Annotated in this window: 95 protein-coding genes and 1 tRNA gene; 47 read left to right on the forward strand and 49 right to left on the reverse strand. The window is 63.7% G+C overall.

Annotation, left to right across the window (positions count from 1 at the left end; genetic code table 11):
• Nucleotides 1-54 precede the first annotated feature (54 nt).
• From MTR64_RS12085 to MTR64_RS12105, 5 genes are all read left to right on the forward strand, one after another.
• Complete coding sequence (locus MTR64_RS12085) at nt 55-3,534, forward strand: indolepyruvate ferredoxin oxidoreductase family protein (protein ID WP_243994162.1); 3,480 nt, start codon at nt 55-57, stop codon at nt 3,532-3,534.
• Nucleotides 3,535-3,652: 118 nt separating this feature from the next.
• Complete coding sequence (locus tag MTR64_RS12090) at nt 3,653-4,465, forward strand: SDR family NAD(P)-dependent oxidoreductase (protein WP_243994164.1); 813 nt, start codon at nt 3,653-3,655, stop codon at nt 4,463-4,465.
• A gap of 4 nt (nt 4,466-4,469) precedes the next feature.
• The gene (locus MTR64_RS12095; protein WP_243994166.1) at nt 4,470-4,973 is read left to right on the forward strand and encodes a nuclear transport factor 2 family protein; all 504 of its coding nucleotides are present in this window, start codon (nt 4,470-4,472) and stop codon (nt 4,971-4,973) included.
• Nucleotides 4,970-5,971 (forward strand): LLM class flavin-dependent oxidoreductase, encoded by a 1,002-nt coding sequence (locus MTR64_RS12100; protein WP_243994168.1) that lies wholly within the window; start codon nt 4,970-4,972, stop codon nt 5,969-5,971. Before MTR64_RS12095 ends, MTR64_RS12100 begins: the two co-directional genes overlap by 4 nt.
• Nucleotides 5,968-7,002 carry a zinc-binding dehydrogenase gene (locus MTR64_RS12105; RefSeq protein ID WP_243994170.1) on the forward strand — a complete coding sequence of 345 codons (1,035 nt, stop codon included), beginning with the start codon at nt 5,968-5,970 and terminating at the stop codon, nt 7,000-7,002. The genes MTR64_RS12100 and MTR64_RS12105 overlap by 4 nt, the downstream gene beginning before the upstream one ends.
• A 114-nt stretch (nt 7,003-7,116) precedes the next feature.
• On the opposite strand, the gene MTR64_RS12110 is transcribed toward MTR64_RS12105, so the two are convergent.
• Both MTR64_RS12110 and MTR64_RS12115 read right to left on the reverse strand, forming a co-directional pair.
• A complete protein-coding gene (locus MTR64_RS12110) occupies nt 7,117-7,860 on the reverse strand; it encodes an SDR family NAD(P)-dependent oxidoreductase (RefSeq protein WP_243994172.1) in 744 nt (247 codons plus the stop codon).
• 47 nt (nt 7,861-7,907) lie between these two features.
• On the reverse strand, nt 7,908-8,780 hold the full coding sequence (locus tag MTR64_RS12115) for a LysR family transcriptional regulator (protein WP_243994174.1): 873 nt from the start codon (nt 8,778-8,780) through the stop codon (nt 7,908-7,910).
• Nucleotides 8,781-8,912: 132 nt separating this feature from the next.
• Here MTR64_RS12115 and MTR64_RS12120 point away from each other — a divergent pair, with 132 nt between their 5' ends.
• The 4 genes from MTR64_RS12120 (at nt 8,913) to MTR64_RS12135 (ending at nt 13,418) form a co-directional block, all read left to right on the forward strand.
• Nucleotides 8,913-10,514, forward strand: coding sequence for a carboxyl transferase domain-containing protein (locus tag MTR64_RS12120; RefSeq protein WP_243994176.1), 1,602 nt, complete (start codon nt 8,913-8,915; stop codon nt 10,512-10,514).
• Between the two features lie 127 nt (nt 10,515-10,641).
• The gene (locus tag MTR64_RS12125) at nt 10,642-12,507 is read left to right on the forward strand and encodes an acetyl/propionyl/methylcrotonyl-CoA carboxylase subunit alpha (protein ID WP_243994178.1); all 1,866 of its coding nucleotides are present in this window, start codon (nt 10,642-10,644) and stop codon (nt 12,505-12,507) included.
• Complete coding sequence (locus tag MTR64_RS12130; RefSeq protein ID WP_243994180.1) at nt 12,508-12,966, forward strand: hypothetical protein; 459 nt, start codon at nt 12,508-12,510, stop codon at nt 12,964-12,966.
• Complete coding sequence (locus tag MTR64_RS12135; RefSeq protein WP_243994182.1) at nt 12,966-13,418, forward strand: MaoC family dehydratase; 453 nt, start codon at nt 12,966-12,968, stop codon at nt 13,416-13,418. Before MTR64_RS12130 ends, MTR64_RS12135 begins: the two co-directional genes overlap by 1 nt.
• A 123-nt stretch (nt 13,419-13,541) precedes the next feature.
• On the opposite strand, the gene MTR64_RS12140 is transcribed toward MTR64_RS12135, so the two are convergent.
• Complete coding sequence (locus MTR64_RS12140) at nt 13,542-14,330, reverse strand: IclR family transcriptional regulator (protein WP_243994184.1); 789 nt, start codon at nt 14,328-14,330, stop codon at nt 13,542-13,544.
• Nucleotides 14,331-14,450: 120 nt separating this feature from the next.
• Here MTR64_RS12140 and MTR64_RS12145 point away from each other — a divergent pair, with 120 nt between their 5' ends.
• From MTR64_RS12145 to MTR64_RS12165, 5 genes are all read left to right on the forward strand, one after another.
• The gene (locus MTR64_RS12145) at nt 14,451-16,028 is read left to right on the forward strand and encodes an acyl-CoA synthetase (protein WP_243994350.1); all 1,578 of its coding nucleotides are present in this window, start codon (nt 14,451-14,453) and stop codon (nt 16,026-16,028) included.
• A 29-nt stretch (nt 16,029-16,057) separates the two neighbouring features.
• Nucleotides 16,058-17,182, forward strand: a complete 1,125-nt coding sequence (locus MTR64_RS12150) for an FAS1-like dehydratase domain-containing protein (protein ID WP_243994187.1) — start codon at nt 16,058-16,060, stop codon at nt 17,180-17,182.
• Nucleotides 17,183-17,295: 113 nt separating this feature from the next.
• On the forward strand, nt 17,296-18,318 hold the full coding sequence (locus tag MTR64_RS12155; protein ID WP_243994188.1) for an alpha/beta hydrolase: 1,023 nt from the start codon (nt 17,296-17,298) through the stop codon (nt 18,316-18,318).
• A gap of 4 nt (nt 18,319-18,322) precedes the next feature.
• The gene (locus tag MTR64_RS12160) at nt 18,323-19,537 is read left to right on the forward strand and encodes a CaiB/BaiF CoA transferase family protein (RefSeq protein WP_243994189.1); all 1,215 of its coding nucleotides are present in this window, start codon (nt 18,323-18,325) and stop codon (nt 19,535-19,537) included.
• Nucleotides 19,538-19,670: 133 nt separating this feature from the next.
• The gene (locus MTR64_RS12165; RefSeq protein ID WP_243994190.1) at nt 19,671-20,591 is read left to right on the forward strand and encodes an SDR family NAD(P)-dependent oxidoreductase; all 921 of its coding nucleotides are present in this window, start codon (nt 19,671-19,673) and stop codon (nt 20,589-20,591) included.
• 21 nt (nt 20,592-20,612) lie between these two features.
• On the opposite strand, the gene MTR64_RS12170 is transcribed toward MTR64_RS12165, so the two are convergent.
• The 3 genes from MTR64_RS12170 to MTR64_RS12180 all read right to left on the reverse strand — a co-directional run bounded on the left by MTR64_RS12170 (nt 20,613) and on the right by MTR64_RS12180 (nt 24,955).
• Nucleotides 20,613-21,398, reverse strand: a complete 786-nt coding sequence (locus tag MTR64_RS12170) for a hypothetical protein (RefSeq protein WP_243994191.1) — start codon at nt 21,396-21,398, stop codon at nt 20,613-20,615.
• A gap of 142 nt (nt 21,399-21,540) precedes the next feature.
• Nucleotides 21,541-22,407, reverse strand: coding sequence for an SDR family NAD(P)-dependent oxidoreductase (locus MTR64_RS12175; protein ID WP_243994192.1), 867 nt, complete (start codon nt 22,405-22,407; stop codon nt 21,541-21,543).
• A 118-nt stretch (nt 22,408-22,525) separates the two neighbouring features.
• The gene (locus MTR64_RS12180; RefSeq protein ID WP_243994194.1) at nt 22,526-24,955 is read right to left on the reverse strand and encodes a PQQ-dependent dehydrogenase, methanol/ethanol family; all 2,430 of its coding nucleotides are present in this window, start codon (nt 24,953-24,955) and stop codon (nt 22,526-22,528) included.
• Nucleotides 24,956-25,198: 243 nt separating this feature from the next.
• Between MTR64_RS12180 and MTR64_RS12185 the strand changes: the two genes are divergently transcribed.
• Nucleotides 25,199-25,591, forward strand: coding sequence for a PepSY domain-containing protein (locus MTR64_RS12185; protein WP_419144942.1), 393 nt, complete (start codon nt 25,199-25,201; stop codon nt 25,589-25,591).
• Nucleotides 25,592-25,619: 28 nt separating this feature from the next.
• Here MTR64_RS12185 and MTR64_RS12190 read toward each other — a convergent pair whose 3' ends face one another.
• On the reverse strand, nt 25,620-25,862 hold the full coding sequence (locus MTR64_RS12190; RefSeq protein WP_243994198.1) for a DUF2171 domain-containing protein: 243 nt from the start codon (nt 25,860-25,862) through the stop codon (nt 25,620-25,622).
• 289 nt (nt 25,863-26,151) lie between these two features.
• On the opposite strand from MTR64_RS12190, the gene MTR64_RS12195 reads away from it, so the two are divergent.
• From MTR64_RS12195 to MTR64_RS12205, 3 genes are all read left to right on the forward strand, one after another.
• The gene (locus MTR64_RS12195; RefSeq protein WP_243994200.1) at nt 26,152-27,204 is read left to right on the forward strand and encodes a ribonucleotide-diphosphate reductase subunit beta; all 1,053 of its coding nucleotides are present in this window, start codon (nt 26,152-26,154) and stop codon (nt 27,202-27,204) included.
• 154 nt (nt 27,205-27,358) lie between these two features.
• On the forward strand, nt 27,359-27,706 hold the full coding sequence (locus MTR64_RS12200; protein WP_243994202.1) for a hypothetical protein: 348 nt from the start codon (nt 27,359-27,361) through the stop codon (nt 27,704-27,706).
• A 98-nt stretch (nt 27,707-27,804) separates the two neighbouring features.
• Nucleotides 27,805-28,236 carry an MAPEG family protein gene (locus MTR64_RS12205; protein ID WP_243994204.1) on the forward strand — a complete coding sequence of 144 codons (432 nt, stop codon included), beginning with the start codon at nt 27,805-27,807 and terminating at the stop codon, nt 28,234-28,236.
• On the opposite strand, the gene MTR64_RS12210 is transcribed toward MTR64_RS12205, so the two are convergent.
• From MTR64_RS12210 to MTR64_RS12225, 4 genes are all read right to left on the reverse strand, one after another.
• A complete protein-coding gene (locus tag MTR64_RS12210) occupies nt 28,233-28,517 on the reverse strand; it encodes a ribosomal protein L7/L12 (protein ID WP_243994207.1) in 285 nt (94 codons plus the stop codon). The genes MTR64_RS12205 and MTR64_RS12210 overlap by 4 nt on opposite strands.
• Nucleotides 28,514-28,891 (reverse strand): hypothetical protein, encoded by a 378-nt coding sequence (locus tag MTR64_RS12215; protein ID WP_243994209.1) that lies wholly within the window; start codon nt 28,889-28,891, stop codon nt 28,514-28,516. Before MTR64_RS12215 ends, MTR64_RS12210 begins: the two co-directional genes overlap by 4 nt.
• Before the next feature lie 539 nt (nt 28,892-29,430).
• Nucleotides 29,431-29,808 (reverse strand): DUF4870 family protein, encoded by a 378-nt coding sequence (locus MTR64_RS12220; protein WP_243994211.1) that lies wholly within the window; start codon nt 29,806-29,808, stop codon nt 29,431-29,433.
• Between the two features lie 103 nt (nt 29,809-29,911).
• A complete protein-coding gene (locus tag MTR64_RS12225) occupies nt 29,912-30,691 on the reverse strand; it encodes an SDR family NAD(P)-dependent oxidoreductase (RefSeq protein ID WP_243994213.1) in 780 nt (259 codons plus the stop codon).
• A gap of 46 nt (nt 30,692-30,737) precedes the next feature.
• Between MTR64_RS12225 and MTR64_RS12230 the strand changes: the two genes are divergently transcribed.
• Nucleotides 30,738-32,198, forward strand: coding sequence for a carboxylesterase/lipase family protein (locus MTR64_RS12230; protein ID WP_243994215.1), 1,461 nt, complete (start codon nt 30,738-30,740; stop codon nt 32,196-32,198).
• Nucleotides 32,199-32,216: 18 nt separating this feature from the next.
• Here MTR64_RS12230 and MTR64_RS12235 read toward each other — a convergent pair whose 3' ends face one another.
• Nucleotides 32,217-33,542, reverse strand: a complete 1,326-nt coding sequence (locus MTR64_RS12235; RefSeq protein ID WP_243994217.1) for a NupC/NupG family nucleoside CNT transporter — start codon at nt 33,540-33,542, stop codon at nt 32,217-32,219.
• A 105-nt stretch (nt 33,543-33,647) separates the two neighbouring features.
• On the opposite strand from MTR64_RS12235, the gene MTR64_RS12240 reads away from it, so the two are divergent.
• Complete coding sequence (locus tag MTR64_RS12240; RefSeq protein ID WP_243994219.1) at nt 33,648-34,328, forward strand: queuosine precursor transporter; 681 nt, start codon at nt 33,648-33,650, stop codon at nt 34,326-34,328.
• Between the two features lie 30 nt (nt 34,329-34,358).
• Here MTR64_RS12240 and MTR64_RS12245 read toward each other — a convergent pair whose 3' ends face one another.
• Nucleotides 34,359-34,790: a hypothetical protein gene (locus MTR64_RS12245; RefSeq protein WP_243994222.1), complete on the reverse strand. Its 432-nt coding sequence runs from the start codon at nt 34,788-34,790 to the stop codon at nt 34,359-34,361.
• A gap of 113 nt (nt 34,791-34,903) precedes the next feature.
• Here MTR64_RS12245 and argB point away from each other — a divergent pair, with 113 nt between their 5' ends.
• From argB to MTR64_RS12290, 9 genes are all read left to right on the forward strand, one after another.
• Nucleotides 34,904-35,815, forward strand: coding sequence for an acetylglutamate kinase (gene argB, locus MTR64_RS12250; RefSeq protein WP_243994224.1), 912 nt, complete (start codon nt 34,904-34,906; stop codon nt 35,813-35,815).
• Nucleotides 35,816-35,850: 35 nt separating this feature from the next.
• Entirely contained in the window at nt 35,851-36,423 is a 573-nt protein-coding gene (locus MTR64_RS12255) for a hypothetical protein (RefSeq protein ID WP_243994226.1), read from the forward strand.
• Between the two features lie 122 nt (nt 36,424-36,545).
• Entirely contained in the window at nt 36,546-36,836 is a 291-nt protein-coding gene (locus MTR64_RS12260) for a YggT family protein (protein ID WP_243994228.1), read from the forward strand.
• On the forward strand, nt 36,829-37,719 hold the full coding sequence (gene folD, locus MTR64_RS12265) for a bifunctional methylenetetrahydrofolate dehydrogenase/methenyltetrahydrofolate cyclohydrolase FolD (RefSeq protein ID WP_243994230.1): 891 nt from the start codon (nt 36,829-36,831) through the stop codon (nt 37,717-37,719). The genes MTR64_RS12260 and folD overlap by 8 nt, the downstream gene beginning before the upstream one ends.
• Nucleotides 37,719-38,426, forward strand: a complete 708-nt coding sequence (locus tag MTR64_RS12270; RefSeq protein WP_243994233.1) for a hypothetical protein — start codon at nt 37,719-37,721, stop codon at nt 38,424-38,426. Before folD ends, MTR64_RS12270 begins: the two co-directional genes overlap by 1 nt.
• A 5-nt stretch (nt 38,427-38,431) precedes the next feature.
• Entirely contained in the window at nt 38,432-39,067 is a 636-nt protein-coding gene (locus MTR64_RS12275; RefSeq protein WP_243994235.1) for a MarC family protein, read from the forward strand.
• Nucleotides 39,068-39,149: 82 nt separating this feature from the next.
• A complete protein-coding gene (locus tag MTR64_RS12280) occupies nt 39,150-40,007 on the forward strand; it encodes an NAD-dependent epimerase/dehydratase family protein (protein WP_243994237.1) in 858 nt (285 codons plus the stop codon).
• Nucleotides 40,004-41,224, forward strand: coding sequence for a glycosyltransferase (locus MTR64_RS12285; protein WP_243994239.1), 1,221 nt, complete (start codon nt 40,004-40,006; stop codon nt 41,222-41,224). The genes MTR64_RS12280 and MTR64_RS12285 overlap by 4 nt, the downstream gene beginning before the upstream one ends.
• A gap of 115 nt (nt 41,225-41,339) precedes the next feature.
• Entirely contained in the window at nt 41,340-42,110 is a 771-nt protein-coding gene (locus MTR64_RS12290; RefSeq protein WP_243994241.1) for a hypothetical protein, read from the forward strand.
• A gap of 9 nt (nt 42,111-42,119) precedes the next feature.
• Here the strand turns inward: MTR64_RS12290 and MTR64_RS12295 are convergent, their stop codons facing one another.
• From MTR64_RS12295 to lptB, 8 genes are all read right to left on the reverse strand, one after another.
• Nucleotides 42,120-43,364 (reverse strand): glycosyltransferase family A protein, encoded by a 1,245-nt coding sequence (locus MTR64_RS12295; protein ID WP_243994243.1) that lies wholly within the window; start codon nt 43,362-43,364, stop codon nt 42,120-42,122.
• On the reverse strand, nt 43,361-43,903 hold the full coding sequence (rfbC, locus tag MTR64_RS12300) for a dTDP-4-dehydrorhamnose 3,5-epimerase (RefSeq protein WP_243994244.1): 543 nt from the start codon (nt 43,901-43,903) through the stop codon (nt 43,361-43,363). Before rfbC ends, MTR64_RS12295 begins: the two co-directional genes overlap by 4 nt.
• The gene (locus MTR64_RS12305) at nt 43,900-45,135 is read right to left on the reverse strand and encodes a class I SAM-dependent methyltransferase (protein ID WP_243994246.1); all 1,236 of its coding nucleotides are present in this window, start codon (nt 45,133-45,135) and stop codon (nt 43,900-43,902) included. The genes rfbC and MTR64_RS12305 overlap by 4 nt, the downstream gene beginning before the upstream one ends.
• A complete protein-coding gene (gene rfbG / locus MTR64_RS12310; protein WP_243994248.1) occupies nt 45,132-46,187 on the reverse strand; it encodes a CDP-glucose 4,6-dehydratase in 1,056 nt (351 codons plus the stop codon). The genes MTR64_RS12305 and rfbG overlap by 4 nt, the downstream gene beginning before the upstream one ends.
• Nucleotides 46,178-46,948, reverse strand: coding sequence for a glucose-1-phosphate cytidylyltransferase (gene rfbF / locus MTR64_RS12315; protein ID WP_243994250.1), 771 nt, complete (start codon nt 46,946-46,948; stop codon nt 46,178-46,180). Before rfbF ends, rfbG begins: the two co-directional genes overlap by 10 nt.
• Nucleotides 46,949-47,288: 340 nt before the next feature.
• A complete protein-coding gene (locus MTR64_RS12320) occupies nt 47,289-47,969 on the reverse strand; it encodes an energy transducer TonB (protein ID WP_243994252.1) in 681 nt (226 codons plus the stop codon).
• A 241-nt stretch (nt 47,970-48,210) separates the two neighbouring features.
• Nucleotides 48,211-49,722, reverse strand: a complete 1,512-nt coding sequence (rpoN, locus tag MTR64_RS12325) for an RNA polymerase factor sigma-54 (protein ID WP_243994254.1) — start codon at nt 49,720-49,722, stop codon at nt 48,211-48,213.
• A gap of 26 nt (nt 49,723-49,748) precedes the next feature.
• Entirely contained in the window at nt 49,749-50,543 is a 795-nt protein-coding gene (lptB, locus tag MTR64_RS12330; RefSeq protein ID WP_243994256.1) for an LPS export ABC transporter ATP-binding protein, read from the reverse strand.
• A gap of 198 nt (nt 50,544-50,741) precedes the next feature.
• Here lptB and MTR64_RS12335 point away from each other — a divergent pair, with 198 nt between their 5' ends.
• Entirely contained in the window at nt 50,742-51,137 is a 396-nt protein-coding gene (locus MTR64_RS12335; RefSeq protein ID WP_327194271.1) for a hypothetical protein, read from the forward strand.
• Nucleotides 51,138-51,246: 109 nt separating this feature from the next.
• Entirely contained in the window at nt 51,247-52,593 is a 1,347-nt protein-coding gene (locus MTR64_RS12340; protein WP_243994258.1) for a TldD/PmbA family protein, read from the forward strand.
• Nucleotides 52,594-52,596: 3 nt separating this feature from the next.
• Here MTR64_RS12340 and MTR64_RS12345 read toward each other — a convergent pair whose 3' ends face one another.
• Genes MTR64_RS12345 through MTR64_RS12355 form a run of 3 tightly spaced genes read right to left on the reverse strand, consistent with a single transcriptional unit; the run spans nt 52,597 to nt 55,222 of the window.
• Nucleotides 52,597-53,607 (reverse strand): amidohydrolase family protein, encoded by a 1,011-nt coding sequence (locus MTR64_RS12345; protein ID WP_243994261.1) that lies wholly within the window; start codon nt 53,605-53,607, stop codon nt 52,597-52,599.
• 44 nt (nt 53,608-53,651) lie between these two features.
• The gene (locus tag MTR64_RS12350; protein WP_243994263.1) at nt 53,652-54,425 is read right to left on the reverse strand and encodes an enoyl-CoA hydratase/isomerase family protein; all 774 of its coding nucleotides are present in this window, start codon (nt 54,423-54,425) and stop codon (nt 53,652-53,654) included.
• Entirely contained in the window at nt 54,422-55,222 is an 801-nt protein-coding gene (locus MTR64_RS12355) for an enoyl-CoA hydratase-related protein (RefSeq protein WP_243994265.1), read from the reverse strand. The genes MTR64_RS12350 and MTR64_RS12355 overlap by 4 nt, the downstream gene beginning before the upstream one ends.
• Nucleotides 55,223-55,294: 72 nt before the next feature.
• On the opposite strand from MTR64_RS12355, the gene MTR64_RS12360 reads away from it, so the two are divergent.
• The 5 genes from MTR64_RS12360 to MTR64_RS12380 all read left to right on the forward strand — a co-directional run bounded on the left by MTR64_RS12360 (nt 55,295) and on the right by MTR64_RS12380 (nt 58,959).
• Nucleotides 55,295-55,711 (forward strand): secondary thiamine-phosphate synthase enzyme YjbQ, encoded by a 417-nt coding sequence (locus MTR64_RS12360; RefSeq protein WP_243994266.1) that lies wholly within the window; start codon nt 55,295-55,297, stop codon nt 55,709-55,711.
• 64 nt (nt 55,712-55,775) lie between these two features.
• Nucleotides 55,776-56,408 carry a carboxymuconolactone decarboxylase family protein gene (locus tag MTR64_RS12365; RefSeq protein ID WP_243994269.1) on the forward strand — a complete coding sequence of 211 codons (633 nt, stop codon included), beginning with the start codon at nt 55,776-55,778 and terminating at the stop codon, nt 56,406-56,408.
• Nucleotides 56,405-57,253, forward strand: coding sequence for a cytochrome b/b6 domain-containing protein (locus MTR64_RS12370; protein WP_243994271.1), 849 nt, complete (start codon nt 56,405-56,407; stop codon nt 57,251-57,253). Before MTR64_RS12365 ends, MTR64_RS12370 begins: the two co-directional genes overlap by 4 nt.
• Nucleotides 57,250-58,014, forward strand: a complete 765-nt coding sequence (locus tag MTR64_RS12375) for a molybdopterin-dependent oxidoreductase (protein WP_243994274.1) — start codon at nt 57,250-57,252, stop codon at nt 58,012-58,014. The genes MTR64_RS12370 and MTR64_RS12375 overlap by 4 nt, the downstream gene beginning before the upstream one ends.
• Nucleotides 58,015-58,146: 132 nt before the next feature.
• Complete coding sequence (locus MTR64_RS12380; RefSeq protein ID WP_243994275.1) at nt 58,147-58,959, forward strand: sterol desaturase family protein; 813 nt, start codon at nt 58,147-58,149, stop codon at nt 58,957-58,959.
• Between the two features lie 74 nt (nt 58,960-59,033).
• Here MTR64_RS12380 and MTR64_RS12385 read toward each other — a convergent pair whose 3' ends face one another.
• Entirely contained in the window at nt 59,034-60,299 is a 1,266-nt protein-coding gene (locus tag MTR64_RS12385; RefSeq protein WP_243994277.1) for a cytochrome P450, read from the reverse strand.
• Nucleotides 60,300-60,436: 137 nt separating this feature from the next.
• Here MTR64_RS12385 and MTR64_RS12390 point away from each other — a divergent pair, with 137 nt between their 5' ends.
• From MTR64_RS12390 to MTR64_RS12405, 4 genes are all read left to right on the forward strand, one after another.
• Complete coding sequence (locus MTR64_RS12390) at nt 60,437-61,396, forward strand: ABC transporter ATP-binding protein (RefSeq protein WP_243994279.1); 960 nt, start codon at nt 60,437-60,439, stop codon at nt 61,394-61,396.
• 76 nt (nt 61,397-61,472) lie between these two features.
• Nucleotides 61,473-63,074: an L-aspartate oxidase gene (nadB, locus tag MTR64_RS12395; RefSeq protein WP_243994281.1), complete on the forward strand. Its 1,602-nt coding sequence runs from the start codon at nt 61,473-61,475 to the stop codon at nt 63,072-63,074.
• 88 nt (nt 63,075-63,162) lie between these two features.
• Complete coding sequence (locus MTR64_RS12400) at nt 63,163-63,903, forward strand: SDR family NAD(P)-dependent oxidoreductase (protein WP_243994283.1); 741 nt, start codon at nt 63,163-63,165, stop codon at nt 63,901-63,903.
• On the forward strand, nt 63,900-64,667 hold the full coding sequence (locus MTR64_RS12405; protein ID WP_243994285.1) for an SDR family NAD(P)-dependent oxidoreductase: 768 nt from the start codon (nt 63,900-63,902) through the stop codon (nt 64,665-64,667). The genes MTR64_RS12400 and MTR64_RS12405 overlap by 4 nt, the downstream gene beginning before the upstream one ends.
• Nucleotides 64,668-64,685: 18 nt before the next feature.
• On the opposite strand, the gene MTR64_RS12410 is transcribed toward MTR64_RS12405, so the two are convergent.
• Entirely contained in the window at nt 64,686-64,931 is a 246-nt protein-coding gene (locus MTR64_RS12410; RefSeq protein WP_243994287.1) for a GlsB/YeaQ/YmgE family stress response membrane protein, read from the reverse strand.
• A 690-nt stretch (nt 64,932-65,621) separates the two neighbouring features.
• Between MTR64_RS12410 and MTR64_RS12415 the strand changes: the two genes are divergently transcribed.
• Complete coding sequence (locus MTR64_RS12415; RefSeq protein WP_243994289.1) at nt 65,622-67,697, forward strand: ribonucleoside-diphosphate reductase subunit alpha; 2,076 nt, start codon at nt 65,622-65,624, stop codon at nt 67,695-67,697.
• Nucleotides 67,698-67,738: 41 nt separating this feature from the next.
• Complete coding sequence (locus tag MTR64_RS12420) at nt 67,739-68,029, forward strand: hypothetical protein (protein ID WP_243994291.1); 291 nt, start codon at nt 67,739-67,741, stop codon at nt 68,027-68,029.
• Nucleotides 68,030-68,096: 67 nt separating this feature from the next.
• On the opposite strand, the gene MTR64_RS12425 is transcribed toward MTR64_RS12420, so the two are convergent.
• The 6 genes from MTR64_RS12425 to MTR64_RS12450 form a co-directional block, all read right to left on the reverse strand.
• On the reverse strand, nt 68,097-68,681 hold the full coding sequence (locus MTR64_RS12425) for a J domain-containing protein (protein WP_243994293.1): 585 nt from the start codon (nt 68,679-68,681) through the stop codon (nt 68,097-68,099).
• Nucleotides 68,682-68,803: 122 nt separating this feature from the next.
• On the reverse strand, nt 68,804-69,841 hold the full coding sequence (locus MTR64_RS12430; RefSeq protein ID WP_243994295.1) for an endonuclease/exonuclease/phosphatase family protein: 1,038 nt from the start codon (nt 69,839-69,841) through the stop codon (nt 68,804-68,806).
• Nucleotides 69,838-70,611: a hypothetical protein gene (locus MTR64_RS12435; protein ID WP_243994297.1), complete on the reverse strand. Its 774-nt coding sequence runs from the start codon at nt 70,609-70,611 to the stop codon at nt 69,838-69,840. The genes MTR64_RS12430 and MTR64_RS12435 overlap by 4 nt, the downstream gene beginning before the upstream one ends.
• A gap of 184 nt (nt 70,612-70,795) precedes the next feature.
• Nucleotides 70,796-72,529: an alkaline phosphatase D family protein gene (locus MTR64_RS12440; RefSeq protein ID WP_243994299.1), complete on the reverse strand. Its 1,734-nt coding sequence runs from the start codon at nt 72,527-72,529 to the stop codon at nt 70,796-70,798.
• A 137-nt stretch (nt 72,530-72,666) separates the two neighbouring features.
• Complete coding sequence (locus MTR64_RS12445) at nt 72,667-75,054, reverse strand: TonB-dependent receptor (RefSeq protein WP_243994301.1); 2,388 nt, start codon at nt 75,052-75,054, stop codon at nt 72,667-72,669.
• A 1,141-nt stretch (nt 75,055-76,195) separates the two neighbouring features.
• Nucleotides 76,196-76,270, reverse strand: a tRNA-Gly gene (locus MTR64_RS12450).
• Between the two features lie 225 nt (nt 76,271-76,495).
• Between MTR64_RS12450 and MTR64_RS12455 the strand changes: the two genes are divergently transcribed.
• Nucleotides 76,496-77,398, forward strand: coding sequence for a tetratricopeptide repeat protein (locus tag MTR64_RS12455; RefSeq protein ID WP_243994353.1), 903 nt, complete (start codon nt 76,496-76,498; stop codon nt 77,396-77,398).
• Nucleotides 77,399-77,404: 6 nt separating this feature from the next.
• Nucleotides 77,405-78,016 (forward strand): LON peptidase substrate-binding domain-containing protein, encoded by a 612-nt coding sequence (locus MTR64_RS12460; protein ID WP_243994302.1) that lies wholly within the window; start codon nt 77,405-77,407, stop codon nt 78,014-78,016.
• 85 nt (nt 78,017-78,101) lie between these two features.
• On the opposite strand, the gene MTR64_RS12465 is transcribed toward MTR64_RS12460, so the two are convergent.
• Nucleotides 78,102-78,356 (reverse strand): hypothetical protein, encoded by a 255-nt coding sequence (locus MTR64_RS12465; protein ID WP_243994304.1) that lies wholly within the window; start codon nt 78,354-78,356, stop codon nt 78,102-78,104.
• Between the two features lie 155 nt (nt 78,357-78,511).
• Nucleotides 78,512-80,728 (reverse strand): tetratricopeptide repeat protein, encoded by a 2,217-nt coding sequence (locus MTR64_RS12470; protein ID WP_243994306.1) that lies wholly within the window; start codon nt 80,726-80,728, stop codon nt 78,512-78,514.
• 206 nt (nt 80,729-80,934) lie between these two features.
• On the opposite strand from MTR64_RS12470, the gene MTR64_RS12475 reads away from it, so the two are divergent.
• Complete coding sequence (locus tag MTR64_RS12475) at nt 80,935-82,473, forward strand: hypothetical protein (RefSeq protein ID WP_243994308.1); 1,539 nt, start codon at nt 80,935-80,937, stop codon at nt 82,471-82,473.
• Between the two features lie 73 nt (nt 82,474-82,546).
• Nucleotides 82,547-83,038 carry a hypothetical protein gene (locus tag MTR64_RS12480; RefSeq protein ID WP_243994310.1) on the forward strand — a complete coding sequence of 164 codons (492 nt, stop codon included), beginning with the start codon at nt 82,547-82,549 and terminating at the stop codon, nt 83,036-83,038.
• A 2-nt stretch (nt 83,039-83,040) separates the two neighbouring features.
• Here the strand turns inward: MTR64_RS12480 and MTR64_RS12485 are convergent, their stop codons facing one another.
• The 12 genes from MTR64_RS12485 to MTR64_RS12540 form a co-directional block, all read right to left on the reverse strand.
• Entirely contained in the window at nt 83,041-84,198 is a 1,158-nt protein-coding gene (locus MTR64_RS12485) for an FAD-dependent oxidoreductase (RefSeq protein ID WP_243994312.1), read from the reverse strand.
• A gap of 209 nt (nt 84,199-84,407) precedes the next feature.
• Nucleotides 84,408-85,892, reverse strand: a complete 1,485-nt coding sequence (locus MTR64_RS12490; protein WP_243994314.1) for a PepSY-associated TM helix domain-containing protein — start codon at nt 85,890-85,892, stop codon at nt 84,408-84,410.
• The gene (locus tag MTR64_RS12495) at nt 85,877-86,347 is read right to left on the reverse strand and encodes a hypothetical protein (protein WP_243994316.1); all 471 of its coding nucleotides are present in this window, start codon (nt 86,345-86,347) and stop codon (nt 85,877-85,879) included. Before MTR64_RS12495 ends, MTR64_RS12490 begins: the two co-directional genes overlap by 16 nt.
• A gap of 92 nt (nt 86,348-86,439) precedes the next feature.
• A complete protein-coding gene (locus MTR64_RS12500; protein WP_243994318.1) occupies nt 86,440-88,542 on the reverse strand; it encodes a TonB-dependent siderophore receptor in 2,103 nt (700 codons plus the stop codon).
• A 443-nt stretch (nt 88,543-88,985) separates the two neighbouring features.
• Complete coding sequence (locus MTR64_RS12505; RefSeq protein WP_243994320.1) at nt 88,986-90,404, reverse strand: efflux transporter outer membrane subunit; 1,419 nt, start codon at nt 90,402-90,404, stop codon at nt 88,986-88,988.
• A complete protein-coding gene (locus MTR64_RS12510) occupies nt 90,404-91,306 on the reverse strand; it encodes an efflux RND transporter periplasmic adaptor subunit (RefSeq protein ID WP_243994322.1) in 903 nt (300 codons plus the stop codon). The genes MTR64_RS12505 and MTR64_RS12510 overlap by 1 nt, the downstream gene beginning before the upstream one ends.
• Nucleotides 91,303-91,518: a DUF1656 domain-containing protein gene (locus tag MTR64_RS12515; protein ID WP_243994324.1), complete on the reverse strand. Its 216-nt coding sequence runs from the start codon at nt 91,516-91,518 to the stop codon at nt 91,303-91,305. Before MTR64_RS12515 ends, MTR64_RS12510 begins: the two co-directional genes overlap by 4 nt.
• Complete coding sequence (locus tag MTR64_RS12520) at nt 91,515-93,602, reverse strand: FUSC family protein (RefSeq protein WP_243994326.1); 2,088 nt, start codon at nt 93,600-93,602, stop codon at nt 91,515-91,517. The genes MTR64_RS12515 and MTR64_RS12520 overlap by 4 nt, the downstream gene beginning before the upstream one ends.
• Nucleotides 93,599-94,051, reverse strand: a complete 453-nt coding sequence (locus MTR64_RS12525) for a MarR family winged helix-turn-helix transcriptional regulator (RefSeq protein ID WP_243994328.1) — start codon at nt 94,049-94,051, stop codon at nt 93,599-93,601. The genes MTR64_RS12520 and MTR64_RS12525 overlap by 4 nt, the downstream gene beginning before the upstream one ends.
• Before the next feature lie 726 nt (nt 94,052-94,777).
• Entirely contained in the window at nt 94,778-96,250 is a 1,473-nt protein-coding gene (locus MTR64_RS12530; RefSeq protein WP_243994331.1) for a DUF1254 domain-containing protein, read from the reverse strand.
• The gene (locus MTR64_RS12535; protein ID WP_243994333.1) at nt 96,214-97,425 is read right to left on the reverse strand and encodes a DUF1254 domain-containing protein; all 1,212 of its coding nucleotides are present in this window, start codon (nt 97,423-97,425) and stop codon (nt 96,214-96,216) included. The genes MTR64_RS12530 and MTR64_RS12535 overlap by 37 nt, the downstream gene beginning before the upstream one ends.
• Before the next feature lie 308 nt (nt 97,426-97,733).
• Nucleotides 97,734-98,426 (reverse strand): TetR family transcriptional regulator, encoded by a 693-nt coding sequence (locus MTR64_RS12540; RefSeq protein ID WP_243994336.1) that lies wholly within the window; start codon nt 98,424-98,426, stop codon nt 97,734-97,736.
• Between the two features lie 225 nt (nt 98,427-98,651).
• Between MTR64_RS12540 and MTR64_RS12545 the strand changes: the two genes are divergently transcribed.
• Nucleotides 98,652-101,000: a TonB-dependent receptor gene (locus tag MTR64_RS12545; protein ID WP_243994338.1), complete on the forward strand. Its 2,349-nt coding sequence runs from the start codon at nt 98,652-98,654 to the stop codon at nt 100,998-101,000.
• Nucleotides 101,001-101,522: 522 nt separating this feature from the next.
• Here MTR64_RS12545 and MTR64_RS12550 read toward each other — a convergent pair.
• From MTR64_RS12550 to MTR64_RS12560, 3 genes are all read right to left on the reverse strand, one after another.
• Nucleotides 101,523-101,906: a LysR substrate-binding domain-containing protein gene (locus MTR64_RS12550; protein WP_327194272.1), complete on the reverse strand. Its 384-nt coding sequence runs from the start codon at nt 101,904-101,906 to the stop codon at nt 101,523-101,525.
• Complete coding sequence (locus tag MTR64_RS21480; protein ID WP_327194273.1) at nt 101,848-102,093, reverse strand: Arm DNA-binding domain-containing protein; 246 nt, start codon at nt 102,091-102,093, stop codon at nt 101,848-101,850. The genes MTR64_RS12550 and MTR64_RS21480 overlap by 59 nt, the downstream gene beginning before the upstream one ends.
• A 712-nt stretch (nt 102,094-102,805) precedes the next feature.
• Nucleotides 102,806-103,809, reverse strand: a 1,004-nt coding sequence (locus MTR64_RS12560) for a tetratricopeptide repeat protein (protein ID WP_243994342.1), incomplete at its 5' end; no start/stop codon positions are given.

The raw sequence follows: 103,809 nt of genomic DNA on the forward strand, positions 1-103,809 counted from the left end.
CGACGCGCCATCTGAAAGGCCCGGCAAAGAACCAGAATTAGCCGGGGGAATGCGTTGACCAAGTCGGTCGTCACGCTCGATGACAAGTACACGCAGGGCTCGGGACAGGTCATGCTCTCGGCGCTGCAGGGCGTCGTGCGCCTGCTGCTCGATCAGGCCCGGCGCGACAAGGCGGCGGGGCTGAACACGGCCGGCTATGTCACCGGCTATCGCGGGTCGCCGATCACCACGCTCGATGCGCAGCTCTGGGCCCGCGAAAAGCTCCTCAAGGAGCACGACATCCGTTTCGAGCCCGGCCTCAACGAGGAACTGGCGGCGACCTCTGTGCGCGGGACGCAGCAGCTCGACTGGTACGGCAAGCCCCGCGTCGATGGCGTCTTCGCGCTCTGGTATGCCAAGGGCGTCGGCGTCGAGCGCGCGGGCGAGGCGATCAAGGCGGCGAATTTCGAAGGCACCCACCGGAACGGCGGCGCGCTGCTGCTGTGCGGTGATGACCACGCCGCCAAGTCCTCGCTGACCGCGCACCAGTCCGAACACGTGCTGGTGACGGCGATGACGCCGGTGCTCTATCCGGCGACGACCGACGAAATCCTGTCCTTCGGCCAGTACGGCTGGGCGCTCTCGCGCGTGAGCGGGCTCTACGTCGGCATTAAGACAGTGACCGACACGCTGGACCTGACGACGACAGTCACGTTGCCGGGCCACTCTTTCCCGATCGCGCTTCCCGATTTGTCCGAAGGCACCTCGCCCAATCTGCGGATCGCGATGTCGGCGCTGCAGCAGGAACAGGCGGTGATCGAGCAGCGTCTGCCGATCGTGCCGCTTTTCACCGCGCTCAATTCGATCGACCGCGTGAGCCACGACGCGCCCGACCGCAAGCTGACGGTGGTGAGTGCGGGCAAGGCCTGGCTCGATCTGTGTCAGGCGCTCGCCGATCTCGGGCTGGACGAAGAGAAATGCCGGGCCATCGGCCTGCGCGTGGTCAAGCTCGGCCTCGTCTGGCCGCTCGACGCCGCGTTCGTGCGGCAGGCCTGCGGCGGCAGCGTCGAAGTGCTGGTCGTCGAGGAAAAGCGCGCCTTCATCGAGGAGCAGATCGCGCGCCTGTTCTATGGCACCGCGAATGTCCCCGCGCTTTCGGGCAAGCACGCGCCGGACGGGGCCACGCTGCTGTCCGAAATCGGCGTGCTCGATCCCGGTTCGGTGCGCCGCGCGCTCGTCAGCCGGCTGTCGGCGCTGGGCATGCTCACGGATGAAGCGTCCGCGCGCGATGCGGCGCTGCGCGATCTGGAGGGCAGTGCCAAGGCGCTGGCGATCACCGCAATTCGCCCCGCCTATTTCTGCTCGGGCTGCCCGCACAACACCTCGACCGTGGTGCCCGAAGGTTCTGCGGCGATGGGGGCGACCGGGTGCCATGGCCTCGCCCATTACATGCCCGAGCGGCATACGATGCAGACCGTCTCGATGGGGCAGGAAGGCATGCCCTGGGTCGGCGCGCAGACCTATGTCGATACGCCGCACATGTTCCAGAACCTGGGTGACGGGACCTATACCCACTCCGGCCTGCTGACGATCCGCGCCGCGGTGGCGGCGAAGAGCAACGTCACCTTCAAGATCCTCTATAACGATGCCGTCGCGATGACGGGTGGCCAGCCCGCCGAAGGGGCGCTGACGGTCGAGCAGATCGTCAATGAGCTGGTGACCGAAGGTGTCTCGCCGGTGGTCCTGCTGAGCGAGGCCCCGGACCGTTTCCACGCGTCGAGCCTGCCGAAAGGCGTGCGGGTGCTGCACCGCGACGAGCTCGATGCCGTGCAGCGCGAACTGCGCGAGCTGAAGGGCACGACCGGCATCGTCTACGACCAGACCTGCGCCAACGAAAAGCGCCGCCGCCGCAAGAAGGGGCTCTATCCGGACCCCGACAAACGCCTCTGGATCAACCCGGCGGTGTGCGAGGGTTGCGGCGATTGCTCTGTGCAGTCGAACTGTCTCTCGGTGACGCCGATCAAGACCGAATTCGGCCGCAAGCGCGCGATCGACCAGTCGACCTGCAACAAGGACTTCTCCTGCATCAAGGGATTCTGCCCCAGCTTCGTCGAAGTTTCGGGCGCGGCGCTGGTGAAGCGCAGCTTCGACGATGCGGCACTGGCGCAGATGGCCGCGAAGTTGCCGGTGCCGCCGGTGCTCGACGTGTCGCAGGCGCCGCGCGCCATGCTTGTCACCGGCATCGGCGGCACCGGGGTGCTCACCGTCGGCGCGATTATCGCGATGGCGGCGCATCTGGAAGGCAAGGCCGCCAAGGTGCTCGACCAAACCGGCATGGCGCAGAAGGGCGGTGCAGTCACCAGCCATATCCGCATCGGCGCGGACACCGACGCGATCCCCTCGGCGCGGCTGGGTACCGGTCAGGCGGACGTGATCGTCGCCTGCGATCTTATTGTCGGATCGGGCCCTGACGTGCTGTCGCTGGCCCGGCCCGACACACAGGTGCTGGCGAACGAGGACGTCGTCCCCACCGGTGAATTCCAGCGCAACCGCAATCTGGACCTCACGGCGACGCGGTTCCTGTCGGCGATCAGCAAGCGCGTCGATCCGGCGAACATCGCCTCGCTGCGGGCGGGGGCTCTGGCGACGCGGCTGCTGGGGGATTCGATCTTCACCAACCTGATGATGGTGGGCTTTGCGGCGCAGAAGGGCCTGCTGCCGGTCGGCCTCGATTCGATCGAGGAAGCGGTGCGGCTCAATGGCGTGGCGGCAAAGGCGAACCTTGCTGCTCTCACGCTGGGACGGCTGGCGGCGGCAGGGGCAGACGATCTCTTCGCGCTCGCCGACGCCTCGACGGAAGGGCCCGCTGTTCCGCGCACCTATGCCGGGATCGTCGAAAGCCGCGTGCGGCGTCTGACGGCATGGCAGAACGAGGCCTATGCTGCGCAATATCGCGGCGTGCTCGATGCCCTGTCCTCGAAGCTGCAGGCGCGCGGCCTGGGCGGCTGCGAGGCCCTGATGGCGGAGATCGCGCGCGGGCTCGGCAAGCTCATGGCCTACAAGGACGAGTACGAGGTGGCCCGGCTCTACACCGATCCGGCCTTCCGCAAGGGGCTGGCCGATACTTTCGCAGGCGCGCCGAAACTGAAAGTCTATCTCGGCGGGGTGCCCGGCCTGAACTTGTTCAAGGATCACAAGACGGGCCGCCCGCGCAAGTTCGGGATGGGCTCGTGGATCTTCCCGGTCTTTGGGGTGCTGGCAAAGCTCAAGGGCCTGCGCGGCACGGCACTGGATGTGTTCGGTTACACCGCCGAACGCCGCATGGAACGTGCCCTGATCGGTGAATACCGGACGCTGGCGGAAGAGATCGTGGACAAGGTTACGCCTGAAACGATGCCGGTTGCGATCGAACTGGCAGCCGCCGCCGATCTCATCGCCGGGTATGGGCCAGTCAAGGATGCGGGCGTCGAGGCTTACCGTGCGCGGGTGGCGAATCTTTTGCCCCGGCTCTCCGAAGCACCGGTTCAGTCCGAACGCGTGGCGCAGCTGGCCTGACCGCAAGCCGTGCCGCCGGGGCGGTATGTGTGCGAGGCGGTTTGTTCCTGCCGGCAAATTGCCGCACGCTCGTGGCGTTCAGGGCGAGTCAGCATGATCGTTCGTGCGGGGAGAGACGATGGACAAGGCGCAGTTTGCAGAGCGGTATGGCCCATGGGCTCTGATTGCCGGAGCCTCGGAAGGGACGGGCGCTTCCTTCGCACGGCAGCTGGCCGAGAAGGGCCTTAACCTGATCCTCGTCGCACGTCGCGAAGGGCCGCTGGAACAGCTCGCGCTGGAACTGCGCGCCGCCCACGGCGTGGAATGCATCACCGCGTCGATCGATCTCTCTGCCGAAAATGCTGCGCAGCATTTGTTGCAGGAGGCCGGGGATCGCGAGGTCGGATTGCTGATTCTCAATGCTGGGGCCGATCCCAACGGTTCGATGTTCCTCGACAACGCGATCGCCAACTGGGATGCGCTCGCGATGCGCAATGTCATGACCGTGATGCGCGCAGTTCATGCTTTTGCTGCGTCGATGCGCGAACGCGGGAGGGGCGGGTTGATGGTGGTGGGCTCGGGCGCCTGCTACGGCGGGCTTCCCGGCATCGGCGTCTATGCCGCGACCAAGGCTTTCGACCTTGTGTTGTGCGAGGCGCTCTGGGCCGAACTGGAACCCTACGGCGTGGACGTGCTCAGCTACGTCATCGGCCGTACCGATACGCCCGCGCACCGCGAACTGATGGAAGCGCGGGGCATGTCGATCCCGGAGGGACTGGCCCATGCTGACGATGTCGCAAGGCTGGGGCTGGCACGTCTGCCGTTCGGTCCTGTCTGCAACTGGGGCGAAGCCGACGACGACGCGATGATGTCGGCCACCTCTGCCGCGCAGCGCCGTGAGCGTATTCGCGGCTTTGCCGCGATGGCTGCCGCCTATGCCGCAAAGGACTGACGTCATGACGGACACTTTCGAGCAGATCGCCGACAAGTTCGCAATCACCGAACAGCTCTATCGCTATTGCCGCAGTGTCGACCGGCTCGACGTGCCGCTCGGCCAGTCGGTGTTTCATGAGGATGCGACGGCCGACTACGGGCCGACAAGCTTTCGTGGAACGGGACACGGCGCGATCGAGTACATTTGCAAGGCTCACTTGCACATGCTGGCCCATTCGCATCAGGTGACCAACATTCTGATCGAACTCGACAGTGAACGGGCGGGCAGCGAGGCCTACGTCATGGCGACGCTGCGTATCGAGCAAGAGGGCAAGCTCAAGTTGATCGAGGTCTGGGCGCGCTATTGCGACCGTTGGTCGAAGCGTGACGGTGTCTGGCGCATCGATCATCGCGATACCGTGATCGATTATGATTCCGTCCGAGACGTGACGCCCATGAACCACCACGAATGGGCCACGCGCGATCCGCAAGATCCATCCTACACCGCTTTGGGAGCCAACCGGTGAAAGACATCAAGATTTCCGTTTCGTTCGACATGCGCTCGCCTGATTGGGCGGCACCAACGCCGAACCTCTACTGCGCCGCGACGCAGATGGCCGCGTTCGTTGATCGCATCGGTGCCGACCAGATCGGCTTGATGCAGCATCACGGATCCGACGACGGCTACCTGCCTCAGCCTTTCGTGTTGGCGGGCGGCATGGCGGCAGTGACCGAGCGCATCCGCTTCCTGCTCGGCGCAGTGATCCTGCCGCTGCACGATCCGGTTGAACTGGCCGAACAGATCGCGGTGCTCGACAACATGTCGGTCGGGCGGCTCAGCGTCATCTTCGGCGCGGGCTATGTGCCCGGCGAATTCGCGATGTTCGGCAAGTCGCTCAAGGACCGCGCGAAGCTCATGGACAGCGGGCTCGAGATCATGCTGCGCGCCTTGAAGGGCGAGCGGTTCGAATACGAAGGCCGCCCGATCTTCACCCGCCCGCTGCCGGTGCAGGAACCCGAGGATATTATCATGGTCGGCGGCGGTGTGGCCGCTTCGGCGAAACGCGCGGCGAAGTTCGGCGTCGGTTTCGGGCCGATGAAGGGCGAACTCGTCGATCTCTACCTGTCCGAATGCGAACGTCTCGGCCACAAACCGCGCCGGCACTTCCGCCCCCGGCCGGGCATGCCGATGGCGATCCACCTGTGCGAGGATCCGGATGCGGGCTGGGACGCCATCGCGCCGCACGCCGTCCATGTCATTACCGAATATGCCAAGTGGGCGGAGCAGGAAGGCGATGCGTCCAATTCGCCCTTCAAGGGCCTCACCGATCCCGCCGTGCTGCGTCATGCGGGGTTGTTCGCGGCCTGGACGCCGGAGATGCTGCTGGAGAAGGTGCGCGGCGTGGAAGGCGGCAATGTCGGTTTCCAGCCCCTGCTGGGAGGCCTCGCACCGGATGAGGGCTGGAAGAGCCTCAAGCTGCTGGAACAGGTCATGCCCGAGCTCAAGGCGATCATTTCGGGATGAAGGCTGCCGTCGTCGAGAACGGGCAGGTCCGCGTCCGGGAGCTGCCCGATCCCGAACCGGGCAAGGGGCAGGCGCTGGTGCGCACTCATTCCTGCGGACTGTGCGCGTCGGATGCGCATTTCCTCTCGGGCGGACAGAACGTGATCGAACTGTCGCGCAAGATGGGCGGGCCCTATGCCGCGTTGCACTACGAGCGTGCTTTCGTGCCCGGCCATGAATTCGTCGGCGAAGTGCTCGACTATGGTCCGGGCAGCCGCCGCAGCGTGAAGACAGGGCGGCGCTTCACGTCGGTGCCGATCATGCGGCAGGGCGGGACTCATGCGGTCGTCGGCTTCAGCCACGAGTGCCCCGGCGGCTGCGGCGAACTGATGCTGCTCGACGAGGATTTCCTGCTCGAGATCCCCGATGGCCTGCCTGACGATTACGCGGCAATGATCGAGCCGCTGGCGGTGGGGCTGGAGCACGCCCGGCGCGGGCGGCCGGACAAGGCCGATGCGGCGCTGGTGCTGGGGTGCGGGGCGATTGGCCTCGGCGTAATCGCGGGCCTGTCGATGATGGGCGTGGGCCCGATCGTTGCTGCCGATTTCCATGCCGACCGCCGCGAACTGGCGCTGAAGGCAGGCGCACACATCGCCATCGACCCGCGCGAAACCGATCCCTACGCCCCGTTGCCGCAATTCGACGGACGGCGCGTCAACCTGATCTACGAGAACGTTGGCGTGCCCGGCATGCTGCAGCAGATCATCGAGGCCGCACCGTTCGACGGGCGCATCGTCATGGGCGGCTACTGCATGGAACCGGAGCCGCTTTTCGTCTTCGCCGCGCAGAACAAGCGGCTCAACATCCAGTTCGCCGGCGGCGAGGAGCCGCAGGACATGGACCTCGCGCTGCGCAGCATTGCCGATGGCCGGATCGACGTGATGCCCTGGCTGGGCGGGCGCGTGGGGCTGGGCGGTGTGGCCGGGGCGATCGCCAACCTGTCGGGACCGGGCACGGCGGTGCGCACCGTGGTCGATCCGCGACTTCTGTAGTTCTCGAACCCCAAGTCCGCTCGTCCTGAGCTTGTCGAAGGACGCTCGCACAGCGCCCGGGTTCGACACCCTTCGACAAGCTCAGGGTGAGCGGTGGAGTTTGAGGGTCTGTACTCAGTCCGCCGTCACGCCCGCATCGATATTGATGCACGCGCCGTGGTACGACCGCGCCGCCGGGGTGGCGAGGAAGGTGACCGTTTCGGCCACGTCCCCGATCTCGCACAGCCCGCGCGGGGAGCCGATGCGGCCGATCAGTTCGTGGTCGCAATCGGCCAGCGCCGCCATGCCGCCGACGAGTCCGGTCATCATCCCGCCCGGCGCCACCGCGTTGATGCGGATCGGAGCCTTCATGTATTCCATGGCGAGCGCCCTGGTCATGTTTGTGAGGCCTGCCTTGGTGGCGCAGTAGGCGGCAAAATAGGCCTGCCCCTGAAAGGCCGCGCAGCTCGTCACGTTGACGATCGCGCCATGGCTTTCGAGCAGGTGCGGCAGGCTGGCGCGGATCAGGAAGAACGGGGCTTCCAGATTGACCTTCATGGTCAGGTCCCAGTTTTCGTCGGTGAACGTGTCGCTTGGCCCCGGCTTCATGACGCCGGCCACGTTGCAAAGCGCATCGAGCTGACCGAAGACCTTGACGGTCTCCTCCACCGCGCTGGCGCAATTGCTGCGCACCGACAGGTCGAGCGGCAGCACCAGCGCTTCGCCGCCTGCCGCGCGGATGGTCCTGGCTGCGTCTTCCAGACCAGCCTCGACGACATCGACCAGTGCTACTTTCGCACCTAGCCCGGCAAGCCTTTCGGTAGTGGCGCGGCCCAGCCCGGCAGCGGCGCCCGTGACGAGCGCGACCTTTCCGCTCATGTCCGAAGGTTGCAACGTCTCTCTCCTCGCATCTCTTGTCGCGCGCTTCATGCCTTGCCGTAGTGGCGGCGGACAAGGCCGATGAACGGGCTGGCGAGCGCCGGAGCGATATGCGCTTCGCTGGCGTGGAGCAGGCCCACGTCGCGGGTCAGTTCGAAGTCCTTCACCGGCACGAAGCGCACGGCGGGCTCGGCGAAGCATTCGGGCATCATGCCCACCCCGGCCCCGGCGCGCACGACCGCCAGCACACGTTCGTCGCTGGTGGTCTTGAGCACGAAGCGCGGGCGCACCCCGCGCGCGATGAAGAAGCGGTTGATCTCCGGCAGCGCCTCGCAGTGGCGGCGCAGCGCCATGCGGTCGCGCGCGAGCTGTTCGGCCATGACTTCGTCCTCGTCCGCCAGCGGGTGATCGAGGGGCAGGACCATCATGTAGCGCTCGCGCGCCAGCACCTCGGGGTGGAAGCGGGCATGCTGCGGGCGCACCACGGTCAGCGTCACGTCGATGCGGCCGCGTTCGAGCCGCTCGGTGATGTCGCGCTCGCTGCCGTCGAGGATCTCCAGCGCCTCGCCCGAGCCGAGCGCGCGGTGCTGCTGCAGCAGGTTCTCGATCATGGGCGTCGGGATTGTGCCGAGCACGCCGATGCGCAGCAGGGTGGGGTCGGAGACTTCGGAGAGCTCCACCAGCGCATGCTCGTATTCCGCCGCGATTCGCCTTGCGCGCACGAGGAAGCGGCTTCCGGCCGTCGTTAGCGCGACGCCCTGGCGATCCCTGTCGAACAGGCGGGCGCCCAGTTCGCGCTCCAGCTTGGCGATTCCGGCGGAAAGTGAGGGCTGGGTCACGCTCACCCGCTTGGCGGCGCGGCTGAAACTGCCGGTTTCGGCGACGGCGAGGAAATAGCGCAGCTGGTACTGATCGATCATAGAAACTGTCTATGGCGTACCGGCGAAACTTTCAATTTCCTCTGGTCGTTCCGCTTCGTTACATAGGCGCTGTAAATCGAAATCCCATGGGATGAGGCTGCGGCACAGTGCGGCCGGAAAGGAATTGAGGGCATGAGCGCGCCGGTGCTCCAGACCAATGTAAACCTCGACAGCCCCGAGGCGAAGGCGCGCGACGCGCATAACCGCGCGCTGGCGAAGGACCTGCACGACAAGGTCGCGCAGGCCGCGCTGGGCGGTAATGAGAAATCGCGCGAGCGCCACGTCAGCCGCGGCAAGCTGCTTCCGCGAGACCGCGTCGAGCGCCTGCTCGATCCGGGCTCGCCGCTGCTCGAACTGGGGCAACTGGCGGCCAATGGCCTTTATGGTGAGGATATTCCCGGCGCGGGCATGATCTCCGCGATCGGCCGCGTTTCGGGCCGCCAGTGCATGATCGTGTGCAACGATGCCACCGTGAAGGGCGGCACCTACTACCCGATGACGGTGAAGAAGCACCTGCGCGCGCAGGAGATCGCGGAAGAGAACAATCTGCCGTGCATCTACCTCGTCGACAGCGGCGGCGCCAACCTGCCGCACCAGGCCGAGGTCTTCCCGGACAAGGACCACTTCGGCCGCATCTTCTTCAATCAGGCGAACATGAGCGCGAAGGGCATTCCGCAGATCGCCTGCGTCATGGGCTCATGCACCGCGGGCGGCGCCTATGTGCCGGCGATGAGCGACGAGACCGTGATCGTGAAGGAGCAGGGCACGATCTTCCTCGCCGGGCCGCCGCTGGTGCAGGCCGCGACCGGCGAAGTGATCTCGGCCGAGGATCTGGGCGGCGGCGATCTGCACAGCCGCAAGTCGGGCGTGACCGATCACCTCGCCGATAGCGACGAGCATGCGCTTACCATCGTGCGTGATATCGTCTCACACCTCGGCCCAGTGCATCAGCACGGCTTGCCGCTGCAGGAACCGCGCGCGCCGAAGTACGATCCGGAAGAACTCTATTCGATCATCCCCGAGGACGTGCGCGCGCCCTACGACGTGCACGAAGTGATCGCCCGCGTGGTCGATGGCAGCGAGTTCCACGAGTTCAAGGCGCTCTACGGCAATACGCTGGTCTGCGGCTTTGCGCATATCCACGGCATGCCGGTGGCGATCCTTGCCAACAACGGGGTGCTGTTTTCGGAGAGCGCGCAGAAGGGCGCGCACTTCATCGAGCTCGCCTGCCAGCGCAAGATCCCGCTGCTGTTCCTCCAGAACATCTCGGGCTTCATGGTCGGCGGCAAGTACGAGGCCGAGGGCATCGCCAAGCACGGCGCTAAGCTGGTGACGGCGGTCGCCACCGCGACCGTGCCCAAGATCACCGTGCTGATCGGCGGCAGCTTCGGTGCGGGCAACTACGGCATGTGCGGCCGCGCCTATGACCCGCGCTTCCTCTTCACCTGGCCCAACGCCCGCATCTCGGTGATGGGCGGCGAACAGGCGGCCTCTGTGCTCGCCACGGTCCACCGCGACGCGGCCAAGTGGGACGAGCGCGAGGCCGAGGCCTTCAAGGCGCCGATCCGCCAGAAGTACGAGGACGAAGGCAACCCCTACTACGCCACCGCGCGCCTGTGGGACGACGGCGTGATCGACCCGGCGCAGACCCGCGACGTGCTGGGGCTGGCTCTGGCAGCGGCGCTAGAAGCACCGATTCCGGATCGTCCGCAGTTCGGCGTGTTCCGGATGTGATGTCCATGACACGGGAGCCGCAAGTGCCATCTAACAGCGGCATGCCGCGTTGGATGATTATCGCCTTCGCCGCGAAGCTGGTGCTCGTCGTGGCCATCGTCATTGCAGTAGTTTGGTGGGCAAACGCATGATCAAGTCTCTTCTTATCGCCAACCGTGGCGAAATCGCCTGCCGGGTTATCCGCACCGCGCGCAGCCTCGGCATCCGCACCATCGCCGTCTATTCCGATGCCGACGCCGAGGCGCTGCATGTGCGCGAGGCTGACGAGGCCGTGCATATCGGCCCGGCGCCGACGCGCGAGTCCTACCTTGTCGGCGAGAAGATCATTGCCGCCGCCAAAGCGACTGGCGCAGAGGCGATCCATCCCGGCTACGGCTTCCTTTCGGAGAATGCCGAGTTCGCGCAGGCGGTGATGGATGCCGGGATCGTCTGGGTCGGGCCCAATCCCTCCTCGATCACCGCGATGGGCCTCAAGGATGCGGCCAAGAAGCTGATGGCCGGGGCCGGGGTGCCGGTGACGCCGGGCTTCATGGGCGAGGACCAGTCGCCGGGCCTGCTGGCCGACGAGGCGGGCAAGATCGGTTATCCGGTGCTGATCAAGGCGGTCGCGGGCGGCGGCGGCAAGGGCATGCGCCTTGTCGAGAGCGAAGAGGACTTCGCCGACGCGCTCGCCTCGTGCAAGCGCGAGGCGGCCAGCTCGTTCGGCAACGACCACGTGCTGATCGAGAAGTACATCGCCTCGCCGCGCCACATCGAAGTGCAGGTCTTCGGCGACAAGCACGGCCATGTCGTCCACCTGTTCGAGCGCGATTGCTCGCTGCAGCGCCGTCACCAGAAGGTGATCGAGGAAGCCCCCGCGCCGGGCATGGATGTGGCAACCCGCGAAGCGCTTTGTGCGGCTGCGGTGCGTGCAGCAAAGGCGGTCGATTATGTCGGCGCGGGCACGATCGAATTCATCGCCGATGGCTCGGGCAAACTGGCGGCCGACAAGATCTGGTTCATGGAAATGAACACCCGCCTGCAGGTCGAGCACCCGGTCACCGAAGAGATCACCGGCGTCGATCTGGTCGAATGGCAGCTGCGTGTCGCCTCGGGCGAGCCGCTGCCGCTGAGCCAGGAAGACCTCACCATCGACGGTTGGGCCATGGAAGCGCGTCTCTATGCCGAGGACCCGGCCAAGGGCTTCCTGCCGAGCATCGGTACGCTGGAACTGCTGCAGTTCGGCGAGGCGGAAGGCGCCTATGGACGGGGACGCATCGACACGGGTGTCTATGAAGGCGCCGAAGTCTCGCCGCACTATGACCCCATGATCGCCAAGGTCATTGCCTGGGGTGAGGATCGTGACGAGGCGCGCGAGCGGCTGGGCGAAATGCTGCAGGACAGTGCGGTCTGGCCAGTGAAGACCAACGCATCGTTCCTGGTGAAGGCGCTCGAGCATCCGGACTTCGCGGCGGGCAAGGTCGATACCGGCCTGATCGGCCGCGACGGCGAAGCCATGAGTGAACCGCCGGTGCCTTCGGACGACGTGCTGCAGGCCGCCGCCGAGGCACTGGTGCCGTTGACGGACATGGCCGGCTTCCGCCTCAATGCTGCGCCCCGGCGTGCAGCATGGTTCCTGCTCGATGGCGAGAAGGTCGAGATCGCACTGACGGGCGAAGGCTCCGAAGAGCCTGCTACCGGCGTGCTGGTCACCGAACAGGGTCAGGCTTGGCTGCTCTCGCCCTGGCGTCACGACGCCGCGCATGGCGCTGCCGACGGCTCGGGTGCGATCATTGCGCCGATGCCGGGCAAGGTGATCTCGGTCGAGGTCGAGAAGGGCGATACGGTCACCAAGGGCCAGAAGCTGCTCACGCTCGAGGCGATGAAGATGGAGCACACGCTGACCGCGCCGTTCGATGGCACGGTGGCCGAACTCAATGCCAGCGCGGGGGCGCAGGTGCAGGTTGATGCGCTGCTGGTGAAGATCGAGGAAGCTGCCGAACAGGAGGCGTGAATGGAACGAGGGCCGGAGGCTTACGCGCACCATTATTCAGGCCGTTGCCACTGCGGCGATCTCCGCGTGGTGCTGCATAGCGACAAGGCAGCCGGGACGTTCACGCCGCGCGCCGACCAATGCGGCTTCTGCGTCCGGCACCGCGCGGTGGTGGTTTCCGATCCGGTCGGTCTCGTGGAACTGAGCGCGCCGCACGATCTGGAACCCTATCGCTTCGGTCTCGGCATCACCGACTTTTTCGTCTGCGGGCGCTGCGGCGTTTTCGTCGCGGCTGTGTGGCACAAGGATGGTGACACCTGGACAGTGGTGAACCTGCCCGCGCTGGACGATCGCAACAACTTTACCGCCGAGCCGGCACCGATGGATTTCGAGGGCGAGGACGTCGGCGAGCGTGAAACCAGACGCAAGCGGAACTGGACACCGGCGCGGCTGACATTGACGAGACAGGAGACGAATTGATGCCCGGACGGTTTTTCGACGAATGGCATGTGGGTGACAGGATCGTGCACCAGCCCAGCCGCACCGTTACCGAGACCGACAACCTGATGTTCTCGGCCATGACGCACAACATGCAGCCGCTTCACCTCGATGCCGAGGCGGCGAAAGCCAGCGAGTTTGGTCAGATCCTCGTGAACTCGACTTTCACGTTCAGCCTCGCGGTGGGCCTGTCGATCGCGGATACGACGGTGGGTACGCTGGTCGCCAATCTCGGGTTCGACAAGGTGGTGACGCCCAAGCCGACCTTCATCGGCGATACGCTTACCTGTTCGAGCGAAGTGGTCGAGATGCGCGAAAGCAAATCGCGCCCGACGCAGGGCATCGTCGTGTTCAGGCACGAGCTGACCAACCAGCGCGGCGAGACGGCGCTCTCGATGCTGCGCACGGTGCTGCTGAAGAAGAAGGGGGCTTAGGCCTCTTTCGCGGAGACGGCCCACCCCGCTGCGACTAACCGGACACTTCGGTCCGGCAAGTCTCGCTCCCCTCCCCCGTGCGGGAGGGGCTGAGGGTGGGCCTTCCCACCGATCGGTTGAGCTTTACCCCGACATCTGGTCGCTGAGCGACCGCGCGGCGTTCAGCAGGGCGTCCTTGAGGCGGGGCAGGGCCTCGCCGCGCATGGCCGAGCCGATGCCGATGGCGACGAGCGCGTGGCTGGGCTTGCCGCCTTCCTCGCGACCGCTCTTCCAGACCGGCGCGGCGATGACGGTGACGCCGGAGATATAGTGCCCGGCGTCGACGGCGATTCCCGTTTCGCGGGCCTCGGCCACTTGCGCTTTCCATTCCTCCCAGCTCGGCGCCTCGTCCCAGCGCAGCGTTTCGAAGCGCGGGCGCAGGTCTTCGTCGGAATAGTTTCCGAAGGCGGCAATGCAGCGGCCGGTGGCGGAGACCAGCGCCGGGAAACGGCTGCCGACCTGGGTCGATAGCTGGAATGCCTCGCCCGACTGCGACATGGCGGTCACGATAATGCGGTCCAGTCCGAACATCTGCACGCCCAGCGTCGTCAGCCCGAATTCGCGGGCGATGCGGTCGAGGGCGGGCTGGGCGAGATCGCTGAACCTGTCGCGCCGCAGCCATTGCCGCGCCAGCGTCAGTACTCCGGCGTCGAGGGCATAGCGCTTGGTATCGGGATCGAAGGACACCAACTCTTCGGCCACCAGCGCGCGCAACACGTAGAGGCAGGTGCTGGGCACCAGCCCCAGTTCGCGGGCGATCGCCTGCACGCCCATCGGCGCACCGCGCTTGCCCAGCAGCCGCAATACCGCCGCCGCGCGCGAAATCGCGGGGGCCTTGCTGTCCTTGACGGAGGAGGTTCTTGTGTCTTGCATTCAATATATTGAATAGAGTTCAATATTTACAATAGCAAGCGAAATGTGCCAAAGGACTTCGCGAAGACGAGGACAGGGTGCGACTCGCTCACAGGAGCGCGCCTGCAACTGGGAGAGCCTCTGGTGAAGTTGACCGATTACACGAGCTATGCCGACGCACAGGCGCACGCCTCCTCGGCGGCGCTCTGGGAGCTGTTCGACGGCGACCGTGAGCATCTCAACATCGCGCACGAGTGCATCACGCGGCACGCCGACGGCTCGGACCGTCCGGCGGTGCGCATTGCCCATGCCGATGGTCACGATGAAATCCTGAGCTTCGACACGATTTCGGCAGGCGCCGCGCAGTTCGCGCACTGGCTCGATGCCGAGGGCGTGAAGCCGGGCGAGCGCATCGCCTTCATGCTCGAACCCTCGCTGCCTTTCTACGTGTGCCTGTTCGGCGCCATGCAGACCGGTGCGATCTCGGTGCCGCTGTTCACGCTGTTCGGCCCCGACGCGCTGCGCCTGCGCGTCGGCGACTGCAACCCCTCGATCCTGATCACCAATGCCGAGAAGGCGGAGCTCGCCCGCTCGGTCGCCAACGAGGATGGCACCCCGCGGGTCATCGTCGCGGACGAGGCGTTCCTCGCCTCGCTGAAGGATCTGCCGACCACCTACACGCCGAAGACCAAGGCCACCGACATGGCCGTCTTCCAGTATACCAGCGGAACCACGCGCGAACTGCCCGAGGCGGTCAAGCACTCGCACAAGACGCTCGTCACACTGATGTTCGCGGCGCTCTATGGCACCGGCATCCGTCCGGGCGACGAGTTCTTCTGCCCCTCCTCGCCTGCGTGGGGCCATGGCCTGTGGCACGGCACGCTGGCGCCGCTGGCTCTGGGCGTGACCACCGGCACATTCGCCGGGCGTTTCGATCCGGTCCGCCTGATGAAGGCGCTGGACGACTTCAGGATCACCAACATGTCGGCCGCCGCGACCCACTACCGCATGATGAAGAACAGCGGGAAGGGCGGCGATTTCAACTTCCATTTCAAGAAGCTGTCGTTCACCGGCGAGCCGATCGACCCGGCGACGCTCGAGTGGATCGACGAGTACTTCAAGGTCCCGGCCTGCTCGATGTACGGCACCACCGAAATCGGCGTTGTGCTGGTGAACTATCCGGGCGCAGAGGACTTCGTGGTGAAGCCCGGCTCGCTGGGCAAGCCGGTTCCCGGCCAGAAGCTGGAAGTCCACCGTCCCGACGGCACCGTGTGCGATCCGGGCGAGATCGGCGAACTGATGCTCTGGCGTGGTGGCGGCTGGATGACCACCAAGGACCGGGCGAAGTCGGACGAGGACGGCTACCTCTATCACTGCGGCCGCGCCGACGACGTGATCATCTCGGCGGGCTGGACGATGTCCGCCGTAGAGATCGAGAACACGATGCTGCGTCACGAGAACGTGATGGAGTGCGGCGTGATCGGCGTGCCTGACGAGAAGCGCGGTCAGGTCGTGAAGGCTTTCGTCGTCGCCAATTGCGAAGGCAGCGACGCGCTGACCAAGGAACTGCAGGACTTCACCCGCGAGCGGCTTGCCCAGCATGAATTCCCGCGCATTGTCGAATACGTTTCGGAATTGCCCAAGAACCCGGCGGGCAAGGTCCACCGCAAGAAGTTGCGCGATCTCGAAGCCGAGCGCGCGGCGGCGGCCGCCAACTGATTTTACCGAATTTTCAGGAGAGTAGAGAAATGTCAGCCAAATTCCCCAAGATCACCGAGGAAGGCCTCGACGATCTGCGCAGCCGCATCGGCGTGAAGATCGAAAACACCGTCGAGCCCTGGAACTACGAAGCCACCCGCGACGCCATCCGTCACTACGCGCACGGCATCGGCGACGATAACCCGCTGTGGTGCGATCCCGAGTACGCCGCGAAGACCAAGTACGGTTCTCTCGTGGCGCTGCCCTCGTTCCTGTTCACCACCAGCCGCATCGTTTCGGGCTACTGCGGTGGTCTCTCGGGCGTGCACGCGATGTGGGCCGGTGCCGACTGGACCTGGGAAAAGCCGGTCCTGCGCAACGATACCATCTCGGCTGTCGCCTACCTCAAGGATCTCGTCGAGCACCAGACCAAGTTCGCCGGCCGCTCGTTCCAGCAGATCTACCACGTCGACTTCTTCAACCAGCACGGCGACAAGGTTGCCGGCGCCGACAGCTGGGTGTTCCGCACCGACCGTGACGAGGCCCGCGAGCGCGGCACCAAGTACACCGAAGCGCGCGGCCGCGTTGAGCCCTTCACGCAGGAGCAGCTCGACGAGTTCTACGACATCTACGACAACGAGGAAGTGCGCGGCGCCGTTCCCCGTTACTGGGAAGACGTCAACGTTGGCGACCAGCTGCGTCCGATGATGAAGGGCCCGATGACCGTGACCGGCTTCATCTGCTACGCGCAGGGTTGGGGCGGCCTCTACATCCGCGCCAACAAGCTGGCCTACAAGATGCAGAAGGCGCACCCGGGCCTCGGCATCCGCAACCGCTTCAACGTGCCGGACTGCCCCGAGCGCGTGCACTGGGACGAAGCTTTCGCGCTCGAAGTCGGTGCCCCGGGCGCTTACGACTACGGACCAGAGCGTTGCTCGTGGCTGACTCACCACATGACCAACTGGATCGGCGACGACGGCTTCCTGCACAAGTCGAACTGCCAGATCCGCCGCCACAACCCGGACGGCGACGCCATGGTCCTGACCGGCGAAGTGACCCGCAAGTTCGAAGAGAACGGCAAGAAGTACGTCGAAGTGGCCCAGAAGGCGACCACCCACCGCGGCGAACTCTCGGCCTTCGGCACCTCGGTCGCGGAGCTGCCGACCAAGGGCTGATCGCGCGCCGGCGATGATGGCCGGCACCGGTAATGCGATTCCGGCCCGGGCCTTTACCAAAGGTTCGGGCCGTGTCGTAAGTGCCGGTTCAAACAGCGTGACAGGAGAGGTCCATGGAAGAGCAGAAGGTAGCAAAGCCGCAATTCGAAGCGAACGGCGACGTGCGCGTCCCGGCGTTTGTTTTGCCGGTTTCTCCGCTGCTCAGCGAACAGGCCGCAGCTTTCCAGCGTATGCGCGCGACGATGCCCGCCTTCGACGCAGCGGGCGAGGGGCTCGATGTCATCGCCCGGCGCGAGCAGATCAACACGTTCATGGCACCCCAGATAGAGCGGCTGCGGGGGATGTTCCCGGTGAACATCGACCGCACCGAAATCGGCGGTGTCGAAGTGCTCGACGTGACGCCCGCCGATGGCAGCCACGATCCCGATCGCGTGCTGATCAACCTGCACGGCGGGGCCTTTACCGTGGGTTGGGATGGCGTGGCGCTGGTCGAATCGATCCCGCTGGCCGTGCTGGCAGGCTACCGCGTGGTCAGCGTCAATTACCGCATGGCCCCGGAGCATAAGCATCCCGCTGGCGTCGAGGACGTCGCTGCGGTCTATGCCGAACTGCTCAAGACCAATGCTCCCGGCCGCATCGGCGTGTACGGCGGCTCGGCGGGCGGCGCGCTGACGGCGCAGGTGGCGGCTTGGCTGCCTGCACATGGATTGCCGCAGGCGGGCGCGGTCGGCATTTTCGGCGCGGGCGGCGTCCCGTTTCACGCGGGCGAATCCGCCTGGACCGCCGGTTACATCGATGGCTCGTTCCCGCCACCGCCCGCGGATGGCAGCGAACTGGAAGACATCACGCGCGGCTATTTCGAAAGCGTCGACGAACGCAATGACCCCAGCGCCTGGCCGGGCTATCACCTCGAAACGCTGGCAACATTCCCGCCCACGCTGATCATCACCGGCACCCGCGCGATGGACCTCAGCCCCGCGATCTTTACCAATTCCCAGCTGCTGAAGGCCGGCGTGCGCTCCACGCTGATCGTCGGCGAGAGCATGGGGCACTGCTATCACTATCAGGTCGCGCTGCCCGAAGGCCGGGATGCGGTGGACCAGATCATCGCCTTTTTCCGAGAGAACTTGAACTGAGCTTATGCCCGAGACTGAAAATCCTGTCTGGAAAGGCCCTCTCGCCGGCGTGCGCGTGCTGGATTTCACGCGCGTTCTGGCCGGACCCGCAGCGAGCCTTGCGCTCGCCGATCTGGGTGCCGAAGTGTTCAAGATCGAGCCGCCCGGCACGGGCGACGAGACCCGCACGTTCCCGCCGATCCGCGACGGGGAGAGCCACTATTACCTTGCCATCAACCGCGGCAAGAAATCGATCGTGGTCGATCTCAAGAGCGAGGAGGGGCTTGCTCTCGTCAAGGACCTCGCCGCGAAGTGCGATGTGCTGGTTGAGAATTACCGGCCCGGCGTAATGGACCGTCTCGGCCTCGGCTACGAGCCTCTCAAGGCCATCAACCCGCGCCTGATCTATTGCTCGATCTCGGGTTACGGGCAGACCGGCCCGCTCAAGGACCGGCCCAGTTTCGACATCGTGCTGCAGGCGATGAGCGGGGCGCTGTCGATGAACGGCGAACCCGATGGCCTGCCGATGAAGCTGGGTATTCCGCTTGGCGATCTGGTGGGCGGCATTAATGGCCCGATCGGTATCCTCTCCGCGCTCTACGAACGTGAGCGGACCGGGGTGGGGCGGCATATCGACGTCAGCCTGATGGACGGGCTGATGGGGATGCTCGGCTATATCGCGCAGCTGGCCTTCTTCACCGGGCAGGACCCGCAGCGGGTCGGTTCGCAGCACCCGAACCTCGTGCCTTACGGTATTTTCCCGGCCAGCGACGGCTCGATCGTGATCGCCTGTCTCACGCCCGCGTTCTGGGGCAAGGTGTGCCGGTCGATCGGACGTCCCGAACTTACGGACGATGCGCGTTACGACACGCTCGAGAAGCGTCGTGATGCGCGCGAGGAGGTCAATGCGATCGTCTCCGCATTCACGGAAAAGCACACGGTCGAAGAGATGGTAGAAATCTTCACCCGGCATGAAGTGCCGCACGCGCCGATCCTTGGTGTGACCGAGGCGCTGAGTCAGCCGCAGGCGGTGGCGCGTGAAATGGTGGTCGAGACCGTGCACGAAACGCTGGGACCGATCCCCATCGTCAACCGCTCGATCAAGTTCACTGACGCCGACCAGCCGGTGCCCGAGGCGCCGCCGGTGCTGGGCCAGCACACCGATGCGATCCTTGGCGAAGTGCTCGATCTTTCGCCCGAGCGGATTACGGCGCTGCGGGCCTCCGGAGTGATTGCATAATTGCCGTGATCGGTCTCAAGTCCCGTTCGTGTCGAGCGAAGTCGAGACACGCTGATCCTGCGCTGACGTGTCTCGACTTCGCTCGACACGGATGGACGGGCAGCCGGTAAGCATTTTACGAGAGGACCCAGCCATGCCCGACCTGCGTTTCGACAACCGCGTTGCGGTCATCACCGGCGGTGGGCGCGGGCTGGGTCGGGCCCATGCGCTGCTGCTGGCAAGCCGGGGCTGCAAGATCGTGGTCAACGATCCGGGCGTGTCGATGGCGGGCGATGACACCGACGAAGGCCCGGCAGAGGCGCTGGCGGCAGAGATCCGCGCGATGGGCGGTGAGGCCGTTGCCAACACCGACAGCGTCGCGACGCCCGAAGGCGGCAAGGCGATCATCCATTGCGCGCTCGATGCGTTCGGGCGTATCGATATCCTGATCCATTCGGCAGGCAATGTGCGGCGCGGCAAGCTGACCGAGCTGGCCTACGAGGACTTTACGGCCGTCCTCGATGTCCACCTGAAAGGCGCTTACCACGTCGTGCGCGAGGCTTTCCCGCACATGATGGCGCAGAACTACGGGCGCATTGTTCTGACCAGCTCGATCAACGGGCTCTATGGCAAGGCGGACAACGTCACGTATTCGATTTGCAAGGCCGGGTTCATGGGCCTGTCCAACACCGCCGCGATCGAGGGGCAGCACAACAACGTGAAGTCGAACCTTATCGTCCCGGCGGCGGTCACGCGCATGTCCGACGGGATCGACACCAGCAAGTTCCCGCCGATGACGCCCGAGCAGGTCGCGCCGATGGTCGGCTACCTGTGCCACGAGGACTGCGTGGCGAGCGGCGAAATGTACGTCGCCATGGGCGGACGTCTTGCCCGCGCCTGGGTGGCGGAGAATGCCGGTCTCTACCAGCCGGAGTGGTCGCTGGAACAGGTTGCCGCGCATATCGGCACGATCCGCAATGGCGGCGAGCAGCTTGCCTTCCCGCCCGTGCCGGACGGCCAGCTTGAGCACTTGCTCCACGGCTTCGGCATGATCCGCGCCGCGCAGGAAGGTTGAGGCGGCGGGCTCTCGCGCGCTCTATTCGATAACGTGCCAGGCCTGCGCGGGATTGTTGGCGTCGGTCTGCAGCCTCAGGTTACGGATGCCGAGCACCTCTTGCACGGCCACGGCCTCGCCGGGAAAGAGCGGATGGTTGATCTCGTCGAAGGCGAGGATGGCGCCCTTGGGCATGCGTGACAGGATTTTCTCCAGCACGTGCCGGGTCGGCGCGTAGACGTCGAAATCGAAGATGGCGAGCGCGATGATCGCGTGAGGATTGCGTTCCAGCCAGGGCTCGAAGGTCTCGGTGACGTCGCCGGGAACCAGCTCGAATTTCCGGACATCGGGAATGGGGGAGTAGGATTCCTGGGTGGCCAGGTGATCGGTCAGGGTGTCGAGGTAATCGTCCGGAACGGCAAAGTCGCCGGCTTCCCATCCGTTCGCGCGTTCCGCTTCGGTCAGTTCGCCGGTGAACCCCGCGAAGGTGTCGAAGCCCACGATCTTGCGCAGGTAGTTGTGCGGTTCGTGGATGCCGCGCAGATTCGTCAGCAGCGATAGCGAGGCGCCGAATTGCACGCCGAACTCGCAGATCATGCCCGATACGCCGAGGATCTGGCGATAGAGGTTGTCGTAGTAGAGAATGCGCGACAGCGTGATCCGGTCGGCGAACATGATCGTCTCGTGCATGTTCCAGCTGGAGACGGGAAAGTTCGGAGAGATCCGGTCTTTAAGATCACGCAGCTTTTGCTGCCTGCCGCGGTGGATGCCGCTTGAACCGGTCTTCTCTGAGGGTTCGTTTACGGCGGCACCAGCTTTGCTGTTCATGCTTGCGGACCCCTCACTGAAGGCATGGCAAAAAGGCAATCGAGGCGATTGTTTCTCGTGAACGTCGTATGCGGGACTTCTTGCCAGTCAATTAACCTTAAGCTCCGTCATGTTTGGCTGACTGGTTGGTACTGTTGCCGCTTTACCCCGCCCGCGCCTTTATCGCCGCCAGCATCGCTTCGGAAATGCGCGGCTTGCCGTAATCTCCGGCTGCCACTTCGGCGATCTTGTCACGGATGAAGCGGTCGGGATCGGCGGCGTGGCGAGCAAGAGTGGTCCAGGCCTCCTCGTGCGAGGGGATCAGAATCTTTCCTGCTTCCATGCCGTTTGCCAGCGTGCGGGCGCAGTCTTCGACAGTGATGAGATCGAGATCGCTGCCGGGGCCGCGCATTTCGAGGCCTTCGGTCCATGTCTTCATCGCGTCCATCACGCCGGTCATCACCGGGCCGGGGATCAGGCAGCTCACGCGGATGCCCAGGGGCTCGAGATAGAGCGCCAGCGATTCCGACAGCGCGATCACGCCGGCCTTGGCCGAGACATAGGGCATACGCGTTGCCGCGAAGGGATAGAGCCCGGCGAAGGAGGCGGTGTTGACGATGAAGCCCGATCCGCGCGCCAGCATTTTCGGCAGGAACACGGCATTGCTGCGTACCACCGGCATCAGATTGAGGTCGATGATGCGCTGCCACTCGGAAACCGGGATGTCTTCCGGGTTGCCGTGGAGAATGCCGCCGACGTTGTTCATCACGATGCCGACCGGACCGAAGGCCGCTTCGGCGGTCTCAGCAGTCTCGCGGATCGAGGCATCGCTGGTCACGTCGCAGCGCAGCGCCTTGGCCTGCCCGCCGCCTTCGAGGATCACTTGGGCGGTCTTTTCCGCTTCGGCTATGTCGATGTCGGCTACTGCCACGCGGGCGCCGCGCAGCGCGAATTCCTGCGCGACGGCTCGGCCGATGCCCTTGCCGCCGCCAAAGATGAGGGTGCTGCGTCCCGCGAAGACGTCTGTCATTCCCGCTCTCCCATATCCGGTCCGGGTGTCGTTACGGACCCGTCCCCGGACAGCAAGGGCAAGTGCGCACCGGGTCGGGGATCGTTACGGCGAGGCGCCGCGACGATCCTCTGTGGCGTCAGCGCGTGCCCGTCACCGGGAACGTGCCGAAGGGCCCGTTCGAATTGTCGCCCTGCAGTTCGCCGTCCTTCACGGTGAGATCATAGCTGATGGTGATCGGCATGGGCATCGAGGCCTTGCCCTCGATCCGGATACGACCATCCTTGAACCCGCCGGCAAGGTCCACGCTGCCTTGTTCCGCAGTGGCCTTGCCAGTGACGACGTTGCCGTCGACCTTCAGTTCCAGCACGGCCTTCTGCGGGCCCATCGGCGACTGGATCACGATATTCCACTTGCCCGGGAAATCTTGCGGCTTGGCCGTGCTCAATTTGGCGGCTTTGAGCTTTTCCTGCAGTGCCTTCTCCTCGGCCGGGGCCTGCTGGGCGCGGGTGCGCAGGAAGAAGCGCAGGTCTTCGAGATCCTTGTTGGAGATATTCGAGAACGGCGGCATGCCATTCAGCTTGAGGCCACCCTCCTTCACGACCATGCGGAAGGTATCGGCATCGGTGATGACCGGCGAATAGCGCAGGTCGGGCGCACTGCCGCCCGCGACCGCGTTCCAGCCGTGGCAGACCAGGCAGCCATTGTTCGCGAAGACCATGAACCCGGCCTGCGAGCGCTTGGCATCGGCCTTGAAGTCCGGGTCGGCAGGCGGCGTGCGCGCGGGCACCGCGAACGGCGGCAGCGAGTCCGTGCCGTCGAGCGTGAAGGTGAGCACCCGGCGCGGGAACCGGTAGTCGGTGCGGTAAGCGGCATTGCCAAGTGTCTGCATACCCGCGCCCTGGCCGCCTGCGCCGGTGATCACGGTGACGTACTGCTTGCCGTTCATGCGGTAGGTGATCGGCGCGCCGACGATCGGGCTTGCGGTCTTGAACGACCACAGTTCCTTGCCGGTCTGCGCGTCGCGCGCCACGAACTTGCCGTCCATCTGGCCCTGGAAGACCAGATCGCCCGCACTGGTCATGACGCCGCCCGGCCAGCTGCCCGGCAGCTCGACTTTCCATCGCTCGGTCTGCGTGACCGGGTCCCAGGCCTTGAGATAGCTTTTGTGCCCGCCGGGCAGCTCGACTTCGGGGATCAGCGTCACGCCCATGCCGGCGGCGATCTCCCCGCCGCCTTTCTGGCCTTCGCCGATCAGGGCGCCCATATCCTGCTCCGGAATATAGACCAGCCCGGTACCGGGGTTGTAAGCCTGCGGCATCCAGCTGTGGGCGCCGGTCGGCCCGGGCCACATCTCGAACAATCCGGGCTTGCCCTGATAACGCATACCCGGGTTCACGACCGGACGGCCCGTCTTCATGTCGATCTTGTCGGCCCAGGTCACCTTGCCGATCTTTCCGGGCTCGTTGATGAGTTTGCCGGTGGTCCGGTCGAGGACGTAGAAGAAGCCGTTCTTGGGTGCCTGCATCAGCACCTTGCGCTCCTTGCCGTCGATCTTGAGCGTGGCGAGCGTCATGTCCGTCGTCGCGGTGCAGTCCCACTGCTCGGCGGGGCAGACCTGATAGTGCCACTTGTAGGCGCCGGTATTGGCATCGACCGCCACGATCGAGGCGAGGAACAGGTTGTCGCCGCCGCCGGGGCTGCGCAGGTCCTGATTGTAGGGGAAGCCGTTGCCGACGCCCAGGTAGATCAGGCCCAGCTCGGGGTCGTAGCTGAAGGCGTTCCACATGGTGCCACCGCCGCCGCGCCGGCTGCCGTCTTCCTTCTTCCAGCCCGAAGGCCAGGTCTTGCGCATGACCTCCTCGGCCTTGCGGTTGACGGGGGTCACTTCATCGCCCGGAGTGGTGTAGAAGCGCCAGGCGCGCTTGCCGGTCTTTGCATCGTAGGCCGTGACGAAGCCGCGCGCGGGGCTGATGTCGGCGCCGCCGTAGCCGACGATCACCTTGCCGCCGAAGACGCGGACCGGGCCATTGTATTGCCGGGGCATTCCGTCAGCCGGGGGATCGAAGGCCTTCCATGCTTCTTTGCCCGTATTCGCGTCCAGTGCGGCCACATAGCCGTCGGTCGTGGCGAGGAACACGCGTCCCGCATCGTAGGCAATGCCCTTGTTGCCCCAGCCCAGCTGGAGCGATGACGTAGCGCGCTCACGCGTGCCGCCGTCGTATTCCCACAGCAGCTTGCCGGTCTCGGCATCGAAAGCACGGATGTGCGAGTGGCCGGTGGTGATGAACACCTTGCCCTCTGCCATCAGCGGGGTGGTGGGGGAGTAGCCCGGCTCAAGGTCGAAATGCCATGCCAGCTTGAGGCCTGCGACATTGTCTGCATCGATGTCATCGAGCGGGGAATAGTGCGTCTCGGAACCGGTACGGCCCCAGCTCGGCCATTCGTCGGGATCGGCGGTCATCAGTTCGGTGACCGGCTGCGCGGACTTGTGGCAGGCGCTGAGCGCGAGCGGCGCGATCGAGGCCAGGGCCGCTGCCAATACTAACTTCGCCGATGCTGCCTTCACGTTCTCATCTCCCGTCCGTTCCGTGCGCGCCGGGACTATCAGCCTGCCGGACGGAAGGGAATATCCTATTCATGGTGTATCATATCCGCGCCGTGGCGATTGGCGCGCGCGCCGAAACTGCAGCCGGGGGGGCGGAAAATTGTGCCGGATCATACCAATTACGACAATTTACGGCTTGAGAGGTTTGGCACATTCCTCTTGCATTACGCGCAACCGCTCAGACTTCAGGAACAGGATTTACTCATGCGCAAATGGCATCGCTGGCTCTCGGTTTTTTTCGGAGTTTTCATGCTCTGGATCGCGGTGACCGGCGTGCTCAGCCAGGTCGCGGTGCTGTGGCCGGGCGGTGCGCCCGATGCCGCCGCGCAGGCCGCCGCAACGCCACCGGCCGGTTTCGAATGCCCGGAGGGCTGGCGCTGTATGCCGCCGCGCGGCAATGCCGGGGGCATCCGTTCGCTGACCGGGCTGTTCCACCACCTGCACTCGGGCGAGACCTTCGGCCCCATTGGTACGGCCATCTCGGTCTTGTCGGGTCTGGCGCTGATCTTCTTCTCGATCTCCGGCCTCTGGCTCTATCTGCAGATGTGGCGCTTCCGCAAGGACCGCAGCCTGGCCCCGCGCTGGTTCTGGAAGTGACCGGAAGGGCGCGGCCCCGGGACCTGTCCTAGGGCTGCGCCCCCAGACCGAACGTCGCATCGCCGCGGCCCTGCAGCAGCACGCCTTCCTCGCCCACGCCATCGACGAGCGTGAGCGGAATGACGTCGCCGCCTTCGAACAGCACTTCGCCGTGCTCCACGGACGCGACCGTGCCGAGGCACGAGCCATCCGCCGCGATCACCTTCATGCCTTTGCGGATGGTTCCGGCCACGGTCGTCCAGACCTGCTCGCCCGGGTACATCTGACTCATCGTCCGTCCTTCCCTTTTTGGCGCCGCACTCTGACAAAACGTGTTGCGGTGGCGCGAGGTTCCCCGCGATTCGTGAAGTATATTGCCTACCAGCGCTTGCGTCCCCATATCTGGGGACCCGCAAGATATATGTAATCTTGGCTGTGGATTGGTGGCGTCGGTCACTCCTCTTGCGGGCAATTTTGGGTATCGTGAGATTTCGCATCCCGCACGGGACGCACCGAAATTCCTGCCCGGAGCCGCCAGAAGCGCCGGGTTTCCGCACCGAATCGCACACCGGAGTCCGCCCATGCCTCTTCTCGAAGCCCGCAAGACCTACAAGCCCTTCGAATATCCCTGGGCCTACGACTTCTGGAAGCGCCAGCAGCAGGTCCACTGGCTGCCCGAGGAGGTGCCGCTGGGCGAGGATTGCCGCGACTGGGCGCAGAAGATTTCCGAGCACGAGCGCAACCTGCTCACCCAGATCTTCCGCTTCTTCACGCAGGCCGACGTCGAGGTGCAGGACTGCTACCACGAGAAGTACGCGCGGGTCTTCAAGCCGACCGAGATCAAGATGATGCTCACCTCCTTCTCCAACATGGAGACGGTGCACATTGCCGCCTATTCGCACCTGCTCGACACCATCGGCATGCCTGAAAGTGAATACGGCATGTTCCTCGAGTACGAGGAACTGAAGGCCAAGCATGACTACATGCACACCTTCGGGGTCGACAGCGACGAGGATATCGCGCGCACGCTTGCCATGTTCGGCGGCTTCACCGAGGGTCTACAGCTGTTCGCCAGCTTTGCGATGCTGATGAATTTTCCGCGCTTCAACAAGATGAAGGGCATGGGCCAGATCGTCACCTGGTCGATCCGCGACGAGACGCTCCACTGCGAAGGCATCACCAAGCTGTTCCACACTTTCGTGAAGGAGCGCGGCTGCCTGACCAAGGCGGTGAAGGAAGACATCATCGACTGCTGCCAGAAGACCGTGCGTCTGGAGGACAACTTCATCGACCTTGCCTTCGAGATGGGCCCGGTGCCCGGCATGAGCGCCAAGGACATCAAGAAGTACATCCGCTACATCGCCGACTGGCGCCTGGGCCAGCTCGGCCTGCCCGCGATCTACATGGCCGAAGAGCACCCGCTGCCCTGGCTCACCCCGCTGCTCAACGGCGTGGAGCACGCCAACTTCTTCGAAACCCGCGCTACCGAATACTCGAAGGGCGCCACCCGCGGCGACTGGAATACCGTCTGGGCCAACTTCGATTCCCGCCGCAAGGCCAAGGCCAACGACGTGGACGAAGTGGACGACGGCAGCGAGCCGGACATGTTCGGAGGCACGCAGGCGGCGGAATAATCCGTACGATTACTGTTCTGTTGAGGCGTCGCTGTTCCCCTCCCGCAGGCGGGAGGGGTTGTGATGTCTTTCGGAGAGAGGTCGCGTAGCGGAAACCACCGCCCATCACAGGCGTTCCTGAAGTCATAATGCACCCGTTACCGGGAGACCGCTTGTGACCGTAAGGACCCTGTTCCCCGTTTTTATCGCCGCGCTGGGTATGGTGGTGCCTGCCATGGCGCAGGAAACGACCGACCCGGCGACGCCCTCCGCGCTGGCCAACCCCGATGTCGTGACCGTCCGCAACATCTCGCATGTCGAACTGTCGGCGGGGCTGCCGATCGTCGATGAGCGCGGCGTGTTGATCGGGACCATCAGGAAAGTCGCGGGCAATTCCGTAATCCTCACCGATGGTCGCGCCGAGTACCGGGTGCCGGTCACCCAGCTCTATGCCTATACGCAGGACGGCGCCGACCATTTCGCCAGCCGGCTTCCCAGGTCCGCGCTGCGACCGGACGGTTGAGCCATCGCGCCGGGTCGCGTCCCATCGCCCCGGCGCGCTTGCCGCCGCGCGCGGCCTTGGGCATTCTCCCGCCGCATAACAAGGGGGAGACCAAGGCCGTGCCGGAAACCAATCAGACGCTTGTCCTGCTGCCGATGCTGGCGGTCGTCGCGCTGACGTTCGTGGCGTTCATCAAGATGGCCGTGGCGCGCGCTGCTGCCGTGAAGGGCGGGCATGACCCGGCATTCTACCGCGCCCATCTCGGCGCGCCTGAGCCGGAGGCGGCCACGGCCGCAGCGCGCCACTGGGACAACCTGTTCGAACTGCCGACGCTGTTCTACGCGGGCTGCCTCACCGCTTTCGTGCTTGGTGCCGTGGGCACATGGACACTGGTTTTCGCCTGGGGTTTCGCGTTGTGCCGCCTGGCTCAGAGCGTCATACACATGACCTCGAACAACCCTGGTCCGCGTGGACTGGCGTTCTCGCTGGGGGCAGTGTTCATGTTGGCGCTGTGGCTAGACGTGGCTCTGTCGATCGTCGCGCGGCTCTAGTTTACAGCCCAGCTCTGTTCCATCGCCTCAACGGCGGCCTTCGATTCTCTTAGGCCCATGCCCGTGGCATCGCGCAGCAGCTTGATCGCCTCGATCTTGCGGCCCGCGGCGATCGCGCTTTCGATTTCGCTGCGCAGTGCCGGTCCTACTTCGTTCAGGGTGCGCACGGCGGTCGGGCCGGAGAGCGTGCGCGTTCCGTTCATGCCCCGACCGGCGATCCAGCCCAGCACAAACACCGTCAGGGCGGCAAGCACGATCACGGCCCAGCTTGCATTTGTCATGTTCCCTTCTCCCGTGCCTTTATGCCCCGGATCTGCGCAAGGTCGCCCCTGAGCACATCGAGTGCGTCCTGCTCCTTCTGGCCCAGGTCCCTGATGTCGAAATGGCGGATCAGCACTTCGAGTGCATCGGCGATGTGTCCGATCTGCTTGCCGTAACTGCCGACTTCGTCGAGGATCGCGCGTTCGGTTTCGGGGTACTTGGTTTCGCCGATGTTGACGTTGATCAGGCCGAACTGCCCGGTGTCGAGGTTCCAGGTCCACGGGTTGATCGCCTGCCACAGCCTGTCAGGTGCGAGCTGGACCTGGAATGGCCGCGCACCGGCCTGAGCATCGGCCTGAGCACCGGATTGCCGCGCCGTCGCCTCAGTCGGCATTCCGGTGCTCCCGAGTCAACGCTGCAACGACGCCGCGATGTCCGGACCGAAAGAGAATGAACGGATGTCCAAAGCCCATTGTCGTCCTGCCTTTCCGAAATGGACCTGCCGTTGCCCGTCGAACCGCCGTCCCTGGGGGGGGGGGAGGGACGGCGGCCGGCACAGCATGAGGCTGCACCTACGACGGGGCGCATGTCGAACCCGACAGTGGAATCAACAATGCCTTCCCGGCGATCCTTCTGTCTGGCTTCGAGAATCTTTCGAGCCATTATCACTTCGTTGGCTCTTGTTTCAAAATTAAATAAAATACATTTTCAATCAATAAAAATATCGATTGCTGCTGTAACATCAAATTTTCACAAATTCTGTTAGATGTATTGCAAAACTGCCACAAGACAAACATGGTAAATATACCAAGTTATATAAGTTAACTATCTATCTGTGCAAAGAATAAATTTCAATTTCCTGATTTTTCGCACACATAACAGATCCGGCACCTTTGCAGGCACCGTATGGCCGTCCACCAGCGCGTCCAGTCGTCAGATCGTCCAGGAACCGGGGTTGGGCATCGGCAGGTGCTTCTGTGCATTGAGGAGGGCGAGCACGCTGCGCACGATTACCAGGATCGCGACGGCTGCCATCAGCAGGAAACCTACCAGCACGATCATCAGCAGTATCCCCAGCGCCGTGCCCACGAGCGCGATCCAGAAGCTGTTGATATGATACTGGTAGTGCGAGATTTCCCAGTCCGCTCTGGGTTCCTCGCGCCAGACGAAGGCAAGTACCACGCCGATGATGCCGGTCAGCCCGCCCGTCACCCATGAAGCGAGATAGAGCAGGCTGATCACTGTCGGATTGTTGAATTCGAACCCCGAAGCCGGGGCCGGATTCGAGGGCTTGCGGTCGAGATCGTCCATGGCGGTCTCCCTGCCGGCCGTATGCCGTTAACCGGGATGTTGTCTGTTTTGCGGCCGATGCACAAGCGGCACGTGATGTGGCACGGCCGACGGGGTGCCGGTGTTAGGTGAGCGCCTTCATGCTTTGCGCCATGCCGGCCAGCGCCTCGCGGCGGGGCATGGTGCGCAGGCGCTCGAACATCTCGCGGTAGTGCGCGTGGGGGACGAACGTCGGCCCTTCACGGAGATTATCGAGTGCGAGCCGGGCGACTTCGGCAGCCGGTTGCAGATCGGCGATCCCCGCCATGTTGGCAGTGGCCTCGCTCTCGGTGGCGCCGGGGCACAGCGTCAGCACGTCGACGCCGGTGCCCTGCATTTCGCCCCAGAGCCCTTCGCCCAGCGAGACGACCAGCGCCTTGGAGGCCGAGTAAGCCGTCGAATAGGGGCAGCCAATCAGCCCTTCAACGGAAGCCGTGAACACGATGCCGCCTTTCCCGCGCGTCTTCAGGCGGGGGATGAAGCCGTGTGCCAGCTGCATCGGCGCATGACAGTTTACCGTCAGCATCCTGGCCATGGCCGAGGTGTCCTTGGTCTCGTAGGCACCCTTGATGTTGAAGCCGGCATTGCTGACGACAAGACCGATGTCGTCTCCTGCGGTTTCCTCCAGCAGCCGGGCCGGAGCGCCGGGATCGGACAAGTCGGCGCCGATCACGCGGGCGCGTACGCCGCAGGAACTGCGCAGCCGCCGCGCCAGTGCGTCGAGATGGCCGGTGCGGCGCGCGGTCAGCACCAGATCGAAGCCGCGCGCGGCCAGTTCTTCGGCGAAAGCGAGGCCGATGCCGGACGATGCGCCTGTCACCAGAGCGGCAGGTCCGTAGGTTTCGCGGAATTCCTCTGGCGTCATGACGCTCTCCGGCTAAGCTTGTCGGTTGTCAGGGGAGAGAAACACGATGCCGGAAGCGATTGTCCAGACACGCCAGGGGAAAATCGCGGGGACGCATCAGCAGGGCTGTCGGCGCTGGCTTGGCATTCCTTATGCCAGGGCGGAGCGCTTCGGCCTGCCGGAACCGGTGGCCCCCTGGACCGCCGAGCGGTCGGCAACGGCATTTGGCCGCCAGTGCTCGCAGCAGTTCGGCCGTAAGGTCCGCGCGGCCAGCGTCGAAGCCGAGGGGTTCGGCGAAGATTGTCTCTACCTCAATGTCTGGACACCCGACGGCGGCAAGGCGGAGCCGAAGCCGGTGATGGTCTGGATCCACGGAGGCGCCTTTGTCGCGGGTGGAGCGGACACATACGAGGGCTGGCAGCTGGCCTGCGAGGGCGACGTTGTTGTCGTGACCATCAACTACCGTCTCGGTGTGTTCGGGTTCGTCAATTTCGGCGAAGCGCTGGGTCTGCCCGCGATCCCCTCGAACCTCGGCCTGCGCGACCAGATCGCGGCGCTGGAATGGGTGCGGGACAACATCGCGGCCTTCGGCGGTGATCCGGAGAAGGTGACGATCTTCGGGGAATCGGCCGGGTCGATGTCGGTCTCGCTGCTCATGCTCTCGCCGCTTGCCCGAGGGCTCTTTCATGGCGCCATCATGCAGTCTGGCGCGGTCAGCCTGATTCACGACCGGGACCGGTCGATCAGCGACGCGCGCCGCTATGCCGAAGTGCTCGATCTCGACCAGTCCGGCTTTGAGAAGCTGCGCTCGCTCTCCACCATGGAGCTGCTGCAGGCGCAGGTCCGCGTTGGTGCCATGGTCGAGCCGGGCATTCCGGCCGCGCCCTGGTACGACGGCGATGTGCTGCCCGCCTCGCTGGCAGAGGCGCGTGCGCAGGAGATGGCGCCGGTGCCGCTTATCGCCGGCGCCACGCGCGAAGAGATCAGGCTGTTCCGCATCCTGCCGGGCAATATCCTGCCGACGAAACGGGCGGATCTCGAACACCTGATCCGCAAGCAATTGGACGGCGCACACGCCGAGCGTATCCTCGAACAGTATCCCCGGACCAAGGCGGGAGAGATTGCCCTCGGGACCGATCTCACGTTTCTGATGCCCACACGCAATTTCGCGACGCGCCATGCAGGCCGTCAGCCGACATGGTTCTACCGCTTCGACTATGCGAACCCGATCTTCGGTGCGGCGCATGCCATGGACCTTGGCGTATTCTGGCCGATGACGGGACTGCGCGCCCTGATCGTGCGGGGCGGGCCGAACACCGGCCGCCGCAAGGCGCTGGGTGAGCGGATGCGCCGCCACTGGGCCCATTTCGCGCACCACGGGACGCCGGGAAGCGACTGGCCGGGCCTGTCGGATGCCGGTCAGCACGTGCGTAGTTACGGGCTTGCTGACGAGATCCTCGACAACCCTGATGCCGTCCGCTTTGCGGCCTGGGCCGGTGCGGATGTGAAGTCGCGCATCGGGCTCTAGCGCCTGTCCCGGCCTGCGTCAGCCGAGGCTCAGGAACAGCCCTGCCAGCGCCGCGCTCATCAGGTTGGACAGGCTGCCCGCCGCCAGTGCGCGGATGCCCAGTTTTGCGATGACCGGGCGCTGGTTTGGCGCGAGGCCGCCCGTCACGGCCATCTGGATCGCAATCGACGAGAAGTTGGCGAAGCCGCACAGGGCGAAGGTCACGACGCCTACGGTGAGCGGAGAGAGGCCGGTGTCCTTGCCCAGTTCGATGAACGAAACGAACTCGTTGAGCACGATCTTGGTTCCGAACAGGCCGCCAGCCTGCATCGCCTCATGCCAGTCGGGCGCTGCCAGCAGGTAGAACACCGGCGCGAAGACATAGCCGAGCAGCGACTGGAAGGTGACGTCCTGAAATCCGAACAGTCCCGCGGCCCAGCCGACGATGCCATTGGCCAGCGCGATCAGCGCGACGAACGCGAGCACCATCGCGCCCACCGCGACCGCCAGTTTGACGCCGGTCTGTGCGCCCTGCGAGGCAGCCATGATCAGGTTGGCGGGCTGTTCCTCGTCATGCGCGAGCGGTTCGGGCTCGTCGATATGAATGCCCGGCAGGTGTGTCACGTCTGCGCGGTTGAGCGCGGCCGCGGCCATGCCGGCGGGCGGGATCGCGGCTTCATGGACGTTGCTCTCGTCCGGATGCGGTCCGCGCGGGTCGGGCATGATCATCTTGGCCATGAAGATGCCGCCGGGTGCCGACATGAACGCGGCGGCCACCAGGTAGTCGATGCGGATGCCCATCGAGGCATAGGCCGCGAGGATCGTGCCGGCCACGCCCGCCAGACCCACCGTCATCACGCAGAACAGCTGCGAGGGGTTGAGGCTGGCCAGATAAGGACGGATCACCAGCGGGCTTTCGCTCTGGCCGACGAAGATGTTAGAGGCCGCGCAGAGGCTTTCCACCTTGCTGATGCCGGTCACCTTTTCGAGCGCGCCGCCGATCCAGTGGATCACCAGAGGCATGATCTTCAGGTAATAGAGGATCGAGATCAGCGAGGCGAAGAAGATGATCACCGGCAGCGCCGAGATCGCGAAGCTGGTGCCGCCGATGGCGGGCGTCGCGATCGGGCCGAACAGGAAGTCGATCCCCGCATGGGCGTAACCGAGCAGGCTTTCCACGCCTGAAGCCGCGCCGCGCAGCATCCGATTGCCGAAGGGCACGTAGAGCACCAGCGCGGCGAGCCCCGCCTGCAGCGCGAAGGCCGCGCCGACCACGCGCAGCCGGATCGCCTTGCGGTCGCTGGAGAGGAGGAAGGCCGCAGCCATGATGAGAGCAATGCCGATCAGGCTGTAGGCGACATGCATCGAGGCGGAAGTCTTTCGTGAAATGCGGGGGAAGAATCGGGGGAACCTATCGAGCCCGGTGCGAGACGGCTAGTGCAATTGTCCTTGTGCGGTTAGACCTTGGGGATGGACCAACCCGCAGCTTCCGCGCCGAGCCCGGCCATCACCCGCTCCCTCTTCGTGTTCTCGCTGCTCTACGGCGGCCTTGTGGTGCTGGCCGGCGTGCTGGGCACCAAGCTGGCCTCGCTCGGGCACTGGCCGGTACTGGGTGATCTGGCGGTGGAATCGGGGATCTTCGCTTTCCTGCTGCTGGTCGTGCTGTCGAGCGCGGTCGCGGAACTGCATGGGCGCGATACCGCCAACCGGCTGGTGCGCTTCGGTTTCATACCGCTGATCGTCTCGATGACGCTGCTGACTTTCGTGATCCATGTCGTGCCGCCCGCGCCGTTCTGGAGCGATCAGGAGGCTTTCGCCCGCTTATTGGGGCAGGGCGCGCGGATGCAGTTTGCCGGGCTGATTTCCTACGGCGTGTCGCAGACGCTCAACGTTTACCTGTTCTCGAAGCTGGCGGGCGACAGGCTGGGGCATGAACGGAGCGGCCTGTTGCTGCTGCGCGCGTGGATCGCCAGCCTGTTGTCACAGGTGGTCGATACGGTGCTGTTCATCACCATTTCCTTCGCCGGACAGGACCTGCCGATCGTCTCGATCATGGAAGGGCAGATCATTTCCAAGCTGCTGCTCTCGACGATCATGGTGCCGCCGTTCATCTGGTTCTTCGTGAAGCTGGGCCGCAAGCTGGACGCGTAGTCCCGCCATCACGGCCTTCGGCTGCTCCTGTCAGCCGCCAACATGGAAAGTTTCCATTGCGCCGGCGGCATGAGGGGTGGTGCCAGCGCCGCCCGTCATCGGCCCAATCGCGCAAGTAGCCGGATCGAACGGTCCAAACGCGTACATCATTTGCGGATGGCCATCGGCACCGGTTGACTTAAAGCGCAGCACTGCTTCCATCGCTTCGCCTTCCTGCACTTTGGCGACGTTGAAATCCTCGAAATCGAAGCCCTGTGTTCCGGGCGGGAGCGCGGAAGTCACGCGCAATATCAGGTTCCGCAAAAAGGCGGCGTCCCTCGACTGGCAGATGTCGTTGGGCGCGGCACGGGTGAGATCGGCTTTGCCGATATGGAAGCCTGCTGGCGGCTGTGCCGGGGCGCTGTCATCCGGTCCACCGCATCCGGCAACCAGCAATACCGCCAGGGCTGTCCAACCTTTCATCGTGTCCTCCATAGCGCGTGCGTGGCCCCGCAGGGGTATCTGTCCGCGCGGGAAGTTGAAATAGGCCTTGAAAACCCCTTCAAATCCTCGCCGGGGGGGCTAAAGCGCAAATCATGCCGAATCCGCACGATCCCGCCCTCCTCGCCAAGGCCGAAACCCTCGTTGATGCGCTGCCGTACATGCAGCGATACGCCGGGCGCACCTTTGTGGTGAAATACGGCGGCCATGCGATGGGCGATCCCGAGCTGGCGCATGACTTTGCCGAGGACGTGGTGCTGCTCAAGGCCGTGGGCATAAATCCGGTGGTCGTCCACGGCGGCGGGCCGCAGATCGGGGCCATGCTCAAGAAGGCTGGGATCGAAAGCCAGTTCATCGATGGTCTGCGTGTGACTGACAAGGCTACGGCCGAAGTGGCCGAAATGGTCCTTTCAGGTGCGATCAACAAGGAGATCGTCGGCTGGATTGCCAAGGCTGGCGGCAAAGCCATGGGCATTTCCGGCAAGGACGGGAAGATGGTCACGGCTCGCAAGGTGCAGCGGACCAAAAAGGACCCGGACAGCCTGATCGAGCAGGTCGTCGATCTCGGCTTCGTGGGGGAGCCCGAGACTATCGACACTTCCGTGATCGAAACGATCTCGGCGGCCGGCATGATTCCGGTGATTGCACCGATTGCGCCCGGCGCCGATGGCGAGACCTACAATGTCAACGCCGATACCATGGCGGGCGCCATTGCCGCCGCTTTGGGCGCCGCCCGTCTGTTTCTGCTGACCGACGTGCACGGCGTGCTCGACAAGCAGGGCAACCTGCTCACTGATCTGCGTCCGGCCGATATCGAACGCCTTCAGGAGGACGGCACGATCTCCGGGGGCATGATTCCCAAGCTTGAAACCTGCGTTCATGCGGTCGAGGCCGGATGCGAGGCGGCTGTTGTGCTTGACGGGCGGGTATCGCATGCCATGTTGCTGGAAATATTTACGCAGGAAGGTGCTGGCACGTTGATCCGCGCGGGCCAGACGTCCATGTGAGGGGACCCCAAGGGCTGAAAGGTATCGCAATTTCCATGCGCACAAATGCTGCTGTCAGGGCCATGCTCGCCACCGCACTTTCGGGCAGCGTGCTGCCGCTGGCTGCGTGCAACAGCAATCCGCCTGCTGCCGAAGCAAGCGCGGATGCGACGGGAGATGCGACCGATGTGCTGATCGATGCGCCCGCTCCGCTGCCTTCGGTTGATGCGTCGGCTGCCGCCAGTGCCGGTATCGCCGCCGGGCTGGACATGGGCGCGCTGACCGAACGCCGCGATCCTGAGCGTGTGTTGCGCTACTACGCCAATGCCCTGCGCGTGGGAGACTGGGTCGATGCTGCCAGAGCCTGGAGCCTCGATGCGCAGATGACTCCGGAAAAGCTGAAAGGCGAATTCGGAGGCCAGACCAGCCCGAAGATAGCGGTCGGCAAGGGCGATACCGAAGGCGCTGCAGGTTCCCTGTACTACGAGGCGCCGATCGTGGTCGATTTTGCCGACGGGCGTCCTTCGAAGCGCGGCACGATCGTGCTGCGCCGCGTGAACGATGTGCCCGGCGCCAGCGAAGAGCAGCTCAACTGGCGCATTGAGCGCACCTCAACCTTGGTGCAATAGCCGCCTGCAAAGACCTTCGTCGGCGGCTATCGGCCCGTTACAGAGCGCGGCCTTGCCCCCCGGTGGCGGTCTCGGCTATCAGGCCGCCCATTCCATTTCCCCAGTGAAAGGCCCGACGCCCTATGCTTGGCGGTCTGTTCAACGCCCTCATCTACCTGCTGCAGGTCCTGCAGACCGTGATCCTGGTCTGGTTCATCCTGTCGCTGCTGATCAGCTTCAACGTGGTCAACCTGCACAACCAGTTCGTAGCCGCCCTGTGGCGCGGGCTGAATGCGATCCTCGACCCGCTGCTCAATCCCATTCGCAAGGTCATGCCCAATACCGGCGGTATCGACTTTTCGCCGATGGTGCTGATCATCGGCATCATGGTGATCGTGAAATTCATGGAGCCAATGGTCTACCGCTATGGCTGATATCATAGATGGCAAGGCCTTCGCCGAAGGTCTGCGCGCGCGCGTCGCCACGGTGGCGGCGGATTTCGAGGCACAGGCCGGCCGCAAGGCAGGTCTTGCCGTGGTGCTGGTGGGTGAAGACCCGGCCAGCCAGGTCTATGTGCGAAGCAAGGGCAAGCAGACCGTGGCCTGCGGCATGGCGAGCTTTGAATACAGGCTGCCGGTGGAAACGCCCGAAGCCGAGCTGCTGGCGCTGGTCGAAAAGCTGAATTGCGATCCGGCGGTGGATGGCATTCTCGTCCAGCTTCCGCTGCCTTCGCACATCAACGAGCAGAAGGTGATCGCTACGATCAACCCGGACAAGGACGTGGACGGGTTCCATGTCGTCAATGTCGGGCGTCTGGCGACCGGGCTGCCGGGCTTCGTGCCCTGCACGCCGCTGGGCTGCCTGATGCTGCTCAAGGACAAGCTGGGCTCGCTTTCGGGTTTCGAAGCGGTCGTCGTCGGCCGGTCGAACATTGTCGGCAAACCGATGGCGCAGATGCTCATCGCTGAAAGTTGCACGGTCACGGTGGCGCACAGCCGCACGAAGGACCTGCCTGCGGTCGTGCGCCGCGCCGACATCGTCGTGGTGGCCGTGGGCCGGGCCGAAATGGTCAAGGGCGACTGGCTCAAGCCCGGCGCGACCGTGATCGACGTCGGCATGAACCGCATTCCCGCGGCCGAGGATGGCAAGACGAAACTGGTGGGCGATGTCGATTTCGCCTCCGCCAGCGAAGTCGCCGGAGCGATCACCCCGGTGCCGGGCGGGGTCGGGCCGATGACGATTGCCGTTCTGCTGCGCAACACGATCGTATCCGCGCACCGCGCCGCCGGGCTTGAACTCGACGAGAGCGTTCTTTGATGCATCGGCGCGGTGCCGTTCTGATGCTGGCTGCCGTGGCGATGTCCCTCGCCGCGCCCGCCGGTGCGGAAAGGCACCGCCGGCCTGCAGGTGTGGGCACGGCCAATCCCAGTGCGCTCATCGCCGCCGAAATTGCCTTCGCCCGCATGGCGCGCGAGAAGGGGCAGTGGACGGCCTTTGACAAATTCGCCGATGACGAGGCCGTGATGTTCGTTCCGCAGCCTGTCATGGCTAAGGACTGGCTGAAGAGCCAGAAGGACCCTGCCCAGCCGGTCCAGTGGGAACCTTATCAGGTCTGGATGAGTTGCGATGGCACGCTCGGTGTCACCAAGGGGGAATGGCACCGGCCGGATGGTTCGGTGGGCTACTTCACGACCATCTGGAAGCAGCAAAAAAAGGGCGACTATCGCTGGGTGCTCGATCAGGGCGACACGCTGACACAGTCGCTGGAAAAGCCGGACTGGCTTTCGGCGGTAGTGGCCGATTGTCCCAAGCGGCGGGGTGGCCCGTCTTCCAGCAAAGCCGGGCAGGAACCCGAGCGTTTGCGCGAGGCTGGGATGGATGGCGGTGGCCAGTCCGATGACGGCACATTGACCTGGACCTATCACGTCACGGCAGGCAATGCCCGCACTCTTTCCGTGTCGCTGAGCAAGGGTGGGGAGATGACAGAAGTGCTGTCCTCGTCGGTTGCGGGTCAGGTGCAGTAACCGTGATGCTGGATCTTTTCCTTTCCGCTTTCGTCACCCTGTTCGTGGTGATCGATCCGCCAGGGTGCGCCCCGATCTATGCCGGGCTGTCTGCGGGTGCGAGCCGCCGCCAGGCCGTGGGCATGGCCGCGCGGGGCTGTGCGATCGCAGCTTTGATCCTTCTGGTCTTCGCATTGTTCGGCAAACAGCTGCTGGGTGCGCTGCATGTCGAGCTGGACGCCTTCCGCATCGCCGGGGGCATCATGCTGTTCATGATCGCGGTCGAGATGGTCTTCGAAAAGCGCACACAGCGCCGTGAGGAGCGCGCCGAGAAGATCATCGCCCAGCACGGCGATGCGCCCGAAGTGGAAGATGTCTCGATCTTCCCGATGGCGATGCCGATGCTGGCCGGCCCGGGTTCGATCGCCACGATCATGCTGCTGATGAGCCGCGCGCACGGGTTCGAGCAGACTGTCACCGTCCTTGCCGCGATGCTGTCGGTGATGGCGCTCAGCTTCGCAGCTCTCGCCTCTGCAGGGCCGCTTATGCGTGTGCTCGGGGACAAGGTGGAAGCAGTTATCACGCGCCTGCTCGGCGTGCTGCTGGCTGCTCTGGCGGCGCAATACGTGATCGACGGCGTGAAGTCCTCGTTGCTGGGATAAGCCCTAAGCGTTCGGCGAAGTTCGTTAACCACAATCGGCTAGTCCTGTCGCACGCAGAGCGAAAAGGGCCTATGGACTTGCCATGAGCGTGGTTTTGTTGACCGGAGCGACCGGTTTCGTCGGCCGGGCGATCCATCGCTATCTGCACCGGCGCGGGCATCAGGTACGTGTGACGGTGCGCTCCGGCAGTGCTGAACGGCTTGCCGCCCCGGTTTCCTTCGATGCCATGATCGAAACCGATGACATCTTCGCCCGCGACGCCCGATGGTGGGAGGATGCCTGCGAGGGCGTGGATGCGGTCATCCATGCCGCCTGGTATGTCGAGCACGGGCTCTATCCGAACGCGCCCGAGAATGCCGATTGTGTTCGCGGCAGCTTCGCGCTGGCGCAAGGCGCAGTGCAGGCGGGCGTCAATCATGTCATCGGCATCGGCACCTGCTGGGAATACCGCCTTCCGGGCGAGGCCCTGACGGTGGATTCCCCGCTCGACCCCGTGAATTTCTATGCGGCCTGCAAACTGTCGGCATACCACATGATGCGCGAATGGCTGGCGCTGCATGACACCCGCATTTCCTGGTGCCGCCTGTTCTACCTCCACGGTGAAGGCGAACATCCCGACCGGCTGGGCGCGTACTTGCACCGCCGCCTGGGCGCGGGCGAAACCGCTTCACTTTCGGCCGGAACACAGTTGCGTGATTTCCTCGACGTGCGCGATGCAGGGGCGATGATTGCCAGCGTCGTCGACAGCGGGCAGTGCGGGACAATCAACATCTGCTCGGGACAACCGGTAACGATCCGCGCATTCGCCGAAGCCATTGCCGACCGTTATGGCCGCCGGGACTTGCTGCAATTCGGCAGCCAGCCACTGCGTCCGTCCGACCCGCAAGCGGTCGTGGGCGTATGCAATCTGCAACGTGCGCCCGAGCTGCTGCAACCATGAAGGTGCTGCACATCTCTGCGCATCTCGGTGGCGGCGTGGGCAAGGCGCATTCCGCGATCTGCGCTGCGGACGTGCCCGGTGTGCAGCGGCACTACCTGTTGCTCGAAGAACCGCGCGACCGGCGCTATGCCGATGCGATCGCCGAGGCTGGCGCACAGGTGACGGTCGCACCCGATGTTGCGGCGGCACGGAAACTCGCTGCACAGGCAGACGTCGTGCAGATCGAGTGGTGGAATCACCCGCGTCTCTACGAATGCCTGTGCCGGTGGGACCTGCCGCCAAGCCGCTTGGTGATCTGGTCGCACATCTCGGGCCTGTCCGCGCCCTGCATTCCGGCGGGCTTGCTGACGGCACCGCACCGCTTCCTGTTTACCTCGGCCTGCTCGCTGGATGGGCCCGCCGTGAAGGCGCTACCGCCCAAAGCACGCGCCGGGCTGGGGGTGATCAACAGCGGGTTCGGGTTCACTGCCTCGCCACCGCCTTTTGCCTCGCGCGCCGGGTCGGTGGGGTATCTGGGCACGGTGGATTTCAGCAAGCTCAACCCGGACTTCTTCGAAGTCATCGATCGGGCGGAGCCAGGCGAGCCGGTTTCGGTCTGGGGGCAGGCCGATGCAGAAGGCGATGTATTGCGCCGGGCGGCGTCGATGCGGCATCCCGGTCTCGTCCGCTTCCACGGCCACGCCGCAGATCCCGAGGCTGCGCTGCGGCAGACGGGGATATTCCTCTACCTGCTTCAGCCCCATCATTTCGGCACGGCGGAAAACGCGCTGATCGAGGCGATGTCGCTTGGCTGCGTGCCGCTGGTTTTCGATAATCCCGCCGAACGCGCAATTGTCGAGCACGGCCGTACCGGGTTCGTGGAAACGGATACAGCGGCTGCGGCCGAACGGTTGCAGTGGATGCTGCGCCATCCGGCGGAACTCGAGGTGATGGGACGCGAGGCGGCCTCTGTCATGGCGGCGACCCGAACCGCCCGGAAGAGCGAGGAGGATTTCGCTGCGGTTTACGCCGAGGTGCTGGCGCTGCCGGAGCGAGAAGTGTCCTTCGACGCCATTCTGGGATCGACGCCTGCCGAATGGTTCCTGTCCACGCAGGATGGAGGAGTCGCAAACCACGGCTTTGCCGGTGCGGCGCGCAAAGGCACATTGGCGCATTTCGCGCACTGCTTTCCTGACGAACCGTCGTTTGAAGGGGCGTTCTACGGCACGAACCGCTAGTACTTCTTAAGATCGAATTAACTACGAGCGCGTACTCCTCTTCCCGGTCGGGCCGTCCGGGCGGGGAAACCCGGGCTGTCATCGTTTTTCACGCAGGGGCAGTGGAGCAAAGAACATGACGCCATTTCAGCACAATCTGCTGCCGGGCATTCTGCTTGCCTGCATGCCAAAAAGTGGCAGCTCGTCGCTTTCGAGGATGCTGGGCAATCTGGCAGGCGTGCGGGTCGCTTCGCTGGTGCCCGGATGGGACATCCGCGAGCAGGAGATCGATTTCAAAATTCTCGAGCACCAGTTGCTGCAGAACGCGAACCAGACTTTCGTCGCCCAGATGCATGTGGTGTGTTCGAGCACGACGCGTGGCTTCCTGACCGAAGGCGCTCTGTCCCCGCTGATCCAGACGCGCAATTTCCCGGACGCGATCGTTTCTGCGGCCGATCATCACCTCGTCGCCGGGCATCCCAGCGAACGCGTGCTGCTGCCGGAGGATTTCCTGAACTGGGATGACGACCGCCGCTACGACTACATGATTGCGTTCAAGCTGCCCTGGCACCTGAAGTTCTTCAAGTCGTGGATTCTCTATGAAGGCTTCCGCAATCGCTGGGTGCGCTACGAGGATTTCGCGCTCGACGCGCAGGCCACGCTCCGCTCGGCCGTTCGCGCGCTCGGCCTGAATGAGAACGATCCCTACATCGCCACGGTTGCGCAGGCACCAGAAGCGGGCGAGCGGGTGCGTTTCAACAAGGGCGTATCCGGGCGCGGGCGCCAGAACCTGACGCGCAAACAGCTCACACAGATCGAGGACATGGTCGCGCTGTTCGAGCTTCCATCCGAATATCTGGGCTACGTCCTTGAAGGTGAAGTGGAAGGCCTTGCCCTGCCAGCCTGATTCGGGCGGTTACACCAGCACGAACCGGGTCAGGTCCTGCTCCTCGAAGATGAAGCGGGGATCATAGCCGCGCGCCGCGAACTGCTGCGCCACTTCCGCCGATGCGGCAAGCACGGCCGTGGCCGCCGCTAGTGACGGTTCGTCATCGCCCGTATCGGCCGTCACCGCGATGTGCGCTCCCAGCCCCACCGTGCGCAGCAGTTCGGCCACGGCTTCCGCATCAAACGCATCGCTCAGCACCAGACGGCTGATCTCGGGCATGGCGCTGACGTTGAACGCCAATGTCTGCAGCGCCACCATGGCCGGAAACTGCGAGCGCAGTTCGGCGACGCTGGCATGATCGGCAAACCCGGCGATCGCCATGCGGGTGTAGAGCTCGTAGGCGCGGATATAGTCGTGCTTTGCCACCCAGAAACGGATCGCGACGGACATGCGCAGCGCCGTGAAGATGTGGCACATCCGGTCGTAGAGTGCGCGCGCTTCCTCGGCCTCGCTGAACCGGCCGCGCTGGGTGCCGAAATGCAGGAAGTATTCGAGGCCGCCGCGGTAGGTGTCCCACGAGGTCATGACTTCCTCATTGCCCGCCTGCTGGCGGCTGGGCGCGTGCTGGGAGAGGGTGACGGAGCGGTAGAACGGCTCCTTCAGGAAGGTCACGGCGCCGTCATCGAGGAAGTGCGCGAGAAAGGCGAAGGGCCAGAAGCAGAAATGGCGGGGCACGAACGCCGCCCGCGCATTGGCGAGCCGGTAGATCGCGATTTCCGGGAAGATGTGCTTCTGGAACAGGAATTCGAACACGCCCATGAAGTCCTGCCGTTCGAACTTCACATCGGCATCGACGTCGTAGAACTTGCGTTCGTCGACGTTGGCGACCTGATTGTAGAGATACCAGGGCGCATGGCAGGCGGTGACGTCGGGATTGGCGTCGAGATAGGCTACGACCTCGGCGATCCGGGGCAGGATCAGGAGGTCGTCGTCGCCCTGATAGATCATGTATTCGCCCGAGGCGTGCTGGATTGCGTTGGTGAGGTTGGGAGCGGCTCCGGCATTGGCCGGTGCTCGCAGGTAGAGGATTGGCAAGCCCTTGGCGATGAACTCCTGCACCACGTCCGGCGTGCCGTCGGTGGAAGCGTTGTCGGAAATCACGATTTCGTGGGTGAAGCTGAAATCCGCCTCCGCCAGACATTCCAGCGCCGTGCGCAGGTATGGCGCGCGGTTGTAGGTCGGGATGCAGATGCTGAGCTTAATCTGGGTCAACGGACCACCTCTTCCGTGAAATCGGGACAGGCCGCGTCGCGCTTGCCGATGACGGCAGGCGCGAAAGGCCAGGCAATGGCGAAAGCGGGGTCGTCCCATCGCACGCCGCGTGCCAGCTCGGGCGTGTAAGGCGCGGACATCTGGTAGAAGAGGGCGCAGTCGTCCTCCAGCGTCAGGAAGCCATGGGCGCAGCCGGTGGGGATGTAGAAGGCGTTGTGCCGCGCAGCGTCGAGTTCGACGGCGGCCCATTTCAGGTAGCTGGGTGAGTCCGGCCGCAAGTCCACCGCAACATCGAACACGCGCCCATGCGTAGCGCGCACCAGCTTGACCTCGGCGCCGGGTTCGGCCTGGAAGTGCAGTCCGCGCAGCGTGCCGCGCTGCCGGTTGGTGGAGACGTTGCACTGCGGGTATGTGGTCGCGAGGCCTTGTGCCGCGAACGTATCCGAGCAGAAGGTCCGGAAGAAGCTGCCGCGTTCGTCCGACAGGATCTCGGGTTCGACGATAAAGGCGCCGGCCACCTCGGTTGCCGTGAACTTCACGGGTAGACCGTCAGTTCCGGCACGGCGACGACGAAGCGGCCGCCCCACGAGCGGACTTCCGCCATGGATGCCATGACTTCTTCGCGGATGTTCCACGGCAGGATCAGAACATAGTCCGGCCGCGTTTCGGCGATCGTTTCGGGCGGCCGGATGGGCAGGTGGCTGCCGGGCAGGAAATGGCCCTGCTTGGCCGGGTTGCGGTCGACCACATAATCGATCCGGTCTGCACCCACGCCGCAGAAGTTGAGCAGGGTGTTGCCCTTGGCTGCCGCGCCGTAGGCGGCGACGGTCTTGCCCTCGCGGGCTGCCGTGTCGAGGAACGCCAGCAACCCTTCGCGCACCGGCGCGACCTTGCTCTGGAACGCGGCATAGGTTTCCGGCCGGTCGAACCCGGCAGCCTTTTCGTCAGCGCGGACTTTGGCGAGGCCGGGGCCTGTCGCATGGGCCTGCGAAGCGGTGCGGCAGGCCAGGATGCGCAGGCTGCCGCCGTGGGTGGGCAGTTCCTCGACGTCGAAGACCTTGAGGCCATGTGCGCCGAAGACCGTCTCCACTGCAAGCAGCGAGAGGTAGTAGAAGTGCTCGTGATAGACAGTGTCGAACTGCACGCCCTCGATCAGGCGCAGCAAGTGCGGGAACTCCACGCTGACGACGCCGTCGGGCTTGAGCACGGCCGCAAACCCGCCCACGAAATCGTTGATGTCCGGCACGTGGGCGAGCACGTTGTTGCCGATGACGAGGTCTGCCGAAAGGCCCCTTGCAACGAGGTTCTGCGCCGTCTCTCGCCCGAAGAAGCGGGCTTCGGTCGGCACGCCGATGGCGCGTGCGGCCTCGGCGACATTGGCGGCGGGTTCGATTCCCAGCACCGGCACGCCCGCCGCCACGAAGTGCTTGAGCAGGTAGCCGTCGTTGCTGGCCACTTCGATCACTTGCGAAGTGTCATCGAGCCCGAAACGCTCGCGCGCCATGACTGTGAAGCGCCTGGCGTGTTCCACCCAGCCATCGCTGAAGGAGGAGAAATAGGCGTAGTGGCTGAAAATGTCCTCGGGCGGCACGAAGCTGTCCGCCTGAACCAGCCAGCACTGCGGGCAGACGAAGGCGCGCAGCGGGTAGCTGGGCTCGGGTTTGGAAAGCTGCGCCTCGGTCAGGTACGAATTGGCGAGCGGGGTCGAGCCGAGATCGACGAAGGACTGCTCGGCCTGAGCGCCGCAGAACCGGCAGGGACGCGCACTCATGCCATCAGCTCCTCATAGGCGGCGATCTGGCGCAGGGTGAATTCGCGCATGTCCGCTCCCTCGCGATGGGCGTTGTACCAGCCCACGGTCCATTCGATGGTCTGCGCCCGGTTGAGGCAGGGGTGCCAGCCCAGCACTTCGCCTGCCAGCCCGGAATCCAGCGTCAGCATCGGCGCTTCGGCTTCCCATGTGCCGGCTGCTTGCGTCCATGCTGTTTCGAGGCCGAAGCCACGGCCCAGTTCCTCGGCCAGTTCGGCGACAGTGGCGAAGTCCTGTGCATCGGGCCCGAAGTTCAGCGCTTCGGGCAGGGCAGCCCCTTCGGCGAGCGCCTGCGCATAGGCGAGGTAGCCGCCGAGCGGTTCGAGCACGTGCTGCCAGGGGCGCACCGCCTGCGGATAACGCAGCTCCACTGGCGAGCCTTGTCCGAGCGCGCGGATGAAGTCGGGCACCAGCCGGTCCTGTGCCCAGTCGCCGCCGCCGATCACATTGCCTGCGCGCGCGGCGGCGAGCGAGACGCCGCGATCCCTCAGGAAGCTCTTGGCGTAGCTGCGGCAGACCAGTTCGGTGCAGGCCTTGGAGCTGCTGTAGGGATCGCTGCCGCCGAGCGGATCGTTCTCCACGAAGGCCCGGCCACTGCCGTCATTGGCATAGACCTTGTCCGAGGTGATCACGAGCACGGTGCGGACCGCAGGCGCCGCGCGCACCGCGTCGAGCACACTGACAGTGCCCATGACATTGGTCGAAAAGGTCTCCGCCGGATCGGCATAGGAAGGCCGCACCAGCGCCTGAGCGGCCATGTGGATGACCACGTCCGCGCCCGACTGCGCCAGTTGCATGGACAGCGCCTGCGTGTCGCGAATGTCGGTAATCTGGTGGCTGTCAGGCCAGGGCGCGGCCAGCGCGTAGAGGGAAGGCGTCGAGACCGGTGGCAGCGCCACTGCCGTCACTTGCGCGCCCAGCCGTTCCAGCCAGAGGCACAGCCAGGCGCCCTTGAAGCCGGTCTGCCCGGTGACGAAAACCCGCCGTTCCTGCCAGAAGTTTCTCAGCCCCATACCTTCCAGGGCGCCTTGCCGGAGTTCCACAGGTCTTCGAGCTGGACTCGCTCGCGCAGGGTATCCATCGGCTGCCAGAACCCGTCGTGCTCATAGGCGGCGAGCTGACGTGCAGCGCTGAGCTTCTGCAGAGGTTCGCCTTCCCACACCGTGGTGTCCCCGTCGATCAGGTCGAGGACCGAGGGTTCGAGCACGAAAAAGCCGCCGTTGATCCGCTGGTTGCTGCTGCTCGGCTTCTCGACGAACGACGTGACCTTGTTGTTGCGGATGTTGGCCACGCCGAAACGGCCGGGCGGCATCACCGCGCACATGGTCGCCTGCAGCCCGTGTTCCTTGTGAAAGGCGATTTCGGCTGTCAGGTCGATGTCGCCGAGACCATCGCCATAGGTCATGCAGAACGGTTCGTCGTCGAGATAGGGCGCGATGCGGCGGATGCGGCCGCCGGTCATCGACTGGATGCCGGTGTCTACTACGGTCACTTTCCAGTTCACCTGCTCGGCCCGGTGGTACTGGATCGTGCCGTTGGACAGGTCCACCGTGATGTCGTTGTGGTGGAGGAACAGGTTGGTGAAGTACTCCTTGATCATATAGCCCTTGTAACCGGCGCATATGATGAAGTCGGTGATGCCGTGGTGGGCATAGATGTTCATGATGTGCCAGAGGATCGGTTTTTCACCGATCTCGATCAGCGGCTTGGGCCGCGTGACCGTCTCTTCCGAGAGACGGGAACCCAGCCCGCCTGCCAGGATCACGGCTTTCACGAAAAGCGGCCCGTTGTCCGGGTCGGTTTGGGCCTTGCAGCACCCTGCATCTCAGCGGCAACCCCTGTCTTCGTCTATGTGATTGCCCGGCATGGCTTTCGTTCACCGGCCCGGCGACATGAACGGGGCGGGTATAAGCGCAACGATTCGCGGTGTGCAAGGCATTGCGGGACTTAGTGCCCGGCGAAAGAGGTCCTTCCCGGGTTGAGCCGGGAAGGACAGGTGTCAGCCACCCAGGGTGGGCGCGATTTCAGAAGAGGTTGGGCCGGAGCGGCACTGGTGTGGCGCGGATGTCGCCGCTCCGGCCATGCGGCTGGGGTGGCCGCAATGGGGTTAAGCGTCAGTCTTGCGGGATTACCCAGCGGATGGTGCCGGCATAGCTGCCCGGCACCTTCTGGCCGTCGGTGCCGGTCGCCGGATCGAACCGGGCGCGTTTGGCCAGGTTGCGGCAAGTGGCGGCGTCCAGCCCATCGTAGCCGCTCGACTGCACGATCGTGCAGTCGGTAACGCGGCCGCCGGTGTCGATGGCGAGACGGAAGCGGACGGTGCCAGTGTGTCCCAGCCGGATATCGGATGTGGGATAGTCATTCGTGGTCACCCACTGTGCCGCATCGTTGCGAGGCCTGGCTCCCTTCGGGGCAAGGGGGGGCGGTGGATCGCTGGGCGTGACGGCCGGGATGAAAATGAATTCGCCGCTGCCGCTTGCCGGTTCCATTTTTACAGGAGGTGTAAGCTCGACAATCGGGTCCGCGGCAACCGGGATCAGGGGGTCGGGGACTTTGGTGAAGTTGTCGCGGATGATGGTCCGTTCCGGCTGCGCCTCCGGCGTCTCGGTGGGCTTGGGAGGCAGCGGCTCCAGTGGGATCTGTGTGCCGCCCGTGTGCGGCGGGGCAGGATCCTTGATAAAGTGGACGGCAAAGCCATTGACCAGCGCCAGGGCGAGGCCGGCCTGGATCAGCGCAACTGTGCCCCCGGTCAGCGCCTTGCGGCCACTGCCGGAATTCCCATCGGCATAAGACATGGGCATCCTCTCCATTGCTGGCCGTATCCCTGCGGTTCACCGCAGGTCCGGCACTGTTCATGGCAGGAAGCGTAACACAACCATTTCAGTTGGGAATTATTTTTTACTAAACAAATCAAGTATATGGCAATACATGATTATAATAACTGTGCTTAATTTCAGGCGGACTCACGAATTTCTGCGGGCCGGGCAGTTACGCCTGAATTGACGCTGAATGAATAATTCCGTTGCAGTTGTGTAATCAGCGTGCGGCAGCGAGCGCTTTTTGTCTGCGCCGCTGCACCGAACTGCCAAGACCGATGGCCTCGCGGTATTTCGCGACAGTGCGGCGGGCCAGTTCGAAGCCTTTTTCCTTGAGCAGGTCTACCAGGGCATCGTCGGACAGGATCGCCTTGGGGTCTTCGGCGTCGATCAGTTGCTTGATCGCTGCCTTGACCGCTTCGGCCGAAGCCCCGCCCTCGCCGCCTGCCGAGGCGACGCCGGAGCTGAAGAAGTATTTCAGCTCGTAGGTGCCGCGCGGGCAGTTGAGGAACTTGTTCGAGGTGACGCGGCTCACCGTCGATTCATGCATACCGATCGCTTCGGCGACGGTACGCAGCGTCAGTGGTTTGAGGTGCGAGACACCGTGGCGGAAGAAGCCATCCTGTTGCTTCACCAGTTCGGTGGCGACCTTGAGGATGGTCTTCTGGCGCTGGTCGAGCGCCTTGATCAGCCAGTTGGCATCGGCGAGCTTTTCGGACAGCCAGGCGCGCGAGGTCTTGTCGTCGCAAGTACCCTTGAGTTCGACGTAATAGCCGCGATTGACGATCAGGCGCGGCAGTGTCGCCTGATTGAGCGCGATGTCCCAGCCGGCGTCGGCGCGCGGGGTAACGAGGATATCGGGTGTTACTGCACCGCTGGGCTCGCCGCCGAAGCGCAGACCCGGCTTGGGGTCATAACTGCGCAGCTCGGAGAGCATGTCCGCGAAGTCCTCATCGTCGACGCCGCACATGCGCTTGAGTCGCGCAAGTTCGCCGCGGCCGATCAGATCGAGGTTTTCGATCAGCTTGGCCATGCAGGGATCGTAACGGTTGGCTTCCCTGGCCTGCAGGGCGATACATTCGGACAGATTGCGCGCGCCCACGCCGGTGGGATCGAGTGACTGGACCACGGCCAGCCCCTGTTCCGCTTCGTCCTCATCGATGCCAAGATCTGCGGCAATTTCGGGGAGCGAGGCAGGAAGGTAGCCGGTCTCGTCGAGCAGGCCGGTGATATAGCGGGCGATACCAGCCAGCAGCGGATCGCTGGTCACTGCGCCGATCTGGGCTTCCAGGTGCTCGGACAACGTCTCGCCGCTTCCCGCGCGTTCGTCGATCCCCGGGCCTTCTTCACCGGACGGCCCGCGCAAATCGGCGCCCCAGCCTGCATCGTCTCCGCTGCGCTGGCCGTCGCCGGTGTCGCGGTCACGGTCGAGTGCGGTGGCGTCGATGTCGAGCGGCCGGTCGTCGGCGGCACGCCCTTCGCCGATAAGCTGGTCGACCGAGGAGCCTTCGAGCGAGGTGCGCCGGGCTTCATCGGGCATGTCGACGGATTCAGCGGCGGGCTCGGGAGCCTGTGCGCTCACGTCGAGCAGCGGATTGCCTTCCAGCGATTCGCCGATGAAGGTCTCGATCTCCAGATTGGACAGCGCCAGCAGCTTGATCGCCTGCTGGAGCTGCGGCGTCATTACCAGCGACTGGCTTTGCCGCAGATCGAGACGTGGCCCCAGCGCCATCGATCAATCCCCCCGCGTGGCTGGCCTCACAACGTGAAGCCCTCGCCGAGGTAGAGGCGCCGCACGTTCTCGTCAGCGACGAGTGCTTCAGGACTGCCCGCGAAGAGGACCTGGCCGCCGTAGATGATGCATGCACGATCGACGATATCGAGCGTTTCGCGCACGTTGTGATCGGTGATCAACACACCGATACCGCGTGTCTTGAGGTCGCGCACAAGTTCACGGATATCGGCGATCGAGAGCGGGTCGATGCCTGCGAACGGTTCGTCAAGCAGCATGATCGAGGGCTTGGCAGCCAGCGCGCGGGCAATCTCGCAGCGGCGGCGCTCGCCGCCCGAGAGCGCCATCGCCGGACTTGTGCGAAGCCGGGTGAGGCCGAACTCGTCGAGCAGGCGTTCCAGCTCCTCTTCGCGCACATCCCTGTCCGGCTCGACGAGTTCGAGCACGGCGCCGATGTTCTGCTCGACCGTCATGCCCCGGAAGATCGAGGTTTCCTGCGGCAGATAGCCCAGCCCAAGAATCGCGCGCCGGTACATCGGCAACCGGGTGACATCGATCCCGTCCATCAGGATGCGTCCCGAATCGGGACGGACGAGGCCCATGATCGAATAGAAGCAGGTGGTCTTGCCCGCGCCGTTGGGGCCGAGCAGGCCGAGCACCTCACCCTTGGCCACCGACAGCGAGATGTCGGTGAGCACGGCGCGCTTGTCGTAACTCTTGGCGATCGAAATGACTTCGAGCCCGCCCCGCTCGGCTAGCAATGCCGCAGCTGCGGCGGGGCCGCCGGCATGTTCGTGAGAAAGATCAGTCGTAACGGTCATCTCAAGAAGGTTTACGCAGCGTACATGGTGACGGCAACCCGGCATTTCCGATTGTGTGGCGGGATTGGCAAGTTTCGTGCATGAGTCGCAATTGCGACACAGTCAGGTTTTGTTCGCACTTGCAAAAAATCGAACCCGACTTGATCTTGATGCATTTCGATGGTCTATTCAGACATATCGGACGAGGGGAGTCGCCTGATGAACAACAGCACGAGTCGCGGTACATTGTCCCAAAACGCAGCGCTTGACGGCCAGGATATTCCCGTGGCCGACTGGCGCCGGAAGATGAGCGATCATATCGCTTATGCGCTGTTGGTCTACACGGCTCTGCAGATCTTCGTCACGATCGGCGCGCTCAAGGCGGGCGGCGGCTCGCTGCTGCCCTATCTCGCGCTGATTATCCTCGTCATTGCGATCATTCCGGCCTGCCGCCGTTTCGAATCGCGCTGGAACCACCTGACGGACGAGCAGGCGCACGATCCTTCGCTAGCGCCCTATTACAAGCGGGACCGGCTGATGCTCTGGGCCCTCGCCATCGGGCTGCCTTTTGCGCTGACCGGCCTGTTCAAGGTGCTCGCGCTCACCTTTACCTGACATCTTTCCGGGGCAACTCGCATTTGCCCTTCGCCCGTGTGGCGACTAGGGCTCGCATTCGTGCGCTCGAACCCGGGCGCGGACGGATGATCAGGGGGGTGCCTTTCACATGCTCAGTCCGGAACAGGCCAGCGACCGTGCGCAGGATCTGGTAGAACGCGCGCGCCGTGCCGGGGCAGATGCGGCCGATGTGGTTTATGGCGCCAATTCCTCGGAAGGTATCCAGATTCGCCTGGGGAAGCTCGAGGATGTCGAGCGTTCCGAGAGCGAACACATTTCGCTCCGTGTGTTCCTGGGCCAGCGATCCGCCAGCATCGGCTCGTCCGACATGTCGCCGCAGGCTCTTGATGAACTGGCTGCCCGTGCGATCGACATGGCGCGGGCCGCGCCGGAAGACCGCTATGCCGGTCTCGCGCCGGAGGAGTTGCTGAGCCATGGCCCCTGGCAGGATCTCGATGTGATCGATCCCTCCGAGCCGAGCCCGCAGGACTTGCGCGCGATGGCTGAAGAGGCCGAGGAGGCTGCCCGCGCAGTGGCAGGTATTACCAATTCGGATGGCGCTTCCGCCAGCTCCGGCTCGGGCGTGTTCGCGCTTGCGACCAGTCACGGCTTTACGGGTGGTTACGGTTCCACCAGCCATTCGCTCAGTGTCTCGGTGGTTGGTGGCGAAGGTGCGGCCAAGCAGCGCGACAATGCCTGGCGCTCGGCGCATCATGGCGCCGACCTGCCGCCCCCCGCTGAGATCGGCTCTCTGGCCGGAGAACGTACCGTGGCCCGCCTCGGTTCGGGCAAGATGAAGAGCGGCGCGATGCCGGTCGTTTTCGACCCGCGCGTGGCGGGCAGCCTGATCGGGCACCTGATCGGTGCCATGTCCGGCAGTTCCATTGCGCGCCGGTCGAGCTTCCTGCTCGACAAGCTGGGCGAGCAGATCTTCGCGCCGGGCATTGTGATCGTGGAGGACCCGCACACGCCGCGTGGCCTGCGTTCGCGCATGTTCGACGGTGAGGGGCTGGCGACGGTGAAGCGCGATCTCATTGCCGGTGGCAAAGTCACCGGCTGGCTCCTTGACAGCGCGTCGGCCCGCCAGCTCGGGATGACGCCTACGGGCCATGCTGCGCGCAGCGGTGGCGGGGCGCCGAGCGTGTCGGTCGGCAATGTCCATCTCGCGGCCGGAGAGCTATCGCCCGCGGAGTTGATGGCGGACATCAAGGATGGCGTGTACGTCACCGAACTGATCGGTCAGGGCGTGAACGGCGTGACCGGCGACTACAGCCGCGGCGCCACGGGCTTTCGCATCGTGAATGGCGAACTGGCGGGGCCGGTTGCGGAAATAACCGTCGCGGGCAATCTCCTTGCGATGTTCGCGCAGCTCACTCCGGCAAACGATCTGGAATGGTACCGCGCGATCAACGTGCCAACGGTGCGAGTTGATGGCATGACCGTCGCGGGCGACTGACGATCAGGGCAGGCTGATCCGGTAGGTGCGTGCCGCCGTGCCGCGGAACAGCATGTCCTTTTCGTCCTCGGAACAGCCTGCCGCGAGGCGTTTGAAGGCGTTCCAGATCGCCCCGTACGTGCCTGCGGCCCGGTCGGGCGGGAAATTGCTTTCGAACATGGCCCGGGCCGGGGAAAAGGCGGCGATGCAGCATTCCACGCGGGTGCGCCATGTCTCGGCAAGCTCTTCCGATGTGGCGTGGCCGGCCTGTGCGCCCATGGGGCCGTTGATGTCCATGCCCATGCCGCCCAGCTTGATCATCATATTGGGCCGCCGGGCGAGGTCGGTGATCGCCCTGGCCCATTCGGCAAAGACCTCGTCCTGCCGGTCCGCGTTGCGCCCGTGCATGACCGGGCTGCCCACATGGTCGAGCACGATGGTCAGGTCGGGCAAGGCATCGGCCAGTGCCGCCACATCGCCGATCTGGCCGTGCGTGCACCAGACATCGAGACTGAGGTCCATGTCCGAAAGCACGCGAGCACCTGCCCGGAACGCCGGATCGCGCAGGATCCGGTCGAGTGCCGGGTCGCAAGGCTGCCCGAACAGCGTTTCCGGACTGTAGACCGTGTTCATCCGGATGCCGCGAAAGCGCTCACCGGCCGCGGCCAGATGCGCTTCGAGGATGGGGCGGGCGGCGTCGCCCTTGCACAGATCGGCACTGCCGACAATGCGGTGGCACAGCCGGGCCGGGCCATAGAGACCGCTATCGCACATCGCGGCCATGCCGTTGGCGAATTCGGTTTCGCCGAGCGAGCGCAGGTCTTCCGGTCCATCGGTGCGGTACATCGTGTGGCATTCGACGAAGACCGAATGGGTGATGGCGTGGCCGCTCGCCGCGATGCAGGCCTGTACCTGATCGAACAGGAACAGCTGCATCTCCAGTGCCCGCGCGCCCCAGTGGCGGATATCCCAGAAGTGCAGGTGCGGATCGATGATCGGCCGTTCGGGCTCGATCGGGGCTTCCTCTTCCATCATCGTCCGTCCTCTCCCTGTCTTGTGCGGGGCGTTTGACGTCACCCTTAGTCGTCTTTCCGGCGCGCGTATCCCTCTGACATGAGCCGGTTGAGTTCGGGGCGGCTGGTGGTCTGAAGGTGGCGCTCGGTCTCGATGTCGATGTATTCTCCGATCGTCAGCGTTTCGGCCGAGACGCAATTGGCCTTCATCAGCCGCAGCGCCAGCGGATCGCGCGCTGCCAGTTGCCGGGCGAGCGCCAGCGTCTCGTCATGCAAGACCTCGTCCGCAAACAGCCGGTTGACCAGACCCATCGCCAGCGCTTCCTCACCGCCGAAACGGTCGGGGAAGAACAGCAGTTCGCGTGCCTTCGCGCCACCGAGCAGGCGATCGAGATTCCACGCCAAGCCCATGTCGCCCGAAACGCCGACATTGAGAAAGGCGGTCGAGAACCGCGCACGCGCGGTGGCGAAGCGCAAGTCGCACGATGTCGCCCAGCCCATGCCCGCACCTGCGCAGCCGCCGTCGATTGCGGCAATGGTCACCTGAGGCATCGTGTGGAGCAGGGTGGAGGCGTGATAGAACCCGGTCGTGACCGGTTCGTGTGTGCCGTCCGCGACGGGTGTCTCCTTAGAAGGTGCGATGTCGGCGCCCACACAGAAGTCGTTCCCGGCACCGCGCAGCACCAGCACGCGGGCATCGCTCTCGGAAACCTGCCGCACGGCCTCGTAGACCTCGCGGCACATGCCCACGGTCACGCCGTTGCGCCGTTCCGGTCGGTTCAGCGTGACGAGCGCAATACCCGCCTGTTGCTCGACCAGGACCGTGGGCGCCCCGCTCATTGCGGGTCTGACCAGACCGGCGCGCGCTTTTCGAACAGCGCCTTGCCGCCCTCGCGGGCGTCCGGCCCCATGAACATCGCGCGCACTTCGGGAAGCGCGAACATCTCGCGGTTCGAGGCTTCCATGCCGAGGTCGTAATAGGACTGCATCACTGCCTTGGTGGCGATGATCGAGGCGGGGGAGCAGGCGATGATCTCGTCCGCCCAGCGCCGGGCGCAGGCCAGCAGGTCCGCATCGGGCACCACTTCGGCGACCACGCCCCATTCGTGCGCTTGCGACGCAGGCACCTTGCGCGCGGTGAGCAACATGGCGTGGGCGCGCTTGGGGCCGAGTTCCTGCACGATGCGCTGGATGCCGCCACCGAGTGCTGCGAGGCCCACCTTGGGTTCGGTCAGGCCGAAGCTGGCGCTTTCGGCGGCCACGATCACGTCGCAGGCCAGCGCCGCCTCGAAGCCGCCGCCCATGGCGAAGCCATTTACCGCCGCGATTACAGGTTTGCGCCGATTGAAACGCCAGACGAGCCCTGCAAAGCCGGTTTCGGGCACCGGCATGCCCTTGAACGCGCGCGGATCTTCCTTGTTCGAAGGGGTGCGCAGATCGGCCCCGGCGGAAAAGGCCTTGTCGCCCGCGCCGGTGAGGATCGCTACCCATGATTGCGGATCGGCCTCGAACCGGTCGAATACTTCGCCCAGCTCGAAATTCGCTTCGCCGTGGAGGGCATTGCGCATTTCCGGACGGTTGATCGTCACGGTCATCACCTGGCCGTCCGTCTCGACCGTGCAGAACCGGGTTTCCATGCGCCTCTCTCCTCTCGCCAGCGTCTGCCGCCTGTTGAAACCTCTGCGTCAAGGGATCAAGATCGTGCGGCCATGAGACAAGTGTCTACCATCCTTTCCTTCGAAACTCCGGGCCGCGGCTTTACCGATATCACGCGGGCGATGGCCCGCTGGCTGACGGAAACCGGCCTCTCGGAAGGGCTGCTCACCTTGCTGTGCCGCCATACTTCGGCCTCGCTTGTGATTCAGGAGAACGCCGCGCGCGAAGTGCGTACTGATATGGCGGACTGGCTTGACCGGCTGGCGCCCGAGGGCCTGCACTATGCCCACGACGACGAAGGGCCGGACGACATGCCCGCGCATCTCAAGGCGACGCTCACGGGCGTGAACCTGCAGATCCCGGTGATCGGCGGGCGCATGGCGCTGGGCACCTGGCAGGGAATATACCTTGCCGAGCACCGGGCGATGCCGCACCGTCGCCAGATCGCCGTGCATGTGATCGGCGAATAGAACCGGGCCGCATCTGTAACCGCAGAAGAGCCTGGACCGAACATCAGGGAGAGAAGGAGCGGGCATGGACGTAGACACGGCGGAATTTGATCCGGGCTTCGATATTGCAGCGCGCGAGGCGCACGTTGTCGGTGCGGGCCCTCGCATCGAACCGGTGACACAGGACAATATTGACGATGCGTCCCGCGAACTGGTCCACGCGGTCCGCGCCGGCGCAGGTGCGCCACGCATGGACGATGTGCCCGAATACATGCGCACCATGCTCAAGCATCCGGACATTTTCCGCTGCCAGATGGAAATGGGCACGGCGCTCTTCAACGGACGGATTCCGCCGCGCGAGCGCGAGCTGGCTATTCTGCGGATCGGCTGGCTGTGCCGCGCGCCCTATGAATGGGGCCAGCATGTCGAGATCGCCTACCGCGTAGGTCTCGACCGTCAGGCGGTTGAACGCACGCGCACTGGTTCCACCGCGCCGGGCTGGACCGCACACGAAGCTGCGATCCTGCACGGGGTGGAGGAGCTACTCGAGGACATGGCCCTGTCCGATGAGACCTGGGATACCCTCGCCGAAAGCTGGGATGAGGCGCAGCTGATCGAATTTCCGATGATGGTGGGCCAGTACGTCGCCACCGCCTTTGTGCAGAACACGCTGCGCGTCCGGCTGGTGGACGACAATCCGGGACTGACACGGCTGTGAGCGAACAGGCCACCGGCGCGGCGCCGAAAGGCGGGGATGTGGTGAAACGCCACCGCTTCTCCACGCGCCTGTGGCACTGGATCAATGCCGTGACCCTGCTCGTCATGCTGATGAGCGGGCTGATGATCTTCAATGCGCACCCTCGCCTCTACTGGGGCGAGTACGGGGCGAACTACGATGCGCCCTGGCTGAAGATCAGTTCGGCCCGCGCCGGAGGCGAGGAGTACGGCTATCTCCAGATTGGCCGCGCACGGGTGACGACCACTGGCTTGCTTGGACTGTGGAAGGATCAGGACGGCCGCGTGCAGCGCCGGGCCTTTCCCTACTGGGTGACGATCCCTTCGCGCTACAGCCTTGCCGGTGCGCGCATCTGGCACCTCGCGTTCGCATGGGTGCTGGCGGTGGGGTTGTTGTTCTATCTGCTGTGGTCGCTGGTCAACCGGCACCTCCAGCGCGACATTCACATCACCCGCGCAGAGTGGCGGCCCTCTCACATCTGGCATGATGTGAAGGACCATGCCCGCCTGCGCTTTCCTACGGACGTTGCGGCGCTGCGCTACAACGTGCTGCAGAAGCTGGCCTATGCTGGTGTGCTGTTCGGCCTGCTGCCGCTGATGATCCTGACCGGCCTCGCGTTGTCGCCCGGCACCGATGCCTGGTTTCCGCTGGCGACGGAGATCTTCGGCGGGCGCCAGTCGGCGCGGTCGGTGCATTTCCTGTGCGCCTTCGCACTGGTGGCGTTCTTTCTCGTTCACATGGCCATGGTCGTGCTCGCCGGGCCCTTCAACGAAGTGCGCTCGATGATTACCGGGCGCTACCGCCTGCCGAAGGACAAGACTGCATGAGCCGCCTGATCCTCTCGCGCCGCACGCTGATCCGCGGCGGGGCCGCCGGAGCGGGCAGCATCATGCTCTCCGGCTGCGACAAGCTGTTCGAGAACCCCACCTTCCGCCATACGCTGGAAGGCGCGGAAGACCTGCACAAACTGACCCAGCGTGCGCTCGGCCGCCATGCGCTGGCGCGCGAGTTCAGCGAGGCGGACATGTCGCCGCAGTTCCGTGCCAACGGCAGCCGCGAAGTGGCCGACCCCGTCTATCGTCAGCATCTGGCACAAGGCTTTTCGCAATGGGCGCTGCGGGTGGAAGGGCTGGTGGACAAGCCGGTGACGCTGCCGCTGGACGTGCTCAGATCCATGCCGCAGCGCAAGCAGATCACGCGGCACGACTGCGTCGAGGGCTGGAGCGCGATCGGCCAGTGGACCGGGCCGCGCCTCGGTGCGATCCTCGATCTCGCCGGGCTCAAACCGCAGGCGAAGTACATCGTGTTCCACTGCGCCGACCTCTACCACGGCCGGCCCTATTACGAATCGATCGATCTGGTGGACGCCTTCCATCCGCAGACGCTCCTGGCCTGGTCGATGAACGGCAGGCCGCTGGAACAGGCCCACGGCGCACCGCTCCGCCTGCGTGTGGAGCGCCAGCTCGGCTACAAGCACGCCAAGTTCGTGACCCGGATCGAGGCAGTGGCCTCGCTCGGCGGCATCTATGGCGGCAAGGGCGGCTATTGGGAGGATAACGGCAGCTACGCCTGGTATGCCGGGATCTGACGTTCCCGCCGCGTAACCCATCAAAATTGATCTCGGACAAAGAAGTGATCCACACTGTATCGCTATGAGAATGCTGTTCCCGCAGCTGCTGGCGAATCAGCTCCGGGAAACAGTCTTTGAGAGGATCGCATCATGAACAGTGCTTTTTGGGATGGGCTGGCGGCAGGCTACCACTGGCAATTGTCGCTCATAACAGCAGTCGGCATTGCGGCGGTGACGTTTGCGGGAAAGCTGCTCGTGCAGCTGGTTCCCACGTTTCGCGCGGCGAAGAGGCTTAACCGCGAGACCTACGCCCAGAAAATGGAAAACCCGCGCTATGCCGCAAACCTGCGCTGGAATCGCAAGTGGGGCGTGTTCTACTGGGTGGTCATCTTCGCGGGCATCCTGCCCTTCTGCCTTACGGCAGAGGCGCAGCCGGTCTGGCAGGTCCTGCTCGACTGCTTCGTGATCCTGATGGTCTATGACTTCTTCTATTACCTCGTGCACCGCTTCCTGTTCCACGATGCCGGGTTCCTTGGCGGGCCGCTGATGTGGGTCCACGCCGTGCACCACCGCCAGCACAACCCCTGCCGCGAGGATTCGAGCTATATCCACCCGCTGGAAGTGGCGATGGGTCTGGGGCTCTACGTTGCGTGCATCTTCGTGCTGTCTCGTTTCATGGGCGATTTCCACGTCGCCACGATCGTGATCACCTGGGTCGCCTTCACCGAGATCAACCTGCACAACCATGACTTGTGGACGGTGGACCGCTTCCCCTTCAAGTATCTCAACACAATGTCGGCGATGCACCACAACCACCACGCGCGTTTCACCGGCGGCAACTTCGCGACGATCTCGCTGCTCTATGACTGGATGTTCGGCACGCTGGACTACGGGCAGGGCTACAAGGGTGCTGAATATGCGCCCAAGGCCAAGAAAGCGCCGGGAGGCGTCGGCGCCGCCTGACAGCTTGGACAGGCAGGTAAAGAGAAACCGGGGCCCGCAGGGCCCCGGTTTTGTTTCGCCTCCGTGCGTGGCGGTCAGGCGAGCTTGATATGCAGGTTGGCGAGCCCGCGGATGATGTAGCTCGGCTCGTATTCGATGGTGCGGGCACCGGCAGAGCCATGGCGCGCCTCGTCCAGAGTGATCGCGCTGCTGTGTTCCAGGAACCGGTCGAGGATCACGGCGACTTCCGCCCGCGCCAAGGGCGCGCCGGCGCAAGTATGGGCACCGCGCCCGAACGCGAGGTGTTCCTTGATCTTGGGGCGGCCGATGCGGAACTCGCCGGGATTGTCCCACCGGCGCGGATCGCGGTTGGCCGCTGACAGCGAGACGACCACGCGTTTGCCGGCGGGGAGCTCCATTTCCCCGATGCGGGTCTTGCGAGAGGCGATGCGGAACGTTGCCTTGGTCGAGCCTTCGATCCGCAGCACTTCCTCCAGGAATGGGCCGATGAGCGAACGGTCCTCGCGCAACTGCTGTTGGAGCGCCTGATCCTCGGCGAGGCGGCGCATTGAATTGCCGATCAGCTTGGCGCTGGTGTCCTGCCCGGCGGCGAACAGGAACATCGCGGTTTTGACCACTTCCATGGCATCGGGCGTCGTGCCGTCGGGGTAGGTGGCCAGCGCCATTTCCGTCATGACGTCATCCTGCGGCTGGGCGCGGCGCTCGGCGACGTAGCGGCCGAAGTACCCGGCCATGACCATCAGCGGGTGGACGCTCTGGCCTTCGTCACCGGCGTCCATGTTGCCCGGGGGCGGGGCGGAGTCGATGATCTGGCGGAAGGATTCGCGGTCGTCCGCCGGCACGCCCAGCAGGTCGGCAATGACCATGGTGACGAAGGGTGTGGCGACCTTGTTGACCAGTTCACAACCGCCCGCCGCGACCACTTCCCTGACCATGTCCTCCGCGTAGGCGCGCATGAAGGCCTCGTTGGCCTTGAGCCGCGAAGGCGTGAACAGCGGGTTGAGCAGTGAGCGCGCAGCCGCGTGCCGGTCTCCGTCGTAGGAGACCATCAGCTCCATCGGATTGCTCGGCGCCGAGGCCAATTGCGCGGTAATGTCATCGCCCTCGATCTCGAAGGGTAGCGCCACCAGCGGATCGGGGTTCAGCCAGGACGAGAAGTCGCGGGTGTTGAGCAGGACCTCGAGCGCCTCGGCAAATCCGGTTACGACCACCACGTCGCGGCTGCGCATCTGGTAGACCGGGCCATGGGCGCGGATCGTCTCGAAATAGTCGTAGGGGTCGAGAAGCACCGAGTGATCGGTGAAATAGTCTTTTTCCACGAGTTCCGCGGCACTTGCCATTTCAGGTCTCCCATTCTTCATGCCGCCGGGCCGACGGTTTAGTAGTGATATAGTGTGGATCATAAGTGAGGGCTGATATCCCGTCAAGCAAGGGCTGCTCTTTACGCCGCTGCAAACCTGCCCCACATGCTGAGGTCATGAGCACTTCCCCTGCACCTACGGCCGCCATCTCCATCCGCGATCTTGTCAAGCGCTATGCGCCGGCGGGTGAGGCCGAGGGAAAGCTGGCGTTGAACGGCGTTTCGTTTGACGTGCCGGAAGGCGGCATCTTCGGGCTGCTCGGCCCCAATGGCGCCGGTAAATCGACGCTGATCAACATTCTGGCCGGGCTCGTGCGCAAGTCCTCCGGCACGGCCGAGATCTGGGGGTTCGATATCGATCGCGACCAGCGCAATGCCAAGCGCTCGATCGGCATCGTGCCGCAGGAGATCGTCTTCGATCCTTTCTTCACGCCGTTCGAAGTGCTCGAGATCCAGGCCGGGCTCTATGGCATCGCCAAGCATCTGCGCCGGTCGGAGGAACTGCTGCGCGCGGTCCATCTGGGCGACAAGCGCAACGCCTATGCCCGCACTCTGTCAGGCGGGATGAAGCGGCGCCTGCTTATCGCCAAGGCGCTCGTCCACCAGCCGCCAGTCCTGGTGCTCGATGAACCGACCGCGGGCGTCGATGTCGAGCTGCGCCGCCAGCTCTGGGATCTCGTCACCGAGATGAACCGCGAAGGCGTGACGATCGTGCTCACCACGCACTACCTCGAGGAAGCCGAGGAGCTTTGCGACCGCATCGCCATCATCAACCACGGGCAGGTGATCGCCAACAAGCCGACGCGCGAACTGGTCGGCATGGCCCGCGAGAAAATCATCGCGCTCACGCTTGACCGCGAGGTAACCGAGCTGCCCAGCCATCCTGGCTTCCTCAAGTGCGAGAAGACCGGTGAACGGGAGCTGGAGATCACTTATGACAAGGATCGCAGCAATGCGGGTGAAATTCTCTCGGCGATTCAGGCGCAAGGATTCGCCATTGTGGATGTGACGACACGCGAAGCTGATCTGGAGGATGTCTTCGTGACGCTGACGAGTCAGGCGCGTAGCGCCGCCTGACATTGCGTTTCGGGTATGTCGTGCCGGAAAGGCACAAAATCTTGCAGCGACTGTCATGTCCCGGCAAGGAAGCGCGATGGAATCGCTAGCAAGCCCCGCCCGTACTTTCGATATTCTCGTGATCGGCTCAGGCGCGGCGGGACTTACCGCTGCGCTGGCTCTGGCCGAACAGCACAAGGTCGCGGTGCTGGCCAAGGGGACGCTCACGGGTGGTTCGACGGCGTGGGCGCAGGGCGGCATCGCGGCCGTGCTCGATCAGGGCGACACTTTCGAGGAACATGAGCGCGATACCATGATCGCGGGGGCCGGCCTCAACCGGCGTGAGACGGTCGATTTCGTCATCGAACGTGCCCCTCACGCGATCAACCGCCTGATGGATCTGGGTGTGCCGTTCAACATGGAGGGCAATGAACTCCACCTGACGCGTGAGGGCGGGCATTCGCACCGCCGTATCGTCCATGTGAACGACGCTACCGGCTGGGCGGTCCAACAGGCGCTGCTGCGTGCGGCGGAAGCCAATCCCAACATCACTCTGCTGCCTGGCCGTTCGTGCATCGACTTCATCACCGGCAAGCACGAGATGCGCTATTCGGCGTCAGGCAGGGTCTGGGGCGCCTATGCTCTCAATGAAGTGAGCGGCCACGTCGAGGCTTTCACTGCCCGTGCGACGGTGCTGGCGACTGGCGGCGCGGGCCGCGTCTATCAGTTCAGCACGGCGCCGCGCGGCGCTACCGGCGATGGCATCTCGATGGCCTGGCGTGCAGGTGCGCGGGTCTCCAACATGGAGATGATGCAGTTCCATCCGACCTGCCTCTACAATCTGGAGGTGAAGAACTTCCTCATCACTGAAGCCGTGCGGGGCGAGGGCGGTCGGCTGATCAATCCGCGCACTGGTAAGCGCTTCATGACCTTCTACGATCCCGAGCGGCTCGAACTGGCCCCGCGCGATGTGGTGGCACGCGCGATCGACTCCGAGATCAAGCGCTTCGGTCTCGACTGCGTCCATCTCGACATCAGCCACCAGCCGCCGGAATTCGTGCGCGAGCATTTCCCCACGATCTACGAGAAGCTGCTGACGCTCGGCATCGACATGACCAAGGAGCCGATCCCGGTTGTGCCCGCCCAGCACTACACCTGTGGCGGTGTGCTGATCGACCTTGATGGGCGCACTGATCTGCCCGGCCTCTATGCCGCTGGCGAATGCACTGAGAGTGGTCTTCACGGGGCCAACCGTCTGGCGTCCAATTCCTTGCTCGAATGCTTTGTGTTCGGCGATGCGGCGGCGGCGCATATCCTTGCAAACTGGGACAGTTTCGACGTGCCTCCGTCGGTCCGGCCCTGGGATGAAAGCCGCGTCACCGAACCGGACGAGGAAGTGGTCATCAAGCAGAACTGGACCGAGATTCGCCGTTTCATGTGGAACTACGTGGGCATCGTGCGAACGACCAAACGCCTGGAGCGCGCGATGCACCGCATCCAGTTGCTCAATACCGAGATCGAGGAATATTACCGTCACTTCCGCGTCTCGACTGACCTGATCGAGCTGCGCAACCTGCTGCAATCGGCTGAACTGATCGTGCGGTCCGCGCTCAAACGGCATGAGAGCCGGGGGTTGCACTACACGCTCGACTATCCGCAGACGGACGAGGTGCCGCTCGATACCGTGCTGGTGCCCTGAGCCCATCGCTCCCGCGTAGCAGTTGCGTGGCAGGTCGACAGCGGCCCGCAGGTGCCGCACTCTCCCCGGTACAAGGGAGAGAGGCAGAATGGCTATCAGGACAGCATTCGTCACCGGCTCGTCGCAGGGTATCGGCGCGGCCACGGCGCGCGCACTCGCGGCGGACGGATACCGTGTCATCGTCCACTACGGTGGCAATCGCGACAAGGCTGAGGCCGTCGTGGCGGAAATCAGGGGCGGTGGCGGCGGTGCGGAACTGGTGAGCGGTGACCTGTCTGATCCGCAAACCCCGGCGCGGCTCGCCGCCGAGGTCGCGGCACGCTGTCCTGATGGTCTGCAGGCGCTGGTGATGAATGCGGCGGTGATGCCGCCTTCGGACATCGGAGTGTGCAGCGAAGAGACCTTCGACCGCATTTTCACTGTAAACCTGCGCGCGCCGTTCTTCCTGCTGCAGGCGCTGTCGCCCACGCTGGCGGAAGGGGCGAGCGTGGTCTTCGTTTCCTCGCTCACCGCGCGGCGGGTGACGGGCGGCGTCGCGGCCTATGCAACGATGAAGGGCGGCATCGAAACGCTGGTGCGCCGCGCCGCGCACGAGTTCGGACCGCGCTGGATCCGGGTCAACGCGGTGGCGCCCGGCACCACCGCCACCGGCCCGATCGCCGCCTGGGCGGAAACGCCACAGGGCTTCGAGATCACCACGCGCGATCAGGCTTTGAAGCGTGTGGCGCAGCCCGAGGACATTGCCGGGCCGATCGCCTTCCTGTGCAGCGATGCCGCGCGCTGGATTACCGGGACAGTGATTCCGGTCGATGGCGGAGCACTGTTGTGAAGCGGTTGGAAGGGCGCATCGCGCTTGTCACGGGTTCATCGCGCGGGATCGGCGCGGCCATTGCGCGCAAGTTGGCATCCGAGGGCGCACGCGTGGTGATCCATGCGCGCAGCCAGCGTGATCGGGCCGATGCAGTCGCGGAGGTCATTCGTGCGGCGGGCGGCAGTGCCGATGTCGTGATGGGTGACCTTGCCACTGGCGAAACTGCGCTTGAGGTCGTGCGCGCGGCCCATGCCATCCATGGCGCGCTCGATGTGCTGGTGCTCAACGCGGGCGGTGGCAAGGGCGGGCTGGCGGCGGACATGCCGCTGGAGACTGTCGATGCAGTGCTGGCGCTCAATCTGCGCGCGACGATTCTGGCAGCATCCGAGTTTGCCCGGCTGACCGCGAGCGAAGCCGGGCGGATCGTCTTCATCTCTTCTGGCATGGCCACGCATCCCGCTCCGGGGGTCTCGATCGGGGCGGCCGCCAAGGCCGGGGCGGAGGCTTTCATGCGCAGTCTCGCGCAGGAGTTGGGCCCGCGCGGGATCACCTGCAATTCGGTGGCGCCGGGCTGCACGCGCACGGAGATGATCGCCGGGCAGTCTTGGCCCGATCAGGTCGTGCCCTGGACCGCACTGCGCCGTCTGGGCGAGCCGGAGGACATTGCCGAAGTCGTGGGCTTCCTCGCGTCGGACGAAGGGCGCTGGATTACCGGGCAGACGATTGCGGCCAATGGTGGTCTGGTCACCACGGCCGCCAATATCCTGGCGCGCGCCCAATAGAACCTGGGCTCAATAGAATCAGCCGCCGATGCCGAAGGTGCGGCCGAGGAAGATCAGCGCCATCGCGCCCAGGATCGAGGCGAGGCATCCGGCGCGGCTGAAATCCCGCTGGCCCCGGCTGGTCACGAGCCCGGCTGCCAGCGAGCCGCCGATGCCGAGCAGGATCGTGGCGACCCAGCCCATAGAGACGGCACCGGGATAGAAGAAGCGCGCCAGAATGCCGATGAACAGACCGCTGAATATGGCGCCAATGATGTTGAACATGGGGGCTTTGTTCCTCTCACGGGGTGGATTGCAGTGCCGGAGCGTAATGCGCCGTATGGGACGAAGGTTGCATGACCGGAGCCGCTTTGCCCATCCTGACTCGGCAGGCGTCGTTGAGGCATCGACCGATCGCGTCCGCGCGGCAGGGGCTTTGACCTGCATGTGACACTGCATGTGGCGTGGTATCCGGCTTGATGACCCCATATTGGCTATAACAGCCGCTTGACTCTGGCAAAAATGGACTCGGTTCGTCGCAAGCCCGATTCGGTTCACCGCCAATTTATGTGGAAAAATTTTTGCGCGCATTCATGCTTAAGGCACTTGCGCCGGTGACGGGAGCAGGACTTTCCACGCGTCGCGCGATCTGCCGGGCTGTCCACCCCTCGTGGTCAGCCCGGATTAACCCCGGCTTCACCCTCTTGCACCCGTTTGCAGAAAGAGCACTATGGGTTGTGGCGCGTCGCTCGCGGGGCCTCAAGACCTAGGAAATACCCGTGGACCTGAAATGGGGCTGCAGGAGATTCCCAAAGGTGGGGCAGGGATTTCGTGGCGGCGCGGCAGGGGTCGGGCAGGGACATTTTGTTCTCTTTTTGTGCTATTGGTGCTAGACGGGAAGCTTGCTTTCCGCCGACTCGCACCGGCACTGCCCGGCTGCTGCCTTTAGCTGTGAACCCGCCGCGAGGCGGTTTGATGACAGATTTTGACCGGCGGCTGATGCGGGGGGCGCAAGTGGATTTCAGGAACGGAAACGAAGGTCATGTGGCCAGTCTCGATCAGGGTCACGACGATGGAGATCAGATCGCGATGAGCGAACCCGAGACCCCGGCAAAGGCCGCGCCAAAGGAAAAGGAGACGGGCAAGGGCCCGGCAATCGCCATGGACAAGACCGACACGGCTACCGCCGACCTGCTGGCAGAGGCGCCGGTCAAGGCGCCGAAGAAGAGCGATTCCAAGGCGATCCACGATCGCCGCTTCACCATCACTACCGATGACAGCCGCGATGCGCTTCTTACCGATTTCGGCAAGGAGACGCTCGACGACCGCTACCTGCTGCCCGGCGAGAAGTACCAGGACCTGTTCGCCCGCGTGGCCGATGCCTATGCCGACGATCAGGAGCACGCCCAGCGGCTCTATGACTATATCTCGCGCCTGTGGTTCATGCCTGCGACCCCGGTCCTGTCGAATGGCGGCACCGGCCGGGGCCTGCCGATCTCGTGCTACCTGAACTCGGTCGACGACAGCCTCGAAGGCATTGTTGCCACCTGGAACGAGAACGTCTGGCTCGCCTCGCGCGGGGGCGGCATCGGCACCTACTGGGGCAGTGTGCGCGGCATCGGCGAACCGGTAGGCCTCAACGGCAAGACCAGCGGCATCATCCCCTTCGTGCGCGTGATGGACAGCCTTACGCTCGCGATCTCGCAGGGCTCGCTGCGCCGTGGTTCAGCCGCCTGCTACATCGACGTTTCGCACCCGGAGATCGAAGAGTTCCTCGAGATCCGCAAGCCTTCGGGCGACTTCAACCGCAAGGCGCTCAACCTGCACCATGGTGTGCTGCTCACCGACGAGTTCATGGAAGCGGTGCGTGACGGCGCCGAATTCGAACTGAAGAGCCCGCGCGACGGTTCGGTGCGTGGCAAGGTCGATGCCCGCTCGCTGTTCCAGAAGCTGGTCGAGGTTCGCCTCGCCACCGGTGAGCCCTACATCGTCTTCTCCGACACCGTGAACCGCATGATGCCCAAGCATCACCGCGATCTCGGCCTCAAGGTCTCGACTTCGAACCTGTGCTCGGAAATCACGCTGCCGACCGGCCGCGATCACCTCGGCAACGACCGCACGGCGGTGTGCTGCCTCTCGTCGCTCAACCTCGAGACCTGGGAAGAGTGGAAGGGCGACAAGCGTTTCATCGAGGACGTGCTGCGCTTCCTCGACAACGTGCTGCAGGACTACATCGACCGTGCGCCGGACGAGATGGCGCGCGCCAAGTATTCGGCCATGCGCGAGCGCTCGGTCGGCATGGGCGTGATGGGCTTCCACTCGTACCTGCAGAAGAAGGGCATCGCCTTCGAAAGCGCGATGGCCAAGGCGCTCAACATGCAGATGTTCCAGTACATCAACATGAAAGCCAACGAGGCCTCGATGCTGCTGGCCAATGAGCGCGGCCCCTGCCCGGATGCCGCTGACACCGGCGCGATGGAGCGTTTCAGCTGCAAGATGGCGATCGCGCCGACCGCGTCGATCTCGATCATCTGCGGCGGCACCTCGGCCTGCATCGAGCCGATCCCGGCGAACATCTACACCCACAAGACGCTTTCGGGCTCGTTCGTGGTGAAGAACCCCTACCTGCAGAAGCTGCTCGCCTCGAAGTCGAAGGATTCCACCAATGTGTGGAACTCGATCCTCGAGCACGGCGGTTCGGTCCAGCACCTCGACTTCCTCTCGCCGGAGGAAAAGGCGGTCTACAAGACCAGCTTCGAGATCGACCAGCGCTGGCTGCTCGAATTCGCCGCCGACCGCACGCCCTACATCGATCAGGCCCAGTCGCTGAATCTGTTCATCCCGGCCGACGTCGACAAGTGGGACCTGATGATGCTGCACTTCCAGGCCTGGGAGAAGGGCATCAAGTCGCTCTACTACCTGCGTTCCAAGTCGGTGCAGCGCGCGGGCTTCGCGGGCGCGGGCGGCGTGGAGGCGGACAACACCGCCGAGGCGCCCAAGTTCGAAATCGGCGAGACGACCGACTACGATGAGTGTCTCGCCTGCCAGTAAGGGGTTGCCAGTAAGTGGTCCGGTTCGCGCGCATCCTGCCCATGGGCCTGCTTTTGGTGCTGGCAGGATGCGCGCATCAGGTTTCGTCTGCCGTCGAACCGGAGGCGCCGGGCTTTTTGCTTGGCGTCTGGCACGGCTTCATCTTCCCGTTTGCATGGGTGGCGTCGTTGTTTACCGACGTCACGATCTACGCCGTGCCGAACAACGGCGGCTGGTACAATTTCGGCTATTTCATCGGGATCATGTTTCTGGGCGTCGGTGCCCATCGCGGCAAGCGCGTGGTCTATCGCGAGCGGGTGATCGAAATGAACGGGCCGATCATCGATCAGTAGAAAGAGGGCCGCCTGCCACCCCGCTCGCGCTGCCCTAGGTCCATGCTGTTGCGAAAAGGCGTGACGCTCAGGATATTCCCGGTTCCGGATCGTCGCTGGATTGGATCAGCCGCAGCTTTTCCTTCAAGTTGGTTCTGGACATTGCGATCACGTGGTCGACGCCCTCGATCGTGATTGCCAGCGTTCCATCTTCCGCGGTCGCGATAAAGCCCTTTTCCCTCAAATACCAAACGTGAAACTCGAAAAGCTCGTCCGGGCAGTTCAGGATTTCATGGACGTAATAACGTCCGACCCCGGCGTCGTGCGCCTGTTCCCGTCTTCTCTTGTAAAGAAAGAGGAGGATTTTTTCATGGGCCTCCGCATCGGAAAGAGGTGCTTTTTCATCGTCCGAAGAGGAAAAAACGAACCCGGTGACTTGGGTATAGACCAGATTGTAAGTTGCGCGTTCTTCGGGGTTCTTCAGCACCTTGTAAGCCCCGATCACTGCGGTGAACTTCACGACGTCCGGCACGTCGGCGTGGTCGGGATGGTATTTCTTGGCCAGCCCGTGGTAGGCAGTCTCAAGTGCTTTGGAAGTGCAATTCGGATCGACCTGCAAAATATCATAATAGTCGATAAATGGATCGCTACTGGCCATGGTGGGATCGCTCAAGTGGATTTGAATGAATTTATCTACCGTTTGTCATGGAGAATTCCAGCTCTGCGACTGAGCACTATCCCAAAATTTTGGAAGTATGGGCAGCACTGCGGAAGCCCGTTGATGGGGTACTGTGCTTAACTGGCCGAATAGCGGTACCGGATCGTATAACCGATATGGTCGGAGAGCATCGAACCGTCCGGCTCGGTGCCAAAGGGAATGTCCGCACCGGCCGGGATCAGGGTCTTCCCCATGGTGTCGAGCGTGAACTGCAAGTCGCGTCCGCGCCCTATGATCGTGGCGGCGTCAGCCGGGCGGGCGAGCGGGCGGGGGCCGCCGGCGAGCCATGTCTTCAGCGCGTCGGCTTCGCCCTGTCCGCCCAGTCGCGCGATCGCAGCGTCGAGCGCGGCGGTGCGGTCCGGGCGCTTGCCCCGGTTGAAGTCTCCGGCGATCACCACCGGCACGTCCGGGTTGCGGTTCGCGGCGATGAAATCGGCGAGGAATCTGGCCTGCCGCCGGTAGGCGTCGAGCGTCCGTGCAGCCGGGGCGTGCGAGGCGCCCTTGCTGTTGAAGTGCGTGCCCGCGACCATGACCTCACGACCGTCGGCCAGTTGCAGCGTGGCCATCAGCACACCCTTGGCGGCAAGGCAGTCGAAGCCCGCGCAGGCGCCGTAGGGAAAGGCCGCGCGCTTCACGTCGAGCACCGGCAGTTCGGAAAGGATCACGAGGCCGCTATCGACTGGGGTGCCTGCTGTCTCGCCCAGCATCCAGCTGCGCTCCATGCCCCTGGGCACGGCGCCGGTGCGCAGGTAGGGGCCTTCGACCACATAGGGATAGCCTGCGATCCGGCCGATTGCCTTGGCATCGTGCGAAAACGCTTCCTGCAGCACGACGACGGCGGGCGCACAGCCCCGCGCACGCAGCAATGACAGCCGCTCGCCAATGGCGTGGAGGGCTTCCGGTCCCTTCTTGGCCAGCGGCCAGGGCAGCCCCGCGACATTGTAGGTCATCACCGAAAAGTCGCCCTCGCGGCAGGCGGCTGGAGTCTCGTCCGGATCGGCGGCGTTGGTCAGAGCCATGTCTGGAGCGGGCAGCGGGTCAGCAAATGAGGCACCGCCGATCAGCGCAACGGCGCCGAGCAGGTACCGTAGGCGCTTGAAGCGAAAGCGGATCATGGCTGGGCTCCGATCCGGCTGGCAATCACGGTCCGCGTCGGGCGGTCGATCGTCCACAGCAGCGCGGGATCGCGCGGGTCGAAGTCGATCGCCTGACCGTGCGTGGTGAGCGGAATGGTGCCCTTGTGGACCAGTACCGATCCGGCTTCCGGCAAGTCGAGCACATAGACTTCGGGCCGGTCGTGTCCGCTGGCATAGAGATGCCCGCCCGGTCCCCAGCTCGCGCCCGAGGCGCTCTTCGGCGCGAAAAGGCCGAGCACATCTGCCGGGAAGGCCCAGCCGCGGTCGATGCGGAAATCCTCGTCGAGGCGCGCGAACAGGGTGTAGCGGTGGTCGCGGGTGGGCTCACCGCCCTTCACGCCCTGATCCGGTCCGTCGTAGTTGGCGAAGACCGCCCACCAGTGCCCGTCATGCCGGTTGACGACGGTCAGCGAACCGGGCGCCATGCCCAGGCTCACCGAATTGACGTGGGCCAGCGTTTCCGGGTCGAAGAACTCGATGGTGCTGAGCTGCGGCACGCCGGGATGGTTGGAGGCGGCGCAGACGAGCTGCCTTTCAGCCAGCGTGCAGCTGTTGATGTGCGGGTAGAGCGCCGGATCGCCGTGCCATTCGGCCACGCGCTTGCCGTCTGCGATCCGGTACCTGGCGATCGTGGCATTGTCGATCGCGTAGACAAAGGTTCCGTCCGACGCGACACCCTGCCGGGCCTCCGGTGCCTCGATACGATGAACCACCGGAGCCGGCTCCGCTGCCAGGAGCGGAGCGCTCAAGAGCGCCGCAAAGAACGTGCTTGTCCAACATGCGCGGCGTCCCCTCCGCGCGCGCGGTCCTTGTGAAAGTCTCGACATGTCGCCCCCTTTTGCGAAACTTGGGGCGCGCGTAGGCGCGGGCGGTTACACGGCGTGGTCACTTCAGTGACTACGCTGTCATAGACGCCGCGCCGGTTGCGGTTCCTCAGGTGAGGACGGTCCGTCCTTCCTGCCGCGCGAAGGGAATGCGACGCAGCACCATGGTGCGGTAACTCGGGGTCAGCACGGTATCGACGCCGACGAATGTCGCCATGCCGCGCTCGCGTTCGAATTCGACGCGAACGTAGCCCTGGTGCATGTTGTCGGTCCACGTGACTTCGGGAATGTGCTCCGCCCAGGCCCTGTCGAGCGCGCGCGAGGTTTCCGGGCCGAAGCCGCTGTCCACGAAGTCGCCGGGCGAGGAGATCCCGGCGGTGCCGAACTCGATGCCGGTCGGGCGGCCGGCATCGTCGGCAAGGCGGTTTGCCCAGAAGCTGTGGCTGTCGCCCGAGAGGAACACGAGGTCCCCGGCACCCGCCTTGCGCGAGAGCTCGTAGAGCCGCTCGCGTGCCCAGGGATAGCCGCCCCAGGCATCGGTGTAGTCGGGCAGATTGAAGTGTCCCTTCCACGCCACGGCGACGGCGGGATCGGCAGCGATCCTTGCCAGTTCTTCTTTCGACTTCGCTGCGGCCAGTCTGGCCGAGGGATCAGCCACGAGGCCGAGCTCGACCACGTCCGGCACGTCGACACGGGCGATCACCATCGGGCAGCCGATGACCCGCCAGGGCTGGCCTTGTTCGACCGATCGGGTGAGCGCGGCCGCAAGGTCTGCTTCGCATTCGGGCGAGAGGATCGGCCGGTCGGGCGCGCCAAGCACGTCTGTCTTGAAGCGCTGCGCTGAGGCGGCATCGACGATGCTTTCGGCATGGTCCATGTACTCGATCTGCTTCGCGCGGGCCGTGTGGCGCGTCTCGATCGTCTGCAGCGTGGCGAGGTCGCCGAAGCTGTAGCCGCGCCAGAACTGCATCCGGCTGCGCCCCTTGACCGCCAGCCATTCGGGCTCGCGCACAGGCATCCATTCGAAATAGGCGCGGATCGAGGCGGCGCGGCGCGTGGCCCAGTCGCCCTCGGTGCCGGGCTGGTGGTTCTGCGCGCCGCTCTTCCAGGGATTGTTGGCGCTTTCGTGATCGTCCCAGCAGGCGAGCAGGGTGTGGTTCGCGTGCATGGCTTGCGAGCCAGCATCGGTCTTGTACTGCGCGTGGCGAGTGCGATAGTCCGCGAGCGAGACGATCTCGTGCAGTGGCGCGTGGACGCGGCCGATCCTGTGGGCGACATCGGCACCCCAGCCGTCCTCGCCGCCATATTCGTAGATGTAGTCGCCGGTGTGTAGCACGAAATCGACATCGGCATCCCGCGCGATCGCGTCATAGGCGTTGAAGTAGCCGAAGGCGTAGTTCGAGCAGCTCGCCAGTGCGATGCCGAGCCGGTCCAGCCGCCCTTCGGGCAGCGTGCGCGCCCGGCCCAGCGGAGAGACCGTCTCGCCCACACGGAAGCGGTAGTAATAGACGCCGCCCGGTGCCAGCCCGTTGGCGAGGACCTTCACCGTGTGGTTGCGGCCTGGATCGGTGGCGAAGGGGCCTGACTTCAGCACTTGCGCGAAATCGGGCGTCCCGCTCAGCTCCCACGTGCCGGAGACCGCGCCTTCTGCCGTAACGCGGGTCCAGAGGACGACGCTCGCGGCATCGGGATCGCCGCTCGCAACGCCGTGACGGAACACGGGGTTCGTGGTCGCGGCCTGTGCGAGCAGCGCGGACGGCACAGTCAGGAATGCAGCGCTTCCAGCGATGCCGGCGAGCAGTGCGCGGCGGGAAACTTCAGCGGGGTGGAACGAGCGGGTCATGGTGTGCGGGTCCTTTTCGCAACCGGCGCGGAGCGGGCGTCGCGGATTTTCAACCGGGGGAACGGAAAAGGCGGGCCGGTTTTGGACACCGGCCCGCCTTTCCGAAACACTCCCCCATGAGTGTCAGTGATTACCGGTCAGAAGTCGGCGGTGGCCGTGAACACCATGGTGCGCGGCGCGCCGATCCAGGCATAGTTGCCCGAGATGCCGCCGAGGTAGTCCTCGTCGGTCAGGTTGTTGATCGTCAGGCCGAACTGCAGCGCCTTCAGGGCATCGCTCAGGGCCTCGCCCTTCACGTTGATATTGAGATCGGTGAGGACGTAGCTGTCAGCCTTCCAGCTGTTGTCCGCGTTGACGTAACGGTCGTCGGTGTACTTGGTGGTCAGACCCAGCGAGACCGGGCCGAGGCGGTAGTTGGCCGACAGCACGAACATGTTCTTGGGAATGCCGGCAACCCGGTTGCCCGGGGTCACACCCTGCTCGGCGTCGAGCGTGGTGTTGCCGGTGCCGCGGTACTTGGCGTCAATGAAGGTGTAGGCCGCGTAGAGGTTGAGATTGTCCATCGGACGGAAGTCGGCGAGCACTTCGAAGCCTTCGGAATCGATGCCGCCAGCGTTGAAGAACGTGCCATCACCCTCGCCGAGGTAGTCGTTGCCGGCAGCCGTGCTGTTCGACACGTAGATCACCTGGTTGGAAAACTTCGACTTGAACCAGGTTGCCGAGCCCCGGAACCAGCCATTCTCGAACCGCACGCCGGCTTCCCAGTTTTCGGCCGTCTCGGGCTTGATCTGGGAAAGGTCGGCGTTGTTGTATTCGAGGACGGAGTCGGTCAGCGCCTTGAAGTTCTCGGCATAGCCACCGAAAATGTTGAGGCCGTGAACCGGCTCGATCTGGACACCGCCAGAGAGCAGCACGTCCGACTTCGAGCTGATGCTGGTGTTCTCGGTGTCGCCGAACAGGTCGATGCGGTCGATGTGGTTGATGAACTGCTTGGCGCCGATGTTGGCGGTCACCGGGCCGACCTGTACGGTATCCTGAACGTACCACTTGAAGGTGTCCTGGGGATACTTGCGGCTGTACTGGGTCCAGTACGGGGTCGAGTAGTACTCGGGGCCGGATGTGGTGTCGATGACGGCGTGCCAGTCGCGCCATTCCTGACGATGGGTGTCTTCGTACCAGATGCCGCCGCGCAGGGTGTTTTCGGCTGCGCCGAGCTCCGCCTTCCAGGAGGCTTCGGCCGTGCCGCCGGTACGGTCCTTGCGGTAGTGGGTGTGACGGTAGGACTGCGCACCGATCGCACCGCTCGCATAGCAGGCGGGATCGTAAGCCGGATTGGTGGTGCCGCCGTAAGGATAGGTCAGTGCGCCGACGCAGCCGTCGGCCGGAGTCAGTGCAACGCCGCTGGCGTCGGTGAAGTAGATGATGCCGAGCGGCGAGCCGCCCTGAACGTTGCTGGTGCCGGTGAGTTCGCTTTCGGGATTGCCAGCGCCGTCGTCGGTCACGTTGACCACATACTGCGGGACCCAGTCACCGCGGCCTGCCATGTCGTGATAGTAGACCGAAGCATGCAGATCGAGGACGTTGCCGATCGTTGTGTCCGCCTTGAGGTAGGCGAAGAAGTTCTTGCGGATGGTCGACCACGCACGGCGATAGGCCTGATCCTGATAGGGCACGCCGGTCCAGCTGGTCGTAAGCCCGTCGTCATGCGGATAGGCGGTGTACTGCGCGGCCGAGTAGACCTGATCGTAGTTGTCTTCATGGGCGTAGTCGTAATCGACATAGCCGGTCAGCTTGACAGGGGTGTCGATGATGAACTTGCCTGCAAAGTTGTCGCGGTGGTTCTGCGCCGACCCGCCGATCCAGTCCGAGGCTTCCTGGTGCGAATAGGAGATCCAGGCCCTGGCAGTGTTGTTCAGGAACAGGCCGGTGTCGAAGCGGCCATAGTAACGGCTGGCATCGAAATCACCCAGCGAACCGGACAAGCGGACGCGCATCTCGTCGAGCGGGTCGGAGGTGACGAAGTTGAGTGTGCCGCCCAGCGCTTCGTTCGAGAGCGAGCCGATGTCGGCGGTGCCCTGCGAAACTTCCACGGTGCGGATGTTCGCGGTGTCGACGAAGCGGTTGGCCTTCGAGCCGCCGCCGTAATTCGAGCCGCCGTTCGGCATGCCGTCGATGGTGAGGCCGACCTGCTGCTGGTCGAGGTTGGTCTGGAAGCCGCGGATCGAGTAGGCGGTCGACCAGTCGTCGAAACCGAAGGCGTCACCTTCCTGCACCTGCACGCCGGGCAGGGTCCCGACGAGGTCGAGCACCGAGGCGACCGGCGGCTTGTCCGCGATCAGTTCCTCGCTCAGCGCCGAGTTGTTGTAGGTGGCGCGGGTGCCGGTGACGATGATGGCCTCGCCGTTCAGCGAGTCGGAAGCATCGGCCGCATCCGCCGCGTCGTCGGCAAGCGCAGGCGTTGCGGCGGCAATCGCGGCGAGGCATGTGCCGAGAATGGTGGCATTCCGGATAGTCTTAAGTCGCATGGTGTGACCCCCCTGTTTTGAGATTCGAATGGGGGGCATGTGATCTTCTTTTCTGACCGCATCTGGTCAGTTCAGCGGCAGTTTATGGTCATATTTTAGACGGTTATGTGTCATTGGATGGGCTTTGCGGTCGTGCTTTCCCTAGTCTGGAGCCATCTCGTCCACCGGTTCTTGAACCGGATGCAGACTGGTTCCAGGCTCACCAGCTGATGCGGGGATGTCTCCATCCGCCGGCCTGGGGGGGAAGCATGAGGGCCGTTCAAGCCGTGGCTTCCAGCAACTTTCAGCGTGTGCACTGTTTAGTCCACTTGAACCCTTAAACAGGAACCTGGGAAAACCATGGATTGTTCGATGCTACCCTGTTGGTGAAGCGGTATTAAATGTTAATTATTAGTTAACTTGATATCATAAATAAATAAGTTGAAATCTATTGAAAATAAAATCGATTTCATCGCAAAATTGTTTGTCTTATATTGCGTTGCACAACGTATATATACGGTGATATGCTCACCACGTGGAGTAATTTTAAATCTCCATTTTTGCTACTCAGCATTATGAAATCTTGAAATTCTGCTCCCGGAGGGAGAGGCGACTATGTTTAGAGCAATTCGTCGTGTGTTCTTGTGCACGCTGAATAGCCACAGTCCCGTTCGGCCAGCCGTGCGCTGGGATGGGTTCCACTATGTGGGCACATGTTCTGCGTGCGGCCGTGATATCCGGCGCTTGAGTCACAGGAAATGGAGACGTGACTGGTGGAAATTGGGTCAACATTACCACCCGGTCAATGCTGCTGGTGACCAAGGCGAGGCCGCATATCAGGAGGCGGCCAGACCCTCGCTCTAGCGGGTCCTTTCTATGGGGCTGTCTGGCCATTGCGGCTTGCCCCCTCGTCCAGTGCAACAAGTGCATGGTCTTGAAATTTCCGGAAAGTCCTGCGCAGCCCCTGCTCGCTGTGGAATCGGAGGCGGCGCATGTTCCCGGCCGCGGCTGATCCTCGAGAGGCAGAAACGGTGCAACACCGCATCATGACTGCATTTGATGGCACGCAGGGCTTGTGTTGCCTCGGGTCCTGCCCCGCGAGTGCAAAGAAAAATAGCCCGCGCGTTCGCTGGGCTTTTTTGCTTGTTTTCCAACAGGAAACTGGAGCGGGCGAAGGGATTCGAACCCTCGACCCCAACCTTGGCAAGGTTGTGCTCTACCCCTGAGCTACGCCCGCTCTGGCGCTGGGCGGGAGGTCATTCCCGCCGGGTGAGGCGCGCCACTAGCAGGGGCTTGGAGGGGCGGCAAGAGGAGAATCGCAATTTTTTTTGCAGACGCCCCCGCCATGGGGCAAAGGCAGGTGGTGGTGGGGCCTGTGGATGCTTTCGCCCTTCACAAACCGCCCCGGAAATCCGATCTAGGGGGCCGGTATTCAGGATATGGGAGCAAGACCTTGGCCAGCATGGGGCTCAATCTCGACGAGCAGAAGGCAGTAGACCGGTTCCGCAAGACGGTGGCGGAGCCTTCGATGACCCAACTGGTGGTTCTCGACTTCTGGGCCGAATGGTGCGGTCCGTGCAAGGCGCTCACACCCGTGCTCGAAAAGGTTGCCGCGGATTACGCGGACAAGGGTGTGGTCCTTGCCAAGGTCAATGTCGATGAAGAACAGTTCATTGCCTCGCAGTTCCAGGTGCGCTCGATTCCTACGGTCTATGCGATCTTCCAGGGGCAGCCGGTTGCCGATCTCACCAATGCGCGTACCGAATCGCAGCTCAAGCAGATGCTCGACCAACTCCTGGAAAAGCTGCCGGTGCAGCCGGCGGGAGCTGCGCCGAAACAGGATCTCGCGCCGCTGATCGCGATGGGCGAGGAGGCGCTGGCCGCAAACGACGGTGAGCGCGCCGCCAGCATTTTCATGCAGATCCTAGAGATGGCACCGGACAATGCCGAGGTGCTTTCGGGCCTGATTCGCGGTCTCGTCGCTGCCGGGCGGCTGGAAGAGGCCGAACACGTGCTGGGTAGCCTCGAGCCGGAAGTGGCGGCTGATCCGCATCTGGAACGGGCCCGAACCGCGCTCGAACTCGTGAAGGACAAGCCCGAAGACGGTGAACTGGCTGCACTGCAGGCTGCTGCTGCCGAGCGGCCCGGCGACATGGAGGCCCAACTGGCATACGCCAATGCCGCCTTCGCGGCAGGTGATCGCGATGCCGCCGCCGGCACGTTGCTTGCGATGGTCGCTGCCGACCGCGAATGGAACGAAGGCGCCGCGAAGGCCAAGCTGCTGCAGATCTTCGAAGCGGTCGGACTGGAGGACCCCTGGGTTTCGGCGACGCGCCGCAAGCTCTCGACGGTCCTGTTCGGCTGAACGCCCTTGACGCGGATCACCATCTTTCCCCTGCCCGGCGCGGTTCTCTATCCGGGATTGCAGTTGCCCCTGCATATCTTCGAACCGCGTTACCGGGCGATGGTGAGCGATGCCCTGGCGCGGGACCGGTTGATCGGCATGATTCAGCCGCAGCGGTCTCATGAGGGCGCGCCGCTCTATGCGATCGGTTGTCTGGGGCGCATCGGCGACGTCGAAGCACTGGAGGACGGCCGCTTTAACATCGTGCTGGAAGGGGAACGGCGTTTTCGTGTCTTGCGCGAACTCGATGTGACCACGCCGTTCCGGCAGGTCGAGGCCGAACTGCTTGAAGAGGATGAGGATGAAGTGCTCGCGCCGGTCGAACGGGCCAGCTTCGAGCGCGAAGCGCGCCGCTTCGCCGATGCGCAGGGCTATGCCGTCGACTGGGAGCAGGTCACCCGGCTCGACGACTACTCGCTGATAAACGGGGTCTCACAGATCGCGCCATTCGATCCCGCCGCCAAGCAGGCCTTGCTGGAAGCCCCCGGCATCTCCGCCCGCTGCGAGCTGCTGGTGCAACTCATGCAGTTTTTCCGCCGTACAAGCGACGACGACAAGGACGGAGCCACGTTGCAGTAGGCGGCAGCGGCCGGTCATGTTTCGGACAACAAAAAAGGCGGCACCTTCCGGAGCCGCCTTTTCCTGAATTTGCCTGAAGAGCGGTTCAGGGGCTGTCGGAGCCGTTCGACGCAGCGGTAAAAGCGACAACGCCGAGGGTTATGCCGCCCACGACACCGCCGACAATAATGAGGGGGGAAACGGCCGCTCCCTGGGCCTGCTTGTTGGTCTTGCCTGCCGCAGTGGACGTCTTGACGTTGCCCAGCTTTGCAAGCGACAGCGGAGCTGCCGAATTGGCTAGAACCGGCGTCGCGATCAGCGACGAAGCGGTTATTGCGGCCAGAAGTTTACCAAAGCGCATTAAGGAATTCCCCCTTGATTGAGTTCGAATCATTGATCGGGCAGCAGGATTTTTGCACTGCAACAGTGAAAAATTAGTTATCCCGCAAGTATTTGGAGCGTCTGAGGCGTGCCTGACGCGGAATGTGTCGCCCGGTTCCCGGCCAAGTTTCCCCGTCACTCCACTTCGAAGTGTTCGGGCGTCAGCCCGTCCAGCCGCCGCTGGTGCATGTGCTCAAGTGCAGTTTCCACGCGCCGGGTGTAGGGGGCCGTGTCGAACAGCGGCAGTGCTGCATGGCTGGCTGTGAGGCGTTCGCGCATCTGTGCGAGGCGTGCCGGATCGCGGGCAAGGAACAGGGCCAGCGCGGCATAGGCCTCTTCGCTGTCCACTGCCAGTTCGGGCAGGCCGGCGGCAGTGACAAGGCTCGCGGCGACGCGTGCGGCGAACTGTTTGCCGGCCAGCGTCAGCACTGGCAGGCCTGCCCACAGGGCATCGCTGGCGGTGGTGTGGGCATTGACCGTGAATGTGTCGAGGAACAGGTCGGCATGGACAAGGCGTCCCAGATGCTCGCCATGCGCGACTGCGGGGCTGAATACCAGCCGCGCCGGATCGACACCGCGGGCTTCGGCCTCCTGGCGCAGGTTGGCTTCGGCCCATTCGTTTGACCGCAGCAGCCACAACACGCTTCCCTCCACCTCGCGCAGCAGTCCCATCCAGATGTCCCATTCGCGGGGGGAGATCTTGTAGGTGTGGTTGAAACTGGCGAAGACGAAGCCCTGTTCGGGCAGGCCCCAGCCAGCGCGGCCCAGAGTATCGGGCACGATTTCACGCAAGTTGTCGTTGGCCTGATAGCAGTGGGCTAGGCGCACGACCTTTTCGCTGAACCATTGTTCGGCGCCATCGGGCATCGTCACGTGGTCGGCGATGAAATAGTCCATGCAGGGATGGCCGATGGTGCCGGGATAGCCCATGTAGCTGACCTGTACCGGCGCGAGGCGATGGCCGAACCAGCGCACGCGCGAGCCTCGGGTATAGCCCTTGAGGTCCACCGCGATGTCGAGGTTGTCGCCGCGGGCGAGAGCGACGACTTCCTCGTCACGCATCTTGCCGACTTCGACGAAGGCATCGACATGCTTGCGCAGTTCGATCCGGGCCGGATCGTCGTCGCGGATCGGGCCATAGCTGTAGAGCCGCACTTCGAAGCGGGACCGGTCGTGCTCCCGGAAGAAGCCCGACATGAGGTGCATCGTGGCATGATCGTAGAAGTCCGCTGAGAAATAGCCGATGCGGATGCGTCCATCAGCGGACGGCGCCGGGGCGGGCATGCTGGCGGACGTGGCCGCCGCGAACTGCACCTGCGCGCAGTGCAGCGAGCGGCGGTATTGTTGTGCCGGGTCATCGGCGAACGGCAGCGCGGAAAATGTCTGCTCGGCGCCTTCGGTCAGTACGAATTCACCGCGCTTGCTCCAGTCGCAGATATGCGCTTCGGCGTAGAGAGCCTGCAGCCGCGCCGTGGGGTTGGTGGGATCCAGGCCCAGGGCCGCGCGGAACGTGGTAATCGCATCCGGCAGGGCCTTCTTTTGCATCAGGGCCGTGCCCTTGTTGATCAGGGCCTGCCCGTTGCCGGGATTGACCGCGAGCGAGCGGTCGAACGCGCCGATGGCCTCGTCGAAGCGCTCGAGTGCGAGGAACTGGCCGCCCAGATTGTTGTGCGCGTCGCTGTGCGAAGGTTTGAGGCGTGCGGCATTGGCAAGGGAAGCGATCGCCTCCTCGTGATAGCCGGTCTTTGCCAGCAGGTTGCCGAGATTGTAGTGGGCCTCGACGTAGCCGGGATCGATGCGGATGGTCGCGGCGAAGTGTTCGGCGGCTTCCTCGTCGCGCTCGGCGATCTGCAACAGGTTGGCGAGGTTGTACTGCGCGTCGGCATAGTCGGGCTTGCGCGCGATCACGTCCCGGTAGATCGTCTCGGCCTCGTCCGGACGCTCCTGCTTGCGCAGCGAAATGGCCAAGTTGTTGTAGCTCGCCGGATGGTTCGGGTCCGCCTCGATCGCGCGGCGGAAGGCCTGTTCTGCGTCTGCGTAGTCGTTGAGCCCGAGCAGGGCAGCGCCGAGCAGGTTCTGTACCCCGTGAGAATGGGGGAAGGCGTCGGCCAGTACCTGGCCTTGCCGTGCTGCCTCGCTCATGCGGCCTGACTGGTATGCGGAGACCATGGCGTCGAATTGCTGCTGCGACGGATTGTTGTTCGCGGCTTCCAGCGCTTCCAGTCCCGCGCGGGCGCGGGGGTTGCGCGGGTGCTTGTCCAGTACCTTGCGATAGATTTCGCGCGCCGCGTCGGTTTCGCCCCGATTGGCCGCGCCTTTTGCCTTGATCAGGAGAGTTTCCAGTCCGCTCATCCCGCTTCCCCTTGCGTCATAGTGAGCCCATTACCGAATGGTTAAGGCAAACAGGGTTTATCAAGCGTGAGTGCTGGACCCGGAACTATACGTATTATGTGACGCTGGCCCCGCAAATACGCGTCTTGCCGGCTTTTACGCAGGGTTAACCATAAGCGGGCGATAGAACCGTCCCGGGCAGCCTGCCTGACGGGGACCTTTGGGTTATGGAAATGGGGCCGATCATGCCGATGGCCGGGGGCAGCGCGAAGCTGGCGCGATGGTGGCCGGTGCTCATTCTGCTCGCTGTCGTCCCGTTGCTCTATCCCGGTATACCCCCGCTAACAGACCTTCCGGGGCACATGGCACGTATCATGGTGCAGATGGACGGCGGGCGCACAGCCGACATCGCACGGTGGTACAGCTTCCAGTGGAACCTGATCCCCAACCTCGGCACCGATCTGCTGGCCTGGCTGATCGAACCTGTCCTGGGTCTCGAACCGGCGATGAAGGTGATCGTGATCCTCATCGTTGCGCTCCAGAGCGTGGGGTACCTTCTGCTGGCGCGCGCGGCGCATGGCCAGGTTACGGCAACCGCGCTGTTCGCACTGCCATTGACCTACGGATCCCCGTTGCAGCTCGGATTCCTGAACTTCTCGCTCGCGACGGCGCTGGCGACGCTCGGGCTGGCATTGTGGATCAGCCCGCGCATGGCCGTGCGCCCGCGGCTGCGCTATGCGATATTCAGCCTGATCGCATGCGCCGTGTGGATCAGCCATCTGGCGGGCTGGGCCATGCTTTGCGTCATGGTGGGATGCTGTGAACTGGCCGTCCGCTACGAACGGACGCAGCGCTTCTGGACGGCGCTGGCAGGAGGGTTCGCTGCGTGCTCTTGCCTGCTCCTTCCACAGGTGCTGAGCCTGCTGTGGCCGGCTGCCCCGGCGCACTTGCCGAGCTACGGGTTCTTCCGGCTTGCTGAAAAGCTCTATTTCCTGACCAGCGTCCTGGCCGATCGCTGGACGATGTTCGATGTCGCGGCAGCCTTCGTGCTGGTCGTGCTGATCCTGCTGACGTGGTGGTCGCGCAGCTTCGCCATGCACAAGGGGCTGGCATTGAGCGCCATCGCTCTGTTCGCGCTGTTGTGGCTGCTGCCCGGCAAGGTAATCGGGGCCCGTTTCGCAGACATGCGGCTGGTTCCCACGATATTTGCTCTCGCGATCATTGCCGTGCGGCCGAAGTTTTCCGGCCCTCCTCTGAAATGGCTCACCATCGCGGGGCTGGTCTTCTTCGGCGTCAGGCTCGCCGGGACCACCGCCAGCATGGCGTTGTGGGACAGGCAGTTCAAGCAGGAGCTGGCCGTGCTGGACAGCGTGCCGCGCGGATCGCAGCTCATCTCGTTCGATGCACTGCCTTGCCGCACATTCCTGCTGCAGGACCGCGTGCGCGACCTGCACTTCCCCAGCTTCGCGCTCACGCGACGCCATGCCTTTGCGAATGACCAGTTCGCCGTCACCGGCGGGCACCTGCTGGCCATTCACAATCCCGAGGCGATGCCCTTCGACCGCGATCCCTCGTCAATCGAGATCGGGGAGCCGTGCATGGGAGAAATTCCGGTCCTTGCCAGCGTGGCCAGGGTTTCCCCGGCAGTTCCTTACCTGTGGATCGTGTGGCACACGCCTGAACTGGTCGTGCCCGGCTGGCAGCCGGTGGCGCGCTCGGGTGTATCCGTCCTCTACCGCAGGCCTTCCGGCCGCAAGGCGGAATAGATCGTGCGCGTGGCTGTCGCTGCAGCCTGCCGCCCGTACAGGTAAAGTGATAATCCGGGCAGGCGCGAACCGCTTGGGCGGGATCGCGGCGCCGATGTTCCTTGTCAGCGGTACCGATCTGGTCATTGCATGCTGCAAAGCGGATATCATCGTGACGTCGGTCGGCGATCCTACCGTCAATGCGCCGCTGGCACAGGACCATGGCCTGCTGCATTTTCACGACGCGACGACGATTCGCTTCGCCGAAAAAGCCGCATCGGCCGGTGTGGACGGGATCGTCTGCATCGGAGCGCGCGGCGGCGGCCACGCAGGCACCTGCAGAACGGTAGTGCCTCAGTTGGAATTTTCAGCGTTGCGCTTCTTGATCCGTGCGCGTCATTGCGGTGTCTCAGCCCAGAGGATCATCATTATATTTCAGCGTATTTTCGCTGTTTATACGGCCCAGATTTCACTTTTTTGCGCGCCGATGGGCGCTGCCAACGCAAACTGCCTGCCAGGTGTGCCAGTGACTGAACCGGTCTTCATTGCCCGGCTTGAGCATCGCCGGGGCCATAACAGATCCTGACTTCAAATCGATTTTGGCCGGAACATCATCCCCGCCTGGTCGATCGCTGCCACGGCCGCTGCCATATCCGGCGTCTCGTCGGGGTCGTCGAAACCGAAGTAGTCGTTCTCGCCCAGCGCCTGAACGACGATGCCGTCACGCCGGGCCAGTACGTAAAGGTGATTATAGAAGACGCCATAGTTGACGCCCGGCTGGGGCAGCAGCCAGGCGATCTGCCCGCGCACCGGCACTATGCTCTCATCGCCGAACAAGGCCCGCGCCGCATAGCCGGTGCAATTGAGGATCGTTGTTTCCCGGATGTGCCGCAGATCCTTGACGCTCTCCAGTTCAGCATGAACGAAGCGTCCGCCGCTCGCTTCGAACTCCGCTTCGAGCTGCCGGCAATATTGCGCGACGTTGAAGGTCATCTGTGTGTTGCGGCGCGCATAGGGAATGGCGAATGGATTGTCCTCTGGCGCGACGTTTTGCATGTCCGGGACGAGATCGCCGGTAACATGATCCAGCTCGAGGAACCGTGGCCGCCCATCGGGAGTCGACGGTTTGTGCGGCCCGGGCGGCTCGTCGCTCAGGAACCAGCGGGGCGTCCATTCGACGGGACTGCCTGCAACACCCAGATAGCTCTGGTGCATGGCATAGCTCGCCCGCGCCACTTTCTCCCACCAGTCGCCGAAACCGGGCGCGACCTGATCTTCCATGCCGATGCGCGAGGACGGCGTCCACGACCCCGTCGCATAGCCCGAGCGGATCTGGGGAAAGCGCTCCTTGGTGTAGATGGTAACCTTCGCACCCATGCGCTGCGCCGTTATTGCGCTGGTGAGACCGATGGCCCCCGCGCCGATAACGGCAATGTCCCTTGCACCTGTTGCGATCGCCAGCGGTACCGCCTGCTGCGCCGACCCCCAGCTCAGCGACCAGCCGCTGCCGCCATGGCCATAGTGGTGCACTACGGTCTTGCCGCTTATCCTCTCGGCCTCGATCCGCGGGCCCGCGGCGCGGAACGGCCGCAAACAGACTGTGACGCGATACATACGGTCGCGCCGCGCATCGACGGGAATGAGCGGTTCGGGCAGCGCAAAGCGGCCCGTCTGCGCGCGCAAAACTGTTGGTCCGGCAAGCGCAGCAAGGCTGCCGCCAACGATCAGGCTACGCCTGTCGAGCATGATGTGTTCCCCCCGGATTTATGGTGATGCGCCGATCATGGCGCGCTCGCCATGGAATGCAAGTTTGGAGTTGCGGCGATGCAGCGCAGAGCCCCGGCCGACCTGCAATGGGGTACAGTGAAGCCATTTGGCTGAGAGGCGAGGCCGTGTCTGCCGGCCGCTCGGAACAATGGCAGGAACGCGTTCCGCTACTTCCATTCATCGCAAGATCATTTGGGCAGTGGCGTCAATGAAGGTTTGCGTTCGCCGGCTTTGCCTGATTTGCGCCGTTCCAGTGCGAGAAGCACAAGCACTGTGCCTGCCAAGGCCAGCGATGCATCGATCACAACCGAACTTGCGGGGTGGGCACTCGCAAGAGCGAAGTGCCCGACACCGGTAGCAAAAAGCCCGCAGCCAAGGGCCGCGCGCTGGCGCCGCAAGGTGGGTTCACCCGGCCGGACCGCTGCCAGCAGGCAACAGAGCATGAGTATCCCCCAGAATACCGGGACTAGCGGAGCCTGGGCACCTGCGAATGTGCGCAACCAATAGACGAGGACGATCGCCATAGGGCTGCCCCAGATGACTGCGCCCCACATCGCTTCGAGCCTTGGTGAAGGATAGCCGCGCGAGCGGCGCTTCATCAGCCAGAGAGTTGTGCCGGTGGAGATGACCGCGCACAGGGCAAGTCCGAAGACGAAATAGGCAAGCACGACCGGCGCGCCGCCGAAGGTGCCGAAGTGCAGTTTGTAGATCGAGGCGATCGCTTGCCTGCCGCTTGGTCCGTCGGAAAGGCCAACGTGCCCCAGATACTGCCCCTGACCGTCGAACAGATAGGTTTCACCGTAGATCAGGCGGCGGTCGTGGCTGGCGAGCACTTCTATGCGCTGGCCGGTGGTGCCGGGATCCTCGACGGTCACGTAGGTGACGCGATGCTGCGGTTGATGTTCTGCCATCCAGGCAAGAGCGCGATCGGCACGGGCCATGGGCGCCGGCCGGGTATCGGCCTTGGGTTCCGCGCCGAACAGCGGGGCATAAGAGGCCTCGAATTCGCCCTGATAGCGTTCCTGCGCGATACCGAGAAAGACCAGTTCTCCAAGGCCCAGGATCGCGCCGGTAAATCCAAGGACTGCAACGAAGGGAAGCAGCCAGACGCCGAAGCGATTGTGCAGGTCCGAGCGGCTCAGTTGCGGCCGTCCGCGCAACCGCATGCGGAAGGCGTCGCGAAAGATGCGCGGATGGGCCAGCACCCCTGTCACGGTCGCGCCGCAGAGCATTACTCCCAGCGTGCCGGTGGCCAGAAGCCCCCAGAACTGCGGCAGGTTCAGGTAATAATGGAGGAACAGGACGAATTCCGTCCAGACGTGCGCTTCCGGCGCGTCGTAGTTGCCGGATGCATCGACATAGGCCGCGCCATTGTCCGTGGTGATGACGACGCGCGGCAGGCCATCCGTCGGCAGGTGGATGAAGGCATGGGTGGTTGGCTTGCCCTGCCGCGCGACGATGCTTTCCAGAGCGTGTTGCGCAGCGATGGGGCTGATGGAAGGCATCTCTGCGGCGGCCGGTTCCTCCCAGCGCTGCAGATATTCCTGGAGAACGGCCAAGGCGCCGGACAAGCACACGAGATAGAGCGCTGCACTGATCAGCAGGCCGATCGCGGCATGGCCTGACAGGGCTCGCCTTACGAGTGCTCCGGCCCGTTTTATACCGTCAGCCATACGATGCTTCCCAGAATCAGAGCCGCGAGGGGCGCCATGGCCATTGCGGCCAGCCGGGTGCAGATCATCTGCCAGCTTGCTGCGGCAAGCCACAGCAACGGGCAGAGGAACAGCGCCAGTGCCGTGGTGTTGGCTTCGCTGATGCCTGCACGGAACAGGGCCCGCTGCACTGTCCATGCAAGCCACAGCGAAGCAGCAAGATCGAGCACCACGACAATCCCGAAGACGCCCAGACGACGGCAGGCATCTGGCCAGCTGACCGGTACGGGCGGAAGCGGAAGCGCAACCCTGTCCCGCGTCGTGCACCCTGGCGGAGGCGTGGTCAGCGCAGCGTGGGCCAGTACCAGCGAGGCGCTGGCCATGGTGGCTGTCGTGCCTGCCGCGAGGCCCCAGGCCCCTTCACCGGACATCAGCGTGATGGCGGCAGAGGCCATGGCCACCCATGCCATAATCACGGGCGGGCGCCTGTATTGCCATCCGTATCGCAGCAGCCATGGTCCGGACGCGCACAACAGCAATGCACCGGTGAGGGCGAGCACGGTCATGGTCAGAAGTTTACGCCGATCGTGCCGCTGACCGTGCGGGGCGCCCCGTAATAGGCCTGATCCCATTGCAGACTGGACCAGTACTTCACGTTGGTCACGTTATCGGCGTTCAGCGACAGAGATACATTCTTGAGTACTTGGTAGCGGGCCATCAGATCGACGATGGCGTAGCCCTTCTGCCTCACCACGGCGTCTTCGCCATCGGCGGTGAAGGCCTCGAAAACGTGATGGATCTTGCTCTGGTAGCGCGCGGATACGCCCATGCGCAGCTTGTCAAACGAGGGCGGAGAATAGATCGCGCTGACTCTCACCGTGTGGCGCGGGATGAAGGTGCGCGCGGCATTGCCTTCATCGTCCTCGATATGCGCATAGGCGTAGCCGCCCGTGAGCTGCAGGCCCGGCATGGCTTCACCCGCGATATCAACCTCGACGCCCTTCGATGCGGCATCGACGCCTTCGTAGAGGGTCTGGCCCAGCGTCGCGTCAAATCCGAGCGATTCGGCTACATTCTTCTGATTGGTCTTGAACAGCGCGATGCCCGCGGTCAGCTTGCCGCTGTTCCATTCGCCTTTGAGACCGGCTTCGAATGTATTTCCTTCGAGAGGGTCGAGGACCGAGCCGTTCTGGTCCAGGTAGACTTGCGGACTGAAGATCGTGGCATAGCTGGCATAAGCGGTAAGGTTGCCGGTCAGGTCGAAGGTCAGGCCAGCAAAGGGAAGGAATTTGGTGCGGTCGAAGGCGTAAGGTGTGCTGTAGGAGGTGCCGGTGCGCTCGGCGTGGGTCACGTTTCCGCCGAGCATGACCTTGACCGGATCGGCCAGTGACAGACGCAGGAGGCCATAAGCGCTCGTGATCCTGGTGGTGTAGTCGGCGCGCAGTGAGTAGGCGCTCCAGTCCGGGTACGGGAACGTGCCTGAAAATGCCGTGCTGCCGGGAAGCGAAACGCCGATCGCGCTGGCGTCTGTCGCCTCGCTTTCGGTCAGATCGGACCGGCCGTAGTTTACCCCCAGAACCACGTCGTGCTCACGCCCGGCAAGGCGCAGCTTGCCGGTCACGTGGGCATCGATCGTCGTCTCGCGCAGGCTGTCGAGATAGGCTCCGGGATAGGAATAGAGGCCAAGACCGGTTTCCTGATCCTGTGCACCATAGACATAGAACAGCTTGGCGTCCTGATCGCGTGCCCGGCGCAGGACCGAGACCTTGGCTTGCCAGCCGCCGCCGAAATCATGGACTATGTCGGAAAAGAAGTTGCGGTCGATCGTATCCCAGCGCGACCACGGCTGCGCGGTATTGGCAGAGCGCGAATAGCTGGTGGTCGAGCCATCGGCATAGAGGAATGGCAGCGCGCCCCAGCTTGCGCCGCGCGGATCGGTCTCCTGCCAGGAATAGCCTGCGGTAAGAACCGTGTCCGGGCCAAGGTCTGCGGCGGCGGCACCGTAAAGGGTCAGGCGCGAGCTGTGGTAGTAGTCGAGATGAGAGTCCCCGCTGTCATAGGCGCCCACGAAGCGTGTGCGGATGCTGCCGTCGCTGGTGAGCGGGGTGTTGACGTCTACATCGCCGCGGATGTGATCGAACGAGCCGTAGCTCAGCGTGGCATAACCGCCAAGTTCAGTGGTTGGCCGCTTTCGGACGAAGTTGATGGCGGCGGAGGGATTGCCGGTCATCGACAGCAGACCGGTGGCACCGCGCACCACTTCCACCCGGTCGAACAGGGCGGTGTCGATCTGTCCGGTCTGGAGGCCATAGCTGAGCGGCTGGCCGATACCGTCGAACTGGAAGTTGACGATGTCGAATCCGCGGGCGTTGTAGTAGGTGCGGTCCGTTTCCGAGCTTTCGACGTTCACGCCGGTCGTCTGGCGCAGGATGTCATCCACGGTATCGAGTTGAAAGTCCTCGATCTGGGCGCGGGTCACGATGCTCACGGCCTGCGGTGTCTCGCGCAGGGAAAGGTCGAGGCGCGCTGTCGAGCCTTGACCCTTGATCACGTAGTCGTCGGGAATGGCGCCAGTAACGACGATCTCGCCATTCCGGAGTTGAGGTCCTGAATCTGCAGCATGGGCTGCGCCAACTGCAAACTCCCCGGCCAGTAGTGCCACTGCTGCCATGGAGCCGCGCCGCAACAGGACAGGGCGCCAATTCCTCGGAAGCGAAGTGGGCTGGGCTAAGTGCATTGACGGCTCCTATGATGCTAACGCGAATCACTCGCAATAATAGTGCTCTCATAAGGGCGTCGAACCTTATCAATCAATAGAGGGGTGGCATTTTCCGGAATTCGGCAGTGTCTGAAATGGAAACGGGCTCGTCCGCAGACCCGGGTGAGACCCTGCCCGGGCCGAAGGCAAATGTGTTGCCCTCGTCATGGGGCGACCCAAGTTCCGATGTTGGCTTTTCCGCGTGCTTTCGCGCGCTCAGGCTTTTCCTGGAGCGGCTTGTTCGCTGCGATTCAATGCTCAACGGAAGACGCGTGGCCTACCGCTTTCGGCAAGCGGGACGGACACGCTGAACAGCCGCCATGCGGCGCCAGCGCTCACATGTTGCTGTCCGCCGGTTACCAGCCCCCGCCAAGAGCGAGAAAAACTGCGATCTGCCGGTCGACCAGTTCGGACTGAGCGGCAGCGTAGTTCACCTGTGCTGTTGCAAGTGCGCCTTGCGCGCTCAGCAATGAAAGAAAATCGCTTCGGCCGAAGTGGAAGAGTTTGCCGGCCTGGTCCGCCGAGACTTGTGCGCTGGCGGCAGCCCTGCGCAGCGCCTCGGTTCTTTCGCGGCCGCGGGCGTAGGTTTCCAGTGCAACTTCGGTGCCGCGCAGGGCTTCCAGCACCACGCTGTCGAAATGGGCGAGATCGGCCTCGGTCTGCGCGTTGGCCGCATCGATCCGGGCCTTGATTACGGGACGGTTGGGAAAGCTCCAGCTCAGTAGCGGGCCAAGGCTGAAACCGAAGCTGTGCGAGGACCCGATGTCCGCCAATTGACCGCCGTTGACGAGGCCACCACCAATGCTCACCTGGGGATAGAGGTCGGCCATGGCGACGCCGATGCGGGCCGTGGAGGCAGCCAGCGTGCGTTCGGCTTGACGGATGCCGGGGCGCCGCCGGATCAGCGCGGTACCGTCTCCCACCGGCATTGGCAGTGGCAGGCGCGGCAATGTTGCGCAGTCCTCCACATCGTGCGGATAGTCGGCAGGTGGACGGCCAAGCAGTGCAGCGAGCAGGTACAGCCCGTTACGGCGCGCTGCCATGAGTGCGGGCAGGCTGGCCTTGCTCGTCTCCACAGCGGTGCCGGCGCGGCTGACGTCGAACGCGGTGCCGCGTCCGCCTTTCTGAAGGCGCTGCGTGGCGTCCAGCGTTTCCTGCTGGAGTACGATGACCTTTTCGACCGTGGCGATCTGGTAATTGGCCGCGCAGACGCCGGCATAGGCTCGCGCTGTGGAGGCGGCGACGCTGATGCGCACGGCATCGCGTGCAGCCGCCACCGCATCCCGGTCCGCTTCGCTCGCTTCGATGGCGCGACGCAATTTGCCCTTGAGGTCGAGTGGATAGGACAAGCTCAGGCCGAGGCCGTAGGTTATCACGCCCGGCAGGTTCGTACCGGCCGAATCCGTCGAATAGTCGCGTTCGATGCCGGCGTCGGCGTGGGCAGTGGTCGAAAGCGAGCGCTGCCCCGCGGCTTCCCGCACCAATGCATCCGCACGGCGCAAGTTGGCGTCGGCCTCACGCAAGTCGGCATTGGCCGAAAGGGCCTGTCCGATCAACGCGTCGAGCCGGGGGTCCTCGTAGAGATGCCACCAGCGGTCGGGCAGCGCCTCGCTCTCAAAGGCCGGGCCCTGGGCGGAGAGGAACCGGCCCTGTGCGGACGGCGCGCGGGCTGCGGCATCCTTTTGCAGAACATAGTCCGGACCGGCGGCGGCGCACCCGGAGAGCGTTAGTGCCAATGCCAGTGTCGCGACCGGCAGCAGAGACGGGGCACGCATCACCGGGCCTTCTCCTTCGACTGCGCGCTCTTCGCCGCTTCGGCATCGACTGTCACGGTCGCAGTGCGACCCGGGATCAGGCGCACGCCCTGAGGCACGTCCGTCAGCTTCACGCGCACCGGGATACGCTGGGCAAGACGAACCCACGAAAAGGTCGCTTCGACATCGGGCAGGAGATTGCCCGAGGTGCCGCGGGAATCGTCATTGATGCCGGCCGCGATGCTTTCCACCCGGCCATGCAGGGCCTGGTCTTCGCCCATCAGCTTGACGGTCACGGGCGCGCCCACGTGGATCAGCGGCAGTTTGGTTTCCTCGAAATAGCCTTCGACACGCAGCGAGGCGGTATCGACAAGCGCCATCGCCTGGTTTCCGGCGGCAAGGTAATCGCCCGGATGCAGGTCGAGGTTGGTAACGGTTCCATCGACGGAGGCGCGCACTTGCGTACGCTTCAGGTTGAGCAGTGCCCCATCGAGGGCACTGCGCGTTTCCGCCAGTGCAGCCTCCGCCGTGGAGACCCGCGCCTCGTCCTGTTCGCGGGTTTCGGCGGCAACCAGATCGCCCAATGCGCGGTCGCGGCCAGCCTCGCGGCGGGCTTGTCCCAGCGTAGCCCTGGCGCTTGCGACTGCGGCGCGAGCCTGCTCCACCGCCAGTGTGTAGCGCGGCCTGTCCAGTACGAAGAGAAGATCGCCTGCCTTCACGGTCTGGTTGTCATGCACTGCGACGGACGTGACGAGGCCGGAAATGTCCGGCGTCACGCGCACGATGTCGGCGCGCACCCGACCGTCGCGCGTCCAGGGACGGTGTTCGTAGTGGTTCCACATCCAGACCGCCACGGCAGTGGCAATGAGCACAATGACGATCGTGGCGGCGCTGCGGTCGAAGCGGGCAAGAATGTTCTTCATGGGGCGAAACCGAAATGAGGGGCGAGGAAGGCAACGGCACCGAAAACGATGACGTAAAGCGCCAGGTCGACAAGCGCGCGGTAGGCGACGAAACGGTAAAGGCCGACGCGGTCGGCCAGCCGCATCAACAGCAAGGTGCAGACCGAGGCGATCACGCCGAAGACAAGCAGTGTCGGCAGGAAAACGCCGTGGATCGCGAATTCTCCGTTCATGACGGGTCTCCGGGGCTGGCCGGACTGCCCGTGAACGGTGCGGCATCGGCGAAAAGGGTGCGACGCAAAGTGACGAGCGGCAAGATGGCCTGGCGCCTGAATATTGCCCGCGCATCGCCGTTGAACCGGCGCAACGCGGCATCGATGCCGGCAAGCAGCTCTGGATCGGGCGGCGGTGGTTTGTGCGGGACCAGGCGCCGGTAGTATTCCCCGACTGCCGCGAGCACGCGCGTTACCGCCTCTTGCCTTGCGGGATCGATCCCGTTGCGCAGCACGCGCAGTTCACCGATGGCAACTCCGATGCGCAAGTCCCGCAGGATATCGTAGAGCGGCTCGCCGGCAAGTTTCCCGGTGGCGGCAAGGCGCGGACCGAGCAAGGCATGCCGGTCCAGCATGCGGGAGATCCAGGCCTGCACATTGGGCGGATCCCAGCGGTTGCTGCGTTCGGCAAGATCCTGCCAGCCCGCTCGCAAGGTTCGCGCGATGGCATGTTCGATACCCGCCGTTTGCAGAATCCGGATCATGATCCCCGCAAACAGGATCGCGGCCAGCGTGGCGATCTGGCTGTTCAGGAAGGTGGCGAAATTGGCGGGAATGCCGGGGCCAAGATCAGTTCCGTACTTTTCCGAGATAATGAAGGGACCGCCCACGCCCAGAAGTGCAGGAAGCGCAATGCCGATATAGCGCGGCACACTCAGCAAGGCCCCCAGGATCAGCAGGACGGGGGCAAGGGACAGGGCCATTTCGGGAAAGCCATCGAGCTCTGGCAAGATGACGAAACCGTAGAGCGTGCCCAGCAGCATCGCGATCACGGAGCCCTTGAAGAACCCGACGACCGGTGGCAGCGAATTGTCCATCGCTGCAAAGAGTGCGGGAAAGACCGACGCGAGCATGACGAACGTGCCGCCTTCCGGCCAGCCGCTGAAGTACCACAATGTGCAGCCGATGATCACCGTCAGCGCCGCTCCGGCCGCGCCGCGCAGCGCGCCGCTGGTGTCGCGATGCAGCGGCCGCTCGCCGATCGCGGTGAGGAGTCCGGGGATGCGCGGCGAGACGGGGCGACGGTCTTGTGTTGCCAACTGGGCTTTCAGGACCCGGCAGTCGACATGTGCCTCGATCAGGCTGTTCAGGCGGGCGAGCAGGCTCATGTGCAGCAGGGCGGACCAGCCGCTGTCCGCATCTATTTCCGGTTCCAGCGCGGCGCATTTGGCGGTCAGGGCTGCGCCTGTCTCCTCAATGCGCACCAGATCATCGTCCAGCCTATCCACCCATTCGCGCGCCTCGTGAAGTAGCTGGACGGTGCTTTCCGGCAATCTGTCGTGCGCGCGCAAGGCGGCGATCCGGTCGGCAATGGCCGCGCCCAGCGGCATCAGCTTGGCCAGTTCGTGCTCGAGCGCCCTGACCACGGAAATCCGTGGTGCGGGGCCACCAGTGTCGAAAGGCAAGTGAACGGAAAGCTGGTGCAGTTCGGTGACGTCCTGTGCCAGCCGGCGCCGTTCCGCGTCGACGCCGGGACGGGGCTCGAGCCCGAGCGTTTCGTGGCTCCAGATTTCGGCATCGCGCACGATCCCCTGCGTCCGGGACCGCAGAAACCGGGTCACGGAGTTGGGCAGCACGACCCCGTGCACCAGCGCGGAGCAGATGATGCCTATGGCGATTTCCTGCACGCGCAGGGCCGCCACGTCGAAGATATGCGCGGGCGCATCGACAATCGGCCATACGATCAGGCCTGCCGTGTATCCGGCCAGAACGAACATGTACGAGGTCGGCGTCCGGTCGAGCAGCGACAGGAACACGCACAGACCCAGCCACCCGGCCATGACCGCTGTCATGACCACCGGGCTCTGGATGACCGGCGGGATGGCAAAAACCACGAAGGCTGCCCCTGCAACCGAACCGATAAGCCGGAAAATCGCGCCCGAAACAACGGCGCCTGCCAGCGGTCCCGAGACGATATAGGCCGTCAGGAAAGCCCAATAAGGTCGTTCCAGCCCGATCGAAAACGCGACGAACGTCGCCAGCATGGCCGCCGCATAGCACTTGAGGCTGAACACGGCGGCGTCGATCCCCCATCGCTGCATCATGGGCGGGGGCACTTTTCGGCAATGCGGGCAGCGACACGTTCGAGAACATTCAGCGTCGTCTGCAGGTCCTCACTGCTCACGTCATGCAGCAATTCGTGACGCAGTTCGATCAGGCGGGTATCGATCAGCCGTGCCAGCCGCCTGCCGTCGGCGGTCAGCCGCAGGGCTTTTGCGCGCCCGTCTCCGGGGTCGGCCTCACGGCAGACGAGACCGACCCTTTCCAGGTGCTGGAGAGTGCGCACAAGCGAGGCTTCGGTGATGCCGATCTCTCTTGCCAGATCGGACTGGCGCACGCCGTCACCAAGTCGTTCAAGGTGCAGCAAAGCATACCCGGTGGAGTTCGATATCTCCAAAGAGGCCAGGACGCGATCCGCCAGCTGCCGCCATGATCGTGCCAGGCCAAGGATTTGCCCTGGCAGGGCATCATAGAGGGAATCGCGATCTGGCATAAGTAATTAGTTAGCGTGCTAACTATATATCGCAAGGCAATGTCAGTTGCGTTTTTCGACGCAAAGATCCCCCGGAACGCAACCGTTCAGGCGGAGCGGCGGTTGGCAATGATTCCCGCGATCCGCTTCCCTCGCCGGCTGGCGGCTGAATGTGAACTCGGGTGAACGCTCGCGGCCTGACTAGCGCTAAATACCATGGATTTTTTGGGGGTACGTCCAGACAGAAACGAACGTTGCTGAACCGGAAATTGGAGTGGGTGAAGGGGATTTAATTCCGCTATTTTTATAACGTTATATCAATGGGTTGTAAAATCCAACTACAGCTAAAAGGCCCCCCGGCCAATCCCCGGAATCTTTTGGCTGTAGTTGGATTGCCGCGGACTGGGATGGCTATGATTCGGATGGAGCCGTGATCTCATGGGAAGATAACCAGAAGTCTGTCGAGATGAAAAAGCACTTCTCACTGCCATAGCCCCTGCTTGACGGTCCGGTTCCATTTCCTGCAAGCGCCCTTCGTTCACGAACCTGGCGGAATGCAAGGGGGGCTGGCTTTGGGACACTCCGGAGCGGCAGGTTACAGTCACACAAATTGAATAGCGGACATTGGGCTGAGTCGGTGTCGGCTTCTGAGTCCGACCCTTAGTGGACGCTCGCGGTCACATTTCGTCATTCCGAAAACGGCCATATTTTCCGCTGTGCCTTCCGAATGCCTCGAGCAATCCTCGGCTAGCTGGTCGGCTGCTTTACGATGGCCGGTGGTAGCCATTGGCCGGTCTGAATACTATCGTCAGGCCCGTAGAGGCGCATCATCAAATAGAATTTGCTCTCGGGAGCCGGCAGCCAGAGAGCGCCAGCGTCCCTTGGCCGGCCGCTCGAGATGACGATGTCCCGCAATGTGCCATCTGCCCGGGCCAGTTCAGGGGTGCGGTTACCGACAGAGTAGCGGTCGACCGGATTGGCAACCATGGTTCCTGAGTCGTCATACAGCGTGATCGACCAGAAATAGCGGACCGGCGGTGGCGCATCGAAGTGGATGCGGTAGCGACTGTGACCGTCCAGGGGAACGCCATCGGCGGACGTGCGCGCAATCGGGTAGATGGCCTCTTCCGGTACCGTCACGAATATCTGGTCCTTGGCGATGGCGGCGCGAAGCAGCCAGTCGGTGCCGAAGCGCGGACCGGACAGGTTGACGCTCCACCCCCCCGTCAAAATCCCGAAGCCTTGCGCCGCATGCGTGGCGATTTCCTCGCCATCGATCATGCCCTGTTCGATGGCCCTGCCGCGTATTTCCGCAGGCCATTGATCCGCTTGAGCGGCCTTCAGCAGTGGAGCGAGACGCAACGCCATGGCGTGATCCTGTGGCGACAAGTCCATGTCCGCGATGGCCACAGCGAGCTGACGTAAAAATGCGCGCCCGTCATTTCCGGCAGGCCATTGGCGCTGGACGGGAGGATCGCCGACGGGTTCAAGCGTTCCATCGGCACGGTAGCGCTGTACGGTTATGGCATCCTGCAACGCGTGAACCTTTGGCAGGTCATCGGCGGAACGGATCAAGGTTCTGCCCCAGAGGTGAAGATACCGATCGCCGCTGCTGATTTCGATCATGCCGACAGGAATTGGTCCCTGATAGTCTGCCGCATGCAGGAACAGTTGGGGCAGCTTCGGTCCATGCGTTCGGCTGCCATAGGATGCCGAGGTCGAACTGTCCGGGTGCGCTACCGAAAAGGTATAATAGCGGTCTCCGAAATTCGGCGTGGTAACGACGAAGGGCCCGCTTTGAAGGTCAAAGGTGGCGTTGCTGTATAGCGTATCGTTGTTGGGGCCGACGCCGGACTTGTTGACCGGATCGGCCAGCACCCGTCCGTGCCCGAAGCGGTTGAGCGCTGCGCCTGCCACTGAGGGGGGGCGGGAGGCAAGCGGATCGTCGGGCTTTGTGAAGAAGACCCGGATCTTGGCTGAATCGACAAAGGGCTTGCCCCAGATGTAGGCCATGACCGCCAGCGAATAGGGATCGCACGCATCCTTTGCGAAGATGGCCTCGTTGGTGGTTGCGCCGGCAAGCGATTGTGGTGGCCGGCCGCAGTTACCGGATGCAGGTGCCGATGCGAAACTCGGAGCTGCCAGTAACAGCCCTGCGAGCGTGAGAAGTGTAACCTTACGCATCATGGCTTCACCTTCTGGACGGCAGGCGGCAGCCATTTTCCTTCAATCAGGGCCGGTTCGGGGCCTTGTGCCCGGATGACGAGATAAAAGGGGCCGTCCGGCGCAGGCAGCCAGTTCAGGCTCTTGCCCTTCGGCCGTTCGTGCTGGATCGCAATCGGAATGGCACCGCTCCCCGTGCGAACCAGGCCGGGAGTCCGGTCATTGATGATGTAGCGCGCGATCGGGTTCGCGGACAGTTCGCGGGTTTTTGCATCGTAGAGCGTGAGCGACCAGAAGAAGCGCGCCGGCGGAGGCGGTGCGAACGTCAGACGGTAGTCGTGCTTCCCGCCGTCCAGCGGATCGCCATCGCCGTCGGCGAAGGTATTGAACGGGTAGTTCTCGATCGAAACATTGGCGCCCGTTCCCAGGGTGTTGATCGCTGCGCGGTAGAAGTAGTTATAGCCGTATGCTCCGGTATCGGCGGGCATTTTCCAGGTGGCGGCGGGGTATCCACTTAGCCGGCTCGAATTGTCCAGCGCCTCCAGTGCGGCCGCGTGGCCCGCCTTGATACCGGCCACAAGATCCGGGTCCGCGAAGGCCTTGTCGATCGCCTCCGGCCCCAATCCGACACCGATCGCGCGGTAACGATGAACGAGTGCCGTTTCCGTGACGGGATAGCCGGCATTGCGCACGATCCAGTCGAGCACGCGGAGGTACTGTTCAGCGCTCGAACCAGCAGGGGCGGGGAAAGACTCTTGCTGGCCATCCGGTTGTGACAGCGGCTGCAGCGTAAAACCGTTCTGGACCTGTCTGGCGCGCGCAGGGTTGCTCAAGTCCTTTGCTAGAACCCGCATGAGGATCCAGCAATAAGGCGTGGTTACGGTGAATTTCTCAACACCGTCGGGGAGGCTACCCTCCCAGCCCAGCGGAACAATCGCGTATTTGCCCGGGCCGAATCCACGCGTACGCGCGCTGATGTTCGATGAATTCCCATAGATGTCGAGGAAGTTGACCGTAAAGTAGGTCGTTCCTGCGTCGGGTACACTCAGAACTACTGGACCATGGCTGAGATCGAGCCAGGCATTCGAATAGAGCGTGTCCGCATTCGGCGTCTTGAAGGGAGCGTATCCTGGACGGGCCAGGTTGCGGTCATGGGCGAACCGGTTGAATCCCGTGAAGGACGCGTCGGCCGTGTCCAGCGCCTGCGAATACATCTGCGCGTATTCCAGCACGGCGCTCGTGCCGTAGATGGTGGCGTCATAGGCCAGGTTTCTGGCGTATGTCTCCCGGCTCGATCCCGGTGCGGGAAGCAGGTCCGGCCTTGTCGGCCAGGCAAACTGGTCTGCCTGAGAAGGCGCGTAAGCCTTTCGGGTGTCCGGCGACGCGTCCTGAGCGAGCCCGCCCGACGCGCTGGCGAGTCCCAATACGAGCGCACACGCCGTCAAACGTGGTCTGACCATGATTCGTTCCTTTCCCAAACGTCAATGAAGACATATATCTTAATTTGGGTCTAGAAGAACGAACGCGGCGAGCGCACCTCTTACTTCTGATAGCGTTCCATCAAGGTTCGGCTGGGCCGGGCCTCAAGCACAGCCACGGCCATGGTCAAGGCCTCGTCGGATACCAGATCGAGGTCCAGTCGGTGTTCGGCAAAGGTCAGCCCGGCCTCCCACTGCGTGACCAGATTCAGGAACAGAAGGGTGGCTGCGGTAAGGCGCATCAGGGCAACGTCCCGGTCGAGCCAGAACAACTCGCCATAGAAGCGCTCCATCAAATCGGCGAGTGCAGGTGCCGTCTGGGCACTGTCGCCAGGGTGGCCGATCCCGGACGCGCGAAAACGGGTAAGATATTCGGATGTGAAACGAATATAGGGACGGCGACCAGCTTCGTCCGTTATATCAAGTTGTGGAATAACAAGAATTTTCATGAGACTTTCCAGATCGGGCCTGCCGCCGCGCCGATCGAGATCGTCGAGCATCCGGCGCCGGACGGGCTCCATCTGGCCCACGCGCAGCGCGAGGATCGCGGAGACGAGTTCGGTCCGGTCCTTGAAGTGATAGTGGACGGCGCTGTTGTTATTCTGACCGGCTTCGATACGGATCTGGCGTAGCGATACGGCATCGATGCCGCGTTCGCCGAAAAGGCGTTCAGCGGCAAGAATGATCTTCTCGCGCGTGTCTGCGGCAGCGGCAGAGGTGTCTGTCTGCATTTTCGGCCCGATTCTCGAAGTCATGCTGTCCTTCCTAGGGGCTGAAGCGCCTTGACCACAAGTGCGCGCGCCATCTCCATCCTGATGTTTAGGACAGGTGGATTAATCCATGCGTCTTATTGTAGGCAATACAGCAGAGGAATGGCCGGCGGCAACCGCTGGCTGCAGTTTGGGAGTGGGTTTATGAGGAATCGTCGTGCGTTCCGGGCATTGATGCTCGCGACTTGTCCGCTGGCAGCCTTAACGGCCATGCCGGCATTCGCGCAGGAGAGTGATTCCGCGCAAGGCGCAGAGACCGGCGGTGTCGAGGAAATCGTCGTGACGGCGCGTAAGCGGCAGGAAACCTCACAGGACGTGCCGGTCGCGGTTACGGCAATCTCGGCAGCGCAGATTGATCGTTACGACCTGACGAGCATCGAAAAGGTTGCTGCCAGCATGGGCCAGCTCACCGTCGGACGCAACTCGACGGGTTCGGGTGCCCAGATCACGCTGCGTGGTATCGGTACGGCCCCCAGCTCCATCGGTATCGAACAGTCCGTCGCGGTGGTCGTGGACGGGGTCTACTATGGCCAGGGGCGGATCATCAACGAGGGCTTCTTCGATGCGAGCAGCATTGAGGTGCTGAAAGGGCCGCAGGCGCTCTTTTTCGGCAAGAACGCGACGGCCGGCGTCATCAACATCGCGACCAACGATCCGGGCAATGCATTCGAGGCCAGTCTTCGTACCGGCTACGAGTTCAAGTCCGGCACTGTTTATGGTGAGGGCGTTGTCTCTACGCCGATCAATGACACCACGGGCATCCGCGTGGCCGTCCGCGGCAGTTCGATGAGCGGCGGATACTTCCGCAACGAGGGCATGGAACTCCCCTATATCACCACCGACCGCACGGTGGATCCGGCACTGGTCACCAGCCATCTGCAGCCGGTAGGACCGGTCAAGGTGTCCGGCGAAAAGGAATTCATGGGGCGTGTGACCCTCAAGAGCGAACTGACCGACAGGCTCACTGCGACACTCAAGGCCTCGTATTCGCGCACGAAGGTCAACAATCCCGCCTCCAACCGCGTCGCCTATGAGTGCGATGGCGGCGATACCTGGTTCAACACGGCACTGTCCTGCGGCAAGCGTTTCGCGGTCTACAACAACGCGATGCCTTCGGACATCGCAGCCACCATTCCCGTGGCCGGCGATGGCAGCCAGTTCAACAAGTATACGTCATGGGGCGTGACAGGCACGCTGGAATACTCTGGTGAAGCGCTCACCGTCACGTCGGTCACGAATTTCCAGAAGAACCGCAATCGTCTGTTGGTCGATGGTGATTTCGGTTCGGCCACCGCCGGGGCGACATGGGCGGTTGAAGACTCGCGCTGGCGGGCCTTCAGCTCGGAACTGCGCGCGCTGACGAGCTTTCAGTTCCCGCTGAACGTGATGATTGGCGGACTCTTCCAGGACACGCGTCGCGACTTCGTTCAGTACGTCGTCAACGGGGGTGCCGACAATCCGGCTGTTGCCGATCCCAGCTACCGCTACGCCGGGTTCGTGAAGAACTCCTTCACCGATGGCAAGACGCTGGCGGTCTACGGCCAGGCAATCCTGAAGCCGGTGGAAAGCGTCGAGATCACCGGCGGCGTGCGTTACACGCACGAAACCAAGAAGAGCGAGTTCATCCAGCCTTATGCCTCGCTGGCGTTGTTCGCACCCGGCGTGCTGGTGAGTGCGGACCAGACGTTCAACAACTGGTCGCCGGAAGCGACGATCCGATGGAAGCCGGCGGAAGGCATCAACGTCTTCGCCTCCTACAAGACGGCATACAAGTCGGGCGGTTTTTCCAATAGTGGCATCAATTCCGTCCTTGCCAGCGTCGATAATTTCACGTTCGGCCCGGAGAAGGCGGAAGGTTTCGAAGGCGGCATCAAGACGACGCTTCTGGACCGACAGCTGCGCCTCAACCTGATCGGGTACACCTACCGCTACAAGAACCTCCAGATCGACTTCTTCGACAGCTCTGTGTTTGCGTTCAACACGATCAATGCCGGTTCTGTCCGCACCAAGGGACTGGAACTGGAAGTGCAGTACGCCCCTTATGCAGTGCCGGGCCTGTCAGTGCGCGGGACACTCAACTACAATCATGCGCGCTACGAGGACTTCCTGGCACCGTGTTATGCTGGCCAGACGATCGTGCAGGGCTGCTCGCTGCCCAATCGCTATCAGGACCTCAGCGGCACCGAAACCGCGATGGCACCGGCGTGGACGGGCACGTTCGGTGTCACCTACGAAACATCGGTCACCGATTCTGCAAAGCTGAACCTGTCCGTCGATACCAAGTACAGCGACAGCTATCTGCCTTCGGGCTTCGGTAATCCCTATTCGCGCCAGAGCAGCTACCTGTCCGTCGACGCTACCGCCAAGTTGTCCTTCGCGGACCACTGGGACCTGGCGCTGATCGGCAAGAACCTCACCAACCGCTTTGTTGCCACCGGCGTCGTCGATGGTCCCGGCACCGGTTCCGGCACGGGCACGGCTGCGGGCATTCACGCCGATCAGATTGGTCTGATCAGCCTTCCGCGCAGCGTGCAACTCCAATTGACCTGGCGTTACTAACCTCCCAGCGCCACAGCCTCTGGCCTGCTCGATCATTGGGTCGGGCAGGCCATTTCTTATGTCGATATTGCGACGCATCGCTGATTGATCCCTGGATGCGCCGCGATTTTGGTCGCCCCTCTGATCTGTGCGGCTATTGCGGGAACGACTGACCTTGGTTTGATTGGAATGGAATCCGCGCGAGCGGATGTTTCGCATTCTGGGCAACCACTAACCCGCGAGCGCTTCGATTGGTCCACCAGTTCCGATCTCGCCAAATGGACATCCCGCTAGTTCCCGCCGCTGTGAACTGTGGCTGCTTCTGGCTAGTTCGAAGTTGCTAAAAACGGCGGCCGGACGGTACCGGAAAGAGAGACCGTCGCCGTGAAGCCTGCAGCGATCTTAGACAAAACAACGTGCTTCGGTGAGGTCATGAGGATGTGATCTCGCTAGGTCGACACGCGGGACCTCGCGAATTTCGGGGACTCCGCCAATACCCCGTGTGACTGAAACGGGCCGGCAGCGGAATCCGAGGTTTCTCCATTAGACGCCTTCACAGATATCGAGAAAGGCGCGGATGCCGGCAGTGAAGTACTTGGCCTTGTGTGTCATGACGTAGAAGCGACGCTGCAACTCGAGTTCGGGGACCTTGATTTCGACGAGCCGCCGCCGCGAAATGAGAGGCTGCGCTGCCACGCGAGAGAAGCAACCAATCAGCGAACTGACGGCCACCATTTCGAGGATGGCCTCTATCTGCTGGTGCTCCATGCCGATGCGCCAGCGGCTCAAGTACAGCCGCATGGCAGTGGCGAGTGTCTGCCCGGTATCCGATCCCTTTTCCCTGACAACCCATCGCTCGGTCAGGACGTCATCGATGCCCCACGCCTGTCTCCCGCCCAACGGGTGCGATGATCCACACATTGGCATCAAACCCGGTGCAGGCTCTACTCGTAGCTGGTAGAGACTTCGGGCTCAGACCACGAGCTTCGTCGCGACGCCTCCTCGCATGAGCAAGGTCGACTGCCGGGTAAGCGCCAACGGCAAGTGCCTTCTCCCTGCCATGGATCCGGTACTTTACGCGCCACAGTTTGCTGCCTGTTGGCTTGACGAGCAAATACAGGCCCTGACTGTCGCCGACTTGTACGGATTGGACTTTGGTTTTGCGTTACGAATCGCGACGTCAGTTAGTGGCATTGCCGAGCCTTTCCCGCTTGAGGCCCCCACGGTGGGGGGCTCTTTGATCCAACCGGGAGAGCAAAGCCCCAAAAGATCCCCACTTTGACGTGGATGTCGCTGGAAACAGGTGGTCCAACCCGGACAAGAAGGGGCGAAAAGTCCCCGTTTTCTGCGGGCTTTATACGATAATATGGGTGATATTTGAAGGTGAAGGGAATCACGAAAAACCCCTAAAATCGCAGATTTCTAACATTTCTGGACGGGTAATTTCACAAGATACCCCCAACCATACCCCCAAATGCGCTTGCTTGGCGCATTTGGGGGCAGCTAGAGCGCCGCCCCGCTTGCCAACCCCAAGGGCGGTGCGGAGCAGAACCGGAAATCCGCTTCGGGCGCGTTTACCGGCCCGAGAATTGCCGATTAGACCCCAGACCCCACACCGTACGCGACAAAATACAGCCGCAAAGCCAGCAATTCCGGGCGTTTCGGCACATGGCAGCTTTTCAATCAAATTTGACTTGGCTGATAAAGCGCACGTCAAATTTGACTGAAATGCGTCAACTGCGCAGGAATTTCGCCATTGTGGTAGATCGCTACCACATTTTAGACCCGATTTGAAAACGATCCACTTCTCTTGAGGGCATGCATTGTCAGGGCGCGCTTCGCTGCTGGATCAAAGTCGTCACTCGCTCAAGATTTTGCTGTACTGTCTCTGCATTGCGGGTCGCACCCGATCCGCTGTACACCCACAATGCGGCATCATAGGCTTCCACCGCGCGGGCCAGCAGGGCAAGTCCGGCCTTGCCGCCCGTACGCTCGCCTTGCTTCTTAAGAACGTTGCCGAGGTTGTTCTGGATTCCGGCCCAACTATACGGACTTGTCGCTTTGGTATAGACCCGTAACGTGGCCTCTAAGGCCTCCTCCGCGCGGACAAGAAGGACGAGTCCCGCCTCGCCGTCTAAACGCGCGGCCTGGAACATGAGCACATTACCGAGATTGTTTTGAGTCTGAGCCCATTTAACTGGGCTAGTCGCTTCAGTGCGGACCCGCAGCGCGGCCTCTAAGACCTCCTCCGCGCGGACAAAGAGTGCTAGCCCCAATGCACCGTCCTTACGCTTGCCCTGATCCTTTAACGCAATCGCGAGGTTGTTCTGGGTCTCGGCCCATTCATCCGGACTTCCCGCTTCGGTTCTGACCCGCAACGCAGCTTCGAAGGCCTTTACTGAGCGGGCTAACAGCACCTCCACCACCTCGCCGCTGGCGCGCTGCGCTTGAACCCCAAACACATTGCCGAGGTTGTTCTGGATCGCGGCCCACTGATCCGGGCTTGCCGTTTCGGTATGAACCAGCAGCGCGGCCTCATAGGCTTCCTCTGATTTAGACAGTAACGCTAGCCCCATCTTGCCGCTGGTGCGATCTCCCTGCACCCCATGCACGTTACCGAGGTTGTTCTGGGTCACGGCCCACTCTTGGCTGAGTTTCGGGTACATCGGCAGGGCGCGGTCGCGATAGAGTGTGACGGCCCGCTCCAGCGCCTCAGGGGCACCAAATCTTACACCGTATTCGTATCGATCATTAGCTGCCGCGCTGATCTGTTCCCATTGCGCCTGCTTGCCTGCTACTTCCAGCCGGGCACGCATCTCTTCTCCCGCAG

Source organism: Novosphingobium album (ex Hu et al. 2023) (assembly GCF_022832385.1).
Taxonomy (GTDB): Bacteria; Pseudomonadota; Alphaproteobacteria; order Sphingomonadales; family Sphingomonadaceae; genus Novosphingobium; species Novosphingobium album.

Bases quoted from the DNA above. Each gene is read 5' to 3' on its own strand.
- rpoN (WP_243994254.1), bottom strand. From the start codon at position 49,722: ATGGCGCTGGGGCCACGTCTCGATCTGCGGCAAAGCCAGTCGCTGGTA.
- MTR64_RS12510 (WP_243994322.1), bottom strand. From the start codon at position 91,306: ATGAAGAACATTCTTGCCCGCTTCGACCGCAGCGCCGCCACGATCGTC.
- MTR64_RS12385 (WP_243994277.1), bottom strand. From the start codon at position 60,299: ATGGCAAGTGCCGCGGAACTCGTGGAAAAAGACTATTTCACCGATCAC.
- MTR64_RS12195 (WP_243994200.1), top strand. From the start codon at position 26,152: ATGCCTCTTCTCGAAGCCCGCAAGACCTACAAGCCCTTCGAATATCCC.
- MTR64_RS12540 (WP_243994336.1), bottom strand. From the start codon at position 98,426: ATGACTTCGAGAATCGGGCCGAAAATGCAGACAGACACCTCTGCCGCT.
- MTR64_RS12275 (WP_243994235.1), top strand. From the start codon at position 38,432: ATGCTGGATCTTTTCCTTTCCGCTTTCGTCACCCTGTTCGTGGTGATC.
- MTR64_RS12260 (WP_243994228.1), top strand. From the start codon at position 36,546: ATGCTTGGCGGTCTGTTCAACGCCCTCATCTACCTGCTGCAGGTCCTG.
- MTR64_RS12230 (WP_243994215.1), top strand. From the start codon at position 30,738: ATGCCGGAAGCGATTGTCCAGACACGCCAGGGGAAAATCGCGGGGACG.
- MTR64_RS12360 (WP_243994266.1), top strand. From the start codon at position 55,295: ATGAGACAAGTGTCTACCATCCTTTCCTTCGAAACTCCGGGCCGCGGC.
- MTR64_RS12215 (WP_243994209.1), bottom strand. From the start codon at position 28,891: ATGCCGACTGAGGCGACGGCGCGGCAATCCGGTGCTCAGGCCGATGCT.
- MTR64_RS12525 (WP_243994328.1), bottom strand. From the start codon at position 94,051: ATGCCAGATCGCGATTCCCTCTATGATGCCCTGCCAGGGCAAATCCTT.
- MTR64_RS12185 (WP_419144942.1), top strand. From the start codon at position 25,199: ATGCGCAAATGGCATCGCTGGCTCTCGGTTTTTTTCGGAGTTTTCATG.
- lptB (WP_243994256.1), bottom strand. From the start codon at position 50,543: ATGACCGTTACGACTGATCTTTCTCACGAACATGCCGGCGGCCCCGCC.
- MTR64_RS12475 (WP_243994308.1), top strand. From the start codon at position 80,935: ATGGAAATGGGGCCGATCATGCCGATGGCCGGGGGCAGCGCGAAGCTG.
- MTR64_RS12345 (WP_243994261.1), bottom strand. From the start codon at position 53,607: ATGATGGAAGAGGAAGCCCCGATCGAGCCCGAACGGCCGATCATCGAT.
- MTR64_RS12420 (WP_243994291.1), top strand. From the start codon at position 67,739: ATGGGCCTGCTTTTGGTGCTGGCAGGATGCGCGCATCAGGTTTCGTCT.
- MTR64_RS12530 (WP_243994331.1), bottom strand. From the start codon at position 96,250: ATGGCTGCCGCCTGCCGTCCAGAAGGTGAAGCCATGATGCGTAAGGTT.
- MTR64_RS12390 (WP_243994279.1), top strand. From the start codon at position 60,437: ATGAGCACTTCCCCTGCACCTACGGCCGCCATCTCCATCCGCGATCTT.
- MTR64_RS12160 (WP_243994189.1), top strand. From the start codon at position 18,323: ATGCCCGAGACTGAAAATCCTGTCTGGAAAGGCCCTCTCGCCGGCGTG.
- MTR64_RS12130 (WP_243994180.1), top strand. From the start codon at position 12,508: ATGGAACGAGGGCCGGAGGCTTACGCGCACCATTATTCAGGCCGTTGC.
- MTR64_RS12290 (WP_243994241.1), top strand. From the start codon at position 41,340: ATGACGCCATTTCAGCACAATCTGCTGCCGGGCATTCTGCTTGCCTGC.
- MTR64_RS12125 (WP_243994178.1), top strand. From the start codon at position 10,642: ATGATCAAGTCTCTTCTTATCGCCAACCGTGGCGAAATCGCCTGCCGG.
- MTR64_RS12245 (WP_243994222.1), bottom strand. From the start codon at position 34,790: ATGAAAGGTTGGACAGCCCTGGCGGTATTGCTGGTTGCCGGATGCGGT.
- MTR64_RS12165 (WP_243994190.1), top strand. From the start codon at position 19,671: ATGCCCGACCTGCGTTTCGACAACCGCGTTGCGGTCATCACCGGCGGT.
- MTR64_RS12515 (WP_243994324.1), bottom strand. From the start codon at position 91,518: ATGAACGGAGAATTCGCGATCCACGGCGTTTTCCTGCCGACACTGCTT.
- MTR64_RS12355 (WP_243994265.1), bottom strand. From the start codon at position 55,222: ATGGAAACCCGGTTCTGCACGGTCGAGACGGACGGCCAGGTGATGACC.
- MTR64_RS12320 (WP_243994252.1), bottom strand. From the start codon at position 47,969: ATGTCTTATGCCGATGGGAATTCCGGCAGTGGCCGCAAGGCGCTGACC.
- MTR64_RS12120 (WP_243994176.1), top strand. From the start codon at position 8,913: ATGAGCGCGCCGGTGCTCCAGACCAATGTAAACCTCGACAGCCCCGAG.
- MTR64_RS12380 (WP_243994275.1), top strand. From the start codon at position 58,147: ATGAACAGTGCTTTTTGGGATGGGCTGGCGGCAGGCTACCACTGGCAA.
- MTR64_RS12350 (WP_243994263.1), bottom strand. From the start codon at position 54,425: ATGAGCGGGGCGCCCACGGTCCTGGTCGAGCAACAGGCGGGTATTGCG.
- MTR64_RS12500 (WP_243994318.1), bottom strand. From the start codon at position 88,542: ATGGCAGCAGTGGCACTACTGGCCGGGGAGTTTGCAGTTGGCGCAGCC.
- MTR64_RS12090 (WP_243994164.1), top strand. From the start codon at position 3,653: ATGGACAAGGCGCAGTTTGCAGAGCGGTATGGCCCATGGGCTCTGATT.
- MTR64_RS12465 (WP_243994304.1), bottom strand. From the start codon at position 78,356: ATGCGCTTTGGTAAACTTCTGGCCGCAATAACCGCTTCGTCGCTGATC.
- MTR64_RS12285 (WP_243994239.1), top strand. From the start codon at position 40,004: ATGAAGGTGCTGCACATCTCTGCGCATCTCGGTGGCGGCGTGGGCAAG.
- nadB (WP_243994281.1), top strand. From the start codon at position 61,473: ATGGAATCGCTAGCAAGCCCCGCCCGTACTTTCGATATTCTCGTGATC.
- MTR64_RS12220 (WP_243994211.1), bottom strand. From the start codon at position 29,808: ATGGACGATCTCGACCGCAAGCCCTCGAATCCGGCCCCGGCTTCGGGG.
- argB (WP_243994224.1), top strand. From the start codon at position 34,904: ATGCCGAATCCGCACGATCCCGCCCTCCTCGCCAAGGCCGAAACCCTC.
- MTR64_RS12170 (WP_243994191.1), bottom strand. From the start codon at position 21,398: ATGAACAGCAAAGCTGGTGCCGCCGTAAACGAACCCTCAGAGAAGACC.
- MTR64_RS12190 (WP_243994198.1), bottom strand. From the start codon at position 25,862: ATGAGTCAGATGTACCCGGGCGAGCAGGTCTGGACGACCGTGGCCGGA.
- MTR64_RS12135 (WP_243994182.1), top strand. From the start codon at position 12,966: ATGCCCGGACGGTTTTTCGACGAATGGCATGTGGGTGACAGGATCGTG.
- MTR64_RS12255 (WP_243994226.1), top strand. From the start codon at position 35,851: ATGCGCACAAATGCTGCTGTCAGGGCCATGCTCGCCACCGCACTTTCG.
- MTR64_RS12340 (WP_243994258.1), top strand. From the start codon at position 51,247: ATGCTCAGTCCGGAACAGGCCAGCGACCGTGCGCAGGATCTGGTAGAA.
- MTR64_RS12545 (WP_243994338.1), top strand. From the start codon at position 98,652: ATGCCGGCATTCGCGCAGGAGAGTGATTCCGCGCAAGGCGCAGAGACC.
- folD (WP_243994230.1), top strand. From the start codon at position 36,829: ATGGCTGATATCATAGATGGCAAGGCCTTCGCCGAAGGTCTGCGCGCG.
- MTR64_RS12520 (WP_243994326.1), bottom strand. From the start codon at position 93,602: ATGATGCAGCGATGGGGGATCGACGCCGCCGTGTTCAGCCTCAAGTGC.
- MTR64_RS12410 (WP_243994287.1), bottom strand. From the start codon at position 64,931: ATGTTCAACATCATTGGCGCCATATTCAGCGGTCTGTTCATCGGCATT.
- MTR64_RS12110 (WP_243994172.1), bottom strand. From the start codon at position 7,860: ATGAGCGGAAAGGTCGCGCTCGTCACGGGCGCCGCTGCCGGGCTGGGC.
- MTR64_RS12115 (WP_243994174.1), bottom strand. From the start codon at position 8,780: ATGATCGATCAGTACCAGCTGCGCTATTTCCTCGCCGTCGCCGAAACC.
- MTR64_RS12150 (WP_243994187.1), top strand. From the start codon at position 16,058: ATGTCAGCCAAATTCCCCAAGATCACCGAGGAAGGCCTCGACGATCTG.
- MTR64_RS12270 (WP_243994233.1), top strand. From the start codon at position 37,719: ATGCATCGGCGCGGTGCCGTTCTGATGCTGGCTGCCGTGGCGATGTCC.
- MTR64_RS12155 (WP_243994188.1), top strand. From the start codon at position 17,296: ATGGAAGAGCAGAAGGTAGCAAAGCCGCAATTCGAAGCGAACGGCGAC.
- MTR64_RS12415 (WP_243994289.1), top strand. From the start codon at position 65,622: ATGACAGATTTTGACCGGCGGCTGATGCGGGGGGCGCAAGTGGATTTC.
- MTR64_RS12430 (WP_243994295.1), bottom strand. From the start codon at position 69,841: ATGATCCGCTTTCGCTTCAAGCGCCTACGGTACCTGCTCGGCGCCGTT.
- MTR64_RS12365 (WP_243994269.1), top strand. From the start codon at position 55,776: ATGGACGTAGACACGGCGGAATTTGATCCGGGCTTCGATATTGCAGCG.
- MTR64_RS12335 (WP_327194271.1), top strand. From the start codon at position 50,742: ATGAACAACAGCACGAGTCGCGGTACATTGTCCCAAAACGCAGCGCTT.
- MTR64_RS12305 (WP_243994246.1), bottom strand. From the start codon at position 45,135: ATGAGTGCGCGTCCCTGCCGGTTCTGCGGCGCTCAGGCCGAGCAGTCC.
- MTR64_RS12140 (WP_243994184.1), bottom strand. From the start codon at position 14,330: ATGCAAGACACAAGAACCTCCTCCGTCAAGGACAGCAAGGCCCCCGCG.
- MTR64_RS12550 (WP_327194272.1), bottom strand. From the start codon at position 101,906: ATGCCAATGTGTGGATCATCGCACCCGTTGGGCGGGAGACAGGCGTGG.
- MTR64_RS12485 (WP_243994312.1), bottom strand. From the start codon at position 84,198: ATGCTCGACAGGCGTAGCCTGATCGTTGGCGGCAGCCTTGCTGCGCTT.
- MTR64_RS12470 (WP_243994306.1), bottom strand. From the start codon at position 80,728: ATGAGCGGACTGGAAACTCTCCTGATCAAGGCAAAAGGCGCGGCCAAT.
- MTR64_RS12505 (WP_243994320.1), bottom strand. From the start codon at position 90,404: ATGCGTGCCCCGTCTCTGCTGCCGGTCGCGACACTGGCATTGGCACTA.
- MTR64_RS12490 (WP_243994314.1), bottom strand. From the start codon at position 85,892: ATGGCTGACGGTATAAAACGGGCCGGAGCACTCGTAAGGCGAGCCCTG.
- MTR64_RS12225 (WP_243994213.1), bottom strand. From the start codon at position 30,691: ATGACGCCAGAGGAATTCCGCGAAACCTACGGACCTGCCGCTCTGGTG.
- MTR64_RS12455 (WP_243994353.1), top strand. From the start codon at position 76,496: ATGGGGCTCAATCTCGACGAGCAGAAGGCAGTAGACCGGTTCCGCAAG.
- MTR64_RS12210 (WP_243994207.1), bottom strand. From the start codon at position 28,517: ATGACAAATGCAAGCTGGGCCGTGATCGTGCTTGCCGCCCTGACGGTG.
- MTR64_RS12175 (WP_243994192.1), bottom strand. From the start codon at position 22,407: ATGACAGACGTCTTCGCGGGACGCAGCACCCTCATCTTTGGCGGCGGC.
- MTR64_RS12440 (WP_243994299.1), bottom strand. From the start codon at position 72,529: ATGACCCGCTCGTTCCACCCCGCTGAAGTTTCCCGCCGCGCACTGCTC.
- MTR64_RS12095 (WP_243994166.1), top strand. From the start codon at position 4,470: ATGACGGACACTTTCGAGCAGATCGCCGACAAGTTCGCAATCACCGAA.
- MTR64_RS12105 (WP_243994170.1), top strand. From the start codon at position 5,968: ATGAAGGCTGCCGTCGTCGAGAACGGGCAGGTCCGCGTCCGGGAGCTG.
- MTR64_RS12375 (WP_243994274.1), top strand. From the start codon at position 57,250: ATGAGCCGCCTGATCCTCTCGCGCCGCACGCTGATCCGCGGCGGGGCC.
- MTR64_RS12235 (WP_243994217.1), bottom strand. From the start codon at position 33,542: ATGCATGTCGCCTACAGCCTGATCGGCATTGCTCTCATCATGGCTGCG.
- MTR64_RS12445 (WP_243994301.1), bottom strand. From the start codon at position 75,054: ATGCGACTTAAGACTATCCGGAATGCCACCATTCTCGGCACATGCCTC.
- MTR64_RS12400 (WP_243994283.1), top strand. From the start codon at position 63,163: ATGGCTATCAGGACAGCATTCGTCACCGGCTCGTCGCAGGGTATCGGC.
- rfbG (WP_243994248.1), bottom strand. From the start codon at position 46,187: ATGGGGCTGAGAAACTTCTGGCAGGAACGGCGGGTTTTCGTCACCGGG.
- MTR64_RS12280 (WP_243994237.1), top strand. From the start codon at position 39,150: ATGAGCGTGGTTTTGTTGACCGGAGCGACCGGTTTCGTCGGCCGGGCG.
- MTR64_RS12240 (WP_243994219.1), top strand. From the start codon at position 33,648: ATGGACCAACCCGCAGCTTCCGCGCCGAGCCCGGCCATCACCCGCTCC.